General features: G+C 44.3%; 121 protein-coding genes, 1 tRNA gene, 1 pseudogene and 3 other annotated features (2 of these 126 running past the window's edge). Of the genes and pseudogenes, 107 read left to right on the plus strand and 16 right to left on the minus strand.

Going from position 1 to position 115343, the window contains the following annotated elements:
- The 13 genes from murC to rplT form a co-directional block, all read left to right on the plus strand.
- A protein-coding gene (murC, locus tag RA086_RS06030; protein WP_308702954.1) for a UDP-N-acetylmuramate--L-alanine ligase crosses the window boundary here: on the plus strand, nucleotides 1-763 show its 3' portion. It extends 551 nt beyond the left edge of the window; the window shows 763 of its 1314 coding nt (coding positions 552-1314); its start codon lies beyond the left edge, outside the window; it ends in the stop codon at nucleotides 761-763.
- A 75-nt stretch (nucleotides 764-838) separates the two neighbouring features.
- Nucleotides 839-1789, plus strand: coding sequence for a ribonuclease H family protein (locus RA086_RS06035; protein WP_308702955.1), 951 nt, complete (start codon nucleotides 839-841; stop codon nucleotides 1787-1789).
- A gap of 908 nt (nucleotides 1790-2697) precedes the next feature.
- Entirely contained in the window at nucleotides 2698-3417 is a 720-nt protein-coding gene (locus tag RA086_RS06040) for a Bax inhibitor-1/YccA family protein (protein ID WP_308702956.1), read from the plus strand.
- Nucleotides 3418-3551: 134 nt separating this feature from the next.
- The gene (polA, locus tag RA086_RS06045) at nucleotides 3552-6200 is read left to right on the plus strand and encodes a DNA polymerase I (RefSeq protein WP_308702957.1); all 2649 of its coding nucleotides are present in this window, start codon (nucleotides 3552-3554) and stop codon (nucleotides 6198-6200) included.
- A gap of 16 nt (nucleotides 6201-6216) precedes the next feature.
- Nucleotides 6217-7041: a bifunctional DNA-formamidopyrimidine glycosylase/DNA-(apurinic or apyrimidinic site) lyase gene (mutM, locus tag RA086_RS06050; protein WP_308702958.1), complete on the plus strand. Its 825-nt coding sequence runs from the start codon at nucleotides 6217-6219 to the stop codon at nucleotides 7039-7041.
- Between the two features lie 8 nt (nucleotides 7042-7049).
- Nucleotides 7050-7646 carry a dephospho-CoA kinase gene (coaE, locus tag RA086_RS06055; protein WP_308702959.1) on the plus strand — a complete coding sequence of 199 codons (597 nt, stop codon included), beginning with the start codon at nucleotides 7050-7052 and terminating at the stop codon, nucleotides 7644-7646.
- A gap of 37 nt (nucleotides 7647-7683) precedes the next feature.
- A complete protein-coding gene (gene nrdR, locus RA086_RS06060) occupies nucleotides 7684-8205 on the plus strand; it encodes a transcriptional regulator NrdR (protein WP_308702960.1) in 522 nt (173 codons plus the stop codon).
- A gap of 18 nt (nucleotides 8206-8223) precedes the next feature.
- Nucleotides 8224-9624, plus strand: coding sequence for a replication initiation and membrane attachment family protein (locus tag RA086_RS06065; protein ID WP_308702961.1), 1401 nt, complete (start codon nucleotides 8224-8226; stop codon nucleotides 9622-9624).
- A gap of 3 nt (nucleotides 9625-9627) precedes the next feature.
- Complete coding sequence (gene dnaI, locus RA086_RS06070) at nucleotides 9628-10563, plus strand: primosomal protein DnaI (RefSeq protein ID WP_308702962.1); 936 nt, start codon at nucleotides 9628-9630, stop codon at nucleotides 10561-10563.
- A 324-nt stretch (nucleotides 10564-10887) separates the two neighbouring features.
- On the plus strand, nucleotides 10888-12852 hold the full coding sequence (gene thrS / locus RA086_RS06075; protein WP_308702963.1) for a threonine--tRNA ligase: 1965 nt from the start codon (nucleotides 10888-10890) through the stop codon (nucleotides 12850-12852).
- A gap of 44 nt (nucleotides 12853-12896) precedes the next feature.
- Nucleotides 12897-13023 (plus strand) — a sequence feature (ribosomal protein L20 leader region).
- A 43-nt stretch (nucleotides 13024-13066) separates the two neighbouring features.
- A complete protein-coding gene (gene infC, locus RA086_RS06080) occupies nucleotides 13067-13567 on the plus strand; it encodes a translation initiation factor IF-3 (RefSeq protein ID WP_308702964.1) in 501 nt (166 codons plus the stop codon).
- A 21-nt stretch (nucleotides 13568-13588) separates the two neighbouring features.
- The gene (gene rpmI, locus RA086_RS06085; RefSeq protein ID WP_308702965.1) at nucleotides 13589-13783 is read left to right on the plus strand and encodes a 50S ribosomal protein L35; all 195 of its coding nucleotides are present in this window, start codon (nucleotides 13589-13591) and stop codon (nucleotides 13781-13783) included.
- A gap of 35 nt (nucleotides 13784-13818) precedes the next feature.
- The gene (gene rplT, locus RA086_RS06090; RefSeq protein ID WP_137607420.1) at nucleotides 13819-14178 is read left to right on the plus strand and encodes a 50S ribosomal protein L20; all 360 of its coding nucleotides are present in this window, start codon (nucleotides 13819-13821) and stop codon (nucleotides 14176-14178) included.
- Nucleotides 14179-14284: 106 nt separating this feature from the next.
- Here rplT and RA086_RS06095 read toward each other — a convergent pair whose 3' ends face one another.
- Both RA086_RS06095 and RA086_RS06100 read right to left on the minus strand, forming a co-directional pair.
- The gene (locus RA086_RS06095; RefSeq protein WP_308702966.1) at nucleotides 14285-15595 is read right to left on the minus strand and encodes a glycosyltransferase family 2 protein; all 1311 of its coding nucleotides are present in this window, start codon (nucleotides 15593-15595) and stop codon (nucleotides 14285-14287) included.
- Between the two features lie 3 nt (nucleotides 15596-15598).
- Nucleotides 15599-16108: a hypothetical protein gene (locus tag RA086_RS06100; protein ID WP_308702967.1), complete on the minus strand. Its 510-nt coding sequence runs from the start codon at nucleotides 16106-16108 to the stop codon at nucleotides 15599-15601.
- Between the two features lie 374 nt (nucleotides 16109-16482).
- On the opposite strand from RA086_RS06100, the gene RA086_RS06105 reads away from it, so the two are divergent.
- From RA086_RS06105 to gndA, 12 genes are all read left to right on the plus strand, one after another.
- Nucleotides 16483-17010 (plus strand): YqeG family HAD IIIA-type phosphatase, encoded by a 528-nt coding sequence (locus tag RA086_RS06105; RefSeq protein ID WP_308704422.1) that lies wholly within the window; start codon nucleotides 16483-16485, stop codon nucleotides 17008-17010.
- Nucleotides 17010-18146 carry a ribosome biogenesis GTPase YqeH gene (yqeH, locus tag RA086_RS06110; RefSeq protein ID WP_308702968.1) on the plus strand — a complete coding sequence of 379 codons (1137 nt, stop codon included), beginning with the start codon at nucleotides 17010-17012 and terminating at the stop codon, nucleotides 18144-18146. The genes RA086_RS06105 and yqeH overlap by 1 nt, the downstream gene beginning before the upstream one ends.
- Before the next feature lie 9 nt (nucleotides 18147-18155).
- On the plus strand, nucleotides 18156-18470 hold the full coding sequence (gene yhbY, locus RA086_RS06115) for a ribosome assembly RNA-binding protein YhbY (protein WP_308702969.1): 315 nt from the start codon (nucleotides 18156-18158) through the stop codon (nucleotides 18468-18470).
- A gap of 46 nt (nucleotides 18471-18516) precedes the next feature.
- Nucleotides 18517-19125 (plus strand): nicotinate-nucleotide adenylyltransferase, encoded by a 609-nt coding sequence (locus RA086_RS06120; protein ID WP_308704423.1) that lies wholly within the window; start codon nucleotides 18517-18519, stop codon nucleotides 19123-19125.
- Entirely contained in the window at nucleotides 19103-19723 is a 621-nt protein-coding gene (gene yqeK, locus RA086_RS06125) for a bis(5'-nucleosyl)-tetraphosphatase (symmetrical) YqeK (protein ID WP_308702970.1), read from the plus strand. Before RA086_RS06120 ends, yqeK begins: the two co-directional genes overlap by 23 nt.
- Nucleotides 19724-19744: 21 nt before the next feature.
- On the plus strand, nucleotides 19745-20101 hold the full coding sequence (rsfS, locus tag RA086_RS06130; protein WP_308702971.1) for a ribosome silencing factor: 357 nt from the start codon (nucleotides 19745-19747) through the stop codon (nucleotides 20099-20101).
- A complete protein-coding gene (locus RA086_RS06135) occupies nucleotides 20098-20835 on the plus strand; it encodes a class I SAM-dependent DNA methyltransferase (protein ID WP_308704424.1) in 738 nt (245 codons plus the stop codon). The genes rsfS and RA086_RS06135 overlap by 4 nt, the downstream gene beginning before the upstream one ends.
- A gap of 10 nt (nucleotides 20836-20845) precedes the next feature.
- Nucleotides 20846-21988, plus strand: coding sequence for a nucleotidyltransferase (locus tag RA086_RS06140; RefSeq protein WP_308702972.1), 1143 nt, complete (start codon nucleotides 20846-20848; stop codon nucleotides 21986-21988).
- A gap of 134 nt (nucleotides 21989-22122) precedes the next feature.
- Nucleotides 22123-22674, plus strand: coding sequence for a YceD family protein (locus RA086_RS06145; RefSeq protein ID WP_308702973.1), 552 nt, complete (start codon nucleotides 22123-22125; stop codon nucleotides 22672-22674).
- Nucleotides 22675-22736: 62 nt separating this feature from the next.
- The gene (gene rpmF, locus RA086_RS06150) at nucleotides 22737-22916 is read left to right on the plus strand and encodes a 50S ribosomal protein L32 (protein ID WP_137607429.1); all 180 of its coding nucleotides are present in this window, start codon (nucleotides 22737-22739) and stop codon (nucleotides 22914-22916) included.
- A 256-nt stretch (nucleotides 22917-23172) separates the two neighbouring features.
- Nucleotides 23173-24114 carry an aldo/keto reductase gene (locus tag RA086_RS06155; protein ID WP_308702974.1) on the plus strand — a complete coding sequence of 314 codons (942 nt, stop codon included), beginning with the start codon at nucleotides 23173-23175 and terminating at the stop codon, nucleotides 24112-24114.
- 222 nt (nucleotides 24115-24336) lie between these two features.
- Nucleotides 24337-25773 (plus strand): NADP-dependent phosphogluconate dehydrogenase, encoded by a 1437-nt coding sequence (gene gndA, locus RA086_RS06160; protein ID WP_308702975.1) that lies wholly within the window; start codon nucleotides 24337-24339, stop codon nucleotides 25771-25773.
- Between the two features lie 133 nt (nucleotides 25774-25906).
- Here gndA and RA086_RS06165 read toward each other — a convergent pair whose 3' ends face one another.
- Nucleotides 25907-26206 (minus strand): bacteriocin immunity protein, encoded by a 300-nt coding sequence (locus RA086_RS06165; protein WP_308702976.1) that lies wholly within the window; start codon nucleotides 26204-26206, stop codon nucleotides 25907-25909.
- A 130-nt stretch (nucleotides 26207-26336) separates the two neighbouring features.
- Here RA086_RS06165 and RA086_RS06170 point away from each other — a divergent pair, with 130 nt between their 5' ends.
- The 4 genes from RA086_RS06170 (at nucleotide 26337) to RA086_RS06185 (ending at nucleotide 31376) form a co-directional block, all read left to right on the plus strand.
- The gene (locus tag RA086_RS06170) at nucleotides 26337-27680 is read left to right on the plus strand and encodes a replication-associated recombination protein A (RefSeq protein WP_308702977.1); all 1344 of its coding nucleotides are present in this window, start codon (nucleotides 26337-26339) and stop codon (nucleotides 27678-27680) included.
- A gap of 205 nt (nucleotides 27681-27885) precedes the next feature.
- Nucleotides 27886-28572, plus strand: a complete 687-nt coding sequence (locus RA086_RS06175; RefSeq protein WP_024626232.1) for a response regulator transcription factor — start codon at nucleotides 27886-27888, stop codon at nucleotides 28570-28572.
- On the plus strand, nucleotides 28572-30212 hold the full coding sequence (locus RA086_RS06180) for a HAMP domain-containing sensor histidine kinase (protein WP_308702978.1): 1641 nt from the start codon (nucleotides 28572-28574) through the stop codon (nucleotides 30210-30212). Before RA086_RS06175 ends, RA086_RS06180 begins: the two co-directional genes overlap by 1 nt.
- 225 nt (nucleotides 30213-30437) lie before the next feature.
- Nucleotides 30438-31376: a 1,4-dihydroxy-2-naphthoate polyprenyltransferase gene (locus RA086_RS06185; RefSeq protein ID WP_308704425.1), complete on the plus strand. Its 939-nt coding sequence runs from the start codon at nucleotides 30438-30440 to the stop codon at nucleotides 31374-31376.
- 189 nt (nucleotides 31377-31565) lie between these two features.
- On the opposite strand, the gene yidC is transcribed toward RA086_RS06185, so the two are convergent.
- Together yidC and RA086_RS06195 are read right to left on the minus strand one after the other, a co-directional pair.
- Nucleotides 31566-32495 (minus strand): membrane protein insertase YidC, encoded by a 930-nt coding sequence (yidC, locus tag RA086_RS06190; protein WP_308702979.1) that lies wholly within the window; start codon nucleotides 32493-32495, stop codon nucleotides 31566-31568.
- A gap of 63 nt (nucleotides 32496-32558) precedes the next feature.
- Nucleotides 32559-32831, minus strand: coding sequence for an acylphosphatase (locus RA086_RS06195; protein WP_308702980.1), 273 nt, complete (start codon nucleotides 32829-32831; stop codon nucleotides 32559-32561).
- Between the two features lie 137 nt (nucleotides 32832-32968).
- Here RA086_RS06195 and RA086_RS06200 point away from each other — a divergent pair, with 137 nt between their 5' ends.
- The 8 genes from RA086_RS06200 to greA all read left to right on the plus strand — a co-directional run bounded on the left by RA086_RS06200 (nucleotide 32969) and on the right by greA (nucleotide 41639).
- The gene (locus RA086_RS06200) at nucleotides 32969-33739 is read left to right on the plus strand and encodes a TrmH family RNA methyltransferase (RefSeq protein ID WP_308702981.1); all 771 of its coding nucleotides are present in this window, start codon (nucleotides 32969-32971) and stop codon (nucleotides 33737-33739) included.
- A gap of 510 nt (nucleotides 33740-34249) precedes the next feature.
- Entirely contained in the window at nucleotides 34250-34756 is a 507-nt protein-coding gene (locus RA086_RS06205; protein ID WP_308702982.1) for an HD domain-containing protein, read from the plus strand.
- A gap of 31 nt (nucleotides 34757-34787) precedes the next feature.
- Nucleotides 34788-35159, plus strand: coding sequence for a winged helix-turn-helix transcriptional regulator (locus RA086_RS06210; protein ID WP_308702983.1), 372 nt, complete (start codon nucleotides 34788-34790; stop codon nucleotides 35157-35159).
- Between the two features lie 45 nt (nucleotides 35160-35204).
- Nucleotides 35205-35438, plus strand: a binding site (T-box leader).
- Nucleotides 35439-35489: 51 nt separating this feature from the next.
- Nucleotides 35490-36536, plus strand: coding sequence for a phenylalanine--tRNA ligase subunit alpha (locus tag RA086_RS06215; protein ID WP_308702984.1), 1047 nt, complete (start codon nucleotides 35490-35492; stop codon nucleotides 36534-36536).
- A 9-nt stretch (nucleotides 36537-36545) separates the two neighbouring features.
- Complete coding sequence (gene pheT / locus RA086_RS06220) at nucleotides 36546-38963, plus strand: phenylalanine--tRNA ligase subunit beta (protein ID WP_308702985.1); 2418 nt, start codon at nucleotides 36546-36548, stop codon at nucleotides 38961-38963.
- Between the two features lie 242 nt (nucleotides 38964-39205).
- Nucleotides 39206-40402: an endolytic transglycosylase MltG gene (gene mltG / locus RA086_RS06225; RefSeq protein WP_308702986.1), complete on the plus strand. Its 1197-nt coding sequence runs from the start codon at nucleotides 39206-39208 to the stop codon at nucleotides 40400-40402.
- Between the two features lie 14 nt (nucleotides 40403-40416).
- Nucleotides 40417-41046 carry a uridine kinase gene (gene udk, locus RA086_RS06230; RefSeq protein ID WP_308702987.1) on the plus strand — a complete coding sequence of 210 codons (630 nt, stop codon included), beginning with the start codon at nucleotides 40417-40419 and terminating at the stop codon, nucleotides 41044-41046.
- Between the two features lie 110 nt (nucleotides 41047-41156).
- On the plus strand, nucleotides 41157-41639 hold the full coding sequence (gene greA / locus RA086_RS06235) for a transcription elongation factor GreA (protein ID WP_308702988.1): 483 nt from the start codon (nucleotides 41157-41159) through the stop codon (nucleotides 41637-41639).
- Between the two features lie 69 nt (nucleotides 41640-41708).
- On the opposite strand, the gene RA086_RS06240 is transcribed toward greA, so the two are convergent.
- Nucleotides 41709-42416: a LiaF transmembrane domain-containing protein gene (locus tag RA086_RS06240; protein WP_308702989.1), complete on the minus strand. Its 708-nt coding sequence runs from the start codon at nucleotides 42414-42416 to the stop codon at nucleotides 41709-41711.
- Nucleotides 42413-42862 carry a LytTR family DNA-binding domain-containing protein gene (locus RA086_RS06245; protein ID WP_308702990.1) on the minus strand — a complete coding sequence of 150 codons (450 nt, stop codon included), beginning with the start codon at nucleotides 42860-42862 and terminating at the stop codon, nucleotides 42413-42415. Before RA086_RS06245 ends, RA086_RS06240 begins: the two co-directional genes overlap by 4 nt.
- Nucleotides 42863-43052: 190 nt before the next feature.
- Between RA086_RS06245 and RA086_RS06250 the strand changes: the two genes are divergently transcribed.
- Nucleotides 43053-43361: a HesB/YadR/YfhF family protein gene (locus RA086_RS06250; protein ID WP_308702991.1), complete on the plus strand. Its 309-nt coding sequence runs from the start codon at nucleotides 43053-43055 to the stop codon at nucleotides 43359-43361.
- A 75-nt stretch (nucleotides 43362-43436) separates the two neighbouring features.
- On the opposite strand, the gene RA086_RS06255 is transcribed toward RA086_RS06250, so the two are convergent.
- A complete protein-coding gene (locus tag RA086_RS06255; RefSeq protein ID WP_308702992.1) occupies nucleotides 43437-46076 on the minus strand; it encodes a YfhO family protein in 2640 nt (879 codons plus the stop codon).
- A gap of 543 nt (nucleotides 46077-46619) precedes the next feature.
- Between RA086_RS06255 and RA086_RS06260 the strand changes: the two genes are divergently transcribed.
- From RA086_RS06260 to RA086_RS06290, 7 genes are all read left to right on the plus strand, one after another.
- The gene (locus RA086_RS06260) at nucleotides 46620-48662 is read left to right on the plus strand and encodes a peptidoglycan D,D-transpeptidase FtsI family protein (protein ID WP_308702993.1); all 2043 of its coding nucleotides are present in this window, start codon (nucleotides 46620-46622) and stop codon (nucleotides 48660-48662) included.
- Nucleotides 48663-48787: 125 nt separating this feature from the next.
- The gene (gene rpmG / locus RA086_RS06265; RefSeq protein WP_003638573.1) at nucleotides 48788-48937 is read left to right on the plus strand and encodes a 50S ribosomal protein L33; all 150 of its coding nucleotides are present in this window, start codon (nucleotides 48788-48790) and stop codon (nucleotides 48935-48937) included.
- 159 nt (nucleotides 48938-49096) lie between these two features.
- Complete coding sequence (locus tag RA086_RS06270) at nucleotides 49097-49663, plus strand: 5-formyltetrahydrofolate cyclo-ligase (protein ID WP_308702994.1); 567 nt, start codon at nucleotides 49097-49099, stop codon at nucleotides 49661-49663.
- Entirely contained in the window at nucleotides 49650-50327 is a 678-nt protein-coding gene (locus RA086_RS06275) for a rhomboid family intramembrane serine protease (RefSeq protein ID WP_407659085.1), read from the plus strand. The genes RA086_RS06270 and RA086_RS06275 overlap by 14 nt, the downstream gene beginning before the upstream one ends.
- Nucleotides 50328-50354: 27 nt before the next feature.
- On the plus strand, nucleotides 50355-50576 hold the full coding sequence (locus RA086_RS06280) for a YqgQ family protein (RefSeq protein WP_308702995.1): 222 nt from the start codon (nucleotides 50355-50357) through the stop codon (nucleotides 50574-50576).
- Between the two features lie 17 nt (nucleotides 50577-50593).
- Nucleotides 50594-51556, plus strand: coding sequence for an ROK family glucokinase (locus tag RA086_RS06285; protein ID WP_308702996.1), 963 nt, complete (start codon nucleotides 50594-50596; stop codon nucleotides 51554-51556).
- Between the two features lie 297 nt (nucleotides 51557-51853).
- A complete protein-coding gene (locus RA086_RS06290) occupies nucleotides 51854-52267 on the plus strand; it encodes a rhodanese-like domain-containing protein (RefSeq protein WP_308702997.1) in 414 nt (137 codons plus the stop codon).
- 52 nt (nucleotides 52268-52319) lie between these two features.
- Here RA086_RS06290 and RA086_RS06295 read toward each other — a convergent pair whose 3' ends face one another.
- The gene (locus RA086_RS06295) at nucleotides 52320-52496 is read right to left on the minus strand and encodes a DUF3042 family protein (RefSeq protein WP_024625559.1); all 177 of its coding nucleotides are present in this window, start codon (nucleotides 52494-52496) and stop codon (nucleotides 52320-52322) included.
- Between the two features lie 104 nt (nucleotides 52497-52600).
- On the opposite strand from RA086_RS06295, the gene RA086_RS06300 reads away from it, so the two are divergent.
- From RA086_RS06300 to RA086_RS06330, 7 genes are all read left to right on the plus strand, one after another.
- A complete protein-coding gene (locus tag RA086_RS06300) occupies nucleotides 52601-53335 on the plus strand; it encodes a glycerophosphodiester phosphodiesterase (RefSeq protein ID WP_308702998.1) in 735 nt (244 codons plus the stop codon).
- A gap of 6 nt (nucleotides 53336-53341) precedes the next feature.
- Entirely contained in the window at nucleotides 53342-54268 is a 927-nt protein-coding gene (miaA, locus tag RA086_RS06305) for a tRNA (adenosine(37)-N6)-dimethylallyltransferase MiaA (RefSeq protein ID WP_308702999.1), read from the plus strand.
- Nucleotides 54269-54378: 110 nt separating this feature from the next.
- Nucleotides 54379-54759, plus strand: coding sequence for a MerR family transcriptional regulator (locus RA086_RS06310; RefSeq protein WP_308703000.1), 381 nt, complete (start codon nucleotides 54379-54381; stop codon nucleotides 54757-54759).
- A 44-nt stretch (nucleotides 54760-54803) separates the two neighbouring features.
- Nucleotides 54804-56150 (plus strand): type I glutamate--ammonia ligase, encoded by a 1347-nt coding sequence (gene glnA / locus RA086_RS06315; RefSeq protein WP_308703001.1) that lies wholly within the window; start codon nucleotides 54804-54806, stop codon nucleotides 56148-56150.
- A 183-nt stretch (nucleotides 56151-56333) separates the two neighbouring features.
- On the plus strand, nucleotides 56334-57221 hold the full coding sequence (locus tag RA086_RS06320; protein WP_308703002.1) for an exonuclease SbcC: 888 nt from the start codon (nucleotides 56334-56336) through the stop codon (nucleotides 57219-57221).
- Nucleotides 57211-58161: a hypothetical protein gene (locus RA086_RS06325; protein WP_308703003.1), complete on the plus strand. Its 951-nt coding sequence runs from the start codon at nucleotides 57211-57213 to the stop codon at nucleotides 58159-58161. Before RA086_RS06320 ends, RA086_RS06325 begins: the two co-directional genes overlap by 11 nt.
- A gap of 15 nt (nucleotides 58162-58176) precedes the next feature.
- A complete protein-coding gene (locus tag RA086_RS06330; RefSeq protein WP_308703004.1) occupies nucleotides 58177-58716 on the plus strand; it encodes a dUTP diphosphatase in 540 nt (179 codons plus the stop codon).
- A gap of 85 nt (nucleotides 58717-58801) precedes the next feature.
- Here RA086_RS06330 and RA086_RS06335 read toward each other — a convergent pair whose 3' ends face one another.
- Entirely contained in the window at nucleotides 58802-59317 is a 516-nt protein-coding gene (locus RA086_RS06335) for a sunset domain-containing protein (RefSeq protein WP_308703005.1), read from the minus strand.
- 181 nt (nucleotides 59318-59498) lie between these two features.
- Nucleotides 59499-59572: transfer RNA gene (locus RA086_RS06340), tRNA-Arg, on the minus strand.
- A 279-nt stretch (nucleotides 59573-59851) separates the two neighbouring features.
- On the opposite strand from RA086_RS06340, the gene RA086_RS06345 reads away from it, so the two are divergent.
- The gene (locus RA086_RS06345) at nucleotides 59852-59977 is read left to right on the plus strand and encodes a hypothetical protein (RefSeq protein WP_308703006.1); all 126 of its coding nucleotides are present in this window, start codon (nucleotides 59852-59854) and stop codon (nucleotides 59975-59977) included.
- An 85-nt stretch (nucleotides 59978-60062) separates the two neighbouring features.
- Here RA086_RS06345 and RA086_RS06350 read toward each other — a convergent pair whose 3' ends face one another.
- Nucleotides 60063-60218 carry a hypothetical protein gene (locus RA086_RS06350; protein ID WP_137607473.1) on the minus strand — a complete coding sequence of 52 codons (156 nt, stop codon included), beginning with the start codon at nucleotides 60216-60218 and terminating at the stop codon, nucleotides 60063-60065.
- A 213-nt stretch (nucleotides 60219-60431) separates the two neighbouring features.
- Between RA086_RS06350 and RA086_RS06355 the strand changes: the two genes are divergently transcribed.
- From RA086_RS06355 to RA086_RS06445, 19 genes are all read left to right on the plus strand, one after another.
- A complete protein-coding gene (locus RA086_RS06355; protein ID WP_308703007.1) occupies nucleotides 60432-61061 on the plus strand; it encodes a TetR/AcrR family transcriptional regulator in 630 nt (209 codons plus the stop codon).
- A gap of 61 nt (nucleotides 61062-61122) precedes the next feature.
- Nucleotides 61123-61195, plus strand: a sequence feature (ribosomal protein L21 leader region).
- Between the two features lie 22 nt (nucleotides 61196-61217).
- Nucleotides 61218-61526, plus strand: a complete 309-nt coding sequence (gene rplU / locus RA086_RS06360; protein WP_137607475.1) for a 50S ribosomal protein L21 — start codon at nucleotides 61218-61220, stop codon at nucleotides 61524-61526.
- A gap of 21 nt (nucleotides 61527-61547) precedes the next feature.
- Nucleotides 61548-61883, plus strand: coding sequence for a ribosomal-processing cysteine protease Prp (locus RA086_RS06365; protein ID WP_308703008.1), 336 nt, complete (start codon nucleotides 61548-61550; stop codon nucleotides 61881-61883).
- Between the two features lie 23 nt (nucleotides 61884-61906).
- Nucleotides 61907-62185 carry a 50S ribosomal protein L27 gene (gene rpmA, locus RA086_RS06370; protein WP_137607477.1) on the plus strand — a complete coding sequence of 93 codons (279 nt, stop codon included), beginning with the start codon at nucleotides 61907-61909 and terminating at the stop codon, nucleotides 62183-62185.
- Between the two features lie 125 nt (nucleotides 62186-62310).
- On the plus strand, nucleotides 62311-63375 hold the full coding sequence (locus tag RA086_RS06375) for a M24 family metallopeptidase (protein WP_308703009.1): 1065 nt from the start codon (nucleotides 62311-62313) through the stop codon (nucleotides 63373-63375).
- Between the two features lie 72 nt (nucleotides 63376-63447).
- Nucleotides 63448-64005 carry an elongation factor P gene (gene efp / locus RA086_RS06380; protein WP_308703010.1) on the plus strand — a complete coding sequence of 186 codons (558 nt, stop codon included), beginning with the start codon at nucleotides 63448-63450 and terminating at the stop codon, nucleotides 64003-64005.
- A gap of 46 nt (nucleotides 64006-64051) precedes the next feature.
- Nucleotides 64052-64510 (plus strand): Asp23/Gls24 family envelope stress response protein, encoded by a 459-nt coding sequence (locus RA086_RS06385; RefSeq protein WP_308703011.1) that lies wholly within the window; start codon nucleotides 64052-64054, stop codon nucleotides 64508-64510.
- The gene (gene nusB, locus RA086_RS06390; RefSeq protein ID WP_308703012.1) at nucleotides 64507-64926 is read left to right on the plus strand and encodes a transcription antitermination factor NusB; all 420 of its coding nucleotides are present in this window, start codon (nucleotides 64507-64509) and stop codon (nucleotides 64924-64926) included. Before RA086_RS06385 ends, nusB begins: the two co-directional genes overlap by 4 nt.
- 145 nt (nucleotides 64927-65071) lie before the next feature.
- Nucleotides 65072-65932, plus strand: a complete 861-nt coding sequence (locus RA086_RS06395; RefSeq protein WP_308703013.1) for a bifunctional 5,10-methylenetetrahydrofolate dehydrogenase/5,10-methenyltetrahydrofolate cyclohydrolase — start codon at nucleotides 65072-65074, stop codon at nucleotides 65930-65932.
- Nucleotides 65925-67277: an exodeoxyribonuclease VII large subunit gene (gene xseA, locus RA086_RS06400; protein ID WP_308703014.1), complete on the plus strand. Its 1353-nt coding sequence runs from the start codon at nucleotides 65925-65927 to the stop codon at nucleotides 67275-67277. Before RA086_RS06395 ends, xseA begins: the two co-directional genes overlap by 8 nt.
- Nucleotides 67270-67509: an exodeoxyribonuclease VII small subunit gene (locus tag RA086_RS06405; protein WP_308703015.1), complete on the plus strand. Its 240-nt coding sequence runs from the start codon at nucleotides 67270-67272 to the stop codon at nucleotides 67507-67509. Before xseA ends, RA086_RS06405 begins: the two co-directional genes overlap by 8 nt.
- Complete coding sequence (locus RA086_RS06410; RefSeq protein WP_308703016.1) at nucleotides 67502-68392, plus strand: polyprenyl synthetase family protein; 891 nt, start codon at nucleotides 67502-67504, stop codon at nucleotides 68390-68392. The genes RA086_RS06405 and RA086_RS06410 overlap by 8 nt, the downstream gene beginning before the upstream one ends.
- A gap of 13 nt (nucleotides 68393-68405) precedes the next feature.
- Entirely contained in the window at nucleotides 68406-69221 is an 816-nt protein-coding gene (locus RA086_RS06415; protein WP_308703017.1) for a TlyA family RNA methyltransferase, read from the plus strand.
- 85 nt (nucleotides 69222-69306) lie between these two features.
- The gene (locus RA086_RS06420; protein WP_308703018.1) at nucleotides 69307-69765 is read left to right on the plus strand and encodes an arginine repressor; all 459 of its coding nucleotides are present in this window, start codon (nucleotides 69307-69309) and stop codon (nucleotides 69763-69765) included.
- Between the two features lie 63 nt (nucleotides 69766-69828).
- Nucleotides 69829-71523: a DNA repair protein RecN gene (recN, locus tag RA086_RS06425; protein WP_308703019.1), complete on the plus strand. Its 1695-nt coding sequence runs from the start codon at nucleotides 69829-69831 to the stop codon at nucleotides 71521-71523.
- Nucleotides 71524-71729: 206 nt separating this feature from the next.
- Entirely contained in the window at nucleotides 71730-72956 is a 1227-nt protein-coding gene (locus RA086_RS06430; protein WP_308703020.1) for a betaine/proline/choline family ABC transporter ATP-binding protein, read from the plus strand.
- On the plus strand, nucleotides 72953-73582 hold the full coding sequence (locus tag RA086_RS06435; protein ID WP_308703021.1) for an ABC transporter permease: 630 nt from the start codon (nucleotides 72953-72955) through the stop codon (nucleotides 73580-73582). The genes RA086_RS06430 and RA086_RS06435 overlap by 4 nt, the downstream gene beginning before the upstream one ends.
- 12 nt (nucleotides 73583-73594) lie before the next feature.
- Nucleotides 73595-74530 carry an osmoprotectant ABC transporter substrate-binding protein gene (locus RA086_RS06440; RefSeq protein ID WP_308703022.1) on the plus strand — a complete coding sequence of 312 codons (936 nt, stop codon included), beginning with the start codon at nucleotides 73595-73597 and terminating at the stop codon, nucleotides 74528-74530.
- Nucleotides 74530-75183 (plus strand): ABC transporter permease, encoded by a 654-nt coding sequence (locus tag RA086_RS06445; RefSeq protein WP_308703023.1) that lies wholly within the window; start codon nucleotides 74530-74532, stop codon nucleotides 75181-75183. Before RA086_RS06440 ends, RA086_RS06445 begins: the two co-directional genes overlap by 1 nt.
- A 165-nt stretch (nucleotides 75184-75348) precedes the next feature.
- On the opposite strand, the gene RA086_RS06450 is transcribed toward RA086_RS06445, so the two are convergent.
- Nucleotides 75349-75684 (minus strand): hypothetical protein, encoded by a 336-nt coding sequence (locus tag RA086_RS06450; RefSeq protein ID WP_308703024.1) that lies wholly within the window; start codon nucleotides 75682-75684, stop codon nucleotides 75349-75351.
- 199 nt (nucleotides 75685-75883) lie between these two features.
- Between RA086_RS06450 and gmk the strand changes: the two genes are divergently transcribed.
- From gmk to RA086_RS06505, 11 genes are all read left to right on the plus strand, one after another.
- Complete coding sequence (gene gmk, locus RA086_RS06455) at nucleotides 75884-76504, plus strand: guanylate kinase (RefSeq protein ID WP_137607492.1); 621 nt, start codon at nucleotides 75884-75886, stop codon at nucleotides 76502-76504.
- Nucleotides 76501-76713, plus strand: coding sequence for a DNA-directed RNA polymerase subunit omega (gene rpoZ / locus RA086_RS06460; RefSeq protein ID WP_137607493.1), 213 nt, complete (start codon nucleotides 76501-76503; stop codon nucleotides 76711-76713). Before gmk ends, rpoZ begins: the two co-directional genes overlap by 4 nt.
- Nucleotides 76714-77150: 437 nt before the next feature.
- The gene (coaBC, locus tag RA086_RS06465; RefSeq protein WP_308703025.1) at nucleotides 77151-78377 is read left to right on the plus strand and encodes a bifunctional phosphopantothenoylcysteine decarboxylase/phosphopantothenate--cysteine ligase CoaBC; all 1227 of its coding nucleotides are present in this window, start codon (nucleotides 77151-77153) and stop codon (nucleotides 78375-78377) included.
- 15 nt (nucleotides 78378-78392) lie between these two features.
- Nucleotides 78393-80810 (plus strand): primosomal protein N', encoded by a 2418-nt coding sequence (gene priA / locus RA086_RS06470; protein ID WP_308703026.1) that lies wholly within the window; start codon nucleotides 78393-78395, stop codon nucleotides 80808-80810.
- Nucleotides 80811-80830: 20 nt separating this feature from the next.
- Complete coding sequence (gene fmt / locus RA086_RS06475; RefSeq protein ID WP_308703027.1) at nucleotides 80831-81778, plus strand: methionyl-tRNA formyltransferase; 948 nt, start codon at nucleotides 80831-80833, stop codon at nucleotides 81776-81778.
- A complete protein-coding gene (rsmB, locus tag RA086_RS06480) occupies nucleotides 81775-83118 on the plus strand; it encodes a 16S rRNA (cytosine(967)-C(5))-methyltransferase RsmB (RefSeq protein ID WP_308703028.1) in 1344 nt (447 codons plus the stop codon). Before fmt ends, rsmB begins: the two co-directional genes overlap by 4 nt.
- 17 nt (nucleotides 83119-83135) lie before the next feature.
- On the plus strand, nucleotides 83136-83885 hold the full coding sequence (locus RA086_RS06485) for a Stp1/IreP family PP2C-type Ser/Thr phosphatase (protein WP_308703029.1): 750 nt from the start codon (nucleotides 83136-83138) through the stop codon (nucleotides 83883-83885).
- On the plus strand, nucleotides 83882-85897 hold the full coding sequence (gene pknB, locus RA086_RS06490; protein ID WP_308703030.1) for a Stk1 family PASTA domain-containing Ser/Thr kinase: 2016 nt from the start codon (nucleotides 83882-83884) through the stop codon (nucleotides 85895-85897). Before RA086_RS06485 ends, pknB begins: the two co-directional genes overlap by 4 nt.
- A 97-nt stretch (nucleotides 85898-85994) precedes the next feature.
- The gene (gene rsgA, locus RA086_RS06495) at nucleotides 85995-86891 is read left to right on the plus strand and encodes a ribosome small subunit-dependent GTPase A (RefSeq protein ID WP_308703031.1); all 897 of its coding nucleotides are present in this window, start codon (nucleotides 85995-85997) and stop codon (nucleotides 86889-86891) included.
- 9 nt (nucleotides 86892-86900) lie between these two features.
- Nucleotides 86901-87554 (plus strand): ribulose-phosphate 3-epimerase, encoded by a 654-nt coding sequence (gene rpe, locus RA086_RS06500; protein WP_308703032.1) that lies wholly within the window; start codon nucleotides 86901-86903, stop codon nucleotides 87552-87554.
- Complete coding sequence (locus tag RA086_RS06505) at nucleotides 87554-88198, plus strand: thiamine diphosphokinase (protein WP_308703033.1); 645 nt, start codon at nucleotides 87554-87556, stop codon at nucleotides 88196-88198. The genes rpe and RA086_RS06505 overlap by 1 nt, the downstream gene beginning before the upstream one ends.
- 280 nt (nucleotides 88199-88478) lie before the next feature.
- Here the strand turns inward: RA086_RS06505 and rpmB are convergent, their stop codons facing one another.
- Nucleotides 88479-88664, minus strand: a complete 186-nt coding sequence (rpmB, locus tag RA086_RS06510; RefSeq protein ID WP_057707039.1) for a 50S ribosomal protein L28 — start codon at nucleotides 88662-88664, stop codon at nucleotides 88479-88481.
- A gap of 237 nt (nucleotides 88665-88901) precedes the next feature.
- Between rpmB and RA086_RS06515 the strand changes: the two genes are divergently transcribed.
- The 22 genes from RA086_RS06515 to RA086_RS06620 all read left to right on the plus strand — a co-directional run bounded on the left by RA086_RS06515 (nucleotide 88902) and on the right by RA086_RS06620 (nucleotide 110812).
- Complete coding sequence (locus tag RA086_RS06515; protein ID WP_105448342.1) at nucleotides 88902-89264, plus strand: Asp23/Gls24 family envelope stress response protein; 363 nt, start codon at nucleotides 88902-88904, stop codon at nucleotides 89262-89264.
- A gap of 35 nt (nucleotides 89265-89299) precedes the next feature.
- A complete protein-coding gene (locus tag RA086_RS06520; protein ID WP_308703034.1) occupies nucleotides 89300-91003 on the plus strand; it encodes a DAK2 domain-containing protein in 1704 nt (567 codons plus the stop codon).
- A 621-nt stretch (nucleotides 91004-91624) separates the two neighbouring features.
- A complete protein-coding gene (gene recG, locus RA086_RS06525) occupies nucleotides 91625-93664 on the plus strand; it encodes an ATP-dependent DNA helicase RecG (RefSeq protein WP_308703035.1) in 2040 nt (679 codons plus the stop codon).
- Between the two features lie 28 nt (nucleotides 93665-93692).
- Nucleotides 93693-94739, plus strand: coding sequence for a phosphate acyltransferase PlsX (gene plsX / locus RA086_RS06530; protein WP_308703036.1), 1047 nt, complete (start codon nucleotides 93693-93695; stop codon nucleotides 94737-94739).
- A gap of 37 nt (nucleotides 94740-94776) precedes the next feature.
- A complete protein-coding gene (gene acpP / locus RA086_RS06535; RefSeq protein WP_308703037.1) occupies nucleotides 94777-95022 on the plus strand; it encodes an acyl carrier protein in 246 nt (81 codons plus the stop codon).
- Between the two features lie 150 nt (nucleotides 95023-95172).
- Entirely contained in the window at nucleotides 95173-95874 is a 702-nt protein-coding gene (gene rnc, locus RA086_RS06540) for a ribonuclease III (RefSeq protein WP_308703038.1), read from the plus strand.
- 23 nt (nucleotides 95875-95897) lie between these two features.
- Nucleotides 95898-99467 carry a chromosome segregation protein SMC gene (gene smc / locus RA086_RS06545; RefSeq protein ID WP_308703039.1) on the plus strand — a complete coding sequence of 1190 codons (3570 nt, stop codon included), beginning with the start codon at nucleotides 95898-95900 and terminating at the stop codon, nucleotides 99465-99467.
- A 20-nt stretch (nucleotides 99468-99487) separates the two neighbouring features.
- Entirely contained in the window at nucleotides 99488-100861 is a 1374-nt protein-coding gene (gene ftsY, locus RA086_RS06550) for a signal recognition particle-docking protein FtsY (RefSeq protein WP_308703040.1), read from the plus strand.
- A gap of 143 nt (nucleotides 100862-101004) precedes the next feature.
- Complete coding sequence (locus RA086_RS06555) at nucleotides 101005-101352, plus strand: putative DNA-binding protein (RefSeq protein WP_308703041.1); 348 nt, start codon at nucleotides 101005-101007, stop codon at nucleotides 101350-101352.
- Between the two features lie 23 nt (nucleotides 101353-101375).
- Complete coding sequence (gene ffh / locus RA086_RS06560; protein WP_308703042.1) at nucleotides 101376-102830, plus strand: signal recognition particle protein; 1455 nt, start codon at nucleotides 101376-101378, stop codon at nucleotides 102828-102830.
- A gap of 96 nt (nucleotides 102831-102926) precedes the next feature.
- Complete coding sequence (rpsP, locus tag RA086_RS06565) at nucleotides 102927-103199, plus strand: 30S ribosomal protein S16 (protein ID WP_003638633.1); 273 nt, start codon at nucleotides 102927-102929, stop codon at nucleotides 103197-103199.
- Between the two features lie 17 nt (nucleotides 103200-103216).
- Complete coding sequence (locus RA086_RS06570) at nucleotides 103217-103474, plus strand: KH domain-containing protein (RefSeq protein ID WP_308703043.1); 258 nt, start codon at nucleotides 103217-103219, stop codon at nucleotides 103472-103474.
- Nucleotides 103475-103545: 71 nt separating this feature from the next.
- Nucleotides 103546-104070: a ribosome maturation factor RimM gene (gene rimM / locus RA086_RS06575; RefSeq protein WP_308703044.1), complete on the plus strand. Its 525-nt coding sequence runs from the start codon at nucleotides 103546-103548 to the stop codon at nucleotides 104068-104070.
- The gene (gene trmD, locus RA086_RS06580; RefSeq protein ID WP_308703045.1) at nucleotides 104070-104810 is read left to right on the plus strand and encodes a tRNA (guanosine(37)-N1)-methyltransferase TrmD; all 741 of its coding nucleotides are present in this window, start codon (nucleotides 104070-104072) and stop codon (nucleotides 104808-104810) included. Before rimM ends, trmD begins: the two co-directional genes overlap by 1 nt.
- Nucleotides 104811-104927: 117 nt before the next feature.
- Complete coding sequence (rplS, locus tag RA086_RS06585; RefSeq protein WP_308703046.1) at nucleotides 104928-105284, plus strand: 50S ribosomal protein L19; 357 nt, start codon at nucleotides 104928-104930, stop codon at nucleotides 105282-105284.
- A gap of 237 nt (nucleotides 105285-105521) precedes the next feature.
- Nucleotides 105522-105644, plus strand: coding sequence for a hypothetical protein (locus tag RA086_RS06590; protein ID WP_308703047.1), 123 nt, complete (start codon nucleotides 105522-105524; stop codon nucleotides 105642-105644).
- Between the two features lie 157 nt (nucleotides 105645-105801).
- On the plus strand, nucleotides 105802-106188 hold the full coding sequence (locus RA086_RS06595; protein ID WP_308703048.1) for a YxeA family protein: 387 nt from the start codon (nucleotides 105802-105804) through the stop codon (nucleotides 106186-106188).
- A gap of 106 nt (nucleotides 106189-106294) precedes the next feature.
- On the plus strand, nucleotides 106295-107161 hold the full coding sequence (locus RA086_RS06600) for an SPFH domain-containing protein (protein ID WP_308703049.1): 867 nt from the start codon (nucleotides 106295-106297) through the stop codon (nucleotides 107159-107161).
- Between the two features lie 298 nt (nucleotides 107162-107459).
- Nucleotides 107460-108347 carry an ABC transporter ATP-binding protein gene (locus RA086_RS06605; protein WP_308703050.1) on the plus strand — a complete coding sequence of 296 codons (888 nt, stop codon included), beginning with the start codon at nucleotides 107460-107462 and terminating at the stop codon, nucleotides 108345-108347.
- Nucleotides 108344-109102 carry an ABC transporter permease gene (locus RA086_RS06610; protein ID WP_308703051.1) on the plus strand — a complete coding sequence of 253 codons (759 nt, stop codon included), beginning with the start codon at nucleotides 108344-108346 and terminating at the stop codon, nucleotides 109100-109102. The genes RA086_RS06605 and RA086_RS06610 overlap by 4 nt, the downstream gene beginning before the upstream one ends.
- On the plus strand, nucleotides 109089-110207 hold the full coding sequence (locus RA086_RS06615) for a sensor histidine kinase (protein ID WP_308703052.1): 1119 nt from the start codon (nucleotides 109089-109091) through the stop codon (nucleotides 110205-110207). Before RA086_RS06610 ends, RA086_RS06615 begins: the two co-directional genes overlap by 14 nt.
- A complete protein-coding gene (locus tag RA086_RS06620) occupies nucleotides 110204-110812 on the plus strand; it encodes a response regulator transcription factor (RefSeq protein WP_308703053.1) in 609 nt (202 codons plus the stop codon). The genes RA086_RS06615 and RA086_RS06620 overlap by 4 nt, the downstream gene beginning before the upstream one ends.
- A gap of 129 nt (nucleotides 110813-110941) precedes the next feature.
- On the opposite strand, the gene RA086_RS06625 is transcribed toward RA086_RS06620, so the two are convergent.
- The gene (locus RA086_RS06625; RefSeq protein WP_308703054.1) at nucleotides 110942-111868 is read right to left on the minus strand and encodes a quinone oxidoreductase family protein; all 927 of its coding nucleotides are present in this window, start codon (nucleotides 111866-111868) and stop codon (nucleotides 110942-110944) included.
- Nucleotides 111869-112168: 300 nt separating this feature from the next.
- Complete coding sequence (locus RA086_RS06630) at nucleotides 112169-113035, minus strand: helix-turn-helix domain-containing protein (RefSeq protein WP_308703055.1); 867 nt, start codon at nucleotides 113033-113035, stop codon at nucleotides 112169-112171.
- An 865-nt stretch (nucleotides 113036-113900) separates the two neighbouring features.
- On the opposite strand from RA086_RS06630, the pseudogene RA086_RS06635 reads away from it, so the two are divergent.
- A pseudogene (locus RA086_RS06635) lies at nucleotides 113901-115049 on the plus strand (RNA-guided endonuclease InsQ/TnpB family protein).
- A 198-nt stretch (nucleotides 115050-115247) separates the two neighbouring features.
- Nucleotides 115248-115343: the start of an AAA family ATPase gene (locus RA086_RS06640; protein WP_308703056.1), read on the plus strand. Its footprint extends 414 nt past the window's final position; the window shows 96 of its 510 coding nt (coding positions 1-96); its start codon is at nucleotides 115248-115250; its stop codon lies off the right edge, out of view.

Raw genomic sequence — 115343 nt, forward strand, 5'->3', positions numbered from 1 at the left:
TTTAGCGGATGTCAAACTCGCTTTTGAACAATTTGGGAGCCAAGTTAAGAAGGGAATTTTTGCTTGGGGTGACGATGAAAGTTTACGTCACTTAAACATTAAGACACCGATCTACTATTACGGGACCAAAGATCGCGATGATTTCCAAGCGGTAAATATTAATCGGACGACCAAGGGTTCTTCCTTTGAAGTGAAATATCATGATGAGTCACTTGGTGAATTCGAGATTCCGTTGTATGGCGAACACAACGTTTTGAACAGCACCGCGGTCATTGCGGTCGCTTACTTTGAAAAAGTTGATTTGGACGAGATTCGGCGTGAATTGTTGAACTTTAGTGGCGTTAAGCGGCGTTTCTCTGAATCTAAGGTCGGCGATATGACGATGATTGATGACTATGCGCATCATCCATCTGAAATTAAAGCGACTTTGGATGCGGCACGTCAAAAATACCCAGATAAGAAAATTTTAGCCGTTTTCCAACCACATACGTACTCACGGACTAAAGCGTTAATGAATGGCTTTGCAGCCAGTTTAAGTATGGCTGATCACGTCTTCTTGACGAATATCTTTAGCTCCGCACGTGAAAAGAGTGGTGACGTTTCGTCGAAAGATTTAGCCGCCAAATTATCCAATGGTGGTGAAATTATTACGACCGATGATATGTCCGCATTGACAGCTTATCATGACGCGGTAGTCGTCTTTATGGGCGCTGGTGACATTCAAAAATACGAAAAAATTTATACTGAGTTATTAACCAAATAGCTCGTTACGATTAAGTTGGTAAAAAAGAGTTCGGGAAAACCCCCGGACTCTTTTTAGACGATAATGGAGGAAAATATGGCGAAACTTAAATTCTATGCGGTTCGGGTCGGCCGTAAACCGGGGATTTATCGCAGTTGGGAAGACTGTCAGGCTCAGATCAATCATTATTCGGGGGCACAATATAAAAGCTTCTTGACGCGTGAAGCTGCGACGGATTATCTGAACAGCCAAGCGCCGACGAAATCTGGTCAGCTACGTGCTAAGAAGGCCATTCCTGACAAGACGCAGGTCACCAGTTCTGCGGCAGTGGTGGTTTATACCGATGGTGGTAATCGGAATACCGGTAATGTGCAGGGCGGCCAAGTCAAGCCCACCGACAAATCGGCTTGGGCTTTTCAAATGACCGCAGCCAGTAAAACGGTTACAGGGACGTCTGGTGAATGGGGCGCTACTAATAATCGCATGGAAATCATGGCGTTATTACAAGCCTTGAGTTACTTGATTGAGACCAAACAAACTGAAACGCCGATTTTAATTGTGATGGATTCTAAATACGTTTTAGACGCGATTCAAAAGGGCTGGTTAACTGGTTGGGAAAAGCGGGGCTGGCGACGAGCCGGCAATCAGCCACTAGCAAATAGTGAGCTATGGCGGTTGATGGCACAATCATTACAACAATTTTCGAAGCTTTCCTTTAAATGGGTGAAAGGTCATGCCACCACGGATGGCAACAACTTAGTTGATCATTTGTTGAATGAAACGATGGATCATATGACTAAGAATGCGCCGATTCCAGCTAAGAATGCCACCGCCAAAATTCCTGGTCGTCCTGCCACTTCGATTCAGGAAGATTTGTTTGCGACCATACCACAGACGCCAGCACCGGTTAAAGCCTCGACACCATCAGCAGCTGACCAGCCCACTCCGGCAGCTTCAAGAAAGTTAGGGCATTTAGCCAATCAGCAGGCGCAACAACAGTCCGTTGATGCCATGGCAGAAATTGCTAAACATTGGCGTGATGATTAAATGAGTCACGCCAGTGTGACGTAGCTATTATATTTATCAGGATTCAGCTGGCTTGCCGCTTCGGTTGGTCTGGACTGATGCTGGAACGCGGTGACCACGTTTGTGAACCAAATGGCGGTCTCACAAGCCGGGCTTTTCCTAAGCTGGGAAAGCACCAGCTGTCGAAACGTGTTCGATCCAACTGCTCCTTCCGCTTGCGACACCATCGCAACCACTCGGAAAAACGTCGAGTAATTGCGATGGTTAGGCAATGCTCAGGAGCAACCCGTTGGACCTCACACTCTTGAGAAATTTCACCACTGAGCATCATCCAGCCCGTCCTGCGCTAATCAGTAATCTTTAACATCAATTGATCTTTTGTTGATCCTGGGTTTATCAATGTCCTCTTGTTAAATCGCTATTTAACGTCGGAGTGGACCAGCTCGTTTGCCGTGTCGAAACACTTAGCTGGGTGATTCTTCCCAGGTTAGTGTTTGGCCGACTTTTAAGACGCGGACTTTCGGCTTGAAAGCGCCCTACAGACCGGTCTTTGGCTGCAGGTCTGCCTCACAGCAAACGAGCTGGTCCATGGAGACGATAATCGATGATAAACATGATGGTTACGATGCATCGGTTGCCGATCAGTGGATTGCCGCTGAAATGGTTTTCTAAATCTAAGAAATTCTTATCTAATTTTAACGACCAAACTGTTTTACCTTCTTTGACTAATCTGATACACTAGATGACAAGAAAGTTGAGGTGACTGATTGGCATGTCTGTGAGATTGTGGTTAGATCATTCAATTGAAAAATTAGCGTGAGGGTGGTCACTAGCAACTGTTAGTGATTTAAATCACGCTGGACACCAGTCGACACTATCAACTCGGACTTTGAAGGGTTGTATTCAATTTTAGGTGAAAGAGGGATTCTATGAATAATTTTCAACAAGATCCGCAACCACGTACTATTAATACGCAAGTTGGGTTACGGAGTTTCTTAACTAAAATGTATGGTTACATGACTTTAGCCGTGTTAGTTTCTGCGGTTTCAGTTTACTTATCAATTAACGTTTTCGCTGCTCAAATTAATGCACTCTTTGGGCAACATCCAATGATCGCCCTAATCGTGTTCTTGATTAGTATGTTTGCGATGATCGGTGGGATTCAGAAGAATGCGACTCGGAATCCGGCCATGAGCTTCACATTATTGATGTTATTCGCCGTCGTCTTTGGCGTTGAAATGTCAGTGATGTTGCAGCTTTACACGGGTGCCGTGATTACCGGTGCTTTCATCTCAGCCGCAGCCGTTTTTGCAACTATGGCGGTGATTGGGACGACTAGCAAGCGTGATATGTCACGTTTAGGGACGCATTTGTTTGCGGCCTTGATCGGGTTATTAGTCGCTTCCGTCGTTAACTTATTCTTACAAAGCGCTATGATCAGTTACGTCTTCTCATATATTGGTGTCTTGATCTTTGCGGGCTTATCAATGTGGGATGCGAACAAGATGCGTGACATGTATCTCCAATATGGGGATCAAGTCTCATCAACTGGTTTGGCCGTTAGTGGGGCTTTATCACTCTACTTGGATTTCGTTAACTTGTTCTTATACTTTGTCCAAATCTTTGCGGGTGGTTCAAGCCGTAACTAAATTATTAACGAGATGCGATTCAAAACGGGTGCTGACAATCGTCAGGCACTCGTTTTTTAATCGCGAAATTCCCGTTAACCCCGATTGTTTGGTACAATTAAAGAAATTGTTCGACTTTAAAGGAGCGCAAATAAATGGCAAAAAAATTATTATTGATTGATGGCAATAGCGTCGCGTTTCGAGCGTTTTTCGCGTTGCACAATCAACTCGACCGCTTTGTGAACGCTGACGGATTGCACACGAATGCAATCTATGGCTTCAACACGATGCTCGATCACATGATCAAAGCTGTCGAACCCACCGATATGTTGGTGGCGTTTGATGCCGGTAAAACGACTTTCCGGACTGCCATGTTTGATAACTATAAGGGTGGCCGAGCCAAGACGCCGAGCGAATTTTCTGAACAAATGCCTTATATTGAACAACTTTTAGATGCTTACGGCATTCAACATTATAAATTAAAAGATTATGAAGCCGATGATATTATCGGAACGTTGGCGGGACAAGCCGATGCTGCTGGTTATACGACCACGGTAGTGACTGGTGACCGAGATTTGACTCAGTTGACGACTGACCACACCACGGTCGCAGTGACCGTCAAGGGTGTCTCCGAAGTGGAACGTTACACGCCGGCCCATGTTCAAGAAAAACTAGGGATTACGGCTACTCAGATTATTGATATGAAGGGTCTCACTGGAGATACTTCGGATAATTATCCAGGGGTGACCAAAGTCGGTGAAAAAACCGCGCTGAAACTGTTGAAGCAATACGGCTCAGTCGAAGGCGTTTACGAAAATGTTGCGGATATGAAGCAAAGCAAGATGAAGGAACATTTGATTGAAGACCACGACTTAGCGGTACGAGCGAAGGTCTTGGCGACGATCAAACGTGATGCGCCAATCACCGTTGGTTTAGCTGATTTAGCTTACGCGGGCCCCAATATTGACCAACTGGCAGAATTCTATCAAACGATGGATTTTCAATCTTTCTTGAAGAAATTAAAGGTGAACAATGCTGAACCCGTGGCACCAATTGATTACACCGTATTGACCAAGGAAAACCTGCCCGAATTGGCGCAATTTAAGACGGCGGTTGAATTCTATTTGGAAATGCCAACGGCAAATTATCATACTTCAGCATTTGCTGGTTTTGCGATCGGTCATGCCGGCAAATGGTATATCAGTCGTGACGTGGAATTATTGTTACAACCGGCTGTGGCCGAGATGTTGGCCAGCGATACGATCAAGAAGAACGTATTTGACATGAAACGGACCATCGTTGGCTTGAACCGGTTAGGCTTGAGTCTAGGAACCGTTGATTTTGACCTCTTACTCGTTTCCTATCTACTGGATACCAACGACAACAGCAATGATCTCGGTAACCTAGCGGAACAACATGGCTATACTGAATTGCCAACTGATGAAGAAGTGTATGGTAAAGGTGTCAAACGGGCCATCCCAGATGATGACAAGCTTTTCTTCAGTCATCTGGCACGAAAACTTGCGGCGATTGCGGCTTTACATGCCGAATTAATGCAGAAACTTGATGAAAATGAACAAACGCCGTTATACGATGATATTGAAAAACCAATGGCCCGCGTTTTGGCACAAATGGAAATCGCTGGCATCACCGTTGACAGTGGCACTTTACAAGCCATGGGGAGTCAATTTAAAGAACGGCTGAGCGAAATCGAACAAAAGATCTATCAGGAGGCCGGGCAAGAGTTTAATATCAATTCACCTAAGCAACTAGGTAAAATCTTGTTTGAAGATATGAAGTTGCCAGTGATTAAAAAGACTAAAACAGGTTATTCGACCGCGGTTGATGTACTCGAAAAATTAGCACCGGAAGCCCCAATCGTGGCTAACATTTTACAATATCGGCAAATTTCTAAGATTCAATCCACTTATGTGGTGGGGTTATTGGACGCGATTCACTCATCTGATCAAAAAGTCCATACCCGTTATTTACAAACTTTAACGCAAACCGGGCGTTTATCGTCCGTTGATCCGAATTTGCAAAATATTCCAGTCCGGTTAGAAGAAGGGCGTAAGATTCGGCAAGCCTTTGTGCCTAGTCATGCGGGTTGGCAAATCTTTTCATCTGATTATTCGCAAATTGAATTGCGAGTGCTAGCACATATTACCCATGATGCCAACTTGCAAGCTGCCTTTAAAGAAGGCGATGACATTCATGCTGCGACGGCCATGCGGATCTTCAATTTGAAGTCGCCTGAAGAGGTTACGCCGAATATTCGACGCCAAGCCAAAGCGGTCAATTTTGGTATCGTCTATGGGATCAGTGATTATGGGTTGTCACAAAATATTGGCATTACGCGTAAACAAGCCAAAGCGTTTATTGACGCTTACTTCAAGGAATACCCAGGTGTGAAGCAATATATGACCGATATTGTCAAACAAGCTCATGAACAGGGCTATGTTGAAACGATTTCTCATCGGCGGCGTTATTTACCAGATATTCATGCCAAGAGCTTTAATCAGCGGTCATTTGCTGAAAGAACGGCGATGAATACACCGATTCAAGGCAGTGCGGCGGATATCATCAAAATTGCGATGATCAAGATGCAGGCTAAGCTCAAAGCAGCGGGATTAAAAGCGACAATGTTACTCCAAGTCCATGATGAATTGATTTTTGAAGCGCCTAAAGAAGAGATTTCAACGCTAGAAAAATTAGTGCCATCAGTGATGGATTCTGCGGTGAAGTTGGAAGTCCCATTAAAGGTCGAAAGCCATTTTGGTGATACATGGTATGATGCAAAATAAACATGGAAGTGATTAGATGCCAGAATTACCTGAAGTTGAAACGGTTCGACGTGGGTTGAATCGGTTAGTTAAGGGCGCCACAATTGCGAGTATCGAGGTCAATTGGCCCAAAATTATTAATAATGATGTTGAGCGTTTTAAGCAGCGTCTAGCCGGACACACGATTGAAAAAGTTGATCGGCGCGGAAAATATTTACTGTTCCGATTTAGCCAAGGACTCACGATGGTGTCACATTTACGGATGGAAGGCAATTACAGTGTTATGCCGCAAAATGAAGGCCAAACGACTCATACGCACGTGGTGTTTCATCTCACGGATGGTCGTGACTTGTTGTACAATGACACGCGCAAATTTGGTCGCATGACCCTCGTTCCCACCGGTGAAGAGTTGACGGTTGCTGGTTTGAAAACTATTGGTCCAGAACCCGTGGCAAGTGACCTGACTGTGGCGTATCTGACTGAGATCTTTAAGCGCTCAAAAAAGATGATCAAACCACTATTGCTAGATCAGAGTAAGATCGCTGGCATTGGGAATATTTACGCGGATGAAACCCTTTGGATGAGTAAGATTCATCCAATGCGACCGGCTAATTCATTAACTGATGACGAAATTGTTTCGTTACGGCAAGCAATCATTGATGAAATGGCACTGGCAATCAAAGGCCATGGGACAACGGTACATTCCTTTTCAACAGCCTTTGGCGAGGCAGGGCAATTTCAAAATCATCTCCATGTTTATGGTCGTGAAGGCGAACCGTGTGAACGTTGCGGGACATTGATTGTAAAAATCAAAGTTGCACAACGTGGGACCCATTTTTGTCCGCATGAACAGCAATTGTAGGTGAGCCAATGACGCAAATTATTGGACTGACTGGCGGCATCGCCACGGGCAAATCAACGGTTTCTGCGATGTTGGCCGAAGCCGGCTTGCCCATTGTCGATGCCGATAAAATTGCCTGGCAAGTCGAAGGAGCAGGTCAGCCGACAACACAAAAAATTGCGGCAGCTTTTGGCTCGCAAACGCTGCTTGCAGATGGTCAGTTAAATCGGCGTTGGCTAGGGCAGCAAGTTTTTAATGATGCCAGTAAGTTGGCATTGTTGACGGAGATCACTCGCGGCCCGATTCAACGGGCGATGTTAACCGCTATTGTGGCGGCTGGAAAGTCACAGCCGGCTGCGGTGATCTTAGATGTGCCACTATTATTTGAAGGCGGTTGGCAGCATATTTGTGATCAAGTTGTCGTGGTAGCCGCACCGGCGCCCGTAGTTTTGTCCCGGTTGATGGCGCGTAATCAACTGTCAGCTGAAGCGGCACGTGCACGGATAGCGAGTCAAATGCCACTGGCTGAAAAGGTTCAACGGGCGGATGTGGTCATTGATAATGGAGAAAACGTTGATAAAACAAGAACCGCCGTGTTAAAATGGCTGAAAACGATTATAAAGTAAAATTGATACGATTAAGTAAAAATGAGGTGAGAAGTCTATGCAATGTCCACATTGTCATCATAATGGCTCGCGAGTAGTTGATAGTCGACCCACTGATGATGGTCGCGTTATTCGTCGCCGGCGTGAATGCGAGAACTGCGGTTTTCGATTCACAACTTTTGAACGAGTCGAAGCGACACCATTGTTAGTGATCAAAAAGAATGGCGCCCGTGAAGAATTTAACCGTGAAAAGATTTTACGGGGAATTATCCGTTCGGCTGAAAAACGACCAGTCAGCATGGAAACGATGACGGGTGTCGTGGATGACGTCGAGAATAAAGTTCGTTCTTTGGGTGAAAATGAGATCTCCAGTCAGGTGATTGGGGAATATGTCATGGAACAACTTGCAGATATCGATGAAATTTCCTACATCCGTTTTGCCAGTGTTTATCGGCAATTTAAGGATATGCACGTCTTCTTAAATGAACTCCAAGATATGATGGAACGTGATAAAGTCAAGTTGGCCAAACAACCGACTAAAACGGCCCATCGTGTGTCTAAAACGAAAAAAGATAATTAATGAAGAATGGTGAGCAACATGCCTAAAAATGAGCCAAGCTTGACACCTAAAACGGGGTTAGTTGTCCCCGCGGCGCCGGCGTTAAGTGCCACTGAGCAGGCCGTGTTAGCGGAGCTCTATTTACCACTAATTGGACCGCTGGCCTATAGTTTGGCAGCGGCCCTACGCAGTTTGCAGACGCCGTCGACTGATTTAACTCATCGACGTAGCCATGCGGAATTGCTTGGAATTTTGAATGTTGATCTGCCAACCGTAGTGGCGGCACGGCAAAAGCTTGAAGCGACCGGATTGCTACGGAGCTACTATCGCCAAGATGATCTAGGCGAAGTTTATTTGTACGTTTTACAGCGACCCTTGCCAGCAACGCAATTTTTTGGAGACGACTTGTTGAGTGTGCTGCTACTGGATACGGTCGGTGAGTTACGCTATCAGCAATTGGCCGATCAGTTTACGCCAACGGTGGTCGACATACAAGGTGCCACGGATGTTTCGGCGAACTTGCTGGATGTCTTTCATATTGATAGTCAGAAGGTCACGCATGTTCCGACCGAGATTCAAACTGTGCGGGCCAAACAAGCGACCGCAACTGAAATGACACCAGCGATGCCTGATCTGACCGATGAAGTCTTTGACTGGCAAGTACTTGGTCAAATTCTCAAACAGAACTATGTTGACTTAGAACAAGTCGCTCAGTCTCGACAGTTGATCATGACAGAAAGCCGTGTCTATGGGATTAGTGAAGTTGAAATGGCCAAATTAATCAGTGAGGTGGCCAGTTTAACCACTGGTCAGTTCGATGAAAGCCAATTAAAGTTGTTGATCGCGCGTCGATATGAGCGTCCAACGAATTCGACAACCACTCAATTGGAGGCTCGTTCAGCGGCCACGGCGGCTGCCGACACCACGCCAGCCGTAAAATTATCGACGGCTGAGCAGCAGCTGGTGGCGTATGCCAAACAAACTTCACCATATGATTTTCTTAATGAACTAAAACAAGAAAAGCATGGTTTCGTCACAAGCGGTGAAAATCGTTTGATTCACGATTTGGTCAATCGTGGTGTCTTACCAAATGCTGTTATTAATATGGTGGTCTATTATTTGTTACAAAATCGTGAGTTAGCCGCCTTAAATAAGAATTTATTAGAGACGGTCGCAAATGATTGGCAGCAACATGATATTATGACACCAGAAGCGGCGCTGGCTTATTTGCGTGAGCGTCAGCAACCGAAACAGCCGCGTCAACGGGCAACCCGAGCGCGTAATGGCCGAACGCCACGTAAGGAAATTGTGCCAAAGTGGGCTCAAAAGTCCGCTGATGGGACCGTCAAGTCAACTAGTAATCAAATCACGGCAGCCCAACGAAAACAATTAGCCGCACGGTTGGCTAAACTAGATTCAGATTCTGAGAAGGGGGACTAAAGCATGGAGAATATTTCGGAAACTTTAAAGATTTTGATGAATAAACGTAATTTAAATCATCAGTATCAAGAACTCATGACTGAGGTATTTCAAGATTCGGATGTTCGTCAGTTTTTAGCGGCTCATCAAAAGGAACTCTCTAGTGATGCGATGGAACGTAGCGCGACTAAACTGTATGAATTTTGTCAGGAAAAGCGCAAGATTGCGCGCCATGAGCCAACACAGGTGCCTGGCTATCAACCCGAACTCGTGATGAGTAATCATTTAATTGATATTGCCTATCAGCCAACGCTTCAGCATCAAGAAGCGCAGGTCGCTCGGGAGTTGAAGCAGCGGGTTCGTTCGATTAGTATGCCTAAGAATATTGAGCATGCAGATCTGAAAGCTTATGATCAAGACGGTGATCGCGCGGGTGCGTTGATGTCGGCATTAGATTTTATCGATGCCTACACGCAAGCACCAAAACGGTTTCATCGAGGCTTATATTTGTATGGCTCTTTTGGCGTCGGTAAGACGTTCTTGTTAGGGGCTATGGCTAATGCGTTAGCGGCCAAAGGTTTTCAAACGACCTTGATCCATTTTCCAAGCTTTGCGGTTGAAATGAAACGTTCTATCAGTAACAATACTTCTGGTGATAAAGTGGATGCCATTAAACGTGCGCCGATTCTAATGATCGATGATATCGGGGCAGATGCGTCGTCCACTTGGATTCGCGATGATGTACTCGGTGTTATTTTGGAATTTCGGATGCAAGAAGAGTTGCCAACTTGTTTTTCTTCTAATTTTTCGATGCAAGAATTGCAGGACGGTTATCTAACCATCTCTCAAAAGGGCGATGAGGAACCGATCAAAGCTCAGCGAATCATGCAACGCGTCCGGTATTTGTCTACTGAAATTGAAATGATTGGTCGTAATCGGCGCTTGAATCCGACCGATTAATGTTGACATTTAATGTGAAAGTGGTTTAATAAAAACAGATGCAAAAGACATGCTTCGTTATCATGGATTACAGAGACCCAAGCCTAGTTCTGGAAGCTTGAGACCGGATAAATGAAGATACCACTTTTGTGAACATGCTCAGTTGAGCCGGAACGCGTCCGTTATTAGCGCTAATGAGTCAGTGTGCCTTGTTGCACTGAAAAATCGGGTGGAACCACGTCAATCACGTCCCTAATGCTAGTTTAGTCTGGCATTAGGGACTTTTTTGTCGTCCCGGCGCAGTGTTTTGGTGAGTGGGTAAATTTTGAAGGAGTGTGTCAATTTATGGCAAGTATTAATGTAAAGTTCCCTGATGGCGCTGAAAAGCAATTTGATGCTGGCGTTACCACGGAAGCAATTGCAAAATCAATTAGTCCCTCATTGGCTAAACGGTCAGTGGCTGGGAAGTTCAACGATCAAGTCGTTGATTATCGTCAACCCTTAACGACTGATGGTAACATCGAAATCATCGCTGCTGACAGTGATGAAGGGATGGCAGTCTTACGTCAGACAGCTGCCCAAGTTTTGGCCAATGCGGTTAAACAACTTTTCCCTAAGGTTCAATTTGGGAGTGGTGAAGGTAATGCCAATGGCTTCTTCTTCGATACCGACAATCCGGATGCTGAAGGCAAGCAAATCAGTGAAGATGACCTTGAAGCCATCAGCTTGAAGATGCAAGCCATCGTCAAGAAAGATTTGCCAATCGTGCGCGAAGTCTTGTCAAAAGACGCTGCTTTAGCTTTAGTTGGCGATGATCCTTACCAAAAAGACTTAGTTAATGACCGGGCTGCTGCAAATGATGGCCAAGTGGTTGTTTATAAGCAAGGCGATTTTGTTGATTTATCAGATGGCGCGCAATTAGCCTCAACTGGTAAAGTTAAGATTTTCAAACTTTTGTCAGTTGCCGGTGCTTATTGGCAAGGCAAGTCTAGCAATCCAATGTTACAACGGATTTACGGGACGGCTTTCTTAAAGCAAAAAGACTTAGATGAAGATTTGAAGAAGCGCCAAGAAGCTCGTGAACGTGATCACCGGGTCATTGGGAATGAACTTGATTTATTCTTCGTTGATCCTAAAGTCGGTAATGGTTTACCATACTGGATGCCAAATGGTGCGACGATTCGTCGTCAAATCGAACGTTATATCGTGGACAAGGAAGTTGCCAACGGTTATCAACACGTTTATACCCCAGTTTTAGCTAACTTGGATGTTTACAAACAATCTGGTCACTGGGATCACTATCGTGAAGACATGTTCCCACCAATGGACATGGGCGATGGCGAACAATTGGAATTACGTCCAATGAACTGCCCATCACATATCCAGATTTACAACCATCACATTCGCTCATATCGTGAATTACCATTGCGGATTGCTGAACTTGGCATGATGCATCGTTATGAAAAATCTGGTGCATTGACTGGTTTATCACGGGTTCGTGAAATGACCTTGAATGATGGGCACACTTTTGTGGCCTTGGACCAAATTGAAGCAGAATTCAAGAACATCTTGTCCTTGATGGTTGAAGTTTACAAAGACTTTGATATTTCTGATTACCGGTTCCGCTTGAGTTATCGTGACCCAGCTAACAAAGCTAAGTATTTCGATGACGATGCTATGTGGGAACAAAGCCAAAAGATGTTGAAGTCCGCTATGGATGACATGGGCTTGGATTACTTCGAAGCTGAAGGGGAAGCCGCTTTCTACGGTCCTAAATTGGATGTTCAAACGAAGACCGCGCTTGGTGGTGAAGAAACCTTGTCAACGATCCAATTGGACTTCTTATTGCCAGAACGCTTTGACCTGAAGTACGTTGGTTCTGATGGTGAAGAACATCGCCCAGTCATGATTCACCGTGGCTTAGTTTCAACGATGGAACGTTTCGTGGCTTACTTGACTGAAATCTACAAGGGCGCTTTCCCAACTTGGTTAGCACCAAAACAAGTAACGATTATTCCAGTTAACAAGGGTGCTCATGGGGCCTATGCTGAAACCGTTCGTCGGCGTTTAGCTGCTGAAAACATCCGGGTCAGCATCGATGATCGTAACGAAAAGATGGGCTATAAGATTCGTGAATCACAAACGAAGAAGATTCCATATTTGCTCGTTGTCGGTGATCAAGAAGTGGCTAATGGTTCCGTTTCTGTCCGTAAATATGGTGAGGAACGAACTGAATCCGAAGGCGTTGATATGTTTATTGGCGCTATTACGCAAGAAGTTAAGAACTATAGCCGTGGCGCCAGCAAATAATTAGTTGACACCAGTTTTCAATTCTGATATAGTATTGGAGTTGAGAAAAAAAGCAGAAGCACCCGCTTCTCGCCTTGGTAACAAAAACGTTATCGGGCAGATGAACGAATGAATTTATTCCCATTAAAGGGAGTGAGCGGGCGTGTTATGCGCCCGCTCTTTTTGTGGATTTCTCGAAATTTTACGGAGGTGAATTACCATAGCTAAAGATTCGATGGTTAATGACGGCATCCGTGCTCGTGAAGTACGTTTGATTGCCAGTGATGGTGAACAATTAGGTGTCAAGTCACGACAAGAAGCAATGCAGATTGCAGAAGATGCGAGCTTAGATCTTGTTTTAGTTGCACCGAAAGCGAAACCACCCGTAGCCAGAATTATGGATTATGGGAAGTATCGTTTCGAGCAACAAAAGAAACAACGGGAAGCCCGTAAGAAACAAAAAGTGGTTAGCATTAAGGAAGTTCGCTTAAGCCCAACGATCGATACCAATGACTTTGACACTAAGCTGAACCATGCTCAGAAGTTCTTGTCTAAGGGTGACAAAGTTCGGGTCTCCATTCGATTTAAAGGTCGTGCCATTACCCATAAGGATATTGGTCGCCAAGTTTTAAACCGGATGATTGAAGCAACTAAAGAAGATGCATCAGTTGAAGCTTATCCTAAGATGGATGGCCGAAGCATGTTCCTAGTGCTAGCACCAAAAACTGAGAAGTAATTTCTAGGAGGATTATTGATTATGCCAAAACAAAAGACAAACCGCGCTGCTGCTAAGCGTTTCAAAGTAACCGCTAAAGGTAAGATTAAGAGCGCCAACGCTTTCACCAGTCATCGTTTCCATGGTAAGACTAAGAAACAACGTCGCCAATTACGTGGTACGGCTGTAATTGAAAAGCCAATGGTCAAAACATATCACAAGTTATTACAAAAATAATTAACACGTTTTAGTTAAATCTAGGAGGAAATAAGATGGCTCGAGTAAAAGGTGGAACTGTAACACGCAAACGTCGTAAGCGCGTTTTAAAATTAGCTAAAGGTTATCGTGGTGCTAAGCATATCCAATTTAAGGTAGCTAAGGACCAAGTAATGAAGTCATACGAATACGCATTCCGCGATCGTAAGAAGCGTAAGAGTGACTTCCGTCGTCTTTGGATTGCCCGGATCAACGCGGCAGCCCGGATGAGCGACATCAGCTACAGTCAATTAATGCATGGTTTGAAGCTTGCTAACATCGATATGAACCGTAAGATGTTGGCTGACTTAGCTGTTAACGATGCTGATGCTTTCAAGGCATTGGTTGAAGAAGCTAAGAAAGCTCTTGCAGCTTAATTAGAATTTAAACTTATCTTGATAGGAAATGGACGTCATCTTTTGGTGACGTCTTTTTTTTGACAACAAAAAACGCGCTAGTCGATTAAGACTGCGCGTTTTAAAATTAACTTGGTGAATCGGTGTGCTTGCGGACTGGACTGACCCAAGTGCCACTGCCGTAACCCATAATTGTTTTAATGGCAGGGATTAATGTCATGACCAATGCTAGGGCGTTGACTTGCCAATAGACCAACATGTAAAGTGGCATGAAGATCAAATATTTAAGCTTACGTCCGCGGTCATCGACGATCAGTGCTGAAAGTAGTTGAAGCAAGCCAGCAAACATTTCGAAGGTGACGAAGATAAAGGCCATACAGAACATGTGGTAGAGTCTTTCGTAGTTGCCGGTAAAAATGAAAGTAATGAACGAAAGCACAAAGAGTAGCGTTGAAACAAAGAAGAATAAGGACCAGATAATACTCAAGGTTTGATCAGTGATGAAGGCCATTTGTTTTAAGTAACGCAATGGGTGACGCATCACACGGCCAAAGTTAGTGAGTAAAACTTCGGTGCCACCTTTAGCCCAACGTTTTCGTTGATGGTAGAGTGCTTTTAAGGATTCTGGGACGTTCATGTAAAATAGAATGTCGGGTGAAAAGACGGTCGTCCAACCATTGAGTTGGTGATCCCAAGCGATGCTAATATCTTCGGTGGCACGATCTTGACGGAATAACCCAACATCAATCAAGGCATCTCGGCGATACATCGTATTAGCACCACTATAAGCGTACATATTTCCTAGGGCACTGACTTGGCTACGCTTGATGACCCCAACGATACTAGAAAACTCAACCGTTTGTGACTTTGCAATCAATTTACTACGGTTCTGCACATCCATGTTGGCCGTGACGGCAGCAATGTTTTTGTGCTCTTCACCAACAAAGTAATTCATGTATTTCCATAACGCATCAGGTTCAGGAATTGAATCCGCGTCATTACTCAAAATGAAGTCACCCTTAGCAAAACTAACCCCAACATTAAAGGCATGGGCTTTACCTTGGTTCTTTTCAATCGTGATGACCCGTAAGTTATGATATTTCTTTTGTAACTCAGCCAAAATTTGTGGCGTCTCATCCGTGGAACCATCGTCTGTGACTAAAATTTCAAAGTTGTCATAGTTCAAGCTCGTCATTAAATAGTCGATCGTATGGGCAATCATGACTTCTTCGTTATGAGCAGGAATCATGATCGTGATGAAAGGCTGATTCTTGGGCGCTAAATAGGTGAACTCGGTGTGGCGATGGCGGTAAACAGTTTGGTAGCAGATGACACCCATAAACCACGCAAAAGCGCCTAAGATTGGATAGGAGACTAATAGGAGCAGGACGAAATTCCAAATACTTTCAAAAGGCTTTAAAGTTTGTAAGATTTCCATGACTTATTTTTCGGCCTCCTTGTATAGCTTGTGAATTTCGTTAACTTCCAGATTTTGCTCAGGTTTAACGTGATAACTACGGACGTTTTCTCGAAAGTCTTTATTGCCAAAACGGGCAGTGTAAAATGTCTCCAAGTGTTGTTTGCGAGCTAATAGTTGTGACTCATCATATTGGATGGTTTTCTCAACATGTTGCTTGACGCGGTGATTATTGTGAATCGTTGAAATAATGACAATTATCGCTAAGATAATGAAAGCAATGATAAAGAATCGGTCAAAAAAGTAGAATAGGGTGCGACCTTCTTCATATCGCCAAGCATGTAAGAAATGCTCATTGTTGATCAGCAGCGTGGACGAAATGGTCCAGTAGACCGGAATCGCCACACAGATCCAAAAGACGATGGCCATTAAGGTTTGCCAAATTTTAGTCCACCAATGACCTTTGCTGAAGAAATCATCAGTCACAACCTTAGCCATGACCGTTTCTTTTTCAACAGGTGTTTTTTCCGTCATTGTAAAATTCCTCCTTAATTATAATGAGATTTATTTTTACAGCTTCAATATACGCTTTCAGTAAATGATTGTGAACTAGTCATCAATCGATCAAAAGGTAGAGGCCTCAAAATGATGGGATAGCCTTAATTAGAAGAGTGATTACCTAGTGACCGCTGACAAAAATCAGGGATTAATATAACGGTTTGATTAATAAAAGTTGCACATTCTTTTAAAAGCATCTATTATTAAAAGATAACTGAATTTATCGGGAGCACTTGTCACCACTGATGCTCAAGCACCGCTATTAAAAGGGTGCGAGTGTATGATAAAATAGGCAAGTGAGGTCTGACAAAATGTCAGTACCAATGACAGTAGAAGCGAAGGGGAAAACGATGATAAACCAATTCAAACCAACTTGGATGATACCAGCAATCTATAACATTACCGCCACACAACTCCGTGAAAAGGGCATAAAGGCCGTGTTTGCCGATCTCGACAATACACTGATTGCCTGGGATAATCCAGATGGTACCCCGGAACTGAAAAAGTGGATGCATGGGTTACAAGATGCCGGCATTCCACTAGTTGTCGTTTCAAATAACTCAGAAAAACGGATTGCCAAGGCACTAACTGCCTTAGGACTACCATTTGTTTCACGTGCTTTGAAGCCATTACCATTTGGTATTCAAAAAGCGCGACACAATCTTGGGTTACGGAAAAATGAAGTCATCATGGTTGGTGATCAATATATCACCGATATGTGGGCAGCCCACACGGCTGGGGTTCAAAGTGTCTTGGTCAAACCATTGGTGAAAACTGACGCTTGGAATACGCGTATCAACCGGTTCTTTGAACGGTTTATTAAAGTTCAGTTAGCCCATCGTTATCCAGAAAAGCATTTTCAGGAGGAACTTAAATAGTGAGTGAAACAACTCAAGAAACTTTATATTGTATTGGTTGTGGGGCCGCGATTCAAACGACGGACCCTGAAGCAGCAGGATATACGCCTGCGTCAGCCCTAAAGAAATCGTTGGCGAACGACGCGCAAGACCTTTATTGCCAACGTTGTTTTCGGTTACGCCATTACAACGAAATCGTCCCAGTTGCGCTTAGTGATGACGATTTCCGGCATTTGTTGGCAACGATTCGTGAAGCCAATGCGTTAGTGGTCTATGTCGTGGATATTTTTGATTTGAATGGCAGTATTATTCCAGGCTTACAACGGTTCGTTGGCGATAATCCAGTCTTGTTAGTCGGGAACAAAGAAGATGTTTTACCACGTCAATTACGGCGGACGAAGCTACGCGAATGGATGAATCAACAAGTTCGTGCCCAAGGCATCAAGCCAGTTGATGTGGCCTTGACCAGTGCCAAAAAGGGCCATGCGATTGACGACCTATTAGCATTGATTGAAAAATATCGGCGTGGTCGCGACGTCTATGTCGTAGGCGTGACCAATGTGGGTAAGTCGACGTTGATCAACCGGATCATTGCCAATAACACTGGCTTAAAAGATCTGATCACGACATCTCGATTCCCAGGAACCACGTTGGATAAGATTGAAATTCCACTGGAAGACGGCCATAAGATGGTTGACACCCCCGGAATCATTCATCCAGAACAGATGGCCCATGTTTTGAGTGGCGACGATTTAAAACTCGTTTCACCACAAAAAGAAATTCGGCCCAAGGCTTATCAACTGGGCAACGGTCAGACCTTGTTCCTTGGTGGGGTCGCACGCTTGGACATTGTCGATACGGTTAAACCAGCCGGTATTGTTTATGCAGATAACAATTTAACCTTACATCGAACGCGCACTGAAAATGCCGAAAACTTCTATACGAAGCACGTCGGTGAGTTGATCACACCACCAACCGGTGATGCTATCGCTGATTTTCCACCGTTAGTTCGACACGAATTCAAAACAACTGAGATTAGTGATGTGGTTTTTGAAGGTTTGGGTTGGGTGACGGTACCAGCTGATACCCGCGTTGCGGGTTGGGCACCAAAAGGCGTGGATGTGTTAACACGTCCAGCCATGATTAATAAGAACTAGGAGAATTTAATGGAAAACTTACGAGGAAAACAAAAACGTTATTTACGGAGTCAGGCCCATCATTTACGCCCATTATTTGCGGTTGGTAAAAATGGTTTGACTGATGAATGGCTCGAACAATTAGTGGGAGCCTTGGATAAACGCGAATTGATCAAAGTGAACATTTTGCAAAATTCAGAAGTAACATTAGCTGAAGTCCAGGCAGCCATTGAAGCTAAGACTGCGATCACGGTCGTTCAAACCATTGGTCGTGTCTTAGTCTTATACTTGCCATCAGCGCATGCAGAGAACCAAAAACTCTCATTAGAAGTCGCAAGGATCTAGGGAGGAATTTTTAGTGAAGACGGTTAGTCAAACTGCAACGAAAGTTATGGCGGAAGTCGTAACTGATTTGCCACATCGTCGGGTTGGCATCCTTGGTGGGACGTTCAATCCGCCACACTTGGGTCATTTGATTATGGCCGAACAAGTTGGTGATCAACTGGGGTTGGATGAAGTTCGGTTTATGCCGGATGCTCAGCCACCGCATGTCGATGAAAAAAAGACGCTGCCAGCTAAAGATCGTGCCAACATGGTCCAACGCGCGATTGCGGACAATCCGTTATTCAAACTAGAAACGGCCGAACTAAAACGTGGCGGTAAAAGTTATACTTATGATACGATGAAGGTGTTGAAGGCCCAGCATCCCGAAACGCAGTACTATTTGATTATTGGTGGCGACATGGTGGATTATTTGCACACTTGGAACCACATTGATGATTTAATTAAACTAGTCACGTTTGTTGGGATTAAACGGACCGGATACCCCACGACGAGTCGTTACCCAGTGATTTGGGTCGATGCGCCACTGATTGATATTAGTTCAACTAAGATCCGTCACAAAGTGAACCAAGGCCATACGATCCGTTATCTCGTTCCAGATGCTGTGGCTGATTATATTAAGGAGCATCACTTATATGAAACCAAGCCAACCAATTGAATTTACTGAAAATATCGTGCCCTATACGCAGGCTGAGTTGGCGGCTAAAGTTGCCGAAAAGCTGACTGACAGTCGGTACCAACATTGTTTGCGCGTTGAACAGACGAGTCGACAGCTGGCCGTTGCTAATGGTGTTGATCCTGAATTAGCGGCAATCGCCGGTCTGTTGCATGATTATGCGAAGCAACGTTCAGATGCCACGTTTATTGAGCTAATCAAAACACGTGGATTAGATCCCGCTTTGCTGAATTATGGTAATGGTGTTTGGCACGGAGTGGTTGGTGCCGAATTGATCAAGGATGAGTTGCACATTTATAATGAAGATATTTTAAATGCGGTGCGCTTGCATACGGTTGGCGCACCATATATGCCTAAATTGGCACAAATCGTGTTTATGGCTGACTTTATCGAACCTCAACGTGATTTTCCTGGTGTTGACGATGCCCGAGCCGCGACCAAAAAGTCGTTGGCAGCGGGAGTTCGCTACCAGATCCAACATACGCTGAGCTACCTCGTGAGTCAGGGCGCACCAGTTTATCCCCAAACCTTAGCAACTTATAATGCGTGGGTCGGTGGGATTGGCACGATAACTAAATAATGGACTTAAAGGGAGAATGACATGGATAGCAAAGAATTATTACAATTAACGGTCAAAGCCGCGGATGATAAGCGTGCTGAAGATATCGTTGCTTTAGATGTTGAACAAGTGAGTTTGATGGCAGATTATTTCGTCATTGTATCTGCAGATTCCAGACGCCAAGTCCAAGCTATCGCGGATAGTGTCGTAGATTTCATTCGCCAAGCAGGCTCTGACGTGAAGAGCGTTGAAGGTCGGACTGCAGGTGAATGGGTCTTGATCGACGCCGGTGACGTGATCGTTCACGTTTTCCAAAAGGACGCGCGTCAACATTATAACTTGGAAAAATTATGGTCAGATGCGCCGCTAGTCGACGTTGATCAATGGGTAAACGCATGATCTACCAGACGTTTGCCGAACTTTACGACGAACTCTTCGATCCAGCCATGTACCAGCAATGGCTGGATTTTGTGCGTCGTGAATTACCAGATCAAACAGGCGAGGTCTTGGAACTCGCTTGTGGCACCGGTCGATTAGCCGTTTTATTAGCGCAGGCTGGCTATCATGTGACCGGTTTGGACTTATCAGACAACATGCTGGCCTTGGCACAGCAACATGCTGAAACCGCCAACGTTTCATTGCCATTAGTTGCGGGTAATATGCTTGATCTTAGTGAAATTGGGACGTATGCCGCGGTGACTTGTTTTGCTGATTCCTTCTGTTATTTAAAGAATCTGCAACAAGTTCAGACGGCGTTTACCCAAGTTGCGGCGCATTTAACGTCAGACGGACAATTTTTATTCGATGTGATCACCCCATATCAAACGGATGACGTCTATCCTGGGTATATGTACAACTATCGTGATGAAGAACGGGCGTTTATGTGGACCAGTTATGCGAGTGAGACCACGCCACACAGTGCGGAACATGATTTAAGCTTTTTTATCTGGAATGGTGAAAAGCAAGCCTTTGATGAAGTGAGTGAATTGCACCAAGAACGGACGTATGTTTTACGTGACTATCAACAAGCCTTAGCTGCCGCTGGGTTTAGTCAGGTGACGGTTACCGCAGACTTCGGTCGGCAGACACCAACTGAAAAAACAACGCGTTGGTTCTTTAGGTGCCAAAAGTAGGTGACTAAGGGTGCAAGCTGTCGGACTTATAACTGAATATAATCCATTGCATAATGGTCATTTATATCATTTACAACAGGCCAAAGCCGTGACTGGGGCCGATTGTAGCGTGGTCGTGATGAGCGGTAATTGGTTACAGCGAGGTGAGCCGGCCATTTTAGATAAGTGGACGCGGACACAATTGGCGCTGGCAGCAGGAGTTGATCTGGTGATTGAATTGCCGGTATTTTATGCCACCCAACCAGCACATTTATTTGCCCGCGGTGGTGTGGAGCTGCTAACGGCATTAGGGTGTCAGTCACTCGTTTTTGGGGCGGAACATCCGGGCCTTGACTTCGAACAGTTATTGACGGCGCTACCGAAAACGCAGGCCGCTTTTAAGCACTACAATGCCACATACGCGACCCAGTTCAACACGGCCCTGCAAGCGACCACTGGGATGACACTAACGAAAGCTAATGATATGCTGGGCTTCTGCTACTATTTGGCCAATGAACAGTTTGGTCGTCGGTTGCAATTAGTTCCAATTCAACGTCAAAAAGCGGACCATAGTGAGTCTCAGATTGTCGCAACGAGTCAGTTTGCCAGTGGGACCGCGATTCGAGCTGCAGCGACACAACAAGCCTGGTCGCAGATTAAGCCGGTTGTGCCGGCAGCGACGCTTGACCAACTACGGACGCAACGATTACAAACTTGGGCTGATTTTTGGCCTTATTTGCATTACCAATTGTTGACGGGCGCGATTGAGCAGACCCATCAGTATGATCAAATGGCTGAGGGCCTTGAATATCGTTTCAAAGAAATGGCACAATCGGCTACCAGTTTTACGGACTTTATGGCACGGGTGAAGTCTAAACGCTACACCTATACACGGCTACAACGCGTGGCGACTGCTGCACTGTTACAATTAACGAGTGCTGAAGTTCAAACGGCGCAGGCCCATAATTATGTCCGGGTACTGGGCTTTAATCCTACTGGGCAGGCCTATTTACATCAAATCAAGAAGCAACTTGAATTGCCCCTTTATACGAAGATTAATAAGGACTTACGACGACATGGTCTAGCACTCGACTATCGGGCTGGCCGAATCTATGGTTTAATTAATGGTCAGTCGCAAGATCTTTATCGCCGTCCAATTCAGTTTCTGGGATAATATCGGTTGACCGTAGCGGGTTTTCTTGGTATGGTGGTGAACAGTGACGGGCATTTTGCCCTGTCAAGGAAAAAACATTGACAAAGGATTTTTACACAGGTATAATTTATCACGTTGCATTAGGAGGTTTTTAAATGAAATGGTCGTTAGGACAGCTGAAAAGCTACCGTGATGAGCCACTTCAGTTTGATGAAGCACTGGACTTAAAACACTCCCTGATGACGCGTTATCCTGAAATTATTGACGTCAAGGCCGTTCAAGCAAAAGGCTTTGTTAGTTATGATAAGGGTAGCGTGCTAATCTCAGCGAAAGTCGACGCCGACTTAACGTTACCGTCGACCCGTTCGCTGACGCCAGTGGCAACTTCGCTGGCTTTTCAAATGACAGAATATTATGTGCCCAAGGGAACTGACTTAGCGCAGTTTGATAAGGCGGATACGGTAATCTTTTTACCTGAAGATGATATTTTGAACTTTGATGTCGCTGTGGAGGATAACATTTTAATTCACATCCCCATGCAGATTCTTTCTGAAGCTGAGCTCAATGGTGAAGAAATGCCCGCCGGAAAAGGGTGGGAAGTTATCTCTGAAGATGACTTAGCCAAGCAAGCTGAAGAACATAAAACTGTTGATCCGCGTTTAGCTAAATTGAAAAACCTGTTCCCTGATCAGGAAGCCAAGGATTAAATTAGCTAGACCTATCAAAAAACATCACATCATGTGAAATTATTTTAAGGAGGTGTTCGTTGATGGCTGTACCTAAGAGAAGAACATCAAAGATGCGTAAACGCAACCGTCGTGGTCATATTAAATTGGCTACGCCTAATTTGGCACCATGCCCAAATTGTGGTGAATTACGTGTATCTCACCGTGTCTGCCCTAGTTGTGGATATTACAACGGTAAAGAAGTCGTTAAAGTAAACAACTAATTTGATTTAGTTGATGAAAAGGCGCATCGCGGCCATGGCGCATGCTAATTTTCTTTACAAACGATTGTCAAAACTCGCTTCGGCGAGTTTTTTTGTGTTTACAATTAAACTTTAGTTACGAATCATTTCACTCGTTAGGGGTAGACTGATGATTCCTTGAAGACCATTAGTTGTATTTGCCCCACACTTGGTCGTATGGTGGAGGTAATCGCTAGCAGTCTTAGTGATAATGAGTTGAAATAGGAGATTTGATAATATGACAAAAACGGCAAAGATCGTCTTAGGTGCTTGGGCCTGGGGTGACACAGATGATTACTTTGGTAATGGTTATGCGGCTGATCACTTTGGTCCCGTTTACGCTGAAGCAATCAAACAAGGCTTGAACTTCTGGGACACAGCTTACGCCTACAGTAAGGGTAATTCTGAGACTATTCTTGGGAATCTGATGAAAGATACCCCTCGTCAGGATTTGGTCATTTCAACGAAGTTTACGCCGCAATTAGCGGATGATGGCGCGCACCCAGTTCAAGATATGTTTAAAGGGAGCACCCAGCGCTTAGGAACCGATTATTTTGATTATTATTGGATTCATAATGATGATGATGTTGAAAAATGGACGCCACAATTGATTCCGTTATTACAAAGTGGTCAAATCAAACACATCGGGATTTCTAATCACACGTTACCTGAAATTAAACGAGTTCAAGCCATTCTGGGTGCCGCTGGTTTCAAGTTAGATGCTGTCCAGAACCATTTGAGCCTATTGGATCGGACTTCAGAACAAGCCGGAATCTTGGATTATTGTCATCAAAATGACATTAAGTTCTTTGCTTATATGGTGCTAGAACAAGGGGCCTTGACGGGTAAATATACCGTTGATCATCCTTTCCCAGCAACTAGTGCGCGTGGGAAAGTTTATAACCCACAGTTACCACAACTAACGGCCTTAATTGAAACGTTGACCAAAGTTGGTGCACCGCATCAATTATCGGCCGCACAAACTGCGATGGCTTGGGCCCTAGCAAAGGGCACCATCCCAATTATTGGGGTTACCAAGGTCAAGCAAGTGGCTGAAGCGGCCCAAGTTGCGGCGACAGCGTTAAGCGCTGAAGAAGTAAAAACGTTGGAAACTGCCGCAGCTAAAACGACTGCGGATACGATTGGTTTTTGGGAACAAGACATGCGAAAAGATCACTAATTGTGTTAGATGAAGGTTGACTGCCGCACTTAAATTGGGTTGGGCCTAATTTAAATGCGGCTTTTAGGGTCACTACGGGACTAATAATCGAATTATGAAAATTAATTTCTTTTAACATGAAAAAATATGAAATTATTTGAGATAATCAACGCAAATTGCTTTAAAACCGAAAGCGTTTTTGGTACGATAGTCACGTAGTAAAATTTGGGAGGCAAACAGATAATGAGTAATGAAAAACCACAAATTGGCGTCATTGGTATGGCTGTCATGGGTAAGAACTTGGCTTTGAATATTGAAAGCCGCGGTTACAAGGTTGCGATTTTTAACCGAACCGGTTCCAAAACGGAAAAGGTCGTTAAGGATCATTCAGATAAACAACTGGTCCCAAGTTACAAGATCGAAGACTTCGTGGCTTCACTTGAAACCCCTCGTCGGATTATCATGATGGTCAAGGCTGGGAAGCCAACTGACATGGTGATCGATGAATTATTACCATTACTTGATAAGGGCGATGTGTTGATTGATGGTGGGAACACTAACTTCAACGATACGATGGCTCGTAATGCACGTTTAGACAAGTCTGGCATTAACTTTATTGGTATGGGTGTTTCCGGCGGTGAATTAGGTGCCTTACAAGGCCCATCATTGATGCCCGGTGGTCAAAAGGAAGCTTATGACTTAGTTGAACCAATCTTGAAGAAGATTGCTGCTAAGGCACCTCAAGACGGCGAACCATGTGTCACTTACATTGGTGAAAATGGTGCCGGTCACTATGTCAAGATGGTCCACAACGGGATCGAATATGGTGATGAAGAGTTAATCGACGAAAGTTACAACATTATGCGTAATGTGGCTGGCTTATCGGTTGATGACATGTCCAAAGTCTTTACAGACTGGAATAAGGGCGAATTGAGCAGTTACCTTGTTGAAATTACCGCTGACATTTTGTCACGTAAAGACGATTTGGGCGATGATAAAACTAAGCCAATCGTTGACATGATCTTAGACCGTGGGAACAACAAGGGGACTGGTAAGTGGAGTTCAGAAGATGCTTTGAACGTTCAAGTGCCACAATCTGTCATTACTGAAGCGGTCTATGCGCGTTACATTTCTATGATGAAAGACGAACGGGTCGCTGCTTCTAAGAAGTTGGCTGGTCCTAAGAATGAAGTTAAATTGCCTGATAAGGAAGAATTGGTCGAAAAAATTCGCCAAGCCTTATACTTCAGCAAAATCATGAGTTATGCCCAAGGTTTTGAACAATTACGCTTTGCTGCTAAACATTACGGCTGGGATTTGAAGTATGGTGAATTAGCACAGATCTGGCGTGCTGGCTGTATCATCCGGGCACAATTCTTACAAAACATTACTAATGCCTTTGATAAGAAGCCTGATCTGAACAACTTATTGATGGACGATTACTTTGCAGATATCGCTGCTAAGTATCAACAATCAACTCGTGACGTTTTAAGCTTGGCTATCCAAGCTGGCGTCCCAGTACCATCATTTAGCGCTGCTTTGTCTTACTACGATTCATACCGTGCAGAAGTCTTACCTGCAAACTTATTACAAGCGCAACGGGATTACTTTGGTGCTCATACCTATGAACGGACTGACCGTGAAGGGTTGTACCACTACACTTGGTATAAAGAACAATAAAAATTAAAACCTTAATGCGTGATGACGCTCAACCTGTTTTTCGGGGTTGAGCGTCTTTTTGTGTGGCGTCAAACAAAAAACTCGCTAATTAGTGTTGACTAATTGCGAGTTTAACGAGCTTAAATTAACTTATTTACCATAATGGGCTTAAAAATGCAGCTGCTGCGACGCCCCAATAATATTCAGAAGTACGCGCAGTTTGTTGATATAATGTGTTTAAAGACTTAATTGGTTGATGCATATGTTGCCGAATACCACTTAAAGCCACCGCATTGACGCGAGTGGCAGTGAGTAAATAATTTTCGTGCTTGGCTAGTTCTTGTGCACAAGCTAGTAATTTTGCCGCTAAAGCTTTATCAGCTGCGACTGCTGGATCATTATAGGCGACACTAATTTCTTGGAGTAGACGCTCTGCTTTCGGATTTTTTAACATGTCACTCATCTCCTAATAGCTTAATTATAGCACCTTAACCAACGTGACTAGTCGCACAGAACTGAGAATTTTGTCACGAACATTTGTTTGCGTTATAATTGTTGTAATGACTTAATCGGAGGTGTTGGCATTGCGCCAAGAATCATTATTTAATCCTGAGCACGCGGCTAGTAGTCCCTTAGCTTATCGTGTGCGACCAACCACTTTAGATGGTTTTAAAGGGCAGGAGCATTTACTGGGACCGGGCAAAATGTTACGCCAACTCATCGCAGAAGATCAGTTGCCATCATTGATCTTTTGGGGACCACCCGGTGTTGGTAAAACGACATTGGCGGAAATTATCGCGCAGCAGACCAAGTCGCATTTTATCACATTTAGTGCGGTGACTAGCGGCATCAAGGAAATTCGAAAAATTATGGATGAAGCTGAAGCCAATCGCGATTTCGGCGAGAAGACCCTAGTTTTTATTGATGAAATTCACCGATTCAATAAAGCCCAGCAAGATGCTTTCTTGCCATATGTTGAGCGGGGGAGTATCACGCTGATTGGGGCGACTACTGAAAATCCATCCTTTGAGATCAATGCTGCCTTACTTTCGCGATGCAAGGTGTTGGTCCTTAAAGAATTAACAACTGAGGCATTGAAACAAGTTTTGCAAGCCGCCCTAGACAATCCAAATGGTTTCCAAAAGTTAACGATTAAGAAACAGCCGGATACGCTGGAATTGATTGCTGAGTTTGCGAATGGGGATGCCCGAGTGGCGTTGAATACGCTTGAGATGGCAGTCCTAAATGGTGAACGTGAGGGACAAACTGTGACGGTCACTGCCGCAGGACTCCATCAGCTTATTAATACAAAATCATTACGCTATGATAAAAATGGTGAAGAACATTATAATTTGATTTCAGCATTGCACAAATCTATGCGTAATAGTGATGTCGACGCGGCAATCTATTGGTTGATGCGGATGCTAGCTGGCGGGGAAGACCCCTTATACATTGCGCGGCGCTTGATTCGTTTTGCGAGTGAAGATATCGGTTTAGCTGACCGGCAAGCATTGCCATTGACGGTGGCAGTATTTCAAGCCTGCCAACTGATTGGCATGCCAGAATGCGATGTAAATTTGACAGAAGCAGTGACCTACTTGGCTTTAGCACCGAAATCAAACGCGCTGTACGCTGCCAAGTCTGCGGCACAGGCAGATGTCAAAGCCAAGGGAAATTTGCCAGTACCGTTACAGATTCGGAATGCACCGACGAAATTAATGAAAGAATTGGGTTATGGCGACCACTATCAGTATGCCCATGATACAGCGGCCAAATTAACGTCGATGACCACGATGCCGCCGGAACTTCAAGGCCAGACTTATTATGAACCAACGAATCAAGGTCAAGAGAAAGCTTGGCAACAGCGCTTAGCGGCTATCAAAAATTGGCATCGTGAACATCCACAGTCGGATGAGTCGTCATCGTAGGTCACACCGAACTTCAAAATTGCAATTAAACGTCAACCGGTTAAAATGAGAACTGCATGAAGGCTTGGCAAAATTTCAGGTGTAGGAAATTTACCGTATTCATGGTAAAATAACATGTTGTACATGTTTGTTGAGAATCCTTCTCATTAAACACGGCGTCGCACGATTGTTAGATAAGTTGAATATTAGGAGTGACTAAAAGTAAATGAGTCGAATATTAATTATTGAGGATGAAAAAAATCTCGCTCGGTTTGTCGAACTGGAATTAAAGCATGAAGGTTACGACATTCAGGTTGAGTACAATGGCCGCAAAGGATTGGACGCAGCATTAGGTGAAGACTTTGATGCCATCCTTTTAGACTTAATGTTACCCGAATTAAACGGGCTAGAAGTTTGTCGGCGGGTGCGGGAAGTTAAAAACACCCCAATTATCATGATGACCGCACGTGACTCCGTTATTGATCGCGTTTCCGGCTTAGATCATGGGGCCGATGATTATATCGTTAAGCCATTTGCCATTGAAGAATTGTTGGCACGCTTACGGGCGTTATTACGGCGGATCGACTTGGAAAGTGAACAACAAAACACTAAGCAAACAACGGTGACCTATAAAGATTTAACGATTGAAAAGGAAAACTTAGTCGTTAAGCGTGGTGATGAAGTCATCAACTTGACGAAGCGGGAATACGAATTATTATTAACCTTAATGGAAAATATTAATGTCGTTTTGGCTCGTGATGTCTTGTTAAATAAAGTTTGGGGTTATGAATCCGAAGTTGAAACCAATGTTGTCGATGTTTATATTCGTTACTTACGGAATAAAATCGATCGCCCTGGCGAAAAGAGTTACATCCAAACAGTTCGTGGGACTGGATACGTGATTCGGTCGTAATGACTGACGAAAATCAAACGAACACAACGCAACATAAACGTTGGTCGTTGAAATGGAAATGGGCGCTCGGGACCGCAATCGGAACCGCGCTCATTTTTATTTGTTTTTCACTGCTGGTTTATAAGAGTTTCACGAACCTCTTAATCCGGCAAGAACAACGCGATGTTGCCAGTGCCGTGTCGACGATTCAGCAGTCGTTGCGGACAGAATCAACCGGGCTGACTATCAAGTCGGTAGCCGCAAAACTGCAACCAGAAGCAAACGTTGAACCGGCCGATGGCATGTCAGCCCGTAAGCAGGGCGCACTACAAACGAGGTTCTTTTCTGATTCAGAGTTGACGGCGTTATCGCGGACAAATTTAGCGGTAACGGTTTATGATCCGGAAGGTATTACACTCTACATTTCACGAAAAGATAGTCATGAATTTCAAAAAAGTTCGAGTCGCATGATTCAAACGGTCGGACGTGGCCATGACTCAGAATTAGTGGGACGTGCACCAATCCATGCAGCGGGCAGCCACAAGTTAATCGGTTATGCGCAAGTCACAGACAGTTTGGCTGATTATCACAATACGACGCACAATTTAATGTGGATCTTTATTGTGATGACGTTGATTGCCATTTTTGGGGCCACGTTGTTAGGTTACTTCTTAGCTGCCTTTTTATTACGGCCAATGAGAAAGATCACGAAGACCATCAACGCGGTCAATGCCGATCCTCAAACAGATTCACGAGTACCAGACTTGAATCGTAACGATGAATTATCTGATTTAGCCGTGCTATTTAATGACATGCTGGATCAAATGCAGCGCTATATTACGCAGCAGCAGCAATTTGTTGAAGATGTTTCACATGAATTACGGACACCGGTTGCCATTATTCAAGGACATATGGAACTCTTGAATCGCTGGGGCAAGGATGATCCTAAGGTATTGGCTGAATCCTTATCAGCGAGTTTATCCGAAACTCAACGGATGCAAAGCTTGGTCCAAGAGATGCTTGATCTATCGCGGGCAGAACAGTTGGAAATCAACTTTAGTCATGAAACGACGGATGTCCAAAAATTGGTCACCCAGGCGTTCAATGACTTCAAGATGATTCATCCTGACTTCACGTTTACCTTTGACGATGATGTGAAGCAGCCAGTTTATGCGCAGATCTATCGGAATCATTTGGAACAAATCCTGATTATTTTACTGGACAATGCGGTGAAATATTCCACGAAACGCAAAGAAATTCATTTATCGTTATCAACAGACATTCGTTATATTGAAGTTGCGGTCCAAGATTTCGGTGAAGGTATTTCAAAAGACAACCTTGATCGGGTTTTCAACCGGTTCTATCGGGTGGATAAGGCTCGTAGCCGTGATAAGGGGGGCAATGGCCTCGGTTTATCAATTGCCCAACGATTAGTTGAAGGCTACCATGGTCGGATTAGTGTGGAGTCAGTTGTCGGGCAGGGGTCGATTTTTCGATTCCATTTACCAATTTTAAAAGATCCTCAGTTGTTGGCTAAGGCGGAAGCCGACACGGATGCCGTTGAAAAGATTGCCAAGTCAGAACGACCAGCTGGAATTCGTCCCGCAGTCACTGACAAAGATGAGCCACCACTGGATGATCATGAACATGATGCGAAATAGTGCCATTAAAGTGCTTGGAATGAAATTTCCAGGCACTTTTTTTTGGTCGACTATTAATCAGCAACCAGCCAGGCGAGAACCTGGTCCCAACTGATGAATGGCTTTGTTTGTTCAAATAAAATCACTTGAAACGGTTTTCACAAATAAGAAAGACTGTTATAGTGGAATAGCAATCATTTTATTTGGGGGGCGTAACAGTTGTCTAACGAAACAACTTATCGGCCAATGACTTTCAAGATATTCTTGCAATTCATTCGGCTGAATGCGAAAGCGGCCAGTGTCGTGCCGTATTTCATCGGAATTTTATTTTCAATTTATTATTTTCACGCCTTTAATTGGGTCAATTCACTGATTTATTTAATTGCACAAGTTGCGATTGCGTTGTTTGTGACTGGCTTTAATAATGTTCAGGATTATTTTTTAGCGGTCGATCTCCATTATCGTGACACCTATAATATTATTGGACGGGAGCACTTATCACCAAAACGGTCCTTACATTTGGTATTAGGGATGTTAGCGACTGCCATTATTTTAGGCCTCGTCTTGGTCTTTAAAACGAATTTGCTATTATTATTCATGGGTGCTGCAGCGATTGGGGTTGCCATTTTCTACACGTATGGGCCAGTGCCGTTCTCCCGTTTTCCACTTGGAGAGTTATTATCAGGGACAGTTGAAGGCTTTGGGGTCTTTTTCCTTGCGGTTTACATGAATGTGGCGACGCCCGTTTTGATGGGCTTTACCTTTGACTGGCCTCAATTTGCGGTCGTTGGTAATCTGCAAAACATCTTGGTCATGATCTTGGTCGGTATGCCAAACATTTTCTTGGTTTCAAACATTATGTTAGCTGACAACATCTGTGATTTAGATCAAGATGTGCGCAACAAACGTTACACGGTGCCTTATTATATTGGCAAACCGCGGGCGTTGAAAACTTATGACACGCTAGCTTTATTAGCCTACGTGCCAGTGGTTGTGAGTGTGGCGTTACAACTATTACCGATTTATCAATTATTAGTTTTATTAGTCTTACCAAAAATTCTTAAGAATATTAAAGCCTTTAATGCGGTCCAAGTGAAGGAAACCACCTTTAATACTGCGCCTCAAAACTTGATGTTATTTCAAGGAATGCAGTTATTAGGGTTAATTATCGGAATAATCTTTTAAATTGGAAGTGTCCAGAAATGGGCGCTTTTTTTGCGCGCTTTGTGTCGTAGTGTTCCTATTTTAAAAATAGGGTCATCTCCGTGGATCAGGACGTTCGCTGTGAGGCAGGCTTCAGGGTGATAGCGACAAAAATAGCACCAAAAAACGTCACCGGCCAAATTGGCAAGTGACGTTTTTTAGTGTTTTGATTTAATGATGATGGCGCTGTTGTTTCCCAGCGTTTCGACCTTCATTTGGATGAGCATTTCGATTAGTTGAATTGTTATTGCTAATCGGTTGTTCCGTTGCTTTAATTGGTTTAGCAGCTGTTGGTGTTGGCGTCTTAATCGGGTGCTTCTTTAATTCTTCTTCAACTTCACGACGAATCCGTGGGCGGAAGTAGTTAATAATCAAAGTTTGTAAGCAGGCGAATAAGCCACCAACGAAGAAGTAGAGGCCTAAACCAGCTGGCGCAGACATAGTCACAAATAAAATCATGACGGGACTGACAACCAACATGGTGCGCATCGTTTTCTTCTGTTCGTCAGGAATCCCAATCATTGATAAGTAGCCTTGAGCTAAGTAGGATAGGAAAGCCAGCACTGCAAGCAAGAAACTAGAATGTCCTAAGGCAATCCCCATGAACTTTGCGCTTGAAAGTTCTGGTGAGTAACGAATGGCATAATACAAGGCTGAGAACACTGGAAATTGAATCAATAGTGGTAAACAGCCGATCCCACCGGTCATACTAATGCCATTGGCCTTATAAAGGGTCATCATGTCGTTGCTGGCGGCTGCTTTTTCTTCTTGGGTCTTCGCAGCTTTTTGTCGTTCTTGAATCACTGCTAATTGTGGCTTAACAGCAGACATTTTTTCTTGTTGGTAGGTTGATTTCCGTTGTTGATTGATCATCATTGGCAACAAGATTAAGCGGACGATAACGGTCAAACCAATAATGGCCCAGCCGTAGTTATTGCCAAATAGTTGCGCCAACCATTGCATGACCGCCTGACCTGGTCGTGCTAAGTAATCGTAAACGAAGCCATACGGTTTACCATTTTTAACCTGAACACAGCCACTTAGAAAGAACACTAAACTAGATAGTGCCACCGTGACGGTGAGGGCTTTTTTATTTTTCACTAGATATTAATCCCCTTTATTTTAGTCATATAAACATGATGATACTAGAGACGGTAAGGGATTTCAATTGGTTATCCGAAAATTATGATAATTTTGTGGCTCAACATCATGAACGATCAACTTGGTCACTTTGCCAAAATCAGTTGGTGATTGTTTAATCACATCAATAAAAACTTGAACGCGTTGATCTTCGCCTTCTGCTTCAATGAACACCGAACCATCCATTAAATTGCGAACGATGCCGTTCACACCACATTTATCGGCGGCCACTTTAGTTGCCCAGCGGAATCCGACACCTTGCACACGACCGCTGGCTTGGAGTGTTACTGCACGCATATTGTCACTTCCTTTTAAATAAAAACAGTCTGGTTCGCTAACCACGACCATACTAATATAATAGCATGGAAATTCCCACCAAGCGATATGCTATACTTATCATTAATTAAACCGAGCAGAATAGGAAGTACATGAGCATGGAAAAAATAAATTCACTACAGAATGTGCACGTTAAAGCCTGGAAGAAGTTGCAAACGAAAAAGGGACGTAAACAACAAGGCTATTATTTATTGGATGGTTGGCATTTAGTCAATGAAGCTGTTAAAGCCAAGGTCTCAATCAAAACCTTACTGATTACGGGCAAACAACTGGAACTGAAGCCTGATTTGACACATTTCCCAGCTGTGATTGAAATTTCAGACGAAGTTGCTAGCCACATCAGCGCAACGGTGACACCCCAAGGCGTATTTGCCTTGGCAGTGCTCCCAAAGCCCAGTGATGATCCATTAGCAACTGTAGATTTAAGTCGGCCTTGGCTGTTGTTAGACAACGTCCAAGATCCTGGTAATATTGGCACGATGGTTCGAACCGCGGATGCAGCTGGCTTTGGCGGGGTAGCTTTTGGGACTGGGACGGTTGATATTCATCAGCCTAAAGTTGAACGCGCTATGCAGGGGAGCCAATTCCATTTACAGTTGATCAGCACAGATTTACGTGATTTGGTCAAATTATTACAAGCGCAAGGCAAGCCAGTTTATGGCTCAGAATTGAATCCTGAAGCCGCTCAGTATTTGGACGTTAAGGCCCCAGCAAGTTTTGGCCTAATCATGGGTAATGAAGGCAACGGGATGAGTGACGATCTCTTGGCATTGACTGACCAAAATCTCTATATCCCACTCAAAGGTCAAGCGGAATCATTAAATGTGGCGATTGCCGCCGGAATTTTAATGTTCGGGCTTTATCGTTAGGCAGCGGTAGTGTCTATCATGCGACTTAGCTTGCCGCTCCGGTTGGTCTGGATTGATGCTGGAACGTGTGGTCCTCACACTCTAGAAAAATTTCACCACTGAGCATTGTCCAGCCCGCCCTGAGCTAAATAATGAGTCCAATTTTATGTCAGGTTCTGATTTTACTGGGGCCTAGTTTAAAATCACTATTTAACGTCGGAGTGGACCAGCTCGTTTGCCGTGTCGAGACACTTAGCTGGGCGGGTTTTCCCAGGTTAGTGTCTGGCCGACTTTTAAGACGTGGGCTTCGGCTTGAAAGCGCCCTGCAGACCGCTTTTTGGCTGCAGGTCTGCCTCACAGCAAACGTGCTGGTCAACGGAGACGGGCAAACCAAGCAGATGCTTATAGCCATCGTCACCAACTGACATCAAAAAACGATTAATTAGAATTATGTCCGAATTGAACAAAATACTTTCAAAGTTACTTACTTTTTAGTAGAATAACCGTAGATATTAGTAAAGGGAGCTTTCAATGAAAACCAATGTTTGGAAACAAGATTCCGAGTACGTGGCGCTTGTCGCCGACCTGTTGGCTCAACCAGCTGTTCAACGTTTAGCTGATTTCACGCAACACCATCATTCGAATCGTTTAGATCATTCAATTGCAGTTTCATATGATAGTTACTTATTGGCAAAAAAGTGGCACCTCAATACGACAGCGGTAGCTCGTGGTGGGCTATTGCATGACTTGTTTTATTATGATTGGCGCGAAACTAAGTTTGACTTAGGGTCGCATGCCTTTATTCATCCACGCGTGGCTTTACGCAACGCCGAAAAGTTAACTAAATTAACCCCGATGGAAAAGGATATCATTTTAAAGCATATGTTTGGGGCAACGTTGGCCCTGCCTAAGTATCGTGAAAGTTTGTTAGTTTCTCTAGTCGATGATTACGAAGCAGAACATGAATTTTTTGGACCATTACGTACCAAGGTGGCCAAGCAATTAGATCGGTTCCGGGGGAAGATTTCCGCCGGTTAGACCGAGAGCAGGATTTTTGGAGGTCATGCAAATGTCAGAAATGATGCTAGATACGGTTGAAGACACGACCGTTGAATCCGAATTCGAACTGTGTCCCAAATTTGAAAAAACGTTTTCTATTTTAGGTAAAAAATGGAATGGTTTGATTATTGACGTTTTACTCGAAGATGGTCCACAACGCTTTAAGAATTTAGCGCGCCGCATTCCAAAATGTAGTGACCGGGTTTTAGTGGTTCGTCTAAAAGAACTGGAAGCAAATGGCATCGTTAGTCGCGTGACCCATTGTGATTCCGCTTTGATCGAATACCGGTTAACGGACAAGGGCGCTGATTTGAAACAAGTGATGGAAACTGTTCATCATTGGTCAGATAAGTGGTACAGTCCCGCAGAATCCTGTCGATAGGGCTTGACGCTGTGGTCACTTTGCCATAAACTGACAGAGTAGATAGAAAAAGCTTTGATGAGAAGTAGTAGTTAGTGGCGGCGTCTCAGGGAAGAGTGTCATCGATTGTAAGCACTCTGGCGATTAAAACTAATGAATTCACTCTTTGAGCTGAAATTGGACGTTTAGAAAACAAAACTATTTCCGGTATCCGGCCGTTATTCGGTGAAAGTGCGTTTTAACTTGGTTTTTGCCAAGTTTAGCGAACAAGGGTGGTACCGCGATGACCTCGTCCCTTTTAGGATGAGGTCTTTTTTGTGTCTAAATGTATTATAAATTGGAGGGAACCATATGAGTTTACAAGATCGGTTAACCGAGTTACGCGACCAAGGCTTAGCAGATATTAAGTCAGCGGACGTTTTAAAAAAGGTCAACCAAGTTAAGGTTGATTTGCTCGGTAAGAAAGGTCCCATTACGGAAGTTTTACGCGGTATGCGTGATTTAACACCGGATGAGCGACCAAAAGTTGGGGCCTACGCTAACGAAGTTCGTGATAAGTTACAGGCCGCCATCGATCATCGACGTGAAGAACTAGAATTGGCTGCCCAAAATAAGCAGTTAGTCGCTGAAAAGCTAGATGTCACATTACCTGGTCGTCAAGTGCCCCAAGGCCAACCCCATGTGATCACGCAAATCATTACGGAACTAGAAGATTTATTTATGGGAATGGGCTATCAGATCGTTGATGGCGATGAAGTTGAAGAAGATTACTATAACTTCGAACGACTGAATTTACCTAAAGATCATCCCGCTCGCGATATGCAAGATACCTTTTATATTACGAAAGAAATTTTACTGCGGACCCAAACTTCCGCTGATCAACCGCGTTCCCTTGAAAATCACGATTTTTCAAAAGGACCGTTGAAAGTTTTGTCTCCAGGTCGGGTTTATCGTCGCGATACCGATGATGCGACACATTCACATCAATTCCATCAAATCGAAGGCTTAGTGGTCGATAAACATATCACGATGGCTGATTTGAAAGGAACCTTGGTTTTGGTGGCGAACGAGTTGTTCGGTGACCAATTTGAAGTCCGCTTACGACCAAGCTACTTCCCATTTACGGAACCCTCCGTTGAAGCCGATGTCACTTGCTTTAACTGTAACGGGAAGGGTTGTGCCGTCTGCAAACAAACTGGTTGGATCGAAGTTTTAGGGGCTGGGATGGTTCATCCACGCGTTCTGGAGATGTCTGGCATTGACCCAGAAGTGTATGGTGGCTTTGCGTTTGGCTTAGGCCCCGATCGCTTTGCAATGTTGAAATACGGTGTTGATGATATCCGGAATTTCTACTTAAATGATGTCCGGTTCTTGTCACAGTTTTACAAGAAAGGTTAGGCTGGCCCAATGAGAATATCTTATGCATGGTTACGTGATTATTTAAAGCTGGACATTCCAGCCGATGAATTAGCAGAAAAAATTGAACGGACGGCGGTTGAAGTTGATGGTGTGATCCGTCCAAGTGAAGGCTTAAAAAAGGTCGTCGTTGGTGACGTGCTTGAATGCGTGCCACATCCTGACTCCGATCATTTGCATATTTGCCAAGTGGATGTTGGGGAAGCTGACCCGATTCAAATCGTTTGTGGCGCACCCAATGTCGCAGCCGGTGAAAAGGTGATCGTCGCGTTACCTAACTCATGGATCGGTAATCACACGAAGATTAAACGTAGTAAAATGCGTGGTCAAGTTTCTAACGGGATGTTGTGTGCGTTAGATGAACTAGGCTTTGATGAAAAATTAGTGCCAAAAGAAGTTGCGGATGGTATTTTCATTTTACCTGCAGAAGCCAAACCTGGCGAACCCGTCTTTTCATATCTTGGCATGGACGATGAAATCATCGACATGTCTGTCACACCTAACCGTGGGGACATGTTAAGTTTGAATGGGACAGCGCATGAATTGGGAGCAATTTATGACCAAACGCCAACGATGCCAACAGTTGACCTGCATGAAAATGCTGATGAACTTGCTGATGATGAACTGAGTGTGACGGTACAGGCAGATGAACAGGCTGTGCCAATGTACAAAATGCGTTTGATTAAGAACGTGACAATCAAGCCTAGTCCATTATGGTTACAGATTCGAATTTGGAATGCTGGTATGCGCCCAATCAATAACGTTGTCGATGCGACTAACTACATTCTGATGCAATATGGGCAACCATTGCATGCGTTTGATTTCGACTCACTGACTAATGGTCAAGTTAACGTTCGATTTGCGAAGGCAGGCGAACAGTTGACAACTTTGGATGGCGAAGCCCGTGAATTGTCTGCAACTGATTTAGTGATCTGTAGTGATGATCGACCAATCTGTTTAGCAGGGACGATGGGTGGTTTGGACAGCGAAGTGACTGATCAAACGACATCAATCGCACTGGAAGGCGCTATTTTTGATGCGGTTAAGATTCGGAAAACAGCGCATAACCATGGCTTACACAGTGAAGCTTCAATGCGCTATGAACGTGGTATTGATCACAGCGCGACTGAAACGGCGTTGAATGCTGCGGCAGCAATGATTGCAGAACTTGGTGATGGAACGGTGACGACGGGTATCGTGGTTGGTCGTGATGAAGACGTTCAACCCGCCGTTGTCAAAATCAGTTTGAGTCGTATTAATCATGTGCTCGGTACTGAATTGAGCTTGGACACCGTTGCAGCTATTTTCCGACGCTTGGCTTTCCCAACGACCATTGACGGCGAAACCTACACTGTGACGATTCCAGCACGTCGTTGGGATATTCATATTCCAGCTGACTTGATTGAAGAAGTTGCGCGTTTATATGGTTATGACAATTTGCCAGCAACGTTACCAACGGGTCAACCAACAATCGGTAAGTTAAATGAAACCCAGCAAGTTATTCGTGACTCACGAAAGTTGATGGAGAGCGCTGGCTTAACACAAGCCATCAGTTACTCATTGACGACGGAGAAAAAAGCCCAGGCTTTTGCCATGCAGGCGAGTGAAGTAACTAAATTAAGTTTCCCAATGAGCTCAGAACGGTCGGCGTTACGCTTGAATCTGATCTCTGGTTTATTAGATGACTTGGCTTACAACAATGCCCGTAAAGAGCATGATGTAGCCTTATACGAAGAAGGACGTGTCTTCTTTAGCCAGCCCGAACAAGTGCGGCCAAAAGAAGTTGAACATATTGCCGGTGCCATTACTGGCTCAATGGTTCAGACTGCTTGGGATACTGAAGCCACACCGGTTGATTTTTATCAGATTAAAGGAATCGTTGCGGGCTACTTGAAGAGCTTGGCATTGGCGGCACCTGTTAGTTATGTGGCTAGCACCACGCATCCGGAAATGCATCCCGGTCGGACCGCAGACATTTATGTCGGTGAAGCGCTGGTTGGGTTTGTGGGTGAAATTCATCCAGCCACAGCCAAGGCTTATAAAGTGCGGACGACGTATGTCTTCGAACTCGATTTGGCTGCCTTGATTGCGCAACCAAAGGAACATCAACAATATCAACCAATTTCGAAATTCCCAAGCATTACTCGTGATGTGGCGATGTTGATTGATGATCAGGTGACGAACGCGGCTATTGTTAATTTGATTAACGATAAAGGTGGCGCACATCTGCAAAACGTACAACTATTTGATGTTTACAATGGGAAGAATGTTCCTGAAGGTAAGAAATCATTGGCTTACACGTTAACTTATCAAGATCAAAATGCGACTTTAGTCGACGATGAGATCACCAAAGCGTTTGACAAAGTCTTACAGGCTTTGACGACAACTTTTGGGGCTGAAATTCGCTAAAGGTAATTGTTAAAATAACCAGCGTATCTGTAATTGTTCGCAATTGCCGATGAGCTGGTTATTTGGCTATGCCAATATTTGCTCGAATTGGCATGCACAGCAGGTTTAGTGCGGGTTAAAATCAGTTTTTGGGGTCAAATTTACTTTCCAGAATGAAAATTATCCTAAAAAAGGCTAAAAGTCTTTCAGAAATCGTGCAAAGCGGGCGGTAGTTTTGTATAATTGATAAGATTAATCAATAGATGGAGGGGCGAATTTTGAATAACGACCAAAATAATCAGGATCAACAAGACCACGGCTCAGCTGATCAACCAAATCGGCTCGCCCAGAAACAACGAAAGTCTTTTTCTAAGCGCGTCATTGGTGGCGTGATTGGTATTTTGGTAGCATTGGTAGTCATTATCGGATTTTTAGGTTATCGGTATTTTGATAATGCCACGCAACCGCTGAACAAGACCGATCAACAGGTCGTGCAAATTGAAATCCCTTATGGTGCCAACGGTAAAAAGATTGCTGATATTCTACAATCAAAAAAAGTGATCAAGAGTGGGTTTGTGTTCGAATATTGGACTAAAGCGCATAATTTATCAAACTTTCATGCCGGTTATTATCAATTAAAGCCGTCGATGTCATTGGCACAGATTGCGAAGGCCTTGAATAAGGGTGGGTCATCAGAACCGATCCAAAGTTCAACCGGCCGCGTCTTAATTGTGGAAGGTAGTCAGATTAAAACCATTGCGAAGACGGTTCAGAAGCAAACTGACTTTACCTCTCAAGAATTCTTGGCATTGATGAAGGATGAGACCTTTATTAAGTCGTTAGCGAAAAAATATCCAGAGTTATTAGGATCAGCGATGACCGCTAAAAATGTTCGTTACCGATTAGAAGGCTACTTGTTCCCAGCTACTTATATCGCTGACAAGAAAACAACCTTGAAGCAACTGGTGACCCAAATGGTTTCGAAGACGGATGCGGAGATGCAACCGTATTATCAAGAAATCAAGAAGGAAAAGTTATCGGTTCAAGAAGTTATGACCTTAGCATCATTGGTAGAACGTGAAGGGAGCACCACCAAGGATCGGCGTTTGATTGCCGGTGTGTTCTTGAATCGTTTGGATGCTAAATGGCGCTTGGATTCCGATATCTCAGTCTTCTACGCCATCAATTCAAGTAAATCAACCTTGACGGCGAAGGACTTACAGTCGAAATCACCTTATAACTTACGGTTACATCTTGGCTATGGCCCTGGACCGTTCAATAGTCCGAGCTTGATCTCGATCAAGGCCGTGCTTGATCCGGCACAGCGGAGTAAAGATTACATGTACTTTGTTGCCGATTTAAAGACGGGTAAGGTTTATTACGCTAAGGATGCTGCCGGCCACGCTGCCAACATTAAAAAAGTTGCTAAGCATAATGGTACGGACGAAAACGGACAGTAGAGGGTTAAATTAACATGATTGAAAACAAACATCGTCGCCCAATTATCATTGGGGTGACCGGTGGTTCTGGTAGTGGTAAAACGACGGTTAGCAAGGCCATCTATAACCAATTATCTGGGCAATCGTTACTAATTTTGCAACAAGATTCATACTACAATGACCAGAGTGATATGACGATGGCACAGCGCCGACAAGTCAATTATGACCATCCGCTGGCCTTTGATACGGACTTAATGATCAAGCAAATTAAACAGTTGATCAATTATGAACCTATTGAGAAGCCCGTTTATGATTACGAGCAATCGACGCGTAGTCAGCGGACGATTCATCAGGAGCCACGCGACGTCATCATCGTCGAAGGCGTTTTGATTTTGGATGATCAACGGATGCGTGACTTGATGGACATCAAAGTTTTCGTAGATACGGATGATGACATTCGCATTATTCGTCGGATTCAACGTGACATTAAGGAACGTGGCCGGACGCTTGACTGGGTGATTGAACAATACCTGGCGACCGTCAAACCGATGTATCACCAATTTGTGGAACCGACTAAGCGTTATGCTGACATCATCGTACCCGAAGGTGGGGAGAATGAAGTCGCAATCGACTTATTAACGACGAAGGTTCGGTCCATTTTATAAGTTTAAAAATCAGCTGACAGTCTATTTTTCGGATTTGAGAGTTTACAATTAAAATCCGGCATGGTAGGCTGTTCTCTGTTAACTATTTAAGAAATCGAGGAGTGGAAACATTGGCAGAAGATAAAACTTATCCAATGACGGAAGAGGGGAAAGTTAAGCTTGAACATGAATTAGAAGATTTAAAGCTTAACCAACGTCCTGAAATCATTAATCGGATTAAAATTGCACGGAGTTATGGTGATTTATCTGAAAACTCTGAATATGAATCAGCTAAAAATGAACAAAGCTTACTAGAAAACCGCATCAAAACGGTGGAACACATGCTTCAATATGCTGAAATCATTGATAGTGAAAAAATTGATGAATCTGAAGTTTCTGTTGGTAAGATCGTGACTTTTAAGGAATTGCCAGATGAAGATCCTGAAAGTTATACCATTGTGGGCGCTGCTGAAGCCGATCCGATGCAAGGGAAGATTTCAAATGACTCCCCAATCGCTAAAGGCTTGATTGGGCATCATGTTGATGAAGAAATTAGCATCGATATTCCAGCTGGCTCCATGGAAGTTAAGATTTTAAAGGTTGAAAATGCGTAATTAGATTGCTTAAAAAAGCGTTGTCAACGGCTCACTTGGAAAACCAAGTTGTCGTTAACAACGCTTTTTTTAGATGTAATTGATCGTTAACTGGCCAAGTGAAACGCGACCTTGTAAGTAGACTACTGGTCCGGCAGTTGTGGGTGTTCCTTGAGTTTGAATGTCACCTAGGCTATTGTTGACGTTCAAGTGTAGTTGCCAAGTTTTAGGGACGTATAATTCGACACTGCTTAGTGAAATGTCAACGGCAATCGTCGCCTCAGCCTGGTGAAGCTGGACATCATCGAAGTAGATTTTAGCACCGCCCATTGAGACGTGAATATTGGCACCCTCAAAGTCAGTGCTGTGAATGTAGCGAATAGTGTTGCTCATGGACAGATCCAAATTTACGTTGGGATCATTGATGGTCGCGGAACTGGGCCGCTCGTGGTCAAAATTACCAGCCCAGTTGCCATGATGGTGATAGCGATAATACCAACGTGGATGGATTAGGATGCTCAAACCAATACTCAAAAGTAGCGCCGCGCCAAGAATTGTCCACGGAACGAGTACGGTGATGCCAAGTGGTTTAGCATAAATAATTGCTAAGAATGCCAACGAGAAGACCAAACTGGACATAATCAGGTGTCGAAGACTGGTGACAAAGATAGCTATTAATGCAATGGTGAAAAATAATGTCCAAATTCCGATATGGGCGCCAAATAGCCCTAATTGACTGGTGATTAAGATAATTGCACTGACGAGGAAGAAGGTTCCCCAGAACCAACGCTGTTTCATTTAAAAGTCTCCTTTTCAAGTGTGAGTTTTAGGTCACGGTAGTAGCGTCGTGAGGCATACAATTGCTTGTGCGTGTGATTAAATTCAATGAGATTGCCGGTCAATGACTTGGTCAGTGAATAGATGGCTTGAGTATTGACGATGGCAGATTTAGAAACCCGTAAAAAATTAGGTGGCAATTGGGTTGCTAACTCATATAAGTGCCGCTTTGTTTGATAGCTCGTCTTGCAAGTATGTGCCCGGACCTGATGACCTTCCGCTTCAAAGAAGAGAATGGTCGCTAAAGGCAGCTGGACGGTATGACCAGCCTGTGAAACGGTTAACGTAGCCGCTTGAGCCGATAGATTTTGCAGCTGTGCCAGCAATTGCTCAGCCCCAGGATAATTGACGGGTAAATGCAAGGTTAATGCTGGTGTCGTTAAATCTGGTTCAGTTTTTATGGTCACGTGGATAGCGATCACCTCCCTTTGGTGTTATTAGTACACCATATTAGCGGCGGCTTGTAAATCGTTTTTCCCTAAGTGGTCGTTAGGTGTGCGTCAGTGGTTAGGGCTTGTGCACTCACTTACAATGTTGCGTTTTCCGTAAAAAAAGGAGACAATGTTGTAAACGATTACAAAGATGAGGTGACTACGAATGAAAATTACAATTACACCAGCAGCCAGCAAGTGGTTTCATGAGGATATGGGTGTGACGACTGGTAACGGTGTCCGTTTCTATGGCAAGACATATGGTAAAACAGCGGTACACCATGGTTTTTCAATTGGTGTGATGCGCGATGATGACCCTCATCGTCCAATTGCCATTACCGAAATTGATGGCGTTAAGTATTATGTCAACGACCGTGATGACTGGTTTTTCAAAGGTTACGACTTAACTGTAGATTTCGATGCCGAAAACGATGGGCCAAAATATGAGTATACGCCTAATCATGAAGAAGATTAGACGGTCATTATGATGACGAAAAAATAGCGTTCCAGATTCAGAAAAAACTGAATCTGAAACGCTATTTAAATCGACTTAATGTGGTCGTCGTTTCAAGGTGAACCAGGCGAGGGTGCCTAACAAGGTCAGGCCACTAAGACTTAACCCAGCCACTAGATAAGGTGGGCGATAGGTTAAGGTCACGGTATGCTTACCTTGACTTAATGGCACTGCCACAAAAGTATTGATCACTTTCTTTATGCTAACGGCTTTGCCATCAACAGTGGCATGCCAGCCGGCGGAATAAGGAATCGTCGTCATTAGGACTTGGTGTGGCTGTTTACTGTTAATCGTCCCAGTTAATTTTCGACTGGAATGTTTCGTCAATTGCCAAGGTGATTGTTGCAACTTTTTAGCCGATTGTTTAAATTGGTTATTATTCAACTTATACAGGGTGAAGTTCTGCAACCAAAGCGATGTTTTCTTCATTTGAATCCCAAAGGTCACAGTTTTACCCTTGCTATTAGTTGCCACATTAACGGCAATTGTATGGCGATAGGTTGGATATTGTTGCAATTCTTTACCATTAATATAATAACTGGCATTCGATGTGGTCAAGTTTGAACCTAACGTAATGTAATAAGAATCATTTGTTTTCGGCGTAAACTTAAAGTAAATGGACCCCGTTTTAGCAAGATTTTTCTTATTGACCACTGCGCCGGTCAATGTCGTAACTTGTTTAACATTTTGGAACACAACTTGATCGAAGTTTTCAGCGGAGATCAAACCAGTGGTCGAGCGATTTGCCAACGTTTGGTAGATCAATTCTTGCCGTGAAATGGGATCACCAGTTGTTTTGGAAACTTTTAAGTCTGTAATTTTATCCGAAGCAGCGAACCCTAGGCCGAGTGCATAAGGATTTTTATAAGTCGTTGCCTGACTGTTACTCAATTGAGACTTTTTCTGATAATGAGCCAAATCCGGTTTGGTACTCGTTACTGGAATATAACTGTTATAGTTTGAATTATCTGCTTGTGTCTTCGGAATCGTTTTACTCATGAAGTAGCGCATATCTAATAAGGAATCGGTGATCAAGGTCCCATTGGAATAAGTCACGACCCCATCACCATCTGGTTGACCAATTGACCCAAAGAAGTTGGGAATAATACTTTCAAAGGTTGAACTAAAATGATCCGCTCCGTTATAGGCTGCTTGCATTGGATCATCTTTAGTTCGCGTGAATGTTTTACCCACACGATAAAATTGTTGATCACTAGCCTTGATCTGATTAACGGTTTGATCTAACGCCGTGGTGTATTTACCAAATTCGGCTTGTGAGACATAAGAAATATTATTCAATGACGCCACGACATTTACACTCATATCTGTGGCGACCAGTATTAGGGCTACTAAATGGTAAATAATCCGGTTCTGTTTAGGAACCAGCAACAAGACTAAAGTGATTGCTGCAAGACCAATCGTAATCAATAAGTTTGGTACATTAATGTAAGTGACGTGCTTAAGATTGAGGTAGACCGTGGTAAAGAGACCACCAGCTAATCCAAACATGATTAACCCTTGCCACCAATTGATCGTCAACTTCTGGCCAAGGGCTTGCGCACCTAGCCAAACGATCCAGAAGCAAAAGACAAATGAGAAACGATAAGGATACCAAACTGGAAACTGATCAGCGTGCCAAAGTAGGTCCAATGGTTCATAACAGAAGGACAAGACCAAAACGGCCGTGACGAGCAGGACACTAAGTTTTACCGGCCATTTGGGCTGTTTGCGTAAGAAGAACAGCAGAAAGGCAAAAATGGCGAACCAAGCAATATAGAAGTTTGGCTGACCAGACGGCATCTGGTCAAAGTTGAAACTTCCAGTCACAAACTTGGCGAGCATCTTCCAAGGGGCATATTCAAACTTCCAATGCAACTTAGTGACGTTGTATTGGGCCTTACTTTGCATCAGCGCCCAAAAAGTTGGTAGTAGCAACCATGCAGAAAGGGCGACAGCGAGTAGCCCGCCCCAAGCAAACTTCAGTGCCTGTGCACAAAATGTTTTGAAGCTTTGCCAATATTTAGTTGCACCATACAACCAGTACAAACAACTGAATAAAATGACCATATAGCCCATATAATAGTTGTCAATTAGCATGACGGTTAACCAACCCGCAAACCAGCGGACTTTACCGGTTTTGAAGAGTCGTTCCAACCCTAGAATAACGAGCGGTAAAATGGCGGTCGTATCTAGCCAGATCATGTTAAGTTGATTAGCCACCATCCAGCCCATCAAAGCGTAGGCCGTACTGAAAGTTGGCACCAGCCAGCCTTTTTGAGTGTGTGTTTTAGTTAATAACCAAGCAAAAGCCCAGCCAGCGCAACCATACTTCAAGACGGTCACGATAAAAATTCCGGTGGTGATAGATTGGCCTGGGAAGAATAAGTAGATCAAATTAAATGGACTCATTAGATAGTAAGCCCAGACCCCAACCATTTCACCGCCAATTGTTTTTGAAAAGGAATAGAAAAATGCACTTGGATCATGCAATAGGGTATGTCGGAAATAGGCGAAGAGGTCAACGTATTGTTGCCCCAAATCGACGGTTAACAGACTGCTTGACCCAAATGGTGCCATGTGCCGATAAATAAAATAACCGGTCATAATGATTAACGGCAACCAGAAACTGACCCATAACGGCCAAGTTCGTTTGTCAAAAATACGACGGATTCTCAAAATGCCACCTCAATCTCTTAGTAAATCCACAGCAGTCAATTTACCATTGGCGTGCTGAAATTTTTTATGTCTATCGTCTAGGATAGCATAAGTGACTCACTTCGTCGGTTAAAACTTCGTAATGAAATCAGTGAAAGTTAAGTCGCTGAACCAAGCCCTGAAAAAGGTGGTAAGTAAGGGGAGTGGTGAAACACGCTTTGACAGCAACCCAACTAACTGCCGCGGCAAATCAGCCGGTTAACGATCCTTAGTATAGGAAACTAATTTCATTGATTGCTAGAATAGTGTTCAGATTATGGCTGGTAATCCTACTCATATCAGCGTTGTCTGCGCGCGGTTGATCAGCGGGGGTAAAACAGTTTTTAAAGAAGCGTATAAATTCATTACGTGAAGAATGCCAAATAATGGGATTTATAGTACACTATTGAATGGTGATTACACACAGGGTAAAATAGTCTAAGTAATGCAATAATGTCCGATTGCTAGTAGTATCCGGTGAACTTTAAGAAAATGCCCACCAAATTAAGAACGGGAGCCTGAGAATTGAAACTGTTTAAGAAAGTAACTGCAAACCGTGATCCTAATAAATCACATATTCCATTTCGATTAAACTTTTTATTTTTTATCGTCTTTTTGCTATTTGCAGCGTTAATTGGTCAGTTGGCTTACTTACAAGTTGACTATGGGAATAAATTTGCGACAGAAGTTAATTCTGCCAACAATACGACTGCCACGGCTAGCGTGCAACGGGGGTCCGTTTACGATTCAACGGGTCGTGTCATGGTCGGTAACAAGTCTCATCAAGCGATTCAATATACGAAAGGCTTGAATGTTGCTTCTACTAAGATGTACACTGTCGCCACGAAATTAAGCAATTATTTAACGGTTTCGACAGACACCTTGACCGATCGGAACAAGGCAGATTATTATCTGGCTAATGCCACTAACTTGAAAGCCGTCGCGAAGCATGTTAAGAATTCTTCCGACGCGGATGTGCTCTATGATCGTGAAGTAACTTATACGGTCAACAATCTCATTGACGGTCTGTCAGCCAATCAAAAAAATGCGGCTGAAATATTTGCCAAGATGAGTGCTGCTTATTCGCTCTCAACAGTAAATATTAAGTCGACGGGTGTGACGAGTCGTGAATTAGCTGAAATTGGTGAACACCAATCTGAAATGCCTGGGATCAAAGTTGGGACGAGTTGGACGCGTAGCTATCCTAACGGGACCAGTTTGAGTAGTGTGCTTGGGACGGTCACGACTGAAAAGCAAGGGCTACCAAGTGACAGCATTAAAACGTTGTTAGCGGAAGGCTATTCACGTGATGATTCTGTTGGTCAAAGCCAATTGGAAAAGCAATACGAAAATGTACTACGTGGGACCAAGTCACAAACTGAAGTTAAAACTCAAGATGGCGTCATTAAGAAAGAAATCAAGAAGTATGGCGGCCAAAAGGGTGATAACGTTGATTTGACGATTAATGCCAAATTCCAAGAAAAAGTGCAAAGTATCGTGATGGCTCAAGCGAAGTCAGCTGGTTCAGAGAATCAATATTCAGTTGGGGGTTACGCCGTTGTCTTGAATCCAACGACTGGAGCCGTTTATGCTTTAGCTGGTGCCGACCGTAATATCAAGACGGGTAAAGTCACTGAAAACGCCCTTGGCACGATTAACCAATCCTTTGTTATGGGGTCAGTCGTCAAAGGGGCCACAGTTATGGGTGCCTTACAATCTGGCGTTATCACGCCAACAAGCAGTACGTTGACTGATACACCAATTAAGTTAAAAGGGACTGCCACTAAGAGTTCTTGGTTTAACAAGAGTGGTGGCACCAGTTTGACCTTGAATGCTTCAACTGCAATGGAAGTTTCCTCTAACTCGTACATGATGCAACTAGCAATGAAGGAGGGTGGCTTCAGCTATGCTTCTGGCAAGGGCTTGGATATGCCAACCTCGATCTTTGCTAAGTTGCGGGGCTACTTTAACGAGTTTGGTCTAGGGGTTTCAACTGGGATTGATTTGCCTGGTGAAGCGACTGGTTATGAAGGGACTGCTGACCAATCCCATATTGGTAATGCGTTAGACTTGTCCTTCGGGAACTACGATTCGTACACGACCATTCAAGTGGCACAATATATTGCCACCATGGCCAATGGCGGTCGCCGAGTTGCGCCACACGTTGTTTCATCAATTTCTGGGACTAACGCTGACGGGAGTCAAGGTAAGACCAAGGTCAACGTTGGGACGCGTGTCTTGAATACGATCGACGTGCCAAGCTCTTACTTTGACGTCGTCCACACGGGTTATTGGGACGTTGTGCATGGGACTAGTCAATACAAGACTGGTAGAACCTTAGCCAATGTCTCACCAGCCGTAGCGGCGAAGTCTGGGACTGCTGAAACGTATTATAATGCGTCAACGCCAACTGAAACATTAAGTTTGGCGACTTATGCGCCATACAAGAATCCTAAGGTTGCGATTGCGATCGTCTTCCCAGGGATGAATAACAGTACAGAGAGTACCGTTAACTTGCAAACCGCAATCCAAATTTACAAAGCCTTTTGGAAGTATAATGCTAAATAATTAAATCCGATTTTCGATACCAGTATCTGAATTGATACTGGTATTTTTTAGTTAATAATGGTATAGTAGTTCAAGTTAAGGGCTCCAGCCCTGTATTATGCGAATGAGTTTGGAGGGTCAACAACATGCGGGTACACATTACATTAGAATGTACAGAATGCCATGAACGTAACTACTTATCTTCAAAGAACCGTCGGAACAATCCGGATCGGGTCGAATTTAAGAAGTACTGTCCACGGGAACACAAAGTTACATTACATCGCGAAACGAAATAACAACGGGGTAGCCTGTTGTTTTTTCAGTGCATTGTCATTAGACAATGGGTTTCTCATTTGTTGGCAAATGGGTGGTTGTTTCAGACAATCACCCATGTTGATGAATGAGATTTTTTGTTATTAAGGGAAAAATCAAGTTGATAATGGGAGCGTGGTTGCATGGAAAAGGGAGCCTTTCGAAAACAACAGATTGCACGTTTGAGTCAAATCTCTGCTGAAGAGCGGTTGCTGCAGGAGTCCAGCCTGCAACAACAACTATTTGCTAGTCCTGTTTGGCAACAAGCCCAAGTCGTGGCGACCACGATCAGTAGTGGCTTGGAAGTGGCGACTCAGCCAATCATTGAACAAGCTTGGGCGGCTGGCAAGCAAGTCTTGATTCCTAAAACGTTGCCGCATCGACAAATGGCATTTATGCCTTACACGGCCGACAGTCAGTTGGCACGGACTAAATTTGGCCTATTTGAACCGACGACAGGACCCACCATTGATAAAAGTGCGATTGACTTAATTTTGGTTCCCGGACTTGGCTACAGCCAAAATGAGCTAGCACGCATCGGTTTTGGCGGCGGTTATTATGATCGTTATCTGGCTGATTATGCTGGGACCAAACTAACGTTGGCACTTCGTGAAATGGCGTTTGACCATGCTGAATGGCCCGTTGATGAGTATGATATTTTATTAGATCAATTATTGGTCGCAAAGGAGCGTGTTGATCACGAGCATTAAACGGTGGTGGCAAACAGAACCAGCGATGACCCAAATTCTTTTGGGGATCACGGTGGCAGTTTTCTTGTTAGAGTGGTTACTGGGTGGCAGTACCGTGACGGCAGTGCTGTATATGCTTGGCGCTAAAAATGATCAAGCCATCATTGCTGGTCAGTGGTGGCGCTTTATCACGCCAATCTTCTTACATATGGGGCTGACACATATCGCTTTGAATGGCGTCGTCATCTACTTTATGGGGATGCAAATTGAGGCGTTGTTCGGTCATTGGCGGATGCTGTTGATCTACTTATTAGGTGGCATCAGCGGTAATATCATGAGTTTTGGACTCTCGCCAGATCAATCGGTCGGTGCCAGTACGGCAATCTTTGCGTTATTTGGCGCTTTTCTGATGGTTGGTGAATCATTCTGGGAAAATCCAATGATTCGACGCTTAACAGGGCAATTCCTGATGTTCACGGTCCTGAATCTGGTCTTTGATTTATTCTCGTCAGGGATCGATATTTGGGGTCACGTGGGTGGCTTGATTGGAGGCTTTTTACTCGGCTATATCGTGGGAATTCCTCGGATGGGTAAAATTCCACGGATCAAACGACTTTTGGCTGGTATCACGCTGTTAGTCGCTTGGGCGGCGATGATAAAATTAGGTTTTACAAATTTCCAATAAACTGTATAATTAATCGAGGATATGCACATGAAAACACTTTACGACGTACAACAGTTACTGAAAAAGTTTGGTGTTTACGTTTACGTGGGCAAGCGGATTTGGGATATTGAACTCATGGCAATTGAGGTCGATCATTTGTACCAAGCCGGGGTGTTAGATGCCAAAATGTATGCACGCGTAAAACTCGTATTGACTCATGAGCACCGGATAGAAGCAGAACATGCGCGTGCAGACCACGCACATGATTAATGGAGGGATTTCGTAACATGGATCGCAAATTAATCGGCGTCGACCTTGGTGGGACGACGACCAAATTCGCCATTTTAACTGAAAATGGCGACATTCAACAAAAGTGGAGTATTGAAACCACAATCTTAGATGAAGGCGCCCACATTGTGCCTAACATCATTGACTCAATCAATCATCATTTGGACCTCTACAAGATGGATCGCTCACAATTTGTCGGTATCGGCATGGGCACACCTGGGACGGTTGATTTGGCTGCTGGGACCGTTATTGGGGCCTACAACTTGAACTGGAAGACCTTACAACCAGTTAAAGAACAAATCGAAGCCGGAACCGGGATCAAGTTTACGCTTGATAACGACGCCAACGTGGCTGCTTTAGGCGAACGTTGGAAGGGTGCTGGCGAAAACGGTAATGATGTGGCTTTCGTGACCTTAGGGACTGGTGTCGGTGGCGGCTTGATCGCCGGTGGTCACTTGCTTCATGGTGCAGCTGGTGCGGCTGGTGAAATTGGTCATGTGACGGTTGAACCAAATGGCTACTTATGTACTTGTGGCAAACGCGGTTGTTTGGAACAATACGCTTCTGCTACTGGGGTCGTTCACGTTGCCCGTGATATGGCTGAAGAATTCTCTGGTGTTTCTAAGTTAAAAGAACTTTTAGACAACGGTGAAGAAATTAGTTCAAAGATTACCTTCGATTTAGCTAAAGAAGGCGACGTTTTGGCTAAGGGTGTTGTGGACAAGGTCTCTTATTACTTAGGTTTGGCATTGGCTAACGTGGGTAATACGATGAACCCTTCATCAATCATTATTGGTGGTGGGGTTTCAGCGGCCGGTGACTTCTTGTTGAAGCAAGTTGACGCTTATTTCCATCAATTTACGTTCCCAACGGTTCGTAATACGACTAAGCTGAAGTTAGCTGTATTAGGTAACGATGCGGGTGTCATTGGTGCGGCTTCATTAGCCCAACGTTTCATTTAACGATAAAAATTAGAAGGGACTCCACTGGGGTCTCTTTTTTAGTCCAAAATTGTCGGTCTTCGAGGAACAGCTTGTTTGCTGTGAGACCGTTCTGTGCCTCACAAACGTGACTATTACGTTCCAGCATCATTTCAGATCAACGGAATGGGACGATTGGGCAGCAATATGTGCCAAAAAAAGACATGGTTTATCTTAATTGACCAAGATCGCAAATTTACCTCCGCGGATAGGCTTGGGGGACTAGTAAAAGTAAGCGGTTTTGTGTAAAATAAAGAAGTAGAAATTAGGAGGGATAGCGTGGTTTTAGGTGCAGTCGGTGCGATGACATACGTGAATATTGTATTGATCGTGTTAATCGCGGCATATTTTATTTATGTCTTTTATAGTTATATTCGTCGGCGTCAAGTTTCAACGATGCTCGATGAAGAAGAATTTACTAAGGGAATGCGTAAGGCTCAAGTGATTGATTTACGCGAAAAGAAAGAATTTGATGCGGGTCATATTCTAGGGGCTCGTAACATTCCGTTCAATTCTTTAAAGGTACGGATGAATGAACTGCGTCAAGATATGCCAGTTTACGTCTACGACCAAACGCATACGTTAAGTACGCGTGCTGTTGCAATGTTAGCTAAAAAAGGTTATTCAGAATTGTTCATTTTGAAGCCTGGTTATGCGCGTTGGGAAGGCAAAACGAAAAAAGCGAAGTATTAAAAAAATGGCGGCTGGAACAAAATAACTTTGTTCGTGCCACCATTTTTTGCTATTAACCGTTATGAGCTGAACGACTCTTGCGTAAAGCTTTCTTACGGCTTTCTTCAAACTTATTTTCTTGATCTTCGATTGGGTCAACGACCTGCTTCTTGAATGATAAAACAGAACCGATGACGGCACCGGCAGTCGCTACAACCCCAAATAAGAACCCGCGTGTAAATGATTTCATCGTTTGAACCTCCTAATAATTTGGTTACATTCATTATGTATGTTTTTTGGTGAAAGCGCAATATTAAAAGCTTAAAAAAAGCCTAAGCTAATTGAGGTGATTAGATGTTAACCCAAATCATTGCCCATCGTGGCAGTAAAGGAACGCGACCAGAAAATACCCTACCATCATTTCAAGCGGCGTTGCAGGATGGTGCCGACGGGATTGAAACGGATGTGCACTTGTCTAAAGATGGTCATTTGATCATTATTCATGACGAAAAAGTCGACCGCACGACTAATGGTAAAGGCCGGATCATGGATCTAACATTGGCCGAGTTGAAGCGATTGGATGCGGGGGCAACTTTTGATCCCGTGTATGCGGGAACTCGAATTCCAACGCTTGATGAGGTTGTCCAACTCCTAGTCAAAGCAAAGTTTACAGGTATCTTCAATCTAGAACTTAAAACAAATAAAATTCATTATGACGGCATCGAGGCCTTGGTTGCCGATTATTTTAATCATCATCCGGTGCCGTTTAAGTTAGTTTACTCAAGTTTTTATCCAAAATCGATTGAACGTTTGCATGCGTTGCAACCGGATGCGGAATTTGACAGTTTGTTTGAGACCAAGTTTAAAACGGCCAAGCGGTTGCATGCGGAACACGTCATCATTGGCTATCATCCTGATATTCGGTGGGTGCGGCGGCATTGGTTGCTATTGCCTAAGGTGCAGTTACGGCCTTGGACTGTCAATACCGAACGGGATATGCGTTTTTGTTACCGCCATCGTTTTGCCGGATTGATTACGGATTATCCTGGTTTGGCACATCGGTTACGTGTCAAGATGCAAGGGGGTTAGGAATCGTTGACAACTAAAAAGGTACTCTTAATTGCGGGTCCGACTGCGGTCGGCAAAACGGCACTTTCATTGCAGCTGGCTAAAAAGTTTAATGGCGAGATTATTTCTGGCGATTCGATGCAGGTTTATCGTCATCTGGATATTGGCACGGCCAAAGTTTTACCGGCGGAACGGGCGGGCATACCTCATTATTTGATTGATATTAAAGCAGTGCCGGAACGCTTCACCGTGGCTGAATTTGTGTCTCGTGCAACGGACTTGATCAATCAGATCCAAGCCCGCGGGAAGCTGCCGATCATTGTGGGTGGGACAGGCTTTTATTTGCAATCATTGTTGGCAGGTTATCAATTTGGCGCGACCGCCACGGACCCTGATCTCACTTATCGGCAAACGTGGTTCGATTACGCGGCCGTCCATGGTGCGCCAGCCGTTTGGCAGGAACTGCAAGCGATTGACCCAACAGCCGCGGCCAACATTGCGCCCCAAAATTTAGTGCGGGTCGTCCGGGCGTTAGAATATTGGCATACCAGTGGTCAACTTTTTTCGGATCAAAAGGATCAAGCGACAGCGACTTTGGATGCTCTGACGGTGTGTTTGACGGCTAATCGGACTTTGCTATATGAACGGATTAATCAGCGTGTCGATCAGATGGTAACGGCTGGTCTGGTGACTGAAGCCAAGTGGCTCTATGATCAAGGTGGCACAACCTTACCAGCTGGCAAAGGAATCGGTTATCATGAGTTATTTCCTTATTTTGCCGGTGAAAGTGAACTTGCACCAGCAATTGAAAAGATCAAGCAGGATTCCCGGCACTATGCCAAACGGCAATTGACGTGGTTTCGAAACAAGATGACGGTTAATTGGTATAACCTGCTAGAAAATCCCGATGAGCAAGAACTTATCGAGAAACAGGTGGCTAGTTGGTTAACCTAAAAATTAAATTGGTATACCTATATTAACGATGTGATATTTTCTTACATGAATGATTGACATTCGACAATGAGATTGATAATATTAACACTGTATTAAAGAGGAGGGTCGTCATGAAAGAAAAGGAATTACGTCGTTCGTTAGCTGTCTTACCAATTGGTACGGTTATGAAACTGGCTAATCTAACAGCGCGTCAAATTCGTTATTATGAAGAACAAGAACTGATTCGTCCGGAACGTAATGCGGGCAATCGGCGGATGTTTTCCTTAAACGATGTAGATCGGTTGTTGGAGATCAAGGATTATTTAGCCGATGGGATCAATATGGCTGGTATCAAAGAGATCTACGCGATGCAAAAGCAAAAAGCCCAACAAAAAGAAGCGGACTTAGCGCGACCGTTAACGGATACTGACGTACGCCGAATCTTACATGACGAGTTTCTGAATATCGGGGGCTTTAAGGCCAAGGATGGTCCGGAATATCCATCTCATTAATGCATCTGCATCCAGATAGTCAACCAATTTAAGGAGCGATTTTCATGGCAAAACAGCAGTATACAAAGGACGATATTCGCAAAATCGTCAAAGAAGAAAACGTTAATTTCTTACGTTTAATGTTCACTGATTTATTCGGTACCATCAAAAACGTGGAAGTCCCAGTATCGCAACTGGATAAGTTATTAGATAACAAGTTAATGTTTGACGGTTCTTCAATCGACGGCTTTGTGCGGATTGAAGAAAGTGACATGTACCTGTACCCAGATTTATCAACTTGGTTGATTATGCCTTGGAACACGGAACATGGCAAGATCGCCCGGATTATCTGTGAAGTTTACACCACTGATCGCAAGCCTTTCGAAGGCGACCCACGGAACAACCTGATTCGCGTGTTGAGTGATATGCGTGATGCTGGCTTTACTTCCTTTAATATTGGGACGGAACCTGAATTCTTCTTATTCAAGATGAATGATAAGGGTGAACCAACGACCGAATTGAACGATAAGGGAAGCTATTTTGATTTAGCACCAATGGACATGGGTGAAAACTGTCGGCGTGACATTGCGCTTGAATTGGAACGTTTAGGGTTCAATGTTGAAGCGAGTCACCATGAAGTTGCCCCTGGCCAACACGAAATTGACTTTAAGTATGCAGATGCTTTAGCAGCCGCGGACCATATTCAAACATTCAAATTAGTCGTCAAGACGATTGCGCGCAAGTACAATTTATGGGCAACCTTTATGCCAAAACCTTTAAATGGGGTCAATGGCTCTGGGATGCACGTCAACATGTCCTTGTTCCACGATCAAGGCAATGCGTTCTACGACAAGAGTGAAACCGACGAATTGCAATTATCAACGGATGCTTATCATTTCTTGGGTGGCTTGATGAAGCATGCTCGCAGTTATACTGCGGTCACAAATCCAACCGTTAACTCATACAAACGATTAGTTCCAGGATATGAAGCACCAGTTTATGTCGCTTGGTCAGGTTCAAACCGCTCACCAATGATTCGGGTCCCAAGCTCACGTGGGTTATCCACTCGTTTGGAACTCCGGAGCGTGGATGCTTCGACTAATCCATACTTGGCTTTTGCCGCAGTTTTGGAAGCCGGTCTTGATGGCATTAAAAATAACATTGAACCACCGAAGAGTGTTGACCGTAACATTTATGTGATGGATGAAGACGAACGTCGCGCAGCCGGCATTCCTGATTTACCATCAACGTTACACAATGCTTTGAAGGAATTCCAAACAGATCCAACCATGAAAAAAGCTTTAGGACCACACATTTATCAAAGCTTCTTGGAAGCTAAACGACTTGAATGGGCGTCATACCGTCAACAAGTTAGTGAATGGGAACGTGAACAGTACATGGAATTGTACTAAAACGATAAGTTTACGTTAATTGAGCGGTTAGAACACCGAATTGGTCGTTCTAACCGCTTTTTTGTTATATTTTTGGAAAATTGATGCCACATGCCTTTATTAATTTACTAATTTTCGGTAACATTAACAACAGAAGCAGAATGCAGCAATTTGCCAATTATCAATGATTGCAAGGAGATTATCATGGAAAAACAAAATCAGCCAGGTCTTGAAAAACAAGATCAACCGACGCGTGAGTTAACAGATAGCTTACAGCAAAAACTGGACTATTTATCAACGCTGCGTCAAGCAATAACGGCTGGTGACGACCGGTTAATTTACGAATTGATCGATGGTGACCACTATCATCAAGCCTTATTGAACGAGGAATCCGATTCAGCCCGGAACGCACAGGTGGATTTAATTACGGATGTTCATCCCGCAATCAGTCACTATCTTAGTACTAAATTGATTGATTATTTGGCACACGAATACCCATTCTTTTACTATGAAGAAACGCATGCTGGTGAATTCCAGATCTACTTTGGTAACTGGTGGGATCGGCGTCGTTTCGGAAAATTGAACGTTTTGACAGTTTCGTTTGAATTTAGTCAAGACGAATTTAATAAACTACAAAAGACGTTCGAATTAGCTGCAGCTCATAAACGTTATAATACTGATAATATTCAAAAAGTTTCAGCGGCGAATGATGACTTGCAAAAGCTGATCGATGCCCAAGATGACCGTGATGCGCAGAAAGATCAGTTACGGCAACAGCTGAAGGAAAATGGTCAACGTAATTCGTTGTTTGATTCTGGTCGTATCAAGGAAGAACGGCAACAAATTATTGATGAATTGACTAAGTTGGCGGATGCGGATGAGCAGGCCAACAATGCTCATGCGACCATGAAGGATAATGAAGCTAAGATTTTGACGCTTTCTAAGGAAGACACGATCTTGGCTTATGAAAAACAAGCCATTGAAACGTCGTTCAAGAGTTTTGAAAACTTTAATGAGCGTAATCGTAGTCTTTATGTGGACTACTTGACCACGCTGATTGGAAAGGCGCAGGTTGATGCTGATGGCGAATGAGACAAATAAAATTGATTCGGCAACTTTAAGCACGCATGGCAAGTTGGCGATGTTTAACGAAGGCCTGAAAAAAGGTTTGTCGAATGGTGAAAAGTTTACGGCATTAATGGATCAGCTGATTGATACGACCGATGGTGAGGTGCTTTTAACGGCGGCTCAAAAATTGGCCGAGTTTAAGCTAGATTCGGCTTACGTGACTTTTCCGCATCAATATAAAAATGCAGATTACTATTTAATTTTCATGAGTCGGCTGTTGAGTATGCATGATGATGAGCAAGCGACGTTAAACACCCGTGCACACAGTGAAGCACTTTACCATGTCTTTGCGACTTTGTCGGATGATTATACCTTCTTGTATCAAGTCGTTGACGGTAAAAATGGTGGCGCTTATTATCGGGAACAAACGACCGGTGAAAATTTGTTCTATATCCATTTAGAACGGCGATTATTGCGGTTCAATAGTACGGCATTTACTAATTTATTTATTGATAAATTATTATTAAAGGGGACTGGTGTTGATCAAATCAATACAGTGCTTGCGACGTTGATTAACTTCGGCCATTATTTACAAGATGACTTTGGCTTCAACGTTGACTTTAATATTTTGGATGTAAATAACGCTGCAAAATATGAATTGCGTGAACCTAATCTCAGTGGTGAGATCTTGGATAAGTTGTTTGTGATTGCGGCACAGCATGATTATATGTTACGGAATTCACCAAATGGTCATGGCGCTGAGATTGAATTGCCTGGAGCACTGGTTGTAGATGTTTTCGATGCTGGGACGCCGGAAGCGGCTAAATGGGTGCTGACGGTGCGTGATGCTGATCAACGTGTCTCGTGGTTTGATATTTTACTACACTTTGATTTTATGCGAGATTGGTATTTGACTAATATCGAGTCGCTTGAAATAAAAGCGGACCCATTAGTTTTTGCGTAGTTGTCGGAGGTTAGGATGCTAGATTTAACAAAGTTATTACAACAGTCCATCCGTTTGGATCAGGACATTACCGCCAAGCAGGCGATTCATTGGAAACCTGCTGAGCGGTTGCAAAATGCCATGGTTTCGCTGGATGTGGAATTAGCAGAAATGGCGAATACCTCAGAATGGTTTAAAGTTTGGAAGATTCACAAGGGCAAGGCTGATACGGGGAAGACTCATCGTGAAACTTTGCTCAATGAATACGTGGACGCGATGGATTTCTTTTTCTTAGTTGCGGCGATCCAGCAGTGGACTCATTTGATACCATTGACGCCAGAGGAGCTAACTGAACTAAGTGGCAAGCGGCCAACGGACTTGAATAAGCAATATTTGGCAATCAAGCACTTATTGTATGATGCTTATTTTGATCATCGGCAGGTTAGCTATAAGCATGCTTGGCATGTCTTTTTAAAGCTTGGCCTAGTTGAGTTTGGTTATTCACAAGCTGAGATTCAGGCAGCATTTATCGCGAAGAACCAAGTCAATGAGCAACGTCAACAAAATAATTACTAAAAAGGGAAGTGTGGCTGTCTGGCTACACTTTTTTTATGGCAAAAAAACGCCAATCGACTGGCGATTGGCGTTGATGAGGCTAGTTTTATTTCTTGGAGCGACGGTAACCTGCTGCAACGGCCGCCGCTTCGCTATCAAAATGAACGACATTGCCAGAATGAACGCGATAACTGTGTTGACCGGGAACGTGATAAATCTTAGTGGTGGCGTTACCCCAAATAGCATCGTTCTTTTCAGCTGCCGGCTTAGCTGGCGCTGGTGCAGGCTGACTGGTCTCAGGTGCGGCTGCTTTGGCGCTACTTTCGGTTTGACTGGTGCTGTGACTAGCTGCTGAACTACTGGTGGTCACCTGACTTGAAGCCGTATGAGCTGTTTCACTCTGACTGCTGGAACTGGATTCTGCTTGGCTTGAACTGCTAGCTGTGTCGCTGGTAGCGCTAGTTGAAGCTGAGCTGGATGATTTGCTGACAACTGAAGATGATTTGCTAGAAGCGGCCTCAGAGTCGGTGGTACTGGTTCCAGCACTACAACCTGCCAAGGCGAGGCCGGTTGTGGCTAGTAAAACTAAGCCTAACGTGTAACGTTTGAAATGATGCATCATGTAAATCCCCCAATAAAAAATAATTTTGTGGCATGGTTTATCGCCACTATTACTTAAATACGCAACTTTAGGTTGATTCATTTTTATTTTTTGAAAAATAGTGTCAAAACAAAAAAAGCGTCCTTTCAGACAATTATCTGAGAGGGCGCTCTTTTCTGGTTATGCTAGTTCTAGTGATTTATGTCACGAGTGAGACTTGAACTCACAACCCTCCGCTTAGAAGGCGGATGCTCTATCCAGTTGAGCTACCATGACAACAACATGATTAATTATAGTTAACAAAATAACGACTGTCAATTCTTATTTGAGGTAATGGCCTAACGTGATGGCTCAATCGAAAAGTACCACAGCGTCCAGGTCATAGTGCTATCAAAATTTGATCAAATAGTGATTTTTTTAGTTGAGTCGGTTAAATTACTTAAGAAAAGTTAAAGGTCACTACGGATTTTTGATATTTCAAACATTTCACTTGAAATATTCCTGTAACATAACGATAATATAATTGTAATCAGAGAAAGGGAAGGTGTGACGCTTATGGGTTCTGTATTAGCAATTGTAGGCATACTTGCCATTGCCGGTGGCATTCAATATTATTCAAATTTTGTGAAGAAGGAAAATGCGGCAAGCAAACATTTCACGGCTTCCCGCGGTAACCGTTAAGGCAACCACTTCAATCATCGCCACTAAATAAAATAATGCGTAAACAAAAAAGAACTGACCAACAATTGGGCAGTTCTTTTTTAAATTACTTGATTTTTGGTGTTGCTTCAATGGTTTCAGTCTTGCCAGCAGCGAAACGTTGGATAGCAGCGGTTTGCTTTTCGCGACGAATGCGCTTTTGCTTGTCAGCAACTGGACGGCGTGATGCCCATGTGTTGTATGGTTTACGTACTTCAGTCATGAGAGAAATTCCTCCTTTATTTAGTCCAATAACAATTATTGTAAAGCTAGTATAACGTAAATTGCAACTAAAATTAACGAAAAAGCGGTATTTTTTGAAAATAGTCATAAAATTATGGACGTTTATGGCTATTATGTCTTGGTTATCCGAACTGTTAGACACTTTCTCAAAATGATGTTATATTTAATTTAATTGAGAAAGTAGGGAAGTTAAATGAGTCACGACATGGATCCACGCGTCGATAAGACCCGCCGTCATTTACGGCAAGCATTAATCACATTACTACAAAATGAACGAGTTGAAAACATTTCTGTTCAAGAATTAACCACCACCGCGGCGGTAACCCGGGGAACTTTTTATTTACATTATAAAGATAAGCCCGCTTTTGTGGACCAAGCTTTGGATGATCTGGTCACGGATTTATTTGATGAAGCGATTGTTTCAGTCCCGGTGGGTGAAATTATTACTAATCCCTTAGATCCACTGCGTCGCGTCAACGTTTTATCATTGTCCAAAGCGTTAGGCTATGTTGATCAACATGCGGAAGCTTTTAAAACGTTACTATTGAATCAAAGTCAATTGGCGGTTAACCGGCGGATCAATGAGCAGCTAACGGCCTGGATGCAACGTTTTTATGATGATTTTGAGGATCAGTTTGCTGATTTAGAAGTTCCGGTTAGCATTCAGATTGCTTATTATGTGTCCGCAACGACGGGGATCATTACGGATTGGTTAGCGCATGACATGATCTATACACCGAGATATCTGACAAAATGTATCAAAAAGCTGCATCATTTAATGACAGCAAGAAACATTACTTTCACTGATTTCTTTGTTCAATGAAAATATCGCTTGACTAGTCACCCGTATTTTGATAGTATTTTCTTGTTGTATTTGTGGACTTCTGCAGCTACAACCGCACGAATTGAGTATTAAGACCAGCGATGGCGCTTAATTTGGCGAGTCTAAGTGATTCATAATTTAAGGAGGTGCACAAACGTGTACGCAATTATTGTAACTGGTGGTAAACAATATAAAGTTGAAGCAGGCCAAGCAATCTATGTTGAAAAGCTTGATGCTGCTGCAGGCGACAAAGTTACTTTTGATCAAGTAGTTTTTGTCGGTGGCGACTCAACCAAGATTGGTACGCCTACTGTTGATGGTGCGACGGTCGAAGGTACTGTTGAAAAACAAGGCCGCGAACGTAAAGTGATTACTTACAAGTACAAGGCCAAGAAGGGCCAACATACTAAGAAGGGTCATCGTCAACCATATACTAAGGTAACGATCGACACAATTAATGCATAAATAAGAAAGTAGGCATGCCTGATGATTCAAGCAACGATTAATCGTAATCAAGCTAGTTTAATCACTAGCTTTCGATTGACTGGTCATGCAGATTCAGGTGCTTATGGACAAGACATCGTTTGTGCGGCAGTTTCAGTATTGGCAATCAGTACAATCAATGGGATTGAACAAGTTGCCCATCTAAAACCCGATGTTCAAAGTGATGAAGCCAACGGTGGTTTGTTAATTGCGAATTTTGCTAAGCTAGACTTAACAAACCCACAATTACAGACCTTGCTTGAGAGTTTCACCCTTGGACTAAACGATGTTGCCGCGAATTACGGAGATTATATCCGGGTTCGTGAGCAAACACGATAACCACATTCGGAGGTGGACTCACTATGAAAATGAACTTGCAATTCTTCTCTCACCATAAAGGTGGCGGTTCAACTGCCAACGGTCGTGATTCAGCTGGTCGGCGCTTAGGTGCTAAACGGGCTGATGGCCAAACTGTTAAGGGTGGTAACATCCTTTATCGTCAACGTGGAACCCATATTTACCCTGGTGTTAACGTTGGCCGTGGTGGCGACGATACATTATTTGCAAAGGTTGACGGTGTCGTTCGTTTTGAACGCAAAGGTCGCGACAAGCGCCAAGTTTCTGTTTACCCAGCAAAATAATCTTTTGAAAGAGCCTCTGCTTGAGGCTCTTTTTTTAACGCTTTAGTGACGAATCAGCTTTCAAAGTACGTCGTGATGACTCAAGTTTGGTATAATGAAGCATGAGTTATGATGGGAGTGACTGAATGTCAAGTCGAATTGAACGATTACAAGCCCGGTTTGATCAGTTAAAGATCGATGCCTTTCTCGTTTCGAGCAATGGCAATCTACATTATTTAACTGGGATGACGGACATGGCGGGTGACGGTTATTTACTCGTCCTTTCGCAATCGGTTTATCTGATTACGGATGCCCGTTATCAAACCGCTTTTTCGAGCCAGTATGATCCAGAACATCTGATTATTACGCGAGACTACTTGGGTGCAGTCAGCGAGATTATTGCTAAGCGTCAAGTAGGAGTCATGGGCTTTGAAGATGAGTTACCTTATCAGGCTTATAGTTATCTTGACGAGTATTTAGTCAGTGATTTGGTGGCGTTACCAAACGTCGTTGAACAAATTCGGGTGGTTAAAGAACCAGATGAACTGAATAAGTTACGAGCCACGGCTAAATTGGCGGATAGGGGCTTTGAGTATGTGACCAGCATTGTGCGACCGGGCCTGCGTGAAATCGACGTCAGCAACTTGCTAGATGCCTTCATGCGGACTCACGGTGCCAGCGGGCCGTCGTTTACGACGATCGTGCTCGGTGGTGCCCGTGCCGCCTTGCCTCACGGAACCGCCTCATCCGCATTACTGACTGCTGGACAGTTAGTGACGTTGGACTTCGGTTACTTTTTAAACGGCTATACCTCAGATATGACGCGGACGTTTGCCTTGGGTGAACCGGATGCGAAACTGAAGGCGGCTTATCAAGTAGTCAAAACGGCCCAGCAAGCGGTGATCGAGCAAGTGAAACCGGGTGCTTTAGGTGCTGAGTTAGATGCCATCGGGCGTCGAATCATCACGGATGCGGGCTACGGTGACGCTTTTAATCATGGGATGGGTCACGGTATCGGACTTGAGATTCATGAAGATCCGCTGATTTCAACACGGAGTCAGGAAAGATTAGTCAGTGACAGTGTCGTGACGGTAGAACCAGGCGTTTATTTCCCTGGTTTAGGCGGTATGCGTATCGAAGACGATGTACTGGTCACTAAAACGGGCCAGACACGGTTGACGACTGCCACACGTGATTTATTGATTTTATAATGGTAAGACAGTTGCCACGGTGGCTCTGTCTTGTTATAGTAATAAAGATATCTTCATAGGAGGAACTTTTATATGATTTCTACAGCAGATTTTAAAAACGGTTTAACAATTGAAGTTGACCATGCCATTTGGCGTATCGTGGAATTCCAGCACGTTAAGCCTGGTAAGGGTGGCGCCTTTGTTCGTTCAAAGCTAAAGAACTTACGGACTGGTGCGGTTCAAGATAAGACTTTCCGGGCCGGTGCTAAGATGGAACAAGCACCAATCGAAAAGAGCACGATGCAGTATCTTTATGAAGACGGGGACAACTATGTCTTCATGAATACGGATACTTACGAACAACTTGAAATTCCTGGGGACCACATTCAAACCGAATTGAAGTTCTTGAAGGAAAACATGGAAGTGCAAGTAACTTTATACAATGGTGAAGTTTTAGGTATTGAATTACCTAACACGGTTACCTTGGAAGTTTCTGACACTGAACCAGGGATCAAGGGTGACACCGCTTCTGGTGGTTCTAAACCCGCTACTTTGGAAACGGGTGCCATTATCCAAGTGCCATTCTTTGTTAAAGCTGGCGACAAGTTGATCGTGAACACGGTTGACAGCACCTACGTTTCTCGGGCTTAATTTTTTAAGTTAGCGCCGACAAACATGGAATTGGAGGAATGTCAAAATGGCTGAAAGCAGCAACATTACGTTACAAAGTAAAGAACCCAGCTTGGGACAAATTCAAATTGCACCAGAAGTGCTTGAGATTATCGTTGGTATCGCGGTAAGCCAGATTGAAGGGGTTAACCGCATGCGTGGCTCGATTTCTTCCAGTGTCAATGAGTTGTTCGGTCGTAAAAAAAGTCTCAGCAAAGGTGTTAAGCTAACCATCGTTGATGACCAAATCAGTGTGGATGTCTATGCCTATTTGAATTACGGCGTGTCCGTACCCAAAGTCGCATTGGCTGTTCAAGATAAAGTTAAACAACAGATCTTGTTCATGACTGATTTAGCTTTAAGCGAGGTTAACGTACACATCACTGGGATCGTGACTGAAAAGACAGAAAGCGGGATCGACCCGAATAATCTTTTTGGTGATGCGGACCCGGAAACCCCAGAAAATGAAGACGGTGAAGAATCTTGAGTTTAACGCGTCATGAAATTCGTGAAAAAGCGTTTCAAGCTTTGTTTGCTTTGAACGCTAATCCGGATGCTGATCAAAATCAGCTCTACCAACAGTTATTAAATCCTGATGAAACCGCGGAAGTTGAAATTCCCGGCTATCTCAGTACGTTGGTGACCGGTGTCACGGAACATCAAGCGGAATTAGATGCCCAGATTCAACCTTATTTAAGCCGTACTTGGTCGTTAGATCGGTTGGCAAAGACCGATTTGATTATTTTACGCATGGCGTTTTATGAGTTGAAATATGTGGATGATGTGCCCGGTAAAGTGGCTGTCAATGAAGCTATCGAATTAACGAAGGCTTTCAGTGATGACCAATCACGGAAATTTGTGAGTGGCGTCTTGGGTAAAGCCGTCATGAACGATAACATTTAATCTAAAACCGAACAATATGATGTTCAACTTGGAAAGCCTGGCAAATTGCCGGGCTTTTTTTAATAACTTCTTAGTGAACCGGCTATATAATACGGGTCTGAATATGCTAAAATGAAAAAAGACAAATCAAAGGAGCGTGGCATGTGTGACAACACTTATTGATGGTAAAGCGGTAGCGAAGAAGGTTAATCAGGCAACGCAAGTTGAAGTTGCCAAGTTAGTTGAACAAGGCGTCCAACCTGGAATCGTCGTGATTATTGTGGGGGCCGATCCAGCCAGTCAGATCTATGTTCGTAACAAGAATCGCAAGGCCGAAAGATTAGGCATGCACTCAATCGTCCGGGAGTTACCTGAAACGACGACTCAGGCCGAACTACTGTCAATTATTGCTGAGTATAATGCGGATTCTAGCATTCATGGAATCTTAGTACAGTCACCATTGCCTGAACAGATCAATGAACCGCTAGTTACTTTAGCGATTGATCCGAAAAAAGATGTTGATGGCTTCCATCCGACTAATGTCGGGAAACTGGTTACCAATTTTCCAGGTAAGTATCCCGTGGCTAATACGCCGCGGGGTATCATGACGATGCTTGCGGCATATGACATTGATCCAGCCGGTAAAACCGCGGTGGTCATTGGTCGTAGTACGATCGTCGGCAAGCCCATGGCGGCATTACTCACGAATGCTAATGCGACCGTGACACTTGCCCACAGTCGAACGCGAGATTTAAAGGCAGTGGCGCGTACGGCCGATATTTTAGTTGTGGCGACCGGTATTGCACACCTTATCACTGGTGAAGATATTAAACCGGGGGCAACGGTGATTGATGTTGGGATGGACCGCGATGACCATGGTAAATTAGTTGGTGACGTTGATTTTGATTCTGCCCAAGGAATTGCCGGAGCAATCACGCCGGTTCCCGGTGGCGTCGGTCCAATGACCATTGCCACTTTGATGCAAACAACTGTAGAATTAGCAAAATGGAGTGATTTAGGTGAGTGACAGTCAGCAATATTTGACAGTTTCGGCACTGACACAGTACATCAAACGTAAATTTGAAGTTGACCCTTATTTGGGCAAAGTTTATTTGACGGGGGAGATTTCTAATTATCGCCCGCGCCCAAATACTCATCAGTATTTTAGTTTGAAGGATGATCACGCTAAAATTGCCGCGATCATGTTTCGATCCGCTTTTGCCAAGGTTAAGTTTCAACCAGAAGTTGGGATGAAAGTGCTCGTGGTTGGGCGAATTGGTCTGTACGAAGCGAGTGGAAGCTATCAAATTTACGTGGAACGCATGGAGCCAGATGGGGTCGGTGCACTCTATCAAGCTTATGAACAATTAAAAAAGAAGTTAGCGACTGAAGGCCTCTTCAGTGCGCCCAAACAGCCATTGCCACGTTTTCCAAAACGGATTGCGGTCGTGACTAGTCAATCGGGTGCCGTAATTCGAGACATCATCACGACGGCGCGGCGACGGTATCCAATCGCCCAAATCGTTTTGTTTCCAGCACAGGTTCAAGGTGACGCCGCAGCACCAGAAATTGCCCGGCAAATTGAACGTGCGAATGCGGCGGGGACGTTTGACACGCTGATTATTGGGCGTGGTGGTGGTTCGATTGAAGATTTGTGGCCGTTCAACGAGGAAGTGGTGGCCCGCGCCATTGCGGCGAGCGCTTTGCCAGTAATCTCTTCCGTTGGTCACGAAACGGATACCACGATTGCTGATCTGGTCGCAGACGTCCGAGCTGCGACGCCAACTGCTGCGGCTGAACTAGCCGTACCAGTTTATAATGAAGTTTTATTACAATTGAACCAAGATCGAACGCGGGTCTTTAATGCCTTTCAGAATATAGTGCAACAAGATCGTCAGCGATTGAATAAATTAACCACCTCGTATGTCTTTACACAGCCCAGTCGGTTGTATGAAGGCTACGTTCAAAAATTAGACTTTTTATCAGAGCGTTTGAAGCAAGCCGGTCGCCAACGGCTCACGCAATCACAACAACAATATCAGCGCCTTGCCCAACGACTTGGTCAGCAAACGCCGATTCATCGTGTGCGTCAAGCACAGACGCAATTGACCAATCTACAGCAACGACTTCAGCGTGGCGTTCAGTTGGTGGTGACGGCTAAAGAACAGCAGCTGACTCGGACGATTCAATCCTTGGATTTATTGAGTCCGTTAAAAATCATGGGTCGCGGCTACGCCTTTGTGACCCATGAGGATCAAATTGTCCGGTCTGTCCATCAGGTGGCGCCGTCACAAACCGTTGCGGTCCACTTTGCAGATGGGGAAGCAGAAGCACAAATTACGAAGATTGATGGAGGAAACAAGCATGGCTGATAAACCAACTTTTGAAGCAAATTTAACGCAATTGGAAACCATCGTGAATCAACTTGAACAGGGGGATGTCCCGCTGGAACAAGCCTTAGATCAATTTCAAAAGGGTGTTGCTTTAAGTAAGCAACTTCAAAGTACCCTCGAAGGTGCCGAAAAGACTTTGACTAAGATGATGGATGAAAATGGTAATGAAGTTCCATTCGAACAACCTAAAGCCCCTGATTCTAATGACTGAGCAAATTTTAACCAGTTTTGAAAAAGTGTGGCGGCCTCGGATCAATGCTTATCTTGATGAGAATCTACGTCAGGTGAGTGATCGTGAGCTGCTAACCGCGGCCATGCGCTATTCGGTATTGGCTGGTGGCAAACGTTTGCGACCATTGTTAAGTTTAGCGGTGATGACGGCCTTCGAGCAACCCATTACGGCGGCCAATATACGGGCGAGTGTGGCCTTAGAACTCATGCATACTTATTCGTTGATTCATGATGACTTACCAGCAATGGACAACGATGCGTTACGACGTGGTGAGCCAACTAGCCATGTAAAGTTTGGGGAAGATGTGGCGATTTTAGCGGGGGATGCCTTGCAACCACTAAGTTTTCAGTGGCTAGCAGACAGCGGCTTACCAGTTGACCAAATCGCTCAATTAACTTTGGCTTTGGCGCAAGCTGCGGGACCACAGGGCATGGTCGCGGGTCAAGTGGCGGATGTCAAAGATGCCGGCACTCAGTTGGCCTTGCCAGCCTTACAACAATTGCATCGTGAAAAGACTGGCGCGTTGATCCATTACGCCATTGTTGCCGGTGCCATACAGGCTGGCGTTCCTGCGGCAGTCCGACCGGAATTACTAGCCTTTGGGGATGCCTTTGGGCTGGCCTTTCAGATCTATGATGATATTTTGGACGTGACCAGTACGGCAGCGCAACTTGGGAAACAAACGCATAAGGATGCGGGTGAGCATAAAAATACTTATCCGAGCTTGTTGGGTTTAGCAGGCGCCAAAGGAGCGCTAGCCCAGGCTATTGCCACGGCTCAGACCGCAATCGGTCGTGCCGAGCAGTTAAGCCAACGGGACTTAGGCTTATTGGCATCGTTTTTAACGTATTTTACGAATTAGAGGACTTAATGAGATGGAAAAAGAACGGATCGACGTTTTACTAGTACAACAAGGCTTATTTGATACGCGAGAGAAAGCTAAACGGGCCGTTATGGCGGGTGAAATCTTGGGCATCAACGAAGAACGCCTGGACAAGCCGGGCGTAAAGATTCCGGTGACCACCGAGTTGCATTTAAAAGGCAAACCGATGCCATATGTTTCGCGTGGTGGCTTAAAGTTGGAAAAAGCCCTTAAAAGTTTTCAAATCGACGTCACTGATCGCATTGTGTTAGACATTGGGTCTTCTACTGGTGGTTTCACGGATGTGATGTTACAAAACGGGGCGCAAATGAGCTACGCGTTAGATGTTGGGAGCAACCAGTTAGTCTGGAAATTGCGACAAGATCCACGTGTCGAAGTCATGGAACATACCAATTTTCGGTATAGCAAACTGGCAGATTTCAAGCGAGGGCAACCCAGCTTCGCGTCTATTGATGTTTCCTTCATCTCGCTACATTTGATCTTGCCACCGCTACACGCCATTATTGAAACTGGTGGTGAAGTGGTTGCCTTAATCAAACCACAATTTGAAGCTGGACGGGAAAATGTTGGGAAACACGGGATTGTTCGTGATCACGCGGTACACACCGCCGTGTTGACAGATATTGTTAATTTCGCCCAGTCCGCTGGTTACAATGTTTTGGGGTTAGATTATTCACCGATCAAAGGTGGCGAAGGGAATATTGAATTCTTAGTGCATCTGCAAGCAACGGCTGAGGCCGCTACGATTGCTCCTAGTGTTTCGATTGAAAAGACCCAACAAGCCGCGTATGATCAATTGAATAAGTAATTATTTTATAATCCAGTCTTTCATATTTATGCAAAATAGCTTATTATGTGGGTAGTGATATGACTAAGACGCCGGGGGTGATCGGGTGAAAAAGCAAGAGCGCCAACGCTACATTAAACGATTATTAAGTTCAAAAGAAATTGAACGACAAGAAGACTTTGTCAGCTTATTACGTGCCGAAAATATTGATGTGACGCAAGCCACGATTTCCAGAGATATTAAGGACATGCAACTGGTTAAAGTTCCCTCGGCAACGGGTGGCTATCATTACAGCATGCCGGTCCAAAAAAAGATGGATACGGAAAAAAAGCTTAAGCGGACTTTGAAGGATGCCTATGTTTCATACGCGACTCAAGATAAGTTAGTCCTGATCAAGGTCTTACCTGGAAATGGCCCAGCACTAGCTTCGTTAGTGGAAGCCATGCACTATGACCACGTGTTTGGGACTTTGGGTGATGATTCAACCGTTTTAATTATCTGTAAATCACTCGATGCTACCTTAGAGTTACAACAAACGCTTCAACGACTATTAAGCGATAACTAAGGGTTATCATTGGCCTGTTCACGCAAAGTGAGTCGGGCCGTTTTTTATAGGGAGGAATTTGCGGTGCTACAAGAATTATCAATTACCAATTTTGCCATTATTGAACAATTGGATATTGCCTTTGAAAATGGCATGACGGTGTTAACTGGGGAGACTGGTGCCGGGAAATCAATCATTATTGATGCGGTCGGCTTGCTAGCTGGTGGTCGTGGTTCACAAGAATTCATCCGTACTGGGGCTGATAAAGCGGTGCTACAAGGCATGTTTATTTTACCAGCAGATGGGGTAACCGCCCACATGTTAGATGAGGCGGGCATCGATCATGGTGATAACACCGTTATTTTACAACGTGAAATTGCCAAGAGTGGTCGCAATACTTGCCGAATCAACGGCATGCTGGTCAATACGACGACTTTAAAACGGATTGGTGAAACCATCGTCGATATTCACGGCCAAAATGAACATCAAGAATTGATGCAACCAGATAAACATCTTGGTTTACTGGATGAGTTTGCGGCGCATAAAATTCATAAACTGAAAGCACAATATACGCAAGAATATGAAGCCTATCAACAACTTAATCAAGAACTACGGCAAAAAAATGCCAACGAAAAAGAATGGGCTCAGCGACTGGATATGCTCAATTTTCAAGTTGAAGAAATTTCCGCAGCGCAAGTTAAAGTGGGTGAGGAAGCAGATCTGACGGCAGAACGCGACCGGTTGGATAATTATCAGACCATCAACCAAGCACTTCAACAAAGCTATAACTTGTTGGTGGCGGAAGAAGAAACTCCGGGCGCTGTTGATGTCGTCGGGGAAGCGATGAATGCTTTGGAGCCCATCGCTAACTTGGATTCGGCATTTAACGACATCACTGTAAATGTTAAAAATGCTTTTTATGCCTTACAGGATGCGACGGGACAAATCTCCAATCAGCTGGATCTGCAGGAATTTGACGAAGGCCGTTTAGATGAAATCGAGCAACGCTTAGATGTACTCAGTCAACTGAAGCGCAAGTATGGCGATTCAGAACAACAAATTTTGGATTATTATCAAAAAATTTCGACAGAACTCGCTAAAATGACAGATTCCGAAGAAAATAGTGAAGGTCTGTCGCAACGGGTGGCCGATAAGAAGGCCGCGTTATTGAAAACTGGGCAGGCACTTTCTGATAAACGCCGCACCTGTGCTAAGAGTTTACAGCGACAAATCCACCAGGAATTAAAAGATTTATACATGGATAAAGCCATTTTTGAAGTTCGTTTCAAACCAACTAAGGGCCAGATTTACCGCAGCGGGCTGGACAGTGTTGAATTCTATATTCAAACGAACCCTGGTGAGCGGATGCGACCACTCGCAAAAATTGCTTCTGGTGGGGAATTGTCGCGGATGATGCTGGCCTTAAAGACGATCTTTTCAGAATCCCAAGGAATTACCAGTATTATTTTTGATGAGGTTGACACAGGTGTCAGTGGTCGGGTCGCACAGGCGATTGCGGAAAAAATCAGCGGCATTGCGAAATTTTCACAAGTCCTCTGTATTACGCATTTACCACAAGTGGCGGCAATGGCCGATCATCATTACTTTATTGCGAAAAAGATTACGGGTCGTCGGACTAAGACGAGTGTTACAAAATTAGCTCAGCCGGATCGGGTACAAGAATTGGCCCGCATGCTGGCCGGGACTAAAGTCACCAAGCTATCTTTGGAACATGCCGAAGAGCTATTACGGCTAGCTGGAGAAGAAAAAGTCGAATAATGATCAAGTGATCACGAAAAAAGTTTGGAAATTTATGGCCAAGCTTTTTTTGTACAATCGGCGTGCTGATAAGGCTCGTTGTGGCTTAATGGCGAGGGGACGCGGAATTACGGTTTCGAGTTGTTTGCAATTAGGTTGTTTTATAAGTTATGATTTAATGTGTACTGCTTTAGAATATAAATTATGAAAATAAAAAGATAGGAGTGATGAGGTTGTTTCTGACAATGGAACATTTGAATAAAACTTATCCCGGCGGCAAAGTTGCAGTCGAAGATTTTAACCTAGAAATTAAAAAAGGTGAATTTATCTGTTTTATCGGGACGTCTGGTTCTGGTAAGACAACGACGATGCGGATGATTAATCGGATGTTGAGTCAGACTTCAGGGACGATTAAGCTGGATGGGGAAGACATTGGCAAGATGGACCCCGTCAAGTTGCGGCGTAAGATTGGCTATGTGATTCAAAATATTGGCTTGATGCCGCATATGACGATTCGCGACAATATTACCTTAGTACCTAAATTATTAAAATGGCCGCAAGAAAAGATGGACGAACGGGCCAAAGAAATGATCAAGTTAGTCGAATTGCCCGAAGAATTCTTAGATCGTTATCCTTCCGAACTATCTGGTGGACAACAACAACGGATCGGGGTTGTGCGGGCACTTGCCGCAAACCAAGATCTAGTTTTAATGGATGAACCTTTCGGGGCTTTGGACCCAATTACACGTGAAGCGCTGCAAGATTTAGTTAAAGACTTGCAGGAACGCCTCGGTAAGACTTTTGTGTTTGTGACGCATGATATGGACGAAGCCTTGAAGCTGTCGACGCGTATCGTTGTCATGGACGGTGGTCAAATCATGCAAGTCGACACACCGGATGGTATTTTACGGCATCCAGCGAACGAATTCGTTGAAAATTTGATTGGGAAAGATCGATTGATTCAAGCACGGCCAAGTATCACAACGGTTGGTCAGGTGATGCTAAAGAACCCAATTTCGACGACACCTGGCAAGTCTTTAACTGATGCATTGCGCTTGATGCACGAAAAGCGTGTTGATTCCTTGTTAGTGACTGATGAAGCCAACATCTTAAAAGGGATGATTGGGATTGAAGATGTCGATTATAACTTCAATTCGGCAACGAGTGTTGATGATATTATGAACCGGGATATTTTCTTTGTTCAATCCAATTCTTTGATTCGCGATACCGTTGAACGGATTTTGAAGCGTGGCTTTAAAAACATTCCTGTCGTGGATGATCAACACCGCTTAGTGGGGATTGTGACCCGGGCTACCTTGGTCGATATTGTTTATGATGCCCTCTGGGGTGACGAAGAAGAAGATGAAGAATCAAATAACATTCATCATGGCGCCGACGAAACGCCAGCAAGCGGTGACGCGCAAACTGGTGCTGAGGGCGGTGATCAGGAATGATCTCGTTTTTACAAACCTATGGCACGCAACTCTTACTGAAAACCTGGCAACATTTGTATATTTCAGCGCTTGCGCTTGCACTGGGGATTATTGTGGCGGTACCGTTAGGAATCTTATTGACGCGGACTAAGGCGATTTCTGGTGTGGTCATGGCGATTGCTAGTATGTTACAGACGATTCCGGCAATGGCGTTATTAGCCTTAATGATTCCATTCTTTGGGATTGGGGCCATTCCGGCGATTATTGCACTGTTTATCTACTCACTATTGCCAATTTTGCGGAATACTTACCTAGGGATGGAAGATGTTAACCCAGCTTTGATCGATGCGGCTAAAGGGATGGGGATGACGTCTTGGCAATCAATCATCAAAGTTGAGTTACCGATGGCGGCGCCAGTAATCATGGCGGGGATTCGTTTGTCGGCAACTTATGTCATTGCTTGGGCCGCACTGGCTTCCTATATTGGTGCCGGTGGTTTAGGTGATTTCATCTTTAATGGTCTGAATTTGTATCGGACTGATTTAATTTTAGGTGGGTCGATTCCCGTCATCATCTTGGCCTTGATTGTCGATTGGTTATTAGGGAAGCTGGAAGCAGCAGTGACCCCACGGACAACTCAGGAGTAAGGGGGAAACGACATGCGAAAATTCAAAAAATGGTTACTTAGTTTAGTCGCGGCCGCTGCCAGTGCCTTACTTTTAGCGGGTTGTGGTTTTCCGGGATTATCTGGTTCATCTGATGATACCGTGCGAATTGCGTCACAAAACACGACTGAACAGCAAATTATGGCTTATATGATTCAAGATATGATTCAACACTATTCAAGCTTGAATACGACAATTATTAACAACTTAGGTTCTGGTACCGTCAGCTTTAACGCGTTGAAGAATGATCAGGCAGATATTTCGTCGATTCGTTATACTGGGACTGATCTGACAACAATCTTAGGTGAAAAAGTCAAACGGGGTCAAACCAAGAAGACAGATGCACTGGTTAAACGCGATTTCAATACGCGGTACGGCATGCATTACTTCCCAAGCTACGGTTTTGCCGATACGTATGCTTTTATGGTCACCAAAAAGACGGCTAAGAAGTATAATTTGAAGACTGTTGGGGATATGAAAAAAGTGTCGTCACAATTGACGGTTGGGCTGGACCAAACTTGGCTCGAACGCAAAGGTGACGGGTACGATGCCTTTCAGCAACTCTATGGTTACTCGTTTGGTAAGACCTATCCAATGCAAATCGGGCTCGTTTACGATGCGTTGGAATCTGGCAAAATGGACGCAATTCTCGGGTATTCTACTGATGGTCGGATCAAGAGTTATGATCTAACTATTTTGAAAGATAATCGGAACTTCTTCCCACCATACAACGCTAGCGCGGTGGCCACGAATAAGATTTTGAAAGAACATCCCAAGTTGAAACCAATTTTGTCACGGTTGAACGGTAAAATTAGTTTGCGAACGATGCAAGGACTCAACTATGAGGTAGATAATAATTTAGTTGAACCAGAAGTTGTCGCTAAACAATTTCTTGAAAAACATAATTACTTTGAAGGGAGTGACAAATAATGGCTAATATGAATATGCTGCAACAGTTGATATATTATTATCAACAAAACGGGGCCTATGTTCTCAGTCAATTTTCTCGTCACTTCTTGATTTCAATTTATGGGGTATTGTTTGCGGCTATTGTGGGGATTCCCATTGGGATCTTTATTGCGCATCATAGCAAATTAAGTACAACAGTTATCGCCATTGCCAATGTGATTCAAACGGTACCATCCTTAGCGATGTTGTCCATTATCATGATTGGCTTAGGATTAGGTGTGAATACGGTCATTGTGACGGTGTTCTTATACGCTTTACTCCCAATTATCAAGAACACGTACACCGGGATGTTGAATGTTGACCCGAGTGTCTTAGACTCTGGTAAAGGGATGGGCATGACTCGTTGGCAAATCCTACGAATTGTCGAGTTACCGCTATCACTCTCAGTCATTATGGCTGGGTTGCGAAATGCGTTAGTTTTGGCCATTGGGATTACTGCCATTGGGACCTTCGTGGGTGCTGGTGGTTTAGGGGATATTATTATCCGAGGAACCAATGCCACGGATGGTGGTGCGATTATCTTAGCAGGGGCTTTGCCAACTGCTTTGATGGCGATCATCTCAGATTTGATCTTAGGCTGGATCGAAAAGAAAGCCGATCCGACTCAGAAATAAGGGTAAATTAAAAGATTGATTTACAGGTGTCAGCATTGCTCATTCAGGGAAGCAGGTTGAACTGTAACATCAATCTTTTTGATTGCATCAAAAACACCAAGGTAATCGGCAAGGTTTGATTAACCATGATTTCATCTTTTGATGCAAGAAGTTGGTTTATTTAAGTTAGGCACGTTGTAAGTAACGAATTTGATCAACCGTAATCAAGTGAGTCAGGTGTTGGCGACGGTTCACTAAGACGAGCTGACCGGAAGCTAACGTTTTGAGCACACCATGGATATTATAAGGATGTGTCTCCGTTAGACTAGGCTGCATTTGTAACATAATCTGATAGTGGTTAGCTTGAGCTTGTGACAAGAATAATTGCAATTGGAATGACGGCATCTGTGGGAGCAACGGTGCGACGACTTCGGCCGGACTAGTGAAATCATCCATAAATTGCCGGTAAGAAGCTTGTAAGTTTTTAGAAACGATTTTTAAACTAGTTTGCTTACTTTGCATGATAGCCACCTCGAACATTTGTTTGTGTTTTCATTATACGAACAAGCGTTCTAAAATGCAAGCAATATTTTAATGACTTTTTTGAAAGTGCGACGCCTTTTTTTGAAAATTCCACAGGGTCTACGATAAAACTTGCAATCAAGCTGTAAAAAGTGCAAAATAAACTTTAAAACATATTTAATAAGGGGAATTTGCGATCATGGCGAAACAAGGCATGTTAATCGTCTTATCAGGTCCTTCGGGTGTCGGCAAGGGTACCGTCCGTAAGGAAATCTTTGACTCAGATGATAACGATTTTCAATATTCAGTCTCGATGACAACTCGGAAAATGCGTCCGGGCGAAGTTGATGGAAAGGATTACTATTTTGTCTCCAAAGATGAATTCGAGGATGAAATCAAGAGCGGCGGTATGCTTGAATATGCCAAGTATGTTGACAATTACTATGGAACGCCCTTAAAATATATTAAGCAGTCATTGGCGGCTGGCAAGGATGTCTTTTTAGAGATTGAAGTTAACGGCGCCATGCAAGTTCGCGAAAAAATGCCTGATGGCGTCTTTATCTTTTTGACGCCACCAGATTTGATGGAACTTAAACATCGGATCATCGGCCGTGGCACCGACGACATGGCGGTCATCAATAAACGGATGGCGAAAGCGGTCGGTGAGATTAAAATGATGCGGAATTATGATTATGCGGTAGTCAATGACGAAGTGCCGTTGGCTGCTGAACGGATCAAGGCGATTATTCGCAGTGAACGTTATAGTGTTAAGCGGGTCATGCCAGAATATGAAGAAATGTTAGGAGATGCTGAATCTTGATCTTATATCCATCAGTTGATGATTTATTAAAGCAAGTTAATTCACGTTACTCATTGATTATGTTAGCTAGCAAGCGGGCGCACGAATTGGACGCCGGTGCGACACCAATGTTGAGTGAATACAAATCAGTTAAAACGATTGGTCGGGCATTAGAAGAAATCGCTGCGGGCGATTTAATGATTGATCCTGACGAAACCGACAAAGACTAGATTGAACGAATAGTGTTAGGCCATTTGGGCTTGACACTATTTTTTTAGCTATCAAGGCTAATGGCTATCACTAATGCATTGTAGCCATTATATTTATTAAAATAATCCGTGTTGGTCCTTTAATATCGCCAAAATTCAATTAATATTGAACGTACTGATTAGTGCAGGGCGGGCTGGATGATGCTCAGTGGTGGCCACCACGTTCCAGCATCGATCCAGCCCAACCGAAACGCCAAGCCAAACGAATAGCTATAACACACCATTTTAAGATTGAGGCGTCACTGAGTTAAGTTGCTTTTTAAAATTAAATTGCCACTCAAACACCTGTTTGCAATCTTCAAGCTTCACCTCGCTACAGATTCTTGATACAATTAACCTATTCATGAATTAAAATGACAGTAAAACAGTTAGCTAATAAAATTAAGGGCGTGAGGGTAATGAGTATTTGGACTGATCGGCATGTCACCGTTGTGGTCAGTGGCGGAATTGCGAGTTATAAGGCGTTGACAGTGATTCGGTTGTTGATGAAACAAGGGGCACAAGTCCGGGTGGCTTTAACGGCGCATGCGACCGAGTTTATTACACCACTAACTTTTCAAACACTAACGCAACAACCCGTGGTTACGGATGAATTTACTATGACAGATCCGACCCATGTGGTACATGTGGCTTTAGCGGATTGGACTGAATTAATGGTGCTAGTCCCGGCAACCGCCAACTTAATAGCTAAAGTCGCTCAAGGACTTGCTGATGATGTCGCAACCACGACGATTTTGGCGACGACTGCGCCCAAGTATGTGATTCCGGCGATGAACTCGCATATGCTGGCCAATCCAGCGACAGTGCGCAACATCGCCCAGCTTACGGCTGACGGGCTACACGTTTTACAACCGGCAACTGGGATGCTCGCAGAAGGTTACCGGGGACAAGGTCGGTTACCAGAGCCGGAAGCAATCGTGGCTTGGTTGACCGATCAAGTGATCGATGCGGAAAGTGACTTGCCGTTACATGGTAAAAAGGTGCTGGTCACAGCTGGCGGTACGCGTGAAATGATCGATCCAGTGCGCTATATTTCGAATCGTTCGTCAGGCAAAATGGGTTATGCCATTGCCCTAGCAGCTCGTGCAATGGGCGCCCAGGTGACCTTAATTAGCACCCCAACGGCACTCAAACGGCCCCATGGTGTTGAGTATATCCAGGTAACGACGGCGGCTGAGCTACTCACACAAGTCACAAAAGCTTTTGTGACGACGGATATCTTGGTCATGGCAGCCGCGGTTTCGGATTATCGGCCTGTGGCACCAGTGGACCAGAAAATAAAAAAGCAAGCCGATGATGCCCATTTAACGCTACAATTAACCGAAACAACGGATATCTTAAAAGCATTAGCCGCGCATAAGCAGCAGCAATTTGTCATTGGTTTTGCCGCTGAAACGCAGAATTTATTAGCGAATGCCGAACAAAAATTGGCTGCCAAAAAGGTGGATCTATTAGTTGCAAATGATGTGTCGCAACCAGGCGTTGGTTTCAATGGTGATACGAATCAAGTCACGTTGTTAAGCCCTGGCGCAACCCCAGTGACCACTGCGGTGTTGTCGAAAGCCGCAATCGCGCAAAAAGTTTTAGAAACGGCACTGACACGTGGTGCCGCTGGCAAAAAATAAGAGAGGAAGTTAAGCTTGGCTCAAATTGCACAAGTTTTGGTCGATGTGCCGACCATGCAAACCAATCGGCCTTATAGTTATCAAATTCCGAGTGCTTGGCAATCTCAAGTTCAACCGGGAATGCGGGTGGTCGTGCCTTTTGGTCGGGGCAAACGACGCGTCCAAGGCTTCGTTTTAAAATGCGACGATGCGACGACTTATGATGGTGATCTCAAGGCTATCGATGCGGTGGTTGATTTGGCGCCGGTTTTAAATACGGAAGCTTTAAAATTGACCGCATGGCTCGCGGCTAGTACATTTTCGTTTCAAATTACTTGTGCACAAACGATGTTACCAGCAGTGATGCGTGCTAAATATCAGAAGTTATTACGGCCAACCGCGGAAACGCCAGCGGCCGTAGCTACTGAAATCTTCCACGGTCAGCCAAGTGTGGACTTTGATCAAATTGCGACTACTCCGGCGATTGTGAGCCAGTTATTGCGATTACAAGCTGCTGGTGAAGTTGACGTTTATTATCAAGTTAAAAATCAAGCGCGTCATAAAACGCTAGTCGGGGTTAAAGCCGCACAGAGCCTGCCAGAACTGGCGGCTGCGGAAGCTACGGTTCGAACGGGTGCTGCCAAACAGCTTGCGTTACTGCAAGGATTACAGACTTTAAACGGTGAGACGATCACGCAACGGGATTTTAGTGCCTGTTTTGACGTCAGTGAAGCGGTGATTCGGACTGGTGAACAAAAAGGGTGGCTTGAGAAGACTGCCATTGAAGTTTATCGTGATCCATATGCCACGGCTAATATCAAACCGACTCAGCCGTTAAAATTGAATGCTGAACAACAAGTTGCCGTGGATCAAATTGTCGCTGCTGTGGATCAACCAGCGACCACGACTTTTCTACTAGAAGGGGTCACTGGTAGTGGTAAAACCGAAGTATATCTACAATCAATTGCGGCGGCCTTAGCACAGGGCAAAACTGCGTTAATGTTAGTTCCTGAAATTTCTTTGACGCCCCAGATGGTCCAACGGGTGAAAGGGCGTTTCGGCAAGGCAGTTGCGGTATTACACAGTGGCTTATCAAGTGGTGAAAAGTATGATGAATGGCGACGTATCAGACGTCATGAAGCCCAGGTGGTGGTTGGAGCCCGTTCAGCGGTCTTTGCCCCGTTGGACGACCTTGGCCTAATCATCATGGATGAGGAACACGAAAGTAGCTACAAGCAAGATGATGCGCCACGGTATCATGCGCGCCAAGTCGCTTTGTGGCGAAGCCAGTATCATCATTGTCCCGTTGTTTTAGGGTCAGCGACACCTTCACTGGAGACCCGTGCGCGTGCTGAAAAAGGGGTCTATCAACGGTTAGTTTTAGCTGATCGCGTTAATAATCGACCGTTACCAGCTGTGTCGATTATTGATATGAAAAAGGAAATGCAGCAGCATGCCGAAAGTAATTTTTCGCGAGCGTTGCTAGTTGCCTTGCAGGATCGGCTGGATCGACATGAGCAAAGTGTGCTGATGTTAAATCGCCGGGGATACTCGTCCTTCGTGCTTTGTCGCGATTGTGGCTTTGTGTTGAAATGTCCCAATTGTGATATTTCGTTAACGTTACATATGGATACGCATACGATGAAATGTCATTATTGTGGGCACGAAGAGGCGATTCCTCGCGTTTGTCCTAACTGTCACAGTCGCCAGATTCGCTACTACGGTACTGGCACTGAAAAAGTAGAAGAAGAGTTACAGGACTTGATGCCAGACGCGCGCATTATCCGCATGGACAACGATACGACTCGGAAGAAGGGGTCACATGCCAAGCTATTGACGAAATTTGGCAGTGGTGAAGCCGATATCCTCATCGGTACACAAATGATTGCCAAAGGATTGGATTTTCCAAACGTCACGCTGGTCGGTGTCCTCAATGCGGATACCGCTTTGGGACTGCCGGATTTTCGCGCGAGTGAACGGACCTTCCAACTATTGACACAAGTCAGTGGTCGCGCTGGTCGGGCGGAGAAGACCGGGCATGTCTACATCCAGACCTTTAATCCCGATCACTATGCGATTCGTTTTGCGAAGCATCATGACTACGAAGGCTTTTTTAAATATGAGATGCATATGCGACATCAGGGGGGCTATCCGCCATATTATTTCACGGTCCAAATTACGGCTAGTGATTTAGATGAGGCGATTGCCGCCAAACGGATGTATCAACTGTTACAATGGTTAAAGCCACGGTTAACACCGAACACGATTATCTTGGGACCGACCCCCAAACCAATTGCGCGCGTCAACCGGCGTTATTACTATCAAATTGTCATCAAATATAAGCAAGAACCAAATCTTGAAAACACGTTAACGACGCTGTTACATGAAACCCAAGCCCAACAACGGCAAGGCTTGCAGATTGGGATTGACGTGGAACCGTTACATTTTATGTAGTTTATTGGAGGAATTTTGCAATGACATCAATCGTTTTTATGGGGACCCCGCAGTTTGCGGCCCCAATTTTAGAAAGTTTAATCAAAGCAGATTACCAAGTCTTGGCGGTCGTGACACAACCCGATCGAAAAGTCGGTCGCAAACACATTTTGACGGCCTCACCCGTGAAACAAGTGGCGGTGGCTCACGATATTTTAGTCTTGCAGCCAGAAAAAATCGGCGGCAGTCCGGAAATGCAAAAAGTTATCGAGCTACAACCAGATTTGATCGTCACAGCCGCTTTTGGGCAGTTCTTACCGACAAAATTGTTGAAAGCCGCTAAAATCGCGGCGGTCAATGTCCACGGGTCACTATTGCCTAAGTATCGTGGTGGCGCCCCCGTGCAATATTCACTTATCAAGGGTGAAAAAGAAACTGGAATCACCATTATTTATATGATCAAAAAGATGGATGCCGGCGATATGTTAGCACAACGGGCGCTACCCATTACGGCGCAGGATGATACCGGAACCTTATTTGAAAAGCTGAGCGTTATTGGGCGCGATCTTTTGCTCGAAACGTTGCCAAAATTAATTGCGGGTACCTTGACTGCGACGCCACAAGCAGAAGCTGAAGTGACCTTCGCTCCCACAATTAAGCCTGAAGAAGAACAATTAGACTTTGAGCAAACGGCACAACAGATCGACGACCAAGTTCGTGGGTTACGTCCCGCTCCGATTGCTTATGCGATCTTAGACGGTAAACGGACCAAGTTCTGGGATGTCACCCCGTTAACTGAAACGGTCAGTCAGGCACCTGGTCAAGTCGTTCGTAAAACAAAACATGAATTAGTGTTGGCAGCTGGGCAGCAAACAGCGCTAGCAATCAATGAGCTTCAACCAGCGGGTAAACCCAAGATGACGATTACTGATTTTCTGAATGGGGCCGCTGATAAATTTAATACTGGAGAGCAGGTCATTACAAAATGAGTGAAGTCGGAAATAGTCCCCGTTGGTTAGCCGTCTCAGCCTTGGCTAAAATTAAAAATGGCGCATATTCAAATCTACAACTAAATCAATTGATCAATCAGCATCAAATGGACCGTCGTGACATTAACTTGTTGACGAACATTGTGTACGGGGTCATTCAACATCGTTTGACATTGGAATACTGGCTCCAACCCTTTGTCCGTCATCCACATCAGCTCGATCCCTGGGTCAACGAACTTTTGTTAACCGCGTTGTATCAATGGCAATATTTGGACAAGATCCCCAAGCGAGCAGTTTTCAATGAAACCATTGAAATTGCCAAAGTGAAGGGCCATCCCGGTATTCGGCGCTTTGTGACCGGGGTCTTACATCAGATGGACCGGAGTGGGTTACCCGATTTTGAGAAGATTGAAGATCACGATGAACGCTTGAGTATCACTTATAGCATGCCAATCTGGTTGATCAACGAATTACGCGATCAACTCGGTGCGGAAAAGATGACCTCAATTATTGCTTCCTTGAATCAGCCAGCCAAACAAGCTTTGCGGGTGAATACCGCTGTCTCAGATGTTGAAGATGTGACGACGGCACTTGAGAATGATGAGTTAACAGTTGAACCGAGTGAAATTTCACCGGTAGGCTTAGTGGTCAGCGATGGGCAAGCCGTGACGACCGAAGCAATGAAGTATGGGATGTTCACGATCCAAGACGAAAGTGCTCAGTTGGTAGTGCCAGCCTTAGATCCACAATCTGGTGATCGCGTCTTAGATGCTTGTGCAGCTCCTGGTGGCAAAACGACTCAGATTGCGGCTGCTTTAGATCCTGCGGCCGGTGGGAAAGTCGTGGCGCTGGATATTCATGCGAATAAAGTGAAATTAATTGGTGAGAATGCTGCTCGGATGCATGTTGCCGACCGTGTTGCTGCGACCGAATTGGACGCACGTAAGGTCGGGACGGAATTCGATGATGGCCACTTTGATCGCATTTTAGTGGATGCACCTTGTTCAGGATTGGGCTTGATTCGCCGCAAACCTGAGATCCGTTATGAGAAGCAACTTTCAGATAGTTTGAACTTGCAACGGATTCAGTTGGCAATCTTAAATGCGGTGGCACCGACTTTGAAAAATGGTGGTATCATGACGTATAGCACTTGTACGATTTTAAAACAAGAAAATCAGGATGTCATCACACAATTTTTAGCGGCGCATCCAGATTTTGACTTGATCAAGACGCCAACTGAAAACCACTTAAAAGCGGACCGGGAAAGCGACACCTTGTCGATTTATCCTGATGATTATCTTTCAGATGGCTTCTTCATCGCTTGTTTACGAAAAAAATAACAGTGGAGTGGTGAACGGTGAATTTTGCATATCGGTCTGACATTGGCCAACAGCGCTTAGAAAATGAAGATTATGTCGGGGTTTTTAAAAATAAAGCGGGCGTCCAGTTTGCGATCGTGGCGGATGGGATCGGCGGCCATCAAGGTGGCGATGTCGCTTCAGAAATGGCTGTTTCACACATGGGCTATCGTTTTGAAAATACGACGTTTGATCAACCCAGCGATGCCGTTAAATGGCTCGCAGCTGAAGTCCAAGATGAAAATCAACATATTATTGAGAAGGCACGTGAATTTTCAGATTTGAATGGCATGGGCACGACGATGGTCGCAGCGTTAATGTTTAATAATGAATTTTTGATGGCTAATATTGGCGATAGCCGGGGTTATTTATTTCGAGATGGTCAGTTAAAACAACTAACTGAAGACCATTCATTAGTGAATGAACTGGTGAAACGTGGTGAAATCTCTGCCGAACAAGCACGTCAACATCCGCAAAAAAATATTATTACCAGAACGTTGGGGATTTCTCCAGACGCCGATATTGATACGAATCTGTATCAAATGCAAACGGCTGATCAGCTGTTGTTGTGTTCAGATGGGTTGACTAATATGGTCACTGATGAACAACTAACCAGTGTTTTGCAAGCCAGCGACCAGACGGCCACTGAAAAATGCGAAACCTTGATTAAATTAGCGAATGCGGCTGGTGGAGCGGATAACATTACCGCTTTAATCGTCGTTGTTGATGGTGAGGTGGCTAGTAAATGACACCTAACTACACACTTAGCGGTCGGTATCGAATTATCCGGTCCTTAGGTGAAGGTGGGATGGCGAATGTTTACTTGGCGCATGACTTAATATTGGATCGCGATGTGGCGGTCAAACTTTTGCGTTTAGATTTACGGGATGATCCTAAGACCATCAAACGGTTTCAACGTGAGGCTTTGGCAACGACGGAGTTGGTCCACCCGCACATTGTGAGTTTATACGATGTCGGTGAAGAAAATGGGATGCAGTACTTGGTGATGGAGTACGTTAAGGGCATGGATTTAAAGAACTATATTAAAGAACATTTCCCTTTGCCACTCCAACAAGTTATTGACATCATGGAACAGATATTAAGTGCGGTTGCGACTGCGCATGCGCATAACATTATTCATCGGGATCTCAAACCCCAAAACATTTTGATCGATGAACAGGGCAATGCTAAAATTACGGACTTTGGTATTGCGGTCGCGTTGTCAGAGCACACGATGACGCAGACTAATACGATTTTGGGTTCGGTCCATTATCTTTCACCTGAACAAGCTCGTGGAAGTATGGCAACGAAACAATCCGATATCTATTCATTGGGCATCATCTTATATGAAATGTTGACCGGATCGGTGCCTTTTAAAGGTGAGACAGCGGTTTCAATCGCTTTAAAACACTTTCAAACGGAAATTCCGTCAGTGAGAGATTTCGATGCTGATATTCCACAAGCCTTAGAAAACGTGGTGCTGCAAGCCACAGCTAAAGACCCTCGTGATCGGTATGCCACGGTTGCCGACATGGCGACTGATTTGTTGACGACCTTATCGAGTACTCGTGTCGGCGAGAAGCGTTTTGTCCCTGCCGATATGGGTAATGATGAGACCAGGATCATGCCGAGTGCGGATATTGCGGCTGCGATTGCGGCCAATCGGCGGGCCGATGCGTTGAAGCAGCAGACTAAAACCGCTGCTAAAGCCACTGATCCTGAGAAATCGACCACGCCAACTGCCGAAGCGCCATTGCCGAAGCGGTCATGGTCCAAACGCCATCCGTTACGCCGCCGACTCATTTTATTTGGCAGCATTGGCCTATTGCTAATTATTGCCATTGTGGTTGGCCTAGAATTGAGTCGACCACAAATGACAAAAGTGCCAAAATTGACTGGTTTAACGCAATCAGCAGCGACAAAAGTTTTAACTAAACAACATCTGTCAGTCGGCACGGTCAAACGGGCCAAGAGTAACGCTGTCGCGAAAAATCAGATCATTAAAAGTACGCCAGGCAGTCGTCAGTCGGTTCAGACACGGTCGCGAATCAATCTCACGATCAGTAGCGGCGCTAAGCACACTAGTTTTGGCAACTATGTGAATGAAAGTTATTCAGACGTGCGTGCGACCTTGACTGCGGCTGGTTTCAAAGTAAAGCAGGAGTTTAGTACTTCGGAAGTTTCTGCTGGTCAGATTATCAGCCAAGATATTGTAGCGGGTAGTTCGGTACTGCCAACGAATACGACGGTAACGTTTACCGTTAGTGCGGGCAGTCGCTACGTGGCATTGCGAGATTTGACCGGTGAGAGTCGAGCAGATATTTTAAATTATGCGACGGCTAATCGACTCAATATTGAATTCAAACAGGGCTATTCGGATGAGCAAAAGTCAGGCTATTCCTATGACCAAGATCCTGAGGGTGGCACCAACGTTCGGGCTGGTTCCACGGTAACGGTCAATATGTCTAAAGGTAGTCAGCCAGCTAATGCCGATTTAGCGGAGAGCTTTAAGGTCAAAGTTAAAGTGCCTTATCAGAATTTAAATATGTCGACAACGACCGCCAATGATGTGAAGATTTATCTGGAAGATGACAGTCATCTGATTGGAAGCTTATATCGTGAACTTGCGATTACGCGTGATACGCGAGTTAGTTTACCGTTTCAGCTAACTGGATCACAGACCGGTAAGTACCGAATCGTCCGTAATGGCGTCACAATTGCTGAGAAAAATAAAATTACGAATAAAGATGCTTCAAATTAAACACTCAAAGTCATGCTCAGGCATGACTTTTTTGGTACAATAGAGCCAGTTAGACTCAAAGTGGACCGTACCAAATCAAAAATAAGGTGGTGCTAACTTGAAAACTGGACAAATCCGACAATCATTAAGTGGCTTCTATGATGTTTACGCTGAGGGGCAATTGTACCGAACGCGTGCTCGTGGCAATTTTCGAAAGCGGCGCATTACGCCATTGGTAGGCGATCGTGTGGAGTTTGATGCGCCAACGCAACAAGAAGGGTACATTTTAAATGTCTTACCACGCCAGACCGAACTTGTTCGGCCACCAGTAGCGAATGTTGATTTAGCCATTGTTGTGACGGCAACGACGACCCAAGAATTTTCCACCAATTTATTGGATCGACAGTTGGTCGCACTGGAAGTGGCCGGGATCAAGTCGGTCATTTATATGGCTAAGACTGATTTGTTGAGTGAGGCGGAATTTGCCGATCGTCAACGCTTGGCGACGGCTTATGAGCAAATCGGTTATCAAGTGATTATTGAACGAGCCGCCTTTGATCCAACGGCTTTAGCGGCCGTTAAAACAGCGCTTGCGGGTCATGTGGCTGTGGTCATGGGTCAAACCGGGGCCGGTAAGTCGACCTTGTTGAATCATTTACAACCAGGCTTAGATTTAGCAACCGGTGAAATTTCGCAGGCCTTAAATCGTGGGAAACACACGACCCGTAAAGTTAGCCTGATTCCAATTGCGGCTGGACTAGTGGCCGATACGCCGGGTTTTTCATCCTATGAAGTCTTTGAGATTCCGGCCAATGAACTCACCCAGTATTTCCCTGAATTTGTGCGTTTGGGTGCGGATTGCAAGTATCGTGGGTGTGTGCATATAAATGAGCCTAAATGTGCCGTGAAGGCAGCCTTGGCAGCTGGAACGGTCTTACAGAGTCGGTATGATGATTATTTACAATTTTATGAGACTATTAAAAATAAAAAAGTAATTTATAATAAGAAAAAGTGAGTGAAGCTGATGATTAAAGTTGCCCCTTCGATTTTAAGTGCAAATTTTGCAAACCTACAACCAGATGTTGAATTAGTGGAAAAAGCCGGTGCCGATGCGTTACATATTGATGTGATGGACGGTCAATTCGTGCCCAATTTATCTTTTGGTATGAGTACTGTCGCGGCCATTCGGCCCATTACGTCTTTAACGCTTGATTGCCATCTGATGATTGTGGAACCAGAACGTTTTGTGGCGCAATTTGCCCAAGCAGGTGCGGATCTAATCGGTGTCCACGTTGAAAGTACACATCATATTTATCATGTTTTACAATTGATCCGACAGGCTGGTGCCAAGGCGGAAGTTGTGGTTAATCCCGGAACGCCGTTAAGCTTGATTGAAGGCTTGTTGCCTTTAGTTGATCAAGTTTTGATTATGACGGTCAATCCCGGATTTGGCGGGCAACATTTCTTAACCCCAATGGTCGATAAAGTGCGCGCTTTGGCTCAATTGAAGCAACAACATGGGTACCAATTTGACATTGAAGTGGATGGTGGTATCAACGATCAAACCGTCAAGCAAGTTTACGAGGCTGGTGCGACCGTTGCCGTAGCGGGGTCATATGTGTATGGGAGTGCTGATCCAGCACAACGGATTCAAGACTTAAAGGTGGCTACCAACTAATGACAACGGTAAATTTGTTAGTTGGGGGACCAACAGCGAATTGGCCAGCTGATTTAGCAACGATTCCTGGACCTTGGGTTGGTGCGGATCGGGGGGCCTTACGGTTAGTTAAACTAGGAATTAAGCCAGTCATGGTCGTCGGTGATTTTGATTCGATCAGTTCCGTGGAATTGCAGGAAGTTAAACAAGCCTTGGATGGCACTGTGATTGTGAAACCGGATCAGGATCATACGGATACGCAGTTGGCGGTAAAATCGATTTTTGAACAGTATCAGCCAGATGAGTTGCATATTTATGGTGCTACCGGTGGCCGTATTGATCATTTACTCGCTAATTTATGGTTGGTTCTAAACCCCGTTTTTCGGGCGTGGACGCCAAAAATCACGATCATTGATCGTCAAAATACGATTCAATATTTTTTACCGGGAGCCTATACGATTACGAAAGCCGCGGGTAAAAAGTATTTAGCCTTTGTTCCGTTGATGCCGATGCATTTGACGTTGGCTGATGAAAAATATCCGTTAAACAATGCGTATAACGACTATCCGATTTCCTGGGCCAGCAACGAGTTTGTCGGTACTCAAGGTCATTTTAGCTTTGATGCTGGCGTATTAGCGGTGATTCAGAGTTGTGATGCTGATTAGTGTGAGCAATTATGCACACAGGTCTGGACGATATCAACGCTGCTTAATAAGTGGATTAAGGTAAAAAAACTGGTCACTGCTCAGGAGTTAATGAGCTTGTGACCAGTTTTTTTGCGTCAAGTGCTTCAAAAAAATTTTGAAGCATATCTTTTTCATCGGCGAAAAAATCGTCGAGTCAAAAGTTGTCAGATTATAAACTTTATAAAAAGTCAGTCCGTTAAATCGAAAAAAGGGCAACAAAAAACGCCACTCACAAAAATTGTGGTGACGGTTTGCTGCGCTAAACGCGCGTTACTTTACCTGATTTCAAAGTCCGAGCTGAAACCCAAACCTTCTTTGGTTTACCATCAACTAAAATGCGAACTTTTTGCAAGTTAGCTTTCCAGCTGCGGCGGCTGTGGTTCAAAGCATGAGAACGCGTGTTACCAAAGTGCGTCCGTTTGCCTGTAACGAAGTCTTTTGCCATGTTGATCTGCCTCCTTCGGTAATCATTGATAAAAGGTCGATGCTTTATCATTCACTAGAATAATTTATCATAGATTAATAAAGGTTGCAATACATTTCTATCAAGTAATTTTACTTTACTGCTAAATTCCGTTAATTCGGGCTTCCTGAAAGGCGGTCGTGTAATTTTTCTTTCATGAATCGTTGTGCTATGATAAACTATCGTAAATGAGCGCGTTAAAACAAGGAGGCTATTTTCATGGCTGTCAAAATCAAAACGCAATTTGGAACAATCGACATCGACAATGATGTGATTGCGACAGTAGTTGGCGGAGCCGCTACGGATAACTATGGGGTTGTCGGCATGGCTAGTCGAAATCAAATTCGTGATAACTTAAATGAAATTTTACGCCGGGAAAACTTTGCACGAGGCGTCGTCGTTCGTCAAGAAGACAATGGGGTTGCGATTGAAGTCAACATTATTGTCAGTTATGGGACGAAAATCTCAGAAGTTTCGCGTAATGTCCAAGCCAAGGTCAAATATAACTTACAAAATATGCTTGGCGTTGCGGCCAATTCGGTCAACGTCATTGTCCAAGGTGTTCGGGTAATGAACGACTAATCGATATTGGTGTGAGCCAAGGAGGAATTTTGAAATTGAAAATCACCAAGATAACTAATCTTGAGTTTGGCAAAATGGTTCAGGCAGCATCACAAAAACTGAACCAACGTGCCGAATTCATTAATTCTTTAAATGTGTTTCCGGTACCTGATGGTGATACCGGGACTAATATGAGTTTGTCCATGGCTAGCGGGGCGAAATACGAACGTGACGAAACCAGTACCCAAGTCGGTGATCTCGCTTCGGCACTCGCCAAAGGGCTCTTAATGGGTGCGCGGGGCAATTCCGGCGTGATTTTGTCACAGATTTTCCGTGGCTTTTCAAAAAATGTCGCAGGTAAAGACGTTTTAACGGCCAATGATTTGGCGGAAGCCTTTGCAGCGGGTGCCCAAACGGCCTATAAAGCGGTTATGAAGCCGACTGAAGGAACAATCTTAACGGTCATTCGCAAAGCTGCGGGTGCCGGTAAAGAAGCCGTTAAGACCACTGATGATATTTGTGAAGTCATGGTCGCAGTTGTGGAAGCAGCGGAAGCCGCCTTGAAGTCTACCCCAGATTTGTTGCCAGTTTTGAAACAAGTTGGGGTAGTCGATTCAGGGGGTCAAGGGTTGACCTTTGTGCTGGAAGCTTTCAGCAATTCACTGAGCGGTAAAATCGATGAATCTCAAGATTACGTTCCCGATGACGCGGAAATGGATTCAATGATTGATGCGGCACACCACCAAAGTGTTCAAGGGCAATTAGATCCTAACGACATCAAATACGGTTATTGTACTGAAATTATGGTACGAATCGGGGATGGTAAGTTAGTTGATCATAAATTTGATTATGATACTTTCTATAACTATTTGGCTAAATTAGGAGATTCATTGTTGGTGATCAACGATGATGAAATCGTTAAAGTGCATGTTCACACGGAACATCCGGGCGATGTCATGACTTGGGGCCAACGTTTTGGCGCTTTAATTAAGGTCAAAGTTGACAACATGCGGTTGCAACAAGAAACGATCATGGAACACGACAAAGAAGCCGATGAAGATCAACCATTGGCAGAACCCGTGGGCCAACCTAAACCTGACATGCATGGTTATGCCATTATTTCAGTTGCTTCTGGTGACGGCATTGGGAAGTTATTTAAAGGCTTAGGCGTGACACACATTATCGCCGGCGGTCAAACGATGAATCCAAGTACGGCGGATATCGTTAAGGCGGTCAATGCGAGTGGTGCTGAAAAAGCTTTAGTCTTACCAAATAACAAGAATATCTTTTTGGCGGCTGAACAAGCAGCTGATGTAGCGGATATTCCGGTTAAAATCATTCATAGTAAAACCATTTCGCAAGGGATGACTGCGATGTTAGCCTTTAATCCTGAGGCAGAATTAGCGGACAACCAAGCTGAAATGGAAGATACTTTGGACACAGTCGTCAGTGGTCAAGTGACGCATGCGGTGCGTGATACCACGATTGATGGCATGGCTATTCGTAAAGATGACTACATGGGACTGGTTGATGGTGAAATCGTGGTCACGAATCCTAAACGGGAAACGGCTACGATTGACATGGTCAAGCACATGTTGGACGACGATAGCGAATTAGTGACGATTATTTATGGCGCAGATGCGACAAAGGCGGATGCGGATAAATTATCAACGGCCATTCAGGCGCTCGATGACGAATTAGAAATCGAAATTCATGAAGGTGACCAACCGGTTTATCCATTCTTGATTTCGGTCGAATAACAATTGCATTTAATTAAACGGGTCTGGACCGTCAAAGTCTAAGACCCGTTTTTAGGTTATTTTGCTAAAGGTTGAAAGTTAAAAATTGCCGGTCTGCACCACTACGTCAACAATCCGGTAATGAAAACTAGTCGGCTACTGCCGCTTCCGGTTGTTGCCGATAACATGCGGACGAGGGACCGGTTCAAGCCATAGAAACGTCTTGAACCTCGCCCGGAAACTTTGCCAAAGCCGCAAATCTCCCGGACCGTCCGTGGTGTAAGGCCGGCAAAAGAACGCCGGTCAAACGCTACCTGCACGTCCGATGTTATCAGCAACAACCTCCAGCTAAGTCAGTAGTTATTTATGTTTAGCGGAGTCAGTCAAAATCGGTGTGCAGTGTCGGCGAGATTAATCGGCGTTCTTGGCTGGCGCCGTCCCCCACAGCACACCGATTTTGACTGACGGAGCGCTAAATTTAGGTGAGTCTACTTTAGGCTTGTGGGTTACCGGTACGACAACATTTGTGATGCTTTTGAGTCTTTCAACCTTTAGTTATTTTGGCAATCAATGGTTTGATCTGCCAGTTTTTGGAGAGTTTGGTATAATTAATTAATACTAGTTTGAAAGGGGGACTTTAACATGACTAAACAATTAACGGATGCCGTTGGTGAACTGACGGGAGTCGGACCGACGCGGCAAAAGGCGTTGGCGGAACTGGGCATTAATACTGTTGCAGATTTGTTAACGTATTACCCCTTTCGCTATGACGATTTACAGGTCAAAGATATTAATGAAATAGCTGATCAAGAAAAAGTGACACTTAAAGGCACCGTGGCTTCGGAGCCGGTCTTAGCGCGATTTGGGCGTAAGAAAAATCGGTTGAATTTTCGACTGCTGATCGACCATGAAGTTTACATGGTAACGTTTTTTAACCAGCCTTATTTGATGAAACAGATTGAAACCGGGCAACCACTAGCGGTCTATGGTAAGTGGGATGCGAAGCGCAGTAGTATCAATGGGATGAAGATTATCAATCCTAACAACGCTGAGGAGGCCTTTGGGTCGATTTATCCGGCTAGCAAGGCAATTAAGCAGGGGACGATCCAAAAGCTGGTTAAACAGGCTTATGAGGCTTATCAGGATAGGATCACCGATGTGGTGCCTGAACCACTGATGGCAAAGTACCGTTTGCTACCGCGACAACAAATGATTCACGATATGCATTTTCCTAAGAGTCAGGAAGCTTCGTCGGCAGCCCGACGCTCCGCCACCTACGAAGAATTTTTGCTGTTTCAAATGCAGATGCAAGTCTTAAAGCGTTCAGATCATGAGACGGATGGTATCGCGATTCATTATGATAATGACCAGTTAAAAGCTTTTATCAAAACGTTGCCATTTGAATTGACACACGCCCAAAAACGCGTGGTGAACGAGATTTGTTTGGATTTAAAGTCGCCTAAACATATGAATCGGTTACTGCAAGGGGATGTCGGTTCTGGGAAGACGATCGTAGCGGCAATTGTGATGTATGCCGCCATCACGGCCGGTTATCAAACGGCGTTGATGGCACCGACCGAAATTTTAGCTGAACAGCATGCGAATAATTTGGCAAAAGTCTTTGCGGCGACCCCCGTTAATGTAGCCTTGCTCACCGGCTCAACGAAACCGGCGGCGCGCAAGACACTTTTAGCGGCGTTAGCAGCGGGCGAAATCAATTTGTTGATTGGGACACATGCCTTGATTCAAGACGGCGTGAACTACGCTAACTTAGGGTTAGTTATTACCGATGAACAACATCGCTTTGGCGTCAATCAGCGCGCCGCATTCCGACAAAAAGGCGGCCAACCGGATGCATTAGCCATGACAGCGACGCCGATTCCACGGACACTGGCGATCACAGCCTATGGTGAAATGGATGTTTCCGAGATTGATGAGTTACCCGCCGGACGTCAGCCGATTCAAACGACCTGGGTGCGGAGTAACCAAGCCAACAACGCGTTGAGCTTTGTGCGAAAGCAACTGGCAGCGGGGTCGCAAGTGTATGTGGTCACCCCGTTGATCGAAGCGTCTGAGACCTTAGATGTTAAAAATGCTGAAGCCTTGTCAGCCAATTTGCAGGCTTATTTTGCGCCGGATTACACGGTTGGTTTGTTGCACGGTCGGATGAAACCGGAAGAAAAAGACGCCGCGATGGCCGATTTTAAAGCTGGTAAAACGCAGTTGCTCGTCTCAACTACCGTGATCGAAGTTGGCGTGGACGTCAAGAACGCGACGGTGATGATGATTTACGATGCAGACCGCTTCGGCTTAGCACAGTTGCATCAACTGCGCGGTCGCGTTGGTCGGGGAGATAAAGCTTCCTACTGTATTTTGGTGGCGGACCCGAAGAATCAACAAGGCATCGAACGGATGCAAATTATGACAGAGACGACTAATGGGTTTGTTTTAGCCCAAAAAGATTTAGAATTGCGTGGTTCTGGTGAAGTGTTAGGCGTCAAGCAGTCTGGAATGCCCACTTTCAAAGTTGGGGACCCAATTGCGGATCTAACGGTTTTACAAGTGGCGCAACAAGATGCACATGCCATTGTGGCCACTCCCGACTGGGAACAGCAACCGGAGAATCAAGCACTGGCACAAGTCTTAAAAGGAAAATTAGCAGCGGTCGGGACCTTAGACTAGCTGATCATGAGAGGAAAAGGTGACAAACATGATTAAAATTGCGATCGATGCAATGGGTGGCGATTACGCGCCGGATGCCGTAATTGAAGGGGTCGAACAGGCTCGCGATTTATTTGAAGATACGGTGTTCTTACTTTATGGTCAACGTGACGTGATCAATCAACATTTGAAAAATCGTGATCGGATTCAAGTGATCAATGCGGATGAAGTGATTACAATGGAAGATGAACCCGTGCGTGCCGTCCGACGTAAGAAGCATTCATCAATTGTCATGGCTGCCACAGCCGTCAAAGATGGTGAAGCGGATGCGTTCTTTTCAGCTGGGAATTCCGGTGCGGTATTAGCTGCCGGACTATTTATCGTTGGCCGTATCAAAGGGATCGACCGACCGGGATTAGTCACTGCGCTGCCAGTGGTACGAAATACCAAACAGTCCAATTTCGTCATGATGGATATTGGCGCTAATGCCGATAGTAAACCCATGAATTTGCAACAATATGCCGTATTAGGAACTTATTACGCGGAACGCATGATGCAAGCTAAGGCACCACGGGTCGCGTTGCTCAACAACGGTACCGAGGATGATAAGGGCAATAAAGTGCACAAAGCCGCGTTTGAGCTGTTACAACAAACTGCCGATATTAACTTTATTGGTAACGTTGAGTCACGTGATCTATTGAACGGGGCCGCAGATGTGGTCGTCACCGATGGCTTTACCGGTAACGCCGTCTTGAAAAGCATTGAAGGAACCGCTCGTGCCATGCTCGGTTTAGTCAAGGATGCCGTTTATAACACTGGGGTCAGTGGCAAATTGGGCGGCTTGTTGCTAAAGAATGGTTTCAATCAGATTCGCTCACAAATGGACTATTCTCAATATGGTGGTGCCGTCCTTTTAGGCTTAAAAGCCCCAGTTGTTAAGGCCCACGGTTCGAGTAAAGCCCCAACAATCGTGAACACGATTCGGCAAATTCGGCAAATGGTGGCAACGGATATTGTGCCTGGTGTGGCAGCTTACTATGCGAAACAACAAGCAAATCAGCAAGCAAGTGTAGACAAGTCCGTTGAAAACGATTAAAATACTTTAGTGAATTCAAGTTAGTGAGGGGTATTGCATGACAAAAGAAGAAATCTTCAACAAAATTGCGGCCATCATTGCGGATCGCTTTGAAGTTGATCAAAGTACTGTAACCAATGAAATGAACTTACAAAAAGACTTAGATGCTGATTCCATCGATTTCGTTGAGTTTGTCTTAGAACTTGAAGACACTTTCGGTAGCGAAATTTCAGATGAAGATGCTGAAAAGCTCAATACAGTTGGTGAAGTTGTCGATTACGTGGCAGCACATCAAACCAAATAGCGTGTGACTATCAGCACGTTTTAAAAAAGCAGGCCAAGCCGGTCTGCTTTTTAATTACCGTCATTAATAAAAAATTGTTATTAAATGACCAATCATAGTATAATAATTTAACGTATCTGGTTTTAATTACGAAAGCGAGGAAGTTTATCAATGATAACGGAATTAGCAGCGATGTTAGAAGCACGCTTTGGAATCAAGTTTAAGGATCCAGCGTTATTAGCCGAAGCGTTTACACAAGCGTCCTATGTTAATGAGCATCAGGATCAAAAGCTGAAGTATTATGAACGAGTCGAATTTTTGGGGGATGCCGTCTTAGAGTTAGCGGTTTCTGAGTATTTATACAAGCGTTATAAAGACATGCCCCAAGGCAAGTTGACTCGCCTGCGAGCGGCAATGGTCTGCGAAGATAGTTTTGCCAGTTTCGCGCGTGAGTGTGACTTTCCACAATATATTCGTTTAGGTAAAGGCGAACAAAAAGCTAAAGCTTGGGAACGAGATTCATTACTATGTGATATTTTTGAATCTTTTGTTGGGGCCTTATATTTGGATCAAGGTCGCGAACCCGTTTTGAAATTTGTCCATCAAGTCATCTTTCCTAAACTTGATGAAGGCCGTTTTGACGGTGTTTTTGACTACAAAACAACCCTTCAAGAATATTTGCAACAGGATGGCGACGTCGAGATCGATTACCAATTAGTTGAACAAGATGGTCCAGCCAACGAACGCTCTTATGAGATTGCCGTTTCAGCAAATGGTCGTCAGATTGGTGAAGGTCGCGGTCATTCTAAGAAGGAAGCCGAACAAAGTGCAGCGCGTCAAGCCTACACGCAATTACAACAACGTCACGATTAATAATTACAGGAAGTTTGTGTCGAATGCAACTTAAATCATTAGAAATCAGCGGCTTTAAGTCGTTTGCCGATAAAACAAAAATTGATTTTCAAGCCGGGATGACCGGCATTGTGGGCCCAAACGGTAGTGGGAAAAGCAATATCATTGAAGCGATTCGCTGGGTCTTAGGCGAGCAAGCCGTGAAAAGTTTGCGTGGGACGAAGATGACGGATGTGATTTTCGCCGGTTCGGATCACCGTAAGCCTTTGAATATGGCTAAAGTCACGATCATGTTTGACAATAGTGATCACTTTTTACCGTTAGACTATGCGGAAGTTAGCATTACGCGTAAATTGTTCCGCAATGGTGACAGTGAGTATCTGATCAACAATCAGGCTTGCCGGCTCAAGGATATTACGAATTTAATGATCGATACCGGACTGGGAAAGGACTCGTTCTCGGTTATTTCACAAGGTCGAGTTGAAGCCGTGTTTAATGCTAAGCCGGAAGAACGTCGGAGTATCATTGAAGATGTCGCTGGCGTTTTGAAGTATAAAAAAGATAAACTGACGACGGAAGCGCGACTCGCTGATACGACCGATAATTTGAATCGGATCAATGATATTATTGCCGAATTAAATCAGCAACGCGGTCCTTTGGAACAACAAGCCAGTTTGGCTCACGATTATCAAGATCAAAAACAAAAGTATGATTATTTAGATCGGTCACGATTAGTTAAAAAAGTGACGATTGCGCACGATCAATTGGTCAAAGTTAATGAACAGTTAGCCCAAGCCAAAGCCTTAGTGCAGAATTATCAAACACAAGCAGATGCGGGTGCTAGTGAGGTCGCCGAGCTTAAAAGTGATCAAGCAGCCCAGTTACAGGCCAAAGATGCGTTAGCGGCCCAAAATTTGAGCTTGACTAAAACAATTGAAAATACGCAAGGTCAGCAGGGTGTCGATACCGAACGGCAACAAAATCAGCAGGCGACACAAACCCGACTGACTACGGCATTGACAGCAGCCAAGACGGCAGTAGCAACGTTAAGTGCAAAAAAACAAACGTTGACCAAGCAGTTAGCTGCACAACAAGCGCAAGTTAAACAATTACAGACGCAAGTTAAAACGCTCACGACGGCAACCAGTGCTGCTGGGCGTCAACAGCTCGCTGATCAGTTGGATCAAGTTCGCGCCAACTATATTGATGAAAAACAAGTTGAAGCTTCGTTGAATAATGAAGCTAAGAACTTAGTTAAGCAACATCAGCAAGCTGGGTCGCGTACGGATGCGACAACGCAGACTTTAGCGACCGCACAGGCAAAACTTGTTGCGGCTAAGACTGCGGTCGACGAGCAGAATCACACGTTAAGTGAACTGCAAAACCAAATCACGGCTCAAACCCAAACTTTAGCACAACAACGGGCCAAGTATCGCGAACAAGCGACACAATATGATACCCGCCAACAGAATTACTATGCGGCGTTAGGGTTGCGTGAAAAAGCTAAATCACAACTAGAAACGCTTCAGTCGGCCCAAGAACGGTATACGAGCTTTTATGCGGGTGTGCGAGCGGTCTTAGAGCATCGCCAGCAATTTCCAGGAGTGGCGGGTGCTGTTTCCGAATTATTAACGATTCCGGCGAATTACACTAAAGCGGTGGAAGTCGCCTTAGGTGGACAAGTGCAAAATGTTGTTTGTGACACGCAACAAACGGCCAAGACCGTCGTGCGGTTCTTGACGCAACATCATGCTGGTCGCGCGACCTTTTTACCAGTTGAACGGATTGACTCCCGTCAATTGGCAGTTGCCACCGAACAAGCTTTAAAACAGCAAACTGGTGTCTTAGGGATTGCTAGCGAGCTGGTGACTTGTGAGTCACACTATGTGGCAATCAAGCGCTATCTGTTGGGGACCACGGTGATCGTGGATACATTGGATCATGCGATGGCTATTTCACGTTTGCGTCGTTTCCGTTGCAAATTAGTTACCTTGGCTGGTGAAACAATTGCAGCCAGCGGGGCAATCACTGGTGGTGCAACGGCGCATGGTGATCGTGGGGTTCTGCAACAACAGCAACAGACAGAGAAATTAGCTGCGGACTTGGCACAAATGAACGCCGCGTTACAAACGAGTGAACAAGCACTCGCTACGACTAAGCAGGCCAATGATCAATTGACTGCGGCGGGTGAGACTAGTCAGCAAAAGTTGAGTGATCTGAAGGATCAAGCCAACCAAGTACGGGCCAATTTAGAAGTGGCTAAACGTGACTTGACTGCTTTAGAACGACAAATTAAGGCGCTGACTTATGAGCGTTCACAACGTGCGGACGAAGATAGCAGTTATGAGGCTCAAGTCGCTCATAACCAACAAGCCACGGCTGATAATCAGGCTAAGTTAGCCGACTATCAGCAGCAGATGCAGACGATTATGCAACAACAAAAAGATTACGCTACTTACCAACAGCAACAAGTTGGCGAGTTACAAACGCAACGAGAAGCGTTGGCGAGTTTAAAGGAACGTTGCAAGCAAACCCAGCAACAGGTTGAACAGTGTGATCAGCAATTGGCGACGCAACAGACAGCTCAAACACAAGCAGTGGCGGAATTAGCCACTGTCCAAAAACAACTGGCAACGCAACAATTGTCGGTCAAAGAACGGACGGCGCTTTTGACGAAAGCCAAAGCGCAACAAGCTCAAGTGGCTGCCCAACAAACGGCGGTGCAAACGAAGCTGACGGCTGCTAACGACGCGTTGGATGAGTTAACGACGACACAAACCCGGACGCAGCAGTTATTGGCTGCGGCGACGGATGATTATCGGCGCTTAGAACTCAGCCAGACGAAGCTAACCGGTGAAGTTGATCACGCGACGGCTGATTTGGGTGAGAAGTACAGCTTAACGCTGGCTGCAGCGCAAGCGGATGTGAGTGATTTACCACTAGCTGAGCTTGCGGAACAATTAAAATTATTGAAACGTGGCCTTGATGAAATTGGCACGGTCAACTTAGGGGCGATTGACGCCTTTGAGGAGTTAACGAAACGCGATGATTTCTTGACCGACCAAGCTAATGACTTGATCCAATCGAAATCAGACTTGCTACAAACGATGGCCGATCTCGATGAAACGGTCGCGACGCGCTTTAAGACCGCGTTTGATCAAGTGGCGACTGAGTTTAGTGCCATTTTTGAGCAAATGTTTGGTGGCGGTAAAGCGGAATTGATCTTGACCAATCCAGAACACTTATTGACTAGTGGCGTGGATATTATGGCGCAGCCACCGGGCAAAAAATTCCAACGGTTGAGTTTGCTTTCCGGTGGTGAACGGGCTCTGACAGCCATTACGTTACTCTTTGCAATCTTAGCTGTTCGGCCGGTTCCTTTCAGTATTTTAGATGAAGCTGAAGCGGCCTTAGATGATGCTAACGTTGATCGGTTCAGTCAATATTTACAGGACTTCCAAACGGGCACCCAGTTTGTCATCATCACCCACCGGAAAGGGACGATGATGCATGCCAATGTGTTGTACGGTGTGACTATGGAAGAATCTGGGGTTTCAAAGATGGTCTCAGTCTCGTTGGATGAGTTAAAAGCCAGTGCAAATCCTGAAAATTAAATCAAAAAGGAGCAATCATCATGGGATTATTTAGTCGCCTTAAAAAAGCATTTAGTTTACCAGAATCTGAAGAAGCGCAAGCCACTTCGGCTGCTAGTGAAGCGGCTGAAAGTACGACTAGTGAGGCCGAAGCAACGACTGATAGTGGTCGTGAAGCGCTGAGTGAAACCGCGACTAGTGAAGTGGCCGCCAGTGTGACATCACTGAGTTCTGAAGCGCCAGCGGCACCAGAAAGTGTGGCACCTACCAGTGCTGTCCCTGACTCGTCAGCACCCGCGTCTAGTGCACCGGTTTCGATTGCCAGCAGTGCAGCAGAATCGGTCACACCAGCCTCAGCAACGACTGTCGCTAGCGAAGCGGCACCAGTCTCGGCTGAACCAACGGACACACCTGCGCCTGAGACAACGCTTGTTGCTGAGGAGCCACCAACCACTAGTGACACCGATGAGTCAGAACCAACCGAAGCTGAACGTTATGACGAAGGCTTGAAAAAGTCCCGAAAAACGTTTGGCGACCGAATCAACGCTTTCTTAGCCAATTTCCGACACGTGGATGAAGGCTTCTTTGATGAATTGGAAGATACCTTAATTGAGTCCGATGTTGGTTATGAAACCGCCATGCGTATCAGTGATGAGCTTCGTGACGAGGTCAAATTAAAGAACGCTAAAAGTAAAAAAGAAATTTCCAGTGTGATTGTTGAAAAGCTTGTCGACATGTACGGCGAAGCTGGCCGCGGTGAAGATAACGCGATCCATCTGGCTAAGTCGGGACCGACAGTGATTCTATTTGTCGGTGTCAATGGGGCTGGAAAAACGACGACCGTTGGTAAGATGGCCAATATGTATAAGCAACAAGGCAAAAAAGTCTTACTAGCAGCTTGTGACACTTTCCGGGCTGGCGCCATCCAACAACTTCAAGTTTGGGGTAAACGAGATGGCGTGGATGTCGTTGCGGGGCCAGAAAAGACTGACCCAGCCTCAGTTTGTTTTGATGCGGTCAAGAAAGCTAAAGCCGAAAATTACGATATCTTGTTTGTCGATACGGCGGGACGGTTGCAAAATAAGGTCAACTTGATGAATGAATTGGAAAAGATCAAACGTGTGATCACGCGTGAAATTCCAGCGGCACCGCAAGAAGTTTTATTAGTCTTGGATGCCACGACTGGGCAGAATGCGTTGAATCAAGCGAAGTTGTTCAAGCAATCCACGGCAGTGACCGGTATTGTTTTGACAAAGCTGGATGGTACCGCTCGTGGTGGGATTGTGCTGGCAATCCGCAATGAGTTGCATCTCGCAGTGAAGTACGTTGGTTTGGGTGAAAAGGTGACCGACTTACGGCCATTTAATGCCAATGATTTTGTTTACGGGTTATTTAAAGATGTGATCGCCGGTTAATTGGTTTGAGAACGATTTTTCGAATGACGGAAGATCGTTCTCATTTTTTGGCTAGAAATGGCGGCTGAGAGTTGACGTTTCTAAGAAAAATCGGTAATCTAAGTTAGTGTGCAGTTAGCGTCTTTTAACCAAAGGAGCGTCCCATGGAAATTGAAAAAAATTACCGGATTAATTCGCTATTTGAATTCTATGAACCGTTACTGACTAGCAAGCAAAAAGCTTATATTCAGTTATATTATGGTGACGATTATTCATTGGGCGAGATTGCGGAAGAGTTCTCAGTGTCGCGCCAAGCGGTCTATGATAATATCAAACGCACGGAAAAAATTCTCGAAGGTTACGAAGCTAAATTGCATTTATATCAGGCTTTTGTCGAGCGTAACCACGAGGTGGATGCTATTTCGGCATATATTAAGCAGCACTATCATGGTGATGCAGAACTAATTAAGATGATTCAACAACTAGTCAACTTAGAAGCTGACTCAGAATAAAAATGAAGGTTAGGTGAACACTGATGGCATTTGAAGGCCTAACAGAACGTTTACAAAAAGCAATGACCAATCTCCGACGGAAAGGGAAAGTTTCCGAAAGCGACTTACGAGACACCATGCGGGAAATCCGGCTGGCCTTACTCGAAGCCGATGTTAACTTTACCGTCGTCAAGGATTTCGTTAAAACTGTGCGCGAACGCGCTTTAGGGGCAAAAGTCCTAGAAGGGTTAAATCCGGCACAACAAATTGTTAAAATCGTTAACGAAGAATTAACGAAGACGATGGGTGAGACGGCAGTGCCGTTGAACAAATCGGCTAAGATTCCAACGGTCATTATGATGGCTGGGCTACAAGGGGCCGGGAAAACGACCACGGTCGGGAAACTGGCTTTAAAGCTTAAAAATGAACAAGACGCGCGGCCATTAATGATTGCGGCCGATGTTTACCGACCAGCGGCGATTCAACAATTGCAACAGGTCGGTCAACAAATCGAGGTACCCGTTTTTGAAATGGGGACCGACGTTGATCCGGTAGAAATTGTGCGTCAAGGGATGGCTCAAGCGGAAGCTAATCATAACGATTATGTCTTTATTGATACCGCTGGGCGGTTGCAGATCGACGAACAATTAATGACCGAATTAGCCAACATTAAAGATTTAGTTCATCCAGACGAAATCCTATTAGTCATCGATGCCATGACTGGTCAAAACGCAGTCAATACGGCTGAGGGCTTTGATCAGAAGCTAGATGTCACTGGGGTCGTTTTAACGAAGTTAGATGGGGATACCCGTGGTGGGGCTGCGTTATCAATTCGGGCCGTCACTGGTAAACCGATCAAGTTCGTCGGTCAAGGTGAAAAAATGACCGACCTCGATGTCTTCCATCCCGACCGTATGGCGGATCGGATTTTAGGCATGGGGGACATGTTGACGCTGATTGAAAAGGCGCAACAACAGTACGATGAAAAAGAAGCCGAACAAATGAATCAAAAGATTCGGGAGAACAGCTTTGATTTCAACGACTTCATCGACCAATTGGACCAAGTCGATAAAATGGGGAACATGGAAGACATTATGAAGATGATTCCTGGAATGGCAAACAATCCAGCGATGAAGAACTTCAACATGGACCCGAAAGATATTGCGCATATTCGGGCAATCGTTTATTCGATGACGCCCAAGGAAAAAGAAGATCCAGATGTACTGAATCCTTCACGTCGCCGGCGGATTGCGGCAGGTGCTGGACGACCAATTCATGAGGTCAACCGGATGATCAAGCAGTTCAATCAAACTAAAAAGATGATGAATCAGATGTCCAAAGGAAACTTTGCCGGCATGGAAGGTTTGATGGGCGGTGCCGGTGGTGGTGGCGGTATCGGTGGTAAGATGCAACAAATGGCCATGAAACGGATGGTCCGCACCACCAAGAAGAATAAAAAGAAGCGGTTAGCCAAAGCAATGCGGCGCCGGAAACGTTAATTTAAAACTATTTTTAGCCTGTCAAGAAAAAAACCTTTACAAGCTATTGATTTACTGGTATATTATTACCTGTTAAAGAATTCGGGAGGTGTTTAAATGTCAGTCAAGATTCGTCTAAAGCGGATGGGTTCAAAGAAAAATCCATTTTACCGGATTGTTGTCGCTGATTCACGTTCACCACGTGATGGTCGTTTTATCGCCCAAGTCGGCACATACAACCCACTTACAGAACCAGCCCAAGTTAAACTTGAAGAGGAAGATATCCTCGGTTGGTTGAACAATGGTGCTCAACCTTCAGATACGGTTAAGAATATCTTATCCAAGGCCGGTATCATGAAGAAGTATCATGAAGCTAAGTTCACTAAATAATAAAGCGGTAATAGATCATGGCAGATATTAAAGCTTTAATCAAAACGGTCGTCACACCGTTGGTACAATATCCCGCTGATATTGCGATTGATTTCAAAGAAACAAATCGTTACTTGGAATATAACTTAACCGTTAATTCTGAGGATATTGGTCGGGTCATTGGTCGGCAGGGACGCGTTGCTTCGGCAATTCGGACGATTGTGTATAGTGTCCGAGTTTCAGGACCTAAACGAGTTCGTCTTACGATCGAAGATGGACAGAAAAAAAACTCTTGAGCGAAGCAGTGATGTTTTGTTCGAGAGCTTTTTTATTACAAAAATAATGATTAAATATAAGGAGGCAACCAATGGATTATTTTCGAGTAGGTACCTTAGTAAATACCCATGGCATTCGTGGTGAAGTTAAAGTCGTTGTGATTACGGACTTTCCAGAGAAGCGTTTTGTTAAAGGGGAGCAATTGATTATGTTCAAAGACGCGGCCGCAACCACCGGTGGCATTACGGTCACGATTGATAAGGCGCGTGAACAAAAAGGACTCTTTTTCCTGACATTTAAAGGGTTCGACAACATCAATGACGTTGAAAAATATAAGGGCTGGACGTTAAAAGTTGCGGCTGAAGCCTTACAAGACTTACCAGCAGGTGAATACTATTACCATCAAATTATTGGGTTAAAAGTGGTCACTAGTGATGGTGAAACCATTGGTAAGGTCAAAGAAATTCTGGCTCCTGGGGCTAATGATGTCTGGGTCGTCCAGCGTGATCACGGCCAAGCAGATGTGCTACTGCCAAAGATTCCCCAAGTTATCAAGAAAGTTGATCTAGACACTGGTCAGGTTACCGTTGACTTGATGGAAGGGTTGATCGACTAATGCGGATTGATATTCTAAGCTTGTTCCCGCACATGTTTGATGGTCCATTACATGAATCGATGATTGGCAATGCCGTTGAAAACAACGTGATCGATGTAGGTGTCACTGATTTTCGTGATTATACGACCGACAAGCACAATCACGTTGATGACTATCCTTATGGCGGCGGGGCAGGAATGCTGTTGCAACCCCAACCGATTTTCGATGCCTTGGCGGATGTACAAACGAAGCATCCAGCTAAGGGGCGAGTTATCTTACTTGATCCGGCCGGCTATCAGTTTAATCAAACGGTTGCGGAAGATTTCGCCAAAGAAGACCATTTAACCTTTATTTGTGGTCATTATGAAGGCTATGATGAACGTATCCGTTCACTGGTGACCGATGAAGTCTCACTCGGTGATTATGTCCTCACTGGTGGGGAATTAGGTGCCATGGTCATGATCGATGCTACGGTGCGGTTAATTCCAGGTGTTTTAGGCAATGCTGAATCGGCACCTGGGGATTCATTTTCAACTGGATTATTGGAATATCCACAATACACGCGTCCGGCCGATTTTCGGGGCTTGAAGGTACCAGATATCCTATTGAGCGGGGATCATGGTAAAATTGATGACTGGCGCTTAGAGCAAGCTTTAAAGCGAACCTATGAACGTCGTCCCGACATGCTGAAGAAGTTAAAGCTCAGTGGCAAGGCGCGCCAAATGTTGGCGGATATTCAAGCGGATGCTACTGATTTATAAAGAAGTCCTTGCACCGGCCATCTGAGTATGTTAATCTATTTATTGGCTATCATGCCCATTAACGACATTCCGCTGACCAAAGTTGTCACGAATATCGGCGAAAGGAAGAAACATATTATGCGTCAAAACCAATTGATCGAAAAGATCACCAATGACCAACTCCGCACTGATATCCCTGATTTCCGTGCCGGAGATACTGTTCGTATTCACGCCCGTGTTGTTGAAGGCACGCGTGAACGGATCCAATTATTTGAAGGTGTCGTTATCAAACGTCACGGTTCAGGTATCAGCGAAACCTATACTGTTCGTAAGATCAGTAACGGTGTCGGTGTTGAACGGACTTTCCCATTACACACACCTCGTGTAGCGGCTATTGATGTTGTACGTCAAGGTCGGGTACGTCGTGCTAAGTTGTACTACTTACGCGACTTACATGGTAAGGCTGCTCGGATCCCAGAACGTCGTCGCGGCTAAATCACAGCAAATTAGCTTTAATTGGGTGGCTTAGGTCACTGATTAAGGATAAAAGTCGGTTACTGATTAATTTCAGTAATCGATTTTTTTTCGTCTTTAGTTAATTTTTGACCAAACAATGCTATGATAAAACTAAAATCGATATTTCAAGATGTGGGCCTCTGAGTGTTGCCTACCAATTAGTTAGAGATCAGTGCTAAGAAATATCGCAGCTTGTGGTACGGAGGGGACACTTCTGTGAAAAATATATTAAGCCTCAATCCAGCCTTAGCGGAATCCATGTTGATCTGGCTCATAGTCAGCACCGGGATTACGGTGATTGTTTTTCTAATGGTTTGGTTATGGAAACGACGTAAATGACCGATATTTCTCAGTGATTCCAAGGCCAAAAGTTCTAATGAGTGAAGTTTAGGGATTGGCCATTTAACAAATAAATTTGTTTTGAATTATCACTTGTTTCACGCTGAACCATTATCTATACTCAAGATAACTAAACAGAGAGATGGAGTGGGGTAAAGTGACTAAGCAACGGCGTGAGCGGTTAACCGAGGGTATAGAAATTGTCCTGCTGATAGCAGTCGTCGGATTAAATATCTGGTGGATGGTCTATCGCTACGGTGGTGAAACTTATTATGTACAAAACGGGAAAGCTTTGAACTCATATTCGATCAGTTTACCAACTGGGGTTGCTGGGACCGGACATACCTATTTAGGCTTGGGAATTAATCGACATGGTGCGAAACGACGAATCAAGTTCAGGACCGATGCAGTAGCGCCGGCCCCGTTTAGTAAAAGCAAGATTGTCAAAGTAACGGTCAATGCCCACTATGGTGTGACTAATTATGAACCGGTGAAGAATGCTAAGCGGCTGCCAGTATCTGTACGCAATCAATTGGTTAGTTAATTATTGACTTCACCGCTATCAACTGCCGGGTACTATCAGCCGAGTCGTGACTAGGCATTCGCTAGCATGACGGGTATACTAGCAGTAACAGAGGGGGATTCAATTTATGAAGGAAAAAGAAGTATTCCATATCAATGGTTACATTGGGCTAGTCTTAGCCATCCTATTTGTACTCGCTGGTGGCTGGTTAGTTTGGCAGGGGAGCGTTGGCAATCAGATGGTCAGTGTTTTACTAGGTGGTCTGTTGATCGTCATTGCTGGTTTTGGTGCCAGTTCCTTAACTATCGTGGGCCCCAATGAAGCGCGTGTCTTAACGTTTTTTGGTAAATATATCGGGACGATTCGTGACTCTGGTCTGTTCATGACGGTGCCACTAACAAGTAAGTCTTCAATTTCGTTACGGGTTCGAAATTTTAATAGTGCTATTTTAAAGGTGAATGACTTACGCGGTAATCCCGTTGAAATTGCCGCAGTGATTGTGTTCAAAGTCGTTGATACAAGTATGGCGTTATTTGCTGTAGATGATTATGAGCAATTTGTTGAAATTCAAAGTGAATCCGCGGTTCGGCACGTGGCGTCTGAATATCCTTATGATACCTTCGATGATGATAAGAAGCTTACTTTGCGGAGCAATCCTACTGAAGTTTCAGATCGACTGACAGAGGAATTACAAGATCGGTTAAATGTTGCTGGGGTTGAAATTGTGGAAACACGATTGACACATCTGGCATACGCTACTGAAATTGCTAGCGCTATGCTACAACGGCAACAGTCTTCTGCCATTCTGTCGGCTCGAAAGGTGATTGTTGAAGGGGCCGTTTCAATTACAGAAGATACGATTAAACGTTTAGAGAAAGATACTGGTATGCAGTTGTCGGATGATAAAAAGTTGCAACTGATTAATAATATGATGGTCACCATTATATCGGAGCGCGGGACGCAACCGATCGTTAACACTTCTAAGGTGGAGTAGAAACACTGGCGTACCAACGTTTATAGCACCTTAAGTTTAGAACCGACTCTCTGAAAAAGAGGGCCGGTTCTTTTTGTGGTACCGTTTTGGCAATGTTTATGATTAGACACCTGAGTCAGCCTTTGAATCGTGAAAAAATATCAGAAAGGTTGTTTGTTGTTGAATAGCTATCAGAATGCTCCAAAAAATTACCATCGCAGTGAAAACATGACATTTGTCACTTAAAACTCATGACAAACTGAACTACCGGCTACTCAGCTGCTTTGTTAATCTTAGAGTATCCAAGGGAGATGAAGAGATGCAACCAATCATTCAAGCAGAACATGTCAGCTTTAGTTACGGCAAGCACGCGGTTTTAAAAGATCTTAGTCTAACCATTAATCCTGGTGAAATTATTGGCCTAATTGGCGAAAATGGCGCAGGTAAAACGACGCTCTTAAATTTGTTGCTGGGAATACGGACGATAAAGGATGGTCGGTTGACACTGTTTGGTCAAGAGCCAGGTGGACCGTTGGCCAAACAAAACATTGGGTCAATGTTACAAGGCGATTTATCTATTCGTGGGATCACCGTAGTGGAACTTTTAACCATGGCAGCAACACACTATCCGATGGCGTTACAACCAAACCAGTTAATGGCTGAGCTGGCCTTGACTGAATTAGCACACCGACAATTGACAACCTTGTCAGGTGGGCAGTTGCGGCGAGTCACTTTCGCGTTAGCGTTAATCGGTAATCCTGAACTTTTATTTTTGGATGAGCCAACGGTGGGGATGGACACCAATGCCCAACAGGCGTTTTGGACGCGTGTCAAGGTGTTAAAAGCCCAAGGGAAAACGCTAATTATTACGAGCCACTATTTACCTGAGATTGAGCAAGTGGCTGATCGAATCTTGTTATTACAAAATGGTCGTTTTACCTTTCAAGGCACGTTTGCCGAATTACAGCGGCAATATCAACAAGTCAAAATTGAATTTCAAACTGCACTAGCCCTGTCAACTTTTGAAGCATTAGCTGGGGTGACAGCCGTGACTCAAGTTAATACCGTGGTTCAGATCAGTAGTACAGACGGTGATCGAACCTTGCAAGCATTGGTACCTTATTTGCCACAACTGCATCAAGTGACCCTCAATCGAGAATCATTAGCCGCTATTTTTGTTCATTTAACCCAGGAGGCCCGCGCATGAAAACAGTGCTAGCACAATTAAAATTCGACAGTCGACGACTGATTTTACGTAATTTTTCATTTCAATTTTTTTCAATTCTGATGCCGGCGGGCTTTTATTTATTGTTTACCAAAGTGATGGTGTCCGGGACGGCTTCAGAGCGTTTTAGCTTACAATATATGGCTAGCATGATTGTGTATAGTGGGACGATTAATGGGTTATTTGGGATTGCGGCAATTTTAATGCATGATCGTGAAAAAGGGTTGCTACAATGGTATCAATTGACGCCATCGGGGGTTCAGCCATACTATTTATCCATGGGATTTTGGAGTATGGCGATGAATGGGATTGCTATCATGGTGTTAGGCACACTAGCAGTGGTAGTTAATCAGGTCAGTCTGACAGGCAGTCAATGGTTAGCAGTAGCAGGTGTTGCACTAATTGGTCAACTGCCAACCTTATTGTTGGGAGTCTTGATTTCATTCATAAATCGGCCGGAAACCTTGAGTGTGGTGAGTAATCTCATAACGTTTCCGATGGCGATTATCAGCGGGTTATGGTGGCCCATGTCGATGTTACCCAGTTGGTTACAACCAATTGGTAAATTGATGCCAACTTATTTTGTGAACAATTGGTTGGGTGCAGTGGCAACTCATGCTACACTTGAAACAACAAATGTCATTGGTGTGGGGGCATGGATTGGCATATTGTTAATACTCGTGATTGGTACCACCCGCCAGTTACTTAAACGGGGTGATGGGATTGTCAAAGCCTAAGTGGTTGGCTCGAATTAAAGATCTTGAATGGACTAGCTATATTTGGCTCGGTTACTTACCTTATTCGGTGGCAATCTATTTACCTGCAAAAACTGCACAGGATTGGTTTTGGTTGAGTCTGTTAGCCATCTTCTTGGTATTGTATATTTTAGTTGTCGAGAAAAGCACTTGGCGACCAGTGACGATTCCACTGGAATTATTGATTACTGGCTTGTTTTCGATTTTTAAAACGAATAATTACTTGATTATTTTTCCTGGTTGGCAAATTTCGTTTATTTTGGCGCAACATCCTAAAAAATATTTCTATTGGTTTTTGACTGGCTACTATGGGTTCATTCTAGCCAGTCTGATCGAGGTCTATCAATCGGACCCTAATATGTTCGGTTGGCATAACGGTGATATCATGGGCTTGGTTTTCCCGATTTTATCGCCATTATTATCTTATACGCTATCTCGATCGATTGTCCGCCAGCGTCAGCTTCGTCAAACCAATCGTCGGTTACAAACGATTATTCAGCGGGATGAACGGGATCGCATTGCCAGAGACTTGCATGACACGCTCGGCCAAAGTTTTTCGATGATCACATTGAAAACGGAACTGGCTAAGAAGTTACTGGTAAAGGCTCCGAATAAAGTTGGTCCCGAACTTGACGATATTGAACGGACGAGTCGTGAAAATTTACAATTGGTGCGTTCGATTGTGAATGACCTACATCAGAAATCAATCAGTGAAGTGTTACTTGAACAAAATCAGAACTTATTAGCGGCGAATGTTTGGCTGGTGACGACTGGTGAAAAGCAAGCAATTCAGTGGCCAACGACAGTTCAAGGTATCTTTGCGGCAACTTTAGTTGAAGCATTGACCAATGTGATTCGACATGCCCATGCCCAGCAAGTTCAGCTGGGTTTTAGTGAAGTAGCAACGCAATATCAAGTTGTGGTACAGGATAATGGTCGGGGTGGGCCTTTAGAACGAGCCGGAGCGAATGGTATTACTGGGATGCGGGCACGTTTATTGGCAGCACATGGCACGTTTGAAATTGGACAGTCAGGCCATGGAACTAGATTAATATTATCGTTACCTAAAGAGGAGTATCAGCAATGATCACAATTTATTTGGCAGAAGATCAGAGTATGCTGAACTCTGCCTTAACGCAATTATTAGAATTAGAAGACGATCTACACGTGGTGGGATCGGCCGGTGATGGTCAAACGGCCTGGGATGAGTTGCAACAGTTGCAACCGCAAGTGGCCATTTTGGATATTGAAATGCCGGGATTATCTGGCTTAGATGTTGCTGACTGTCTTCAAAATAGTCAGCTGACAACTAAGGTGATTATTTTGACGACGTTTGCTCAAAAAGCGTATTTTGAGCGGGCGGTGCAAGCTCGAGTTGCTGGGTATTTGTTGAAGGATAGCCCTAGTGATGACTTGATTGCCGCAATCCGAAAAGTCATGCTTGGACAGACGATTTATGCGCCGGAATTAGTGGTCAATATGTTATCTGCTAGTCAAAATCCGTTAACTGACCGCGAACTGGCCGTTTTAAAAGCGGCGGCGCAAGGGTTACCGACTAAGGAGATTGCAGGTGACTTGTATTTATCCGCCGGCACGGTGCGTAATTATTTGTCAGCCATATTTAGCAAACTCGGCGTACATAATCGACTTGAAGCCATTAGTGTGGCTGAGCATAATAAGTGGTTGAGTTAGCCGTATATTGAACAATATTTTACCATTTAACGTTTCAGAGCCTAGTGGTATTCCCAATTCTAAAGCTGAAAATGAAAAGCCTCACGTTGACCGAGATTGGTCAGTGTGAGGCTTTTTTGGGGGACAGGCTCATGATTGATCGTAACTTAACAGGATGCGGCCATGTGAATGTTGATTTTTTGAGGCTAATTGGGCTTGAATGACCGCTTGATAGTCAAAGACTTGCTGGATGACACTAATCAGTTGTTTAGTTTCTAAAAGTGTCAAAATTCGCTTGTAATCGTTTAGGCCGATGTTTCCTTGACCAAAGTAGAACTTTTGCGTTGGGCGTGCAGGCGAATAATGTGGCCGTGAAAGGGACAGCAATTGCAACTCATTAAAATGCGTGGTGATCTGGTTCAACAAGGTCAGTGATCCAACTGTGTCAATCACTTTATTAACAGTCGGGAGCTCTTTGAGTTGGATGGACAGGTCGTTTTCGTAATTGATGACATAGTCGGCACCGAGCTGGCTTAAAAAGTCGCGGTTAGTTGAATGACCAAGGGCAATAACGGTTGCACCAATCCGTTTCAAGAATTGGATTAAATAGACCCCTACACCGCCAGAAGCACCGGTAATCAGGACGGTATCATGAGAAGTAGCGTTGATTTTTCGAACGGCATAGTAAGCGGCGTCAGCGCCACCAATGATGGTTGCGGCAGCGGCTAGGGAAACGTTGGCTGGTACTTCAAACAATAATGGTGGCAACATTGAGTTGATGAGTTCGGAATTGGCGCCAGCTGGGTTGGTCCCGATAACACGTTTTCCAATCAAATTTTTATCCCTGAGTAGGCCCACACGTTCAACAATGCCAGCGAAGCCATAACCAATTGTGATAGGGAGTTGAACGGGGCGGATCTGTTGTAATTTACCTTCTTCAGTCAGCCAATCATAAGGTAGCACCGGGGTGAATTTGGTGCGGACAATGGCTGAGAGTGGGGTTAAAGTTGGTTCCTTGACGGATTGGATTCTCAAGTCTTGGCTGCCTTGGTAGGAAACTTGCTGAATTGTTTTCAATTTGATGAATAGCTCCTTTGATTAGTTGTTCAAGCAACTTTATGAGATTTTGTCGCTTGTTTGGGTAGGTTGTCATAATGATGGCCTGCTTTTATTTTTATCAAACAACCATGACGTTTGATGACACTTAATATAATTGAAATGGGGCCAAATTAAAAATTAGTCTACTGATAAATTGATCAGTAGACTAATCGCAACTAATTAGCAGTCGAATGAGCTATTTTAAAGTGATAAGTGGATACTGATTTGTGTTGTCAGGCAATACAATCTGTTGGAAAGTTCAAAGGAGGGGGATCAAAGCTAGATTGGATATGTCTCGACAACAAATATTTCCGCTAAGGTTTGACTCTTGAGCAATAGATCATCGTTGGGCCGCTTTAGTGCTTGGTGAACTTTGGCGAGCAAGAAAAATAAATCTGCTAGCATGTAATGAGAATCATGATCAGTTGTCCATTTGATTCCCTCAGCGATAACGTTTGCGGCAAGTTGATACTGGCCTGCTTCATAGCACGAAAGGCCATATTGGTAGAACAAAATATTAGTGTTTTCACTAGTTTTGGTAACGCGCTGCTGACGAACCCGATTAAGATGCGTTTCAAACTCGGACAGTCCAGCTTCAGTTTGGTGGGAGCGACAGGTTAAAAAGGCGATTGCCGTCAAGATAAGCAATTCATTTGGTGTAATCATTGACTGATGTCTGGTGAAAGTCTCATTCAAAGCAAGGTTTAAATAGCGTAAGCCGGTGCGTGCATTTTGAGTGACTTGGTAAGCCGCGATGCCATAGTAGTAATAATAGGTTTGATTATCTTCGTCACGATAAATGGTATCAGTGATGCTAGTCTGTGAAAGGTAATCAAGCATCTGAGGATAACGATGGTCATTGCATAACTGTTTGATTTTTTGATTAAAGCCAGCTAAGTGATCAATGGTTGGGTAGTCCTTTAGAACGAGATGATCCATAGAGAGATGTAAACGTTGGCACAACTTTGATAAGAGAATCACGTTGGGCACATAGTTGCCCTGTTCGAGACTGCTTATCATGGATTGTGAACAGATGCCTTGTGATAATTGTTTTTGAGAGAGTCGGTTCTGTTTGCGCGCCTGGGCTAACCGGTTTCCCAGTAATTGTGGCAGTGTATGATCAGGCTGAGCCGGGATAGCGATCAATTCCTTTCAAAATAGTGTTTTGAGCTTAGGTGAATTTTAGGCGTTGAATGCAAATCTTTGATGTTATTATTGCAAATTTTAGGTTGAATAGTTGTAAACTCACCATGGACTGAGGAGGGAAATTAATGCCATTAGTATTTTGGACTTTAGTGTTAGCTGTTTTATTTCACACGACTGTAACTACGATGTTCTATGGTTTATTTGGCACATTTGTTGTTTTATGGTTGCTTCGAGTCGTTCTAATGATTTCCTTGTTAGGATTGGCTTATCGATTCGGTAAAAAAAGATGCCGAAATTAGATTGAATAGTCAAGTATGGTGATCTGTGAGATGCTGAGTTCAGCTTAATGCTGGACTTTTTGTTTTCGATAATATTCGAATTCAAAGTTGAAAGTACTGTTAAGCCGTGATTCAGACCGTGCTATCAAATGAATTGTTAGCAATTAATATCAGTTATATCGGTGGCAAGTTAACTAATATTGTGACATAATTCTGGTAATTAGTGAGGCAACTGCTGTGGCGGATGGCATAATCAGTCAGCAATCACCAAGTGATCATGTGGCTGATCTGGAGGAGGTAATCATTAACTAAAACGTAGAAAAGTGTTGCAATCTGTAGAAAAAAATAACCACGCACCCACAGAGAGTAAATATGGAGGTGGCGTGCTTGATTATGATTAAAGCTAGTGAATTGTTACCACAATTCGAATACTGTAAAAATCCGCAAGATGTCTTTCCAAACTTAAAGTCGTATTATTTATTACCACCTTGATGATCAAATCGCTGACATTGATAGCGTCCTAAATTATAATTAGAAGTGTACTTACAAACTAAAAGGCAACACTAATTTGGATGGTGATGATGCTGATAATTCGGACACAAAAAGTAAGACTTTATCCTAATCATCATATGGAGAAAGTTCTCAATAGACTCTGTGATTATCGTAGATACTGCTGGAATGAGGGATTGGCTACATGGAATGATATATATGAATTGCATACGCTTGACTCCAACAGTGTCCGTCCCAATGCTTATTCAGTTCGGAATGAATTAGTCACGAATAAAGCCGATTGGCAATATGAGTTGTCAGCACGTACGCTACAATTGGCTATTTCTGATTTAGGTAATGCTTGGCAGAACTTCTTTGATAAATCGGAACCTGATTGGGGTAAACCAACCTTTAAGTCAAAAAAAGCCGCGCGGCAAGGCTTTAAAACCGACCGGGCTAAAATTGTCGCTGGTAAGCTTCGCTTGGATAAGGCACGTGGTGTTAAAGATTGGTATGACATTAGGCTTAGCAAGCATGCCGATTTGTCAGGCACGCTAAAGGTGGTCAGCATTTACCGCGAAAACGGGAAGTATTGGGCTAGTCTTCCGTTAGAAGCTGAACTTGATGCCAAACAGCGAACAGGTGATAATTCAGCCGTTGATGTGAATGTCGGTCATTTGAACTACACTGCGGGTGTTATTGATACCTTGCCGAAACGTTTAAGTAAGTTATATCAACGGATTAAATTTTATCAGAAGTAGTTAGCTCATAAGCGTGTTGTGAATGGAAATAAGGCAACTAAAAGTAATAACTATGGTGTAATGAGAGCCAAATTACAACGTGATTATCATAAAGTTGCTAATATCCAGCATGATATTATGCAAAAATTTACGACAAAACTGGTCAATGAATATGACAAAATCGTGATTGAAGACCTGTCCGTCAAAGATATGCAGATGAGTCATGTTGCTTCTAAAGGCTTGCAACGGTCAATGTTTGGCTACTTCCAGCAAATATTAACTTATAAATGCGACTGGTATGGTAAAGAGCTGATTTTGGCAGATCGACAATACCCTTCAACCCAACGCTGTTCAAAGTGTGGTCATATCAAGTCTGGGAACGATAAAATCACGCTGCAAGGTAATGCGACACATCAGACTAAGCATAATGAATATGTTTGTTATGGCTGTGGTGCCGTACGTGATCGTGATGAAAATGCGGTTGCTAATCTACTAGCTTTAACCTAAAGAATAATAACTTAATGGGGCTGGCTAAGTCCTAAAGCTGTCATAGTTGGTCAATGTGATTACTCCAATTTGGAATATCGGAATACTGGCGTGATAACGGCAGCAAGCAAAATCAAGAAAGGAAATATGTAACCTTTCTAAATGTGGAAACCAGTCATGGTTTTCTACATTTCTCCATATTTTGCATAGCAGGTAAATATGCGTAAAAAGAAGTTAATTTTAATCGGTGGGCCGATGGGTATCGGTAAGACGACGCTGGGAAAATATTTGGTGAATCACTGTTTGACCAATGCG

This window comes from Lactiplantibacillus brownii (assembly GCF_031085375.1).
Classification (GTDB): Bacteria; Bacillota; Bacilli; order Lactobacillales; family Lactobacillaceae; genus Lactiplantibacillus; species Lactiplantibacillus brownii.

Bases quoted from the DNA above. Each gene is read 5' to 3' on its own strand.
- RA086_RS06035 (WP_308702955.1), top strand. From the start codon at position 839: ATGGCGAAACTTAAATTCTATGCGGTTCGGGTCGGCCGTAAACCGGGG.
- RA086_RS06040 (WP_308702956.1), top strand. From the start codon at position 2,698: ATGAATAATTTTCAACAAGATCCGCAACCACGTACTATTAATACGCAA.
- polA (WP_308702957.1), top strand. From the start codon at position 3,552: ATGGCAAAAAAATTATTATTGATTGATGGCAATAGCGTCGCGTTTCGA.
- mutM (WP_308702958.1), top strand. From the start codon at position 6,217: ATGCCAGAATTACCTGAAGTTGAAACGGTTCGACGTGGGTTGAATCGG.
- coaE (WP_308702959.1), top strand. From the start codon at position 7,050: ATGACGCAAATTATTGGACTGACTGGCGGCATCGCCACGGGCAAATCA.
- nrdR (WP_308702960.1), top strand. From the start codon at position 7,684: ATGCAATGTCCACATTGTCATCATAATGGCTCGCGAGTAGTTGATAGT.
- RA086_RS06065 (WP_308702961.1), top strand. From the start codon at position 8,224: ATGCCTAAAAATGAGCCAAGCTTGACACCTAAAACGGGGTTAGTTGTC.
- dnaI (WP_308702962.1), top strand. From the start codon at position 9,628: ATGGAGAATATTTCGGAAACTTTAAAGATTTTGATGAATAAACGTAAT.
- thrS (WP_308702963.1), top strand. From the start codon at position 10,888: ATGGCAAGTATTAATGTAAAGTTCCCTGATGGCGCTGAAAAGCAATTT.
- infC (WP_308702964.1), top strand. From the start codon at position 13,067: ATGGTTAATGACGGCATCCGTGCTCGTGAAGTACGTTTGATTGCCAGT.
- rpmI (WP_308702965.1), top strand. From the start codon at position 13,589: ATGCCAAAACAAAAGACAAACCGCGCTGCTGCTAAGCGTTTCAAAGTA.
- rplT (WP_137607420.1), top strand. From the start codon at position 13,819: ATGGCTCGAGTAAAAGGTGGAACTGTAACACGCAAACGTCGTAAGCGC.
- RA086_RS06095 (WP_308702966.1), bottom strand. From the start codon at position 15,595: ATGGAAATCTTACAAACTTTAAAGCCTTTTGAAAGTATTTGGAATTTC.
- RA086_RS06100 (WP_308702967.1), bottom strand. From the start codon at position 16,108: ATGACGGAAAAAACACCTGTTGAAAAAGAAACGGTCATGGCTAAGGTT.
- RA086_RS06105 (WP_308704422.1), top strand. From the start codon at position 16,483: ATGATAAACCAATTCAAACCAACTTGGATGATACCAGCAATCTATAAC.
- yhbY (WP_308702969.1), top strand. From the start codon at position 18,156: ATGGAAAACTTACGAGGAAAACAAAAACGTTATTTACGGAGTCAGGCC.
- RA086_RS06120 (WP_308704423.1), top strand. From the start codon at position 18,517: ATGGCGGAAGTCGTAACTGATTTGCCACATCGTCGGGTTGGCATCCTT.
- yqeK (WP_308702970.1), top strand. From the start codon at position 19,103: ATGAAACCAAGCCAACCAATTGAATTTACTGAAAATATCGTGCCCTAT.
- rsfS (WP_308702971.1), top strand. From the start codon at position 19,745: ATGGATAGCAAAGAATTATTACAATTAACGGTCAAAGCCGCGGATGAT.
- RA086_RS06135 (WP_308704424.1), top strand. From the start codon at position 20,098: ATGATCTACCAGACGTTTGCCGAACTTTACGACGAACTCTTCGATCCA.
- RA086_RS06145 (WP_308702973.1), top strand. From the start codon at position 22,123: ATGAAATGGTCGTTAGGACAGCTGAAAAGCTACCGTGATGAGCCACTT.
- rpmF (WP_137607429.1), top strand. From the start codon at position 22,737: ATGGCTGTACCTAAGAGAAGAACATCAAAGATGCGTAAACGCAACCGT.
- RA086_RS06155 (WP_308702974.1), top strand. From the start codon at position 23,173: ATGACAAAAACGGCAAAGATCGTCTTAGGTGCTTGGGCCTGGGGTGAC.
- gndA (WP_308702975.1), top strand. From the start codon at position 24,337: ATGAGTAATGAAAAACCACAAATTGGCGTCATTGGTATGGCTGTCATG.
- RA086_RS06165 (WP_308702976.1), bottom strand. From the start codon at position 26,206: ATGTTAAAAAATCCGAAAGCAGAGCGTCTACTCCAAGAAATTAGTGTC.
- RA086_RS06175 (WP_024626232.1), top strand. From the start codon at position 27,886: ATGAGTCGAATATTAATTATTGAGGATGAAAAAAATCTCGCTCGGTTT.
- RA086_RS06180 (WP_308702978.1), top strand. From the start codon at position 28,572: ATGACTGACGAAAATCAAACGAACACAACGCAACATAAACGTTGGTCG.
- RA086_RS06185 (WP_308704425.1), top strand. From the start codon at position 30,438: ATGACTTTCAAGATATTCTTGCAATTCATTCGGCTGAATGCGAAAGCG.
- RA086_RS06195 (WP_308702980.1), bottom strand. From the start codon at position 32,831: ATGCGTGCAGTAACACTCCAAGCCAGCGGTCGTGTGCAAGGTGTCGGA.
- RA086_RS06200 (WP_308702981.1), top strand. From the start codon at position 32,969: ATGGAAAAAATAAATTCACTACAGAATGTGCACGTTAAAGCCTGGAAG.
- RA086_RS06205 (WP_308702982.1), top strand. From the start codon at position 34,250: ATGAAAACCAATGTTTGGAAACAAGATTCCGAGTACGTGGCGCTTGTC.
- RA086_RS06210 (WP_308702983.1), top strand. From the start codon at position 34,788: ATGTCAGAAATGATGCTAGATACGGTTGAAGACACGACCGTTGAATCC.
- RA086_RS06215 (WP_308702984.1), top strand. From the start codon at position 35,490: ATGAGTTTACAAGATCGGTTAACCGAGTTACGCGACCAAGGCTTAGCA.
- pheT (WP_308702985.1), top strand. From the start codon at position 36,546: ATGAGAATATCTTATGCATGGTTACGTGATTATTTAAAGCTGGACATT.
- mltG (WP_308702986.1), top strand. From the start codon at position 39,206: ATGGAGGGGCGAATTTTGAATAACGACCAAAATAATCAGGATCAACAA.
- udk (WP_308702987.1), top strand. From the start codon at position 40,417: ATGATTGAAAACAAACATCGTCGCCCAATTATCATTGGGGTGACCGGT.
- RA086_RS06240 (WP_308702989.1), bottom strand. From the start codon at position 42,416: ATGAAACAGCGTTGGTTCTGGGGAACCTTCTTCCTCGTCAGTGCAATT.
- RA086_RS06250 (WP_308702991.1), top strand. From the start codon at position 43,053: ATGAAAATTACAATTACACCAGCAGCCAGCAAGTGGTTTCATGAGGAT.
- rpmG (WP_003638573.1), top strand. From the start codon at position 48,788: ATGCGGGTACACATTACATTAGAATGTACAGAATGCCATGAACGTAAC.
- RA086_RS06270 (WP_308702994.1), top strand. From the start codon at position 49,097: ATGGAAAAGGGAGCCTTTCGAAAACAACAGATTGCACGTTTGAGTCAA.
- RA086_RS06280 (WP_308702995.1), top strand. From the start codon at position 50,355: ATGAAAACACTTTACGACGTACAACAGTTACTGAAAAAGTTTGGTGTT.
- RA086_RS06285 (WP_308702996.1), top strand. From the start codon at position 50,594: ATGGATCGCAAATTAATCGGCGTCGACCTTGGTGGGACGACGACCAAA.
- RA086_RS06295 (WP_024625559.1), bottom strand. From the start codon at position 52,496: ATGAAATCATTTACACGCGGGTTCTTATTTGGGGTTGTAGCGACTGCC.
- RA086_RS06300 (WP_308702998.1), top strand. From the start codon at position 52,601: ATGTTAACCCAAATCATTGCCCATCGTGGCAGTAAAGGAACGCGACCA.
- RA086_RS06310 (WP_308703000.1), top strand. From the start codon at position 54,379: ATGAAAGAAAAGGAATTACGTCGTTCGTTAGCTGTCTTACCAATTGGT.
- glnA (WP_308703001.1), top strand. From the start codon at position 54,804: ATGGCAAAACAGCAGTATACAAAGGACGATATTCGCAAAATCGTCAAA.
- RA086_RS06320 (WP_308703002.1), top strand. From the start codon at position 56,334: ATGGAAAAACAAAATCAGCCAGGTCTTGAAAAACAAGATCAACCGACG.
- RA086_RS06325 (WP_308703003.1), top strand. From the start codon at position 57,211: ATGGCGAATGAGACAAATAAAATTGATTCGGCAACTTTAAGCACGCAT.
- RA086_RS06330 (WP_308703004.1), top strand. From the start codon at position 58,177: ATGCTAGATTTAACAAAGTTATTACAACAGTCCATCCGTTTGGATCAG.
- RA086_RS06335 (WP_308703005.1), bottom strand. From the start codon at position 59,317: ATGATGCATCATTTCAAACGTTACACGTTAGGCTTAGTTTTACTAGCC.
- RA086_RS06345 (WP_308703006.1), top strand. From the start codon at position 59,852: ATGGGTTCTGTATTAGCAATTGTAGGCATACTTGCCATTGCCGGTGGC.
- RA086_RS06350 (WP_137607473.1), bottom strand. From the start codon at position 60,218: ATGACTGAAGTACGTAAACCATACAACACATGGGCATCACGCCGTCCA.
- RA086_RS06355 (WP_308703007.1), top strand. From the start codon at position 60,432: ATGAGTCACGACATGGATCCACGCGTCGATAAGACCCGCCGTCATTTA.
- RA086_RS06365 (WP_308703008.1), top strand. From the start codon at position 61,548: ATGATTCAAGCAACGATTAATCGTAATCAAGCTAGTTTAATCACTAGC.
- rpmA (WP_137607477.1), top strand. From the start codon at position 61,907: ATGAAAATGAACTTGCAATTCTTCTCTCACCATAAAGGTGGCGGTTCA.
- RA086_RS06375 (WP_308703009.1), top strand. From the start codon at position 62,311: ATGTCAAGTCGAATTGAACGATTACAAGCCCGGTTTGATCAGTTAAAG.
- efp (WP_308703010.1), top strand. From the start codon at position 63,448: ATGATTTCTACAGCAGATTTTAAAAACGGTTTAACAATTGAAGTTGAC.
- RA086_RS06385 (WP_308703011.1), top strand. From the start codon at position 64,052: ATGGCTGAAAGCAGCAACATTACGTTACAAAGTAAAGAACCCAGCTTG.
- RA086_RS06405 (WP_308703015.1), top strand. From the start codon at position 67,270: ATGGCTGATAAACCAACTTTTGAAGCAAATTTAACGCAATTGGAAACC.
- RA086_RS06410 (WP_308703016.1), top strand. From the start codon at position 67,502: ATGACTGAGCAAATTTTAACCAGTTTTGAAAAAGTGTGGCGGCCTCGG.
- RA086_RS06415 (WP_308703017.1), top strand. From the start codon at position 68,406: ATGGAAAAAGAACGGATCGACGTTTTACTAGTACAACAAGGCTTATTT.
- RA086_RS06430 (WP_308703020.1), top strand. From the start codon at position 71,730: ATGAGGTTGTTTCTGACAATGGAACATTTGAATAAAACTTATCCCGGC.
- RA086_RS06435 (WP_308703021.1), top strand. From the start codon at position 72,953: ATGATCTCGTTTTTACAAACCTATGGCACGCAACTCTTACTGAAAACC.
- RA086_RS06440 (WP_308703022.1), top strand. From the start codon at position 73,595: ATGCGAAAATTCAAAAAATGGTTACTTAGTTTAGTCGCGGCCGCTGCC.
- RA086_RS06445 (WP_308703023.1), top strand. From the start codon at position 74,530: ATGGCTAATATGAATATGCTGCAACAGTTGATATATTATTATCAACAA.
- RA086_RS06450 (WP_308703024.1), bottom strand. From the start codon at position 75,684: ATGCAAAGTAAGCAAACTAGTTTAAAAATCGTTTCTAAAAACTTACAA.
- gmk (WP_137607492.1), top strand. From the start codon at position 75,884: ATGGCGAAACAAGGCATGTTAATCGTCTTATCAGGTCCTTCGGGTGTC.
- coaBC (WP_308703025.1), top strand. From the start codon at position 77,151: ATGAGTATTTGGACTGATCGGCATGTCACCGTTGTGGTCAGTGGCGGA.
- fmt (WP_308703027.1), top strand. From the start codon at position 80,831: ATGACATCAATCGTTTTTATGGGGACCCCGCAGTTTGCGGCCCCAATT.
- rsmB (WP_308703028.1), top strand. From the start codon at position 81,775: ATGAGTGAAGTCGGAAATAGTCCCCGTTGGTTAGCCGTCTCAGCCTTG.
- pknB (WP_308703030.1), top strand. From the start codon at position 83,882: ATGACACCTAACTACACACTTAGCGGTCGGTATCGAATTATCCGGTCC.
- rpe (WP_308703032.1), top strand. From the start codon at position 86,901: ATGATTAAAGTTGCCCCTTCGATTTTAAGTGCAAATTTTGCAAACCTA.
- RA086_RS06505 (WP_308703033.1), top strand. From the start codon at position 87,554: ATGACAACGGTAAATTTGTTAGTTGGGGGACCAACAGCGAATTGGCCA.
- rpmB (WP_057707039.1), bottom strand. From the start codon at position 88,664: ATGGCAAAAGACTTCGTTACAGGCAAACGGACGCACTTTGGTAACACG.
- RA086_RS06515 (WP_105448342.1), top strand. From the start codon at position 88,902: ATGGCTGTCAAAATCAAAACGCAATTTGGAACAATCGACATCGACAAT.
- recG (WP_308703035.1), top strand. From the start codon at position 91,625: ATGACTAAACAATTAACGGATGCCGTTGGTGAACTGACGGGAGTCGGA.
- plsX (WP_308703036.1), top strand. From the start codon at position 93,693: ATGATTAAAATTGCGATCGATGCAATGGGTGGCGATTACGCGCCGGAT.
- acpP (WP_308703037.1), top strand. From the start codon at position 94,777: ATGACAAAAGAAGAAATCTTCAACAAAATTGCGGCCATCATTGCGGAT.
- rnc (WP_308703038.1), top strand. From the start codon at position 95,173: ATGATAACGGAATTAGCAGCGATGTTAGAAGCACGCTTTGGAATCAAG.
- smc (WP_308703039.1), top strand. From the start codon at position 95,898: ATGCAACTTAAATCATTAGAAATCAGCGGCTTTAAGTCGTTTGCCGAT.
- ftsY (WP_308703040.1), top strand. From the start codon at position 99,488: ATGGGATTATTTAGTCGCCTTAAAAAAGCATTTAGTTTACCAGAATCT.
- RA086_RS06555 (WP_308703041.1), top strand. From the start codon at position 101,005: ATGGAAATTGAAAAAAATTACCGGATTAATTCGCTATTTGAATTCTAT.
- ffh (WP_308703042.1), top strand. From the start codon at position 101,376: ATGGCATTTGAAGGCCTAACAGAACGTTTACAAAAAGCAATGACCAAT.
- rpsP (WP_003638633.1), top strand. From the start codon at position 102,927: ATGTCAGTCAAGATTCGTCTAAAGCGGATGGGTTCAAAGAAAAATCCA.
- RA086_RS06570 (WP_308703043.1), top strand. From the start codon at position 103,217: ATGGCAGATATTAAAGCTTTAATCAAAACGGTCGTCACACCGTTGGTA.
- rimM (WP_308703044.1), top strand. From the start codon at position 103,546: ATGGATTATTTTCGAGTAGGTACCTTAGTAAATACCCATGGCATTCGT.
- trmD (WP_308703045.1), top strand. From the start codon at position 104,070: ATGCGGATTGATATTCTAAGCTTGTTCCCGCACATGTTTGATGGTCCA.
- rplS (WP_308703046.1), top strand. From the start codon at position 104,928: ATGCGTCAAAACCAATTGATCGAAAAGATCACCAATGACCAACTCCGC.
- RA086_RS06600 (WP_308703049.1), top strand. From the start codon at position 106,295: ATGAAGGAAAAAGAAGTATTCCATATCAATGGTTACATTGGGCTAGTC.
- RA086_RS06605 (WP_308703050.1), top strand. From the start codon at position 107,460: ATGCAACCAATCATTCAAGCAGAACATGTCAGCTTTAGTTACGGCAAG.
- RA086_RS06610 (WP_308703051.1), top strand. From the start codon at position 108,344: ATGAAAACAGTGCTAGCACAATTAAAATTCGACAGTCGACGACTGATT.
- RA086_RS06620 (WP_308703053.1), top strand. From the start codon at position 110,204: ATGATCACAATTTATTTGGCAGAAGATCAGAGTATGCTGAACTCTGCC.